At 65.5% G+C, this 87,975-nt stretch carries 84 protein-coding genes (1 of these 84 only partly in view); 39 read left to right on the top strand and 45 right to left on the bottom strand.

The genetic code is table 11. The features are described 5' to 3' along the window. Positions 1-94: 94 nt before the first annotated feature. From FHS96_RS20300 to FHS96_RS20290, 3 genes are read left to right on the top strand one after another with little or no spacing between them, the layout of a single operon-like run. Positions 95-1,363 carry an MFS transporter gene (locus FHS96_RS20300; RefSeq protein WP_429595944.1) on the top strand — a complete coding sequence of 423 codons (1,269 nt, stop codon included), beginning with the start codon at positions 95-97 and terminating at the stop codon, positions 1,361-1,363. Further along, positions 1,363-2,865: a hypothetical protein gene (locus FHS96_RS20295; protein ID WP_429595941.1), complete on the top strand. Its 1,503-nt coding sequence runs from the start codon at positions 1,363-1,365 to the stop codon at positions 2,863-2,865. The genes FHS96_RS20300 and FHS96_RS20295 overlap by 1 nt, the downstream gene beginning before the upstream one ends. A 24-nt stretch (positions 2,866-2,889) precedes the next feature. Further along, on the top strand, positions 2,890-3,666 hold the full coding sequence (locus FHS96_RS20290; RefSeq protein ID WP_429595938.1) for an OmpA family protein: 777 nt from the start codon (positions 2,890-2,892) through the stop codon (positions 3,664-3,666). A 77-nt stretch (positions 3,667-3,743) separates the two neighbouring features. On the opposite strand, the gene FHS96_RS20285 is transcribed toward FHS96_RS20290, so the two are convergent. The 3 genes from FHS96_RS20285 to FHS96_RS20275 are packed head-to-tail and all read right to left on the bottom strand — an operon-like array spanning position 3,744 to position 8,057. Continuing rightward, positions 3,744-4,592 (bottom strand): alpha/beta hydrolase, encoded by an 849-nt coding sequence (locus FHS96_RS20285; protein ID WP_429595935.1) that lies wholly within the window; start codon positions 4,590-4,592, stop codon positions 3,744-3,746. Further along, a complete protein-coding gene (locus tag FHS96_RS20280; protein WP_429595932.1) occupies positions 4,564-5,928 on the bottom strand; it encodes an NAD-dependent succinate-semialdehyde dehydrogenase in 1,365 nt (454 codons plus the stop codon). Before FHS96_RS20280 ends, FHS96_RS20285 begins: the two co-directional genes overlap by 29 nt. An 11-nt stretch (positions 5,929-5,939) precedes the next feature. Further along, complete coding sequence (locus tag FHS96_RS20275) at positions 5,940-8,057, bottom strand: TonB-dependent receptor (protein ID WP_429595929.1); 2,118 nt, start codon at positions 8,055-8,057, stop codon at positions 5,940-5,942. 238 nt (positions 8,058-8,295) lie between these two features. On the opposite strand from FHS96_RS20275, the gene FHS96_RS20270 reads away from it, so the two are divergent. Genes FHS96_RS20270 through FHS96_RS20260 form a run of 3 tightly spaced genes read left to right on the top strand, consistent with a single transcriptional unit; the run spans position 8,296 to position 11,443 of the window. Next, positions 8,296-9,513 (top strand): class I SAM-dependent methyltransferase, encoded by a 1,218-nt coding sequence (locus FHS96_RS20270; protein WP_429595926.1) that lies wholly within the window; start codon positions 8,296-8,298, stop codon positions 9,511-9,513. 5 nt (positions 9,514-9,518) lie between these two features. After that, the gene (locus FHS96_RS20265; RefSeq protein WP_429595923.1) at positions 9,519-9,872 is read left to right on the top strand and encodes a hypothetical protein; all 354 of its coding nucleotides are present in this window, start codon (positions 9,519-9,521) and stop codon (positions 9,870-9,872) included. Continuing rightward, positions 9,869-11,443, top strand: a complete 1,575-nt coding sequence (locus FHS96_RS20260; protein WP_429595920.1) for an FAD-binding oxidoreductase — start codon at positions 9,869-9,871, stop codon at positions 11,441-11,443. Before FHS96_RS20265 ends, FHS96_RS20260 begins: the two co-directional genes overlap by 4 nt. Here FHS96_RS20260 and FHS96_RS20255 read toward each other — a convergent pair. From FHS96_RS20255 to FHS96_RS20210, 10 genes are all read right to left on the bottom strand, one after another. Next, entirely contained in the window at positions 11,440-11,940 is a 501-nt protein-coding gene (locus FHS96_RS20255; RefSeq protein WP_429595917.1) for a VOC family protein, read from the bottom strand. The two genes, FHS96_RS20260 and FHS96_RS20255, sit on opposite strands and share 4 nt — an antisense overlap. Beyond that, positions 11,933-12,610, bottom strand: a complete 678-nt coding sequence (locus FHS96_RS20250; RefSeq protein ID WP_429595914.1) for a hypothetical protein — start codon at positions 12,608-12,610, stop codon at positions 11,933-11,935. The genes FHS96_RS20255 and FHS96_RS20250 overlap by 8 nt, the downstream gene beginning before the upstream one ends. 72 nt (positions 12,611-12,682) lie before the next feature. Next, positions 12,683-13,480, bottom strand: a complete 798-nt coding sequence (locus FHS96_RS20245) for an alpha/beta fold hydrolase (protein WP_429595911.1) — start codon at positions 13,478-13,480, stop codon at positions 12,683-12,685. Between the two features lie 11 nt (positions 13,481-13,491). Beyond that, complete coding sequence (locus tag FHS96_RS20240) at positions 13,492-14,607, bottom strand: alcohol dehydrogenase catalytic domain-containing protein (RefSeq protein ID WP_429595908.1); 1,116 nt, start codon at positions 14,605-14,607, stop codon at positions 13,492-13,494. Beyond that, complete coding sequence (locus tag FHS96_RS20235) at positions 14,607-15,467, bottom strand: isocitrate lyase/PEP mutase family protein (protein ID WP_429595906.1); 861 nt, start codon at positions 15,465-15,467, stop codon at positions 14,607-14,609. The genes FHS96_RS20240 and FHS96_RS20235 overlap by 1 nt, the downstream gene beginning before the upstream one ends. Then, a complete protein-coding gene (gene leuD, locus FHS96_RS20230) occupies positions 15,460-16,065 on the bottom strand; it encodes a 3-isopropylmalate dehydratase small subunit (RefSeq protein ID WP_429595903.1) in 606 nt (201 codons plus the stop codon). Before leuD ends, FHS96_RS20235 begins: the two co-directional genes overlap by 8 nt. Beyond that, the gene (gene leuC / locus FHS96_RS20225) at positions 16,062-17,468 is read right to left on the bottom strand and encodes a 3-isopropylmalate dehydratase large subunit (RefSeq protein ID WP_429595900.1); all 1,407 of its coding nucleotides are present in this window, start codon (positions 17,466-17,468) and stop codon (positions 16,062-16,064) included. Before leuC ends, leuD begins: the two co-directional genes overlap by 4 nt. A gap of 80 nt (positions 17,469-17,548) precedes the next feature. Next, the gene (locus FHS96_RS20220; protein ID WP_429595897.1) at positions 17,549-18,502 is read right to left on the bottom strand and encodes an alpha/beta fold hydrolase; all 954 of its coding nucleotides are present in this window, start codon (positions 18,500-18,502) and stop codon (positions 17,549-17,551) included. 18 nt (positions 18,503-18,520) lie between these two features. Beyond that, a complete protein-coding gene (locus FHS96_RS20215; protein WP_429595894.1) occupies positions 18,521-19,873 on the bottom strand; it encodes an MFS transporter in 1,353 nt (450 codons plus the stop codon). A 28-nt stretch (positions 19,874-19,901) separates the two neighbouring features. Next, positions 19,902-20,804: an alpha/beta hydrolase family protein gene (locus FHS96_RS20210; RefSeq protein ID WP_429595892.1), complete on the bottom strand. Its 903-nt coding sequence runs from the start codon at positions 20,802-20,804 to the stop codon at positions 19,902-19,904. Positions 20,805-20,988: 184 nt separating this feature from the next. Here FHS96_RS20210 and FHS96_RS20205 point away from each other — a divergent pair, with 184 nt between their 5' ends. The 3 genes from FHS96_RS20205 to FHS96_RS20195 all read left to right on the top strand — a co-directional run bounded on the left by FHS96_RS20205 (position 20,989) and on the right by FHS96_RS20195 (position 26,594). Continuing rightward, the gene (locus FHS96_RS20205; protein ID WP_429595889.1) at positions 20,989-22,497 is read left to right on the top strand and encodes an aldehyde dehydrogenase family protein; all 1,509 of its coding nucleotides are present in this window, start codon (positions 20,989-20,991) and stop codon (positions 22,495-22,497) included. A gap of 146 nt (positions 22,498-22,643) precedes the next feature. Beyond that, on the top strand, positions 22,644-24,698 hold the full coding sequence (locus FHS96_RS20200; RefSeq protein WP_429595886.1) for a hydantoinase/oxoprolinase family protein: 2,055 nt from the start codon (positions 22,644-22,646) through the stop codon (positions 24,696-24,698). A 12-nt stretch (positions 24,699-24,710) separates the two neighbouring features. Then, positions 24,711-26,594, top strand: a complete 1,884-nt coding sequence (locus tag FHS96_RS20195; protein WP_429595883.1) for a hydantoinase B/oxoprolinase family protein — start codon at positions 24,711-24,713, stop codon at positions 26,592-26,594. A 113-nt stretch (positions 26,595-26,707) separates the two neighbouring features. On the opposite strand, the gene FHS96_RS20190 is transcribed toward FHS96_RS20195, so the two are convergent. The 6 genes from FHS96_RS20190 to FHS96_RS20165 form a co-directional block, all read right to left on the bottom strand. Continuing rightward, positions 26,708-28,213, bottom strand: coding sequence for an aldehyde dehydrogenase family protein (locus FHS96_RS20190; RefSeq protein WP_429595880.1), 1,506 nt, complete (start codon positions 28,211-28,213; stop codon positions 26,708-26,710). Next, positions 28,210-29,355, bottom strand: a complete 1,146-nt coding sequence (locus FHS96_RS20185) for an FAD-dependent monooxygenase (protein ID WP_429595877.1) — start codon at positions 29,353-29,355, stop codon at positions 28,210-28,212. Before FHS96_RS20185 ends, FHS96_RS20190 begins: the two co-directional genes overlap by 4 nt. A gap of 90 nt (positions 29,356-29,445) precedes the next feature. Then, positions 29,446-30,345 carry a VOC family protein gene (locus tag FHS96_RS20180; RefSeq protein WP_429595875.1) on the bottom strand — a complete coding sequence of 300 codons (900 nt, stop codon included), beginning with the start codon at positions 30,343-30,345 and terminating at the stop codon, positions 29,446-29,448. Between the two features lie 37 nt (positions 30,346-30,382). Further along, positions 30,383-31,180: an SDR family NAD(P)-dependent oxidoreductase gene (locus FHS96_RS20175; RefSeq protein ID WP_429595873.1), complete on the bottom strand. Its 798-nt coding sequence runs from the start codon at positions 31,178-31,180 to the stop codon at positions 30,383-30,385. Further along, positions 31,180-31,485, bottom strand: coding sequence for an REDY-like protein HapK (locus FHS96_RS20170; protein WP_429595870.1), 306 nt, complete (start codon positions 31,483-31,485; stop codon positions 31,180-31,182). Before FHS96_RS20170 ends, FHS96_RS20175 begins: the two co-directional genes overlap by 1 nt. Further along, entirely contained in the window at positions 31,458-32,819 is a 1,362-nt protein-coding gene (locus FHS96_RS20165) for an MmgE/PrpD family protein (RefSeq protein WP_429595867.1), read from the bottom strand. The genes FHS96_RS20170 and FHS96_RS20165 overlap by 28 nt, the downstream gene beginning before the upstream one ends. Positions 32,820-33,008: 189 nt before the next feature. Between FHS96_RS20165 and FHS96_RS20160 the strand changes: the two genes are divergently transcribed. The 3 genes from FHS96_RS20160 to FHS96_RS20150 are packed head-to-tail and all read left to right on the top strand — an operon-like array spanning position 33,009 to position 35,822. Continuing rightward, positions 33,009-34,247: an MFS transporter gene (locus tag FHS96_RS20160; RefSeq protein WP_429595865.1), complete on the top strand. Its 1,239-nt coding sequence runs from the start codon at positions 33,009-33,011 to the stop codon at positions 34,245-34,247. 22 nt (positions 34,248-34,269) lie between these two features. Further along, positions 34,270-35,469 (top strand): class I SAM-dependent methyltransferase, encoded by a 1,200-nt coding sequence (locus FHS96_RS20155; protein ID WP_429595862.1) that lies wholly within the window; start codon positions 34,270-34,272, stop codon positions 35,467-35,469. After that, a complete protein-coding gene (locus tag FHS96_RS20150; RefSeq protein ID WP_429595859.1) occupies positions 35,466-35,822 on the top strand; it encodes a hypothetical protein in 357 nt (118 codons plus the stop codon). Before FHS96_RS20155 ends, FHS96_RS20150 begins: the two co-directional genes overlap by 4 nt. Before the next feature lie 7 nt (positions 35,823-35,829). On the opposite strand, the gene FHS96_RS20145 is transcribed toward FHS96_RS20150, so the two are convergent. Beyond that, positions 35,830-36,906 carry a DUF3089 domain-containing protein gene (locus FHS96_RS20145; RefSeq protein WP_429595856.1) on the bottom strand — a complete coding sequence of 359 codons (1,077 nt, stop codon included), beginning with the start codon at positions 36,904-36,906 and terminating at the stop codon, positions 35,830-35,832. Beyond that, positions 36,903-38,336 carry a flavin monoamine oxidase family protein gene (locus FHS96_RS20140; RefSeq protein WP_429595853.1) on the bottom strand — a complete coding sequence of 478 codons (1,434 nt, stop codon included), beginning with the start codon at positions 38,334-38,336 and terminating at the stop codon, positions 36,903-36,905. Before FHS96_RS20140 ends, FHS96_RS20145 begins: the two co-directional genes overlap by 4 nt. A gap of 209 nt (positions 38,337-38,545) precedes the next feature. Between FHS96_RS20140 and FHS96_RS20135 the strand changes: the two genes are divergently transcribed. Continuing rightward, on the top strand, positions 38,546-38,971 hold the full coding sequence (locus FHS96_RS20135; RefSeq protein WP_429595851.1) for a c-type cytochrome: 426 nt from the start codon (positions 38,546-38,548) through the stop codon (positions 38,969-38,971). Positions 38,972-39,036: 65 nt separating this feature from the next. Here FHS96_RS20135 and FHS96_RS20130 read toward each other — a convergent pair whose 3' ends face one another. Further along, positions 39,037-39,894 carry a DUF1838 family protein gene (locus tag FHS96_RS20130; RefSeq protein WP_429595849.1) on the bottom strand — a complete coding sequence of 286 codons (858 nt, stop codon included), beginning with the start codon at positions 39,892-39,894 and terminating at the stop codon, positions 39,037-39,039. A 57-nt stretch (positions 39,895-39,951) separates the two neighbouring features. Then, complete coding sequence (locus FHS96_RS20125) at positions 39,952-40,956, bottom strand: DUF1838 family protein (RefSeq protein WP_429595846.1); 1,005 nt, start codon at positions 40,954-40,956, stop codon at positions 39,952-39,954. Between the two features lie 246 nt (positions 40,957-41,202). On the opposite strand from FHS96_RS20125, the gene FHS96_RS20120 reads away from it, so the two are divergent. Genes FHS96_RS20120 through FHS96_RS20110 form a run of 3 tightly spaced genes read left to right on the top strand, consistent with a single transcriptional unit; the run spans position 41,203 to position 44,361 of the window. Then, complete coding sequence (locus FHS96_RS20120; protein ID WP_429595844.1) at positions 41,203-42,813, top strand: FAD-binding oxidoreductase; 1,611 nt, start codon at positions 41,203-41,205, stop codon at positions 42,811-42,813. Further along, entirely contained in the window at positions 42,810-43,811 is a 1,002-nt protein-coding gene (locus tag FHS96_RS20115) for a zinc-binding dehydrogenase (protein WP_429595842.1), read from the top strand. The genes FHS96_RS20120 and FHS96_RS20115 overlap by 4 nt, the downstream gene beginning before the upstream one ends. 22 nt (positions 43,812-43,833) lie before the next feature. Further along, positions 43,834-44,361, top strand: coding sequence for a DUF3598 domain-containing protein (locus FHS96_RS20110; protein ID WP_429595839.1), 528 nt, complete (start codon positions 43,834-43,836; stop codon positions 44,359-44,361). Between the two features lie 257 nt (positions 44,362-44,618). Here FHS96_RS20110 and FHS96_RS20105 read toward each other — a convergent pair whose 3' ends face one another. Next, positions 44,619-47,189, bottom strand: coding sequence for a TonB-dependent receptor (locus FHS96_RS20105; RefSeq protein WP_429595836.1), 2,571 nt, complete (start codon positions 47,187-47,189; stop codon positions 44,619-44,621). Positions 47,190-47,445: 256 nt separating this feature from the next. Between FHS96_RS20105 and FHS96_RS20100 the strand changes: the two genes are divergently transcribed. From FHS96_RS20100 to FHS96_RS20075, 6 genes are all read left to right on the top strand, one after another. Continuing rightward, positions 47,446-48,717 carry a serine hydrolase domain-containing protein gene (locus FHS96_RS20100; RefSeq protein WP_429595833.1) on the top strand — a complete coding sequence of 424 codons (1,272 nt, stop codon included), beginning with the start codon at positions 47,446-47,448 and terminating at the stop codon, positions 48,715-48,717. Between the two features lie 13 nt (positions 48,718-48,730). Beyond that, complete coding sequence (locus FHS96_RS20095) at positions 48,731-49,753, top strand: zinc-dependent alcohol dehydrogenase family protein (RefSeq protein WP_429595831.1); 1,023 nt, start codon at positions 48,731-48,733, stop codon at positions 49,751-49,753. A 116-nt stretch (positions 49,754-49,869) separates the two neighbouring features. Beyond that, positions 49,870-51,276, top strand: coding sequence for an FAD-dependent oxidoreductase (locus FHS96_RS20090; protein WP_429595828.1), 1,407 nt, complete (start codon positions 49,870-49,872; stop codon positions 51,274-51,276). 118 nt (positions 51,277-51,394) lie between these two features. Continuing rightward, positions 51,395-52,276 carry an IclR family transcriptional regulator domain-containing protein gene (locus FHS96_RS20085; RefSeq protein ID WP_429595825.1) on the top strand — a complete coding sequence of 294 codons (882 nt, stop codon included), beginning with the start codon at positions 51,395-51,397 and terminating at the stop codon, positions 52,274-52,276. A gap of 86 nt (positions 52,277-52,362) precedes the next feature. Further along, positions 52,363-53,283 (top strand): polysaccharide deacetylase family protein, encoded by a 921-nt coding sequence (locus FHS96_RS20080; protein WP_429595822.1) that lies wholly within the window; start codon positions 52,363-52,365, stop codon positions 53,281-53,283. A gap of 5 nt (positions 53,284-53,288) precedes the next feature. After that, the gene (locus FHS96_RS20075) at positions 53,289-53,924 is read left to right on the top strand and encodes an isochorismatase family protein (RefSeq protein WP_429595819.1); all 636 of its coding nucleotides are present in this window, start codon (positions 53,289-53,291) and stop codon (positions 53,922-53,924) included. 1 nt (position 53,925) lies between these two features. Here the strand turns inward: FHS96_RS20075 and FHS96_RS20070 are convergent, their stop codons facing one another. The 4 genes from FHS96_RS20070 to FHS96_RS20055 are packed head-to-tail and all read right to left on the bottom strand — an operon-like array spanning position 53,926 to position 58,483. Then, entirely contained in the window at positions 53,926-55,158 is a 1,233-nt protein-coding gene (locus tag FHS96_RS20070) for an MFS transporter (protein WP_429595816.1), read from the bottom strand. A 15-nt stretch (positions 55,159-55,173) separates the two neighbouring features. Next, complete coding sequence (locus FHS96_RS20065) at positions 55,174-55,920, bottom strand: maleate cis-trans isomerase family protein (RefSeq protein ID WP_429595813.1); 747 nt, start codon at positions 55,918-55,920, stop codon at positions 55,174-55,176. Positions 55,921-55,945: 25 nt separating this feature from the next. Beyond that, positions 55,946-57,469 carry an FAD-dependent oxidoreductase gene (locus FHS96_RS20060; protein ID WP_429595810.1) on the bottom strand — a complete coding sequence of 508 codons (1,524 nt, stop codon included), beginning with the start codon at positions 57,467-57,469 and terminating at the stop codon, positions 55,946-55,948. 27 nt (positions 57,470-57,496) lie between these two features. Further along, complete coding sequence (locus tag FHS96_RS20055) at positions 57,497-58,483, bottom strand: AraC family transcriptional regulator (RefSeq protein ID WP_429595807.1); 987 nt, start codon at positions 58,481-58,483, stop codon at positions 57,497-57,499. Positions 58,484-59,062: 579 nt separating this feature from the next. Between FHS96_RS20055 and FHS96_RS20050 the strand changes: the two genes are divergently transcribed. Further along, complete coding sequence (locus FHS96_RS20050) at positions 59,063-59,557, top strand: DoxX family protein (RefSeq protein WP_429595804.1); 495 nt, start codon at positions 59,063-59,065, stop codon at positions 59,555-59,557. A 120-nt stretch (positions 59,558-59,677) separates the two neighbouring features. Continuing rightward, complete coding sequence (locus tag FHS96_RS20045) at positions 59,678-60,043, top strand: hypothetical protein (RefSeq protein ID WP_429595801.1); 366 nt, start codon at positions 59,678-59,680, stop codon at positions 60,041-60,043. Positions 60,044-60,458: 415 nt separating this feature from the next. Here FHS96_RS20045 and FHS96_RS20040 read toward each other — a convergent pair whose 3' ends face one another. After that, a complete protein-coding gene (locus FHS96_RS20040; RefSeq protein WP_429595798.1) occupies positions 60,459-61,397 on the bottom strand; it encodes a LysR family transcriptional regulator in 939 nt (312 codons plus the stop codon). A gap of 124 nt (positions 61,398-61,521) precedes the next feature. Between FHS96_RS20040 and FHS96_RS20035 the strand changes: the two genes are divergently transcribed. The 5 genes from FHS96_RS20035 to FHS96_RS20015 all read left to right on the top strand — a co-directional run bounded on the left by FHS96_RS20035 (position 61,522) and on the right by FHS96_RS20015 (position 67,221). After that, positions 61,522-62,664, top strand: a complete 1,143-nt coding sequence (locus FHS96_RS20035; protein WP_429595795.1) for an epoxide hydrolase family protein — start codon at positions 61,522-61,524, stop codon at positions 62,662-62,664. Between the two features lie 57 nt (positions 62,665-62,721). Further along, on the top strand, positions 62,722-62,916 hold the full coding sequence (locus FHS96_RS20030) for an MDR/zinc-dependent alcohol dehydrogenase-like family protein (protein ID WP_429595792.1): 195 nt from the start codon (positions 62,722-62,724) through the stop codon (positions 62,914-62,916). 29 nt (positions 62,917-62,945) lie between these two features. Next, positions 62,946-63,728, top strand: coding sequence for an NAD(P)H-dependent oxidoreductase (locus FHS96_RS20025; protein WP_429595790.1), 783 nt, complete (start codon positions 62,946-62,948; stop codon positions 63,726-63,728). Between the two features lie 1,181 nt (positions 63,729-64,909). Beyond that, positions 64,910-65,497 (top strand): gluconate 2-dehydrogenase subunit 3 family protein, encoded by a 588-nt coding sequence (locus tag FHS96_RS20020; RefSeq protein ID WP_429595788.1) that lies wholly within the window; start codon positions 64,910-64,912, stop codon positions 65,495-65,497. 47 nt (positions 65,498-65,544) lie between these two features. Next, positions 65,545-67,221 carry a GMC oxidoreductase gene (locus tag FHS96_RS20015; RefSeq protein WP_429595785.1) on the top strand — a complete coding sequence of 559 codons (1,677 nt, stop codon included), beginning with the start codon at positions 65,545-65,547 and terminating at the stop codon, positions 67,219-67,221. A 74-nt stretch (positions 67,222-67,295) separates the two neighbouring features. Here FHS96_RS20015 and FHS96_RS20010 read toward each other — a convergent pair whose 3' ends face one another. Then, a complete protein-coding gene (locus tag FHS96_RS20010) occupies positions 67,296-68,162 on the bottom strand; it encodes a LysR family transcriptional regulator (RefSeq protein WP_429595783.1) in 867 nt (288 codons plus the stop codon). A gap of 131 nt (positions 68,163-68,293) precedes the next feature. Here FHS96_RS20010 and FHS96_RS20005 point away from each other — a divergent pair, with 131 nt between their 5' ends. The 5 genes from FHS96_RS20005 to FHS96_RS19985 are packed head-to-tail and all read left to right on the top strand — an operon-like array spanning position 68,294 to position 74,174. Then, positions 68,294-69,439: an isovaleryl-CoA dehydrogenase gene (locus FHS96_RS20005; RefSeq protein WP_429595780.1), complete on the top strand. Its 1,146-nt coding sequence runs from the start codon at positions 68,294-68,296 to the stop codon at positions 69,437-69,439. Then, complete coding sequence (locus tag FHS96_RS20000; protein WP_429595777.1) at positions 69,436-71,037, top strand: carboxyl transferase domain-containing protein; 1,602 nt, start codon at positions 69,436-69,438, stop codon at positions 71,035-71,037. The genes FHS96_RS20005 and FHS96_RS20000 overlap by 4 nt, the downstream gene beginning before the upstream one ends. A 4-nt stretch (positions 71,038-71,041) precedes the next feature. Beyond that, positions 71,042-72,883: an acetyl/propionyl/methylcrotonyl-CoA carboxylase subunit alpha gene (locus tag FHS96_RS19995; protein ID WP_429595774.1), complete on the top strand. Its 1,842-nt coding sequence runs from the start codon at positions 71,042-71,044 to the stop codon at positions 72,881-72,883. Further along, positions 72,883-73,335, top strand: a complete 453-nt coding sequence (locus tag FHS96_RS19990; RefSeq protein ID WP_429595772.1) for a MaoC family dehydratase — start codon at positions 72,883-72,885, stop codon at positions 73,333-73,335. The genes FHS96_RS19995 and FHS96_RS19990 overlap by 1 nt, the downstream gene beginning before the upstream one ends. After that, a complete protein-coding gene (locus FHS96_RS19985) occupies positions 73,332-74,174 on the top strand; it encodes an HpcH/HpaI aldolase/citrate lyase family protein (protein WP_429595770.1) in 843 nt (280 codons plus the stop codon). The genes FHS96_RS19990 and FHS96_RS19985 overlap by 4 nt, the downstream gene beginning before the upstream one ends. A 9-nt stretch (positions 74,175-74,183) precedes the next feature. Here FHS96_RS19985 and FHS96_RS19980 read toward each other — a convergent pair whose 3' ends face one another. From FHS96_RS19980 to FHS96_RS19940, 9 genes are all read right to left on the bottom strand, one after another. After that, positions 74,184-74,357 (bottom strand): DUF1328 domain-containing protein, encoded by a 174-nt coding sequence (locus FHS96_RS19980; RefSeq protein ID WP_429595768.1) that lies wholly within the window; start codon positions 74,355-74,357, stop codon positions 74,184-74,186. An 81-nt stretch (positions 74,358-74,438) separates the two neighbouring features. Next, positions 74,439-75,302, bottom strand: coding sequence for a DUF4253 domain-containing protein (locus FHS96_RS19975; RefSeq protein ID WP_429595765.1), 864 nt, complete (start codon positions 75,300-75,302; stop codon positions 74,439-74,441). Between the two features lie 51 nt (positions 75,303-75,353). Further along, positions 75,354-76,280: a phosphatidate cytidylyltransferase gene (locus FHS96_RS19970; RefSeq protein ID WP_429595763.1), complete on the bottom strand. Its 927-nt coding sequence runs from the start codon at positions 76,278-76,280 to the stop codon at positions 75,354-75,356. Position 76,281: 1 nt separating this feature from the next. Further along, positions 76,282-76,872 (bottom strand): lysophospholipid acyltransferase family protein, encoded by a 591-nt coding sequence (locus FHS96_RS19965; protein ID WP_429595760.1) that lies wholly within the window; start codon positions 76,870-76,872, stop codon positions 76,282-76,284. Further along, positions 76,869-77,480, bottom strand: coding sequence for a CDP-alcohol phosphatidyltransferase family protein (locus tag FHS96_RS19960; protein ID WP_429595757.1), 612 nt, complete (start codon positions 77,478-77,480; stop codon positions 76,869-76,871). The genes FHS96_RS19965 and FHS96_RS19960 overlap by 4 nt, the downstream gene beginning before the upstream one ends. A gap of 145 nt (positions 77,481-77,625) precedes the next feature. Next, entirely contained in the window at positions 77,626-78,006 is a 381-nt protein-coding gene (locus FHS96_RS19955; protein WP_429595754.1) for a hypothetical protein, read from the bottom strand. A gap of 129 nt (positions 78,007-78,135) precedes the next feature. Beyond that, the gene (locus FHS96_RS19950; RefSeq protein ID WP_429595751.1) at positions 78,136-78,507 is read right to left on the bottom strand and encodes an ammonium transporter; all 372 of its coding nucleotides are present in this window, start codon (positions 78,505-78,507) and stop codon (positions 78,136-78,138) included. Further along, positions 78,504-78,800 (bottom strand): autorepressor SdpR family transcription factor, encoded by a 297-nt coding sequence (locus FHS96_RS19945; protein WP_429595749.1) that lies wholly within the window; start codon positions 78,798-78,800, stop codon positions 78,504-78,506. The genes FHS96_RS19950 and FHS96_RS19945 overlap by 4 nt, the downstream gene beginning before the upstream one ends. Before the next feature lie 46 nt (positions 78,801-78,846). Next, positions 78,847-79,737 carry a LysR family transcriptional regulator gene (locus FHS96_RS19940; RefSeq protein ID WP_429595746.1) on the bottom strand — a complete coding sequence of 297 codons (891 nt, stop codon included), beginning with the start codon at positions 79,735-79,737 and terminating at the stop codon, positions 78,847-78,849. Between the two features lie 98 nt (positions 79,738-79,835). Here FHS96_RS19940 and FHS96_RS19935 point away from each other — a divergent pair, with 98 nt between their 5' ends. After that, a complete protein-coding gene (locus FHS96_RS19935) occupies positions 79,836-80,576 on the top strand; it encodes an SDR family oxidoreductase (protein WP_429595743.1) in 741 nt (246 codons plus the stop codon). A 20-nt stretch (positions 80,577-80,596) separates the two neighbouring features. Continuing rightward, a complete protein-coding gene (locus tag FHS96_RS19930) occupies positions 80,597-81,496 on the top strand; it encodes an SDR family NAD(P)-dependent oxidoreductase (protein ID WP_429595740.1) in 900 nt (299 codons plus the stop codon). A 72-nt stretch (positions 81,497-81,568) separates the two neighbouring features. On the opposite strand, the gene FHS96_RS19925 is transcribed toward FHS96_RS19930, so the two are convergent. After that, positions 81,569-81,994 carry a nuclear transport factor 2 family protein gene (locus FHS96_RS19925; protein WP_429595737.1) on the bottom strand — a complete coding sequence of 142 codons (426 nt, stop codon included), beginning with the start codon at positions 81,992-81,994 and terminating at the stop codon, positions 81,569-81,571. A 219-nt stretch (positions 81,995-82,213) separates the two neighbouring features. Here FHS96_RS19925 and FHS96_RS19920 point away from each other — a divergent pair, with 219 nt between their 5' ends. Both FHS96_RS19920 and FHS96_RS19915 read left to right on the top strand, forming a co-directional pair. Continuing rightward, a complete protein-coding gene (locus FHS96_RS19920; protein ID WP_429595734.1) occupies positions 82,214-83,107 on the top strand; it encodes a LysR family transcriptional regulator in 894 nt (297 codons plus the stop codon). Between the two features lie 97 nt (positions 83,108-83,204). Beyond that, positions 83,205-83,741, top strand: coding sequence for a calcium-binding protein (locus FHS96_RS19915; RefSeq protein ID WP_429595731.1), 537 nt, complete (start codon positions 83,205-83,207; stop codon positions 83,739-83,741). Here the strand turns inward: FHS96_RS19915 and FHS96_RS19910 are convergent. From FHS96_RS19910 to FHS96_RS19900, 3 genes are all read right to left on the bottom strand, one after another. Beyond that, positions 83,696-84,226, bottom strand: a complete 531-nt coding sequence (locus FHS96_RS19910; RefSeq protein ID WP_429595729.1) for a VOC family protein — start codon at positions 84,224-84,226, stop codon at positions 83,696-83,698. The genes FHS96_RS19915 and FHS96_RS19910 overlap by 46 nt on opposite strands. Positions 84,227-84,323: 97 nt before the next feature. Next, positions 84,324-85,172, bottom strand: coding sequence for an alpha/beta fold hydrolase (locus tag FHS96_RS19905; protein ID WP_429595726.1), 849 nt, complete (start codon positions 85,170-85,172; stop codon positions 84,324-84,326). Between the two features lie 49 nt (positions 85,173-85,221). Continuing rightward, a complete protein-coding gene (locus FHS96_RS19900) occupies positions 85,222-86,046 on the bottom strand; it encodes an oxidoreductase (protein WP_429595723.1) in 825 nt (274 codons plus the stop codon). 111 nt (positions 86,047-86,157) lie between these two features. Here FHS96_RS19900 and FHS96_RS19895 point away from each other — a divergent pair, with 111 nt between their 5' ends. Continuing rightward, positions 86,158-87,018, top strand: a complete 861-nt coding sequence (locus FHS96_RS19895; RefSeq protein ID WP_429595720.1) for a LysR family transcriptional regulator — start codon at positions 86,158-86,160, stop codon at positions 87,016-87,018. Positions 87,019-87,055: 37 nt separating this feature from the next. Here the strand turns inward: FHS96_RS19895 and FHS96_RS19890 are convergent, their stop codons facing one another. Continuing rightward, the gene (locus tag FHS96_RS19890; protein WP_429595717.1) at positions 87,056-87,637 is read right to left on the bottom strand and encodes a DUF308 domain-containing protein; all 582 of its coding nucleotides are present in this window, start codon (positions 87,635-87,637) and stop codon (positions 87,056-87,058) included. Between the two features lie 115 nt (positions 87,638-87,752). Continuing rightward, positions 87,753-87,975, bottom strand: partial view of an NrsF family protein gene (locus tag FHS96_RS19885; protein WP_429595714.1) — the end only. Its footprint extends 419 nt past the window's final position; only the last 223 of its 642 coding nucleotides appear in the window; the start codon falls outside the window, past its right edge; its stop codon occupies positions 87,753-87,755.

Here is an 87,975-nt window from a genome sequence, read left to right as displayed (position 1 = left end):
CCTCAACCTCTTCGCTCAGCCACCGCCGCGGCGCTGCCCCTACTGTAACGAGCGCCTCACGAACCCAGTGGTTATAAATGTGCCAAAGTAGTGCTTGGAACCCACGACGTACCGCAAGGTGATGCTGCGCGTGGTCGCGCCGCTCACATTCCTGATCATTCTAAGTTCGCTCGACCGCGTGAACGTCAGCTTCGCGGCGCTGCGCATGAATGTCGATATCGGGCTCGATCCGCGCGCCTATGGGCTGGGCGTCGGCATCTTCTTCGTCGGCTATCTGCTGTTCCAGTTGCCGAGCGCCGCCGTGCTCAAGCGCATCGGCCCGCGGCTGTGGATCGCGGGCAGCGTGATCGGCTGGGGCAGCGTCGCCACCTTGATGGCGCTGATCCAGACGCCGCTGCACTTCTACATCCTGCGCTTCCTGCTCGGCCTGTTCGAAAGCGGCTTCGCGCCCGGCGTCGTCTGGTATGTCAGCCAGTGGCTGCCGCAGCATTATCGCGCGCGGGCGATCGCGGGCACCTTGCTGGCGATCCCGATCTCGGTGATCCTCGGCGGCCCCCTGTGCGGCGCCCTGCTGTCGATGGAGACCGGCAGCGTCGCATCCTGGCGGGTGATGTTCGCGGTGGAGGGCATCGCGACGGTGATCGCCGGCCTCGCCGCGCTGATCTGGTTCGCCGACCGCCCCGCCGCCGCACGCTGGCTGGACGCGGCCGAACGCGAGACGATCGAGGCGGCACTCGCTGCCGACATCCGACCGGCCGCCGCCCCCAGCGCCACATTGTCCGCCGCGCTCAGGGATCCAATCCTGTGGCTATGCGCCGGCGTATGGTTCGTGCTGATCACCGGCGCCAACGCGATCATCTTCTGGCTGCCGATCGCGATCAAGACGCTGGGGCGCACCGATCCGCTGGAGGTGGGCGTGCTCAGCGCGCTACCCTGGCTGGCGATCGGCGCGGGCATGATCCTCAACGCCCGCCATTCGGATCGCAGCGGCGAACGCTATGGCCACCTCGCCTTCCCGATGCTGCTCGCGGCGGCGGCGCTGTTCGGCGCGGCGATGCTCACCCACAACGGTCCGCTCGCGCTCGCCGCGCTGATGCTGGGCGGACTCGGCCTGGGTGCAGCGCAATCGGTGTTCTGGACGGTGCCGACCAAATTCGTCGGCGCGCGCAACCCCGCCGCGATCGCCGCGATCAACCTGTGCGGCAACCTCAGCAGCAGCGTGGCGCCGATCGCGATCGGCTGGGTGGTGGCGACCACCGGCAGCGTCGCGGTGCCCGTTCATGTGCTGGCGGTGCTGCTGCTGGCGGGCGCGGCGCTCATCGTGCCGCTGCGCACGCTCGGCAACCGGCGGGAGGCGGCGTGATGCCGGCCTGGCGCCGCCTCATCCTCGCCAGCGCGGCAACGCTCGCCGCCGCTTCCGTCGCGATCGGCCAGGGCAGCACCCAGCCCGATCGCTGGTGGAATCCGGATGAGGGCCGCGTCTTCCCCGCCACGCTCGATTATCCCAACGGCAGCGGCACGGTGCGGCTGCTGCTCGATGGCGGGCCGATGGAGACCAGGGGCCACCCCTTCTTCACCGCGATCGGCCCCAACGGCCGCGCCTGCGTGACCTGCCACCAGCCCGCCGACGCGATGAGCCTCTCCGCGGCCTCGGCGGCGCGGCAATGGCAACGCAATGGCGCCAAGGATCCGCTGTTCGCCGCGGGAGATGGCTCCAACTGCCCCAGCCTGCCGCAGGCGGATCGATCCTCGCACTCGCTGCTGATCGATCATGGCCTGATCCGCATCCCCCGCCACTGGCCGCCGCGCGACATCAAGGGCAAGCCGATCGCCGCCGACTTCACGATCGAGGTCGTCCGTGATCCCTCCACCTGCAACCTGGATCCGCGCTACGGGCTGAAGGGCGCGGGGATGATCTCGGTGTTCCGCCGCCCCCGCCCCGTCGCCAACTTCAAATATATCGAGGCGATGGGCTTCGCCTATGATCCCAAGGCGGGAATGCCGCTGCCGATCGATCCCGACACCGGCAAGCCGGTCAGCGGCAATCTGATGGCGGACGGCCGCGTACCCAGCCTGACCGCGCAGATGCGTGACGCGGCCGGCGCCCACCTCGCCTTCGCCAAAAAGCTCGACGAGGGGGATATCGACCGCATCCTCGATTTCGAGCGGCGCATCTATGCCGCGCAGCAAGTGGATCGCGATGGCGGCGCGCTCGATGCCGATGGCGCGCTCGGCGGCCCGCGCACCTTGCAGGTCTCCGCCCCCGGCCGGCTCGGCAGCCAGGGCACGCCGGTGTGGAGCGAGTTCGAGGCGTGGGAGAAGCTGCCCGCGGCCGACAAGGCGAAGCTGCCCCCCGCGGTGCGCGCCTTCCGGGATTCGGTGGCGCGCGGCGCGCGCGTGTTCCGCGACAAGACCTTCCTGATCACCGACAGTGCCGGCATCAACTCGCCGGTCGGCTTCGGCAATCCGGTGCGCAACAGCTGCGTATTCTGCCACAACATGACCTATATGGGCATGGACGTGGCGCCCGGGCAGGTCGATCTCGGCACCACCAACCAGCCCTTCGCCGATCCCGCGCCGCATCTGCCGCTGTTCCGCATCACCTGCACCGGCACGCCGCACCCGCATTATGGCCGCACGATCCTCACCAGCGATCCCGGCTTCGCGCTGACCACCGGCAAATGCGCCGATGTCGGCCGCATCACCTTGCAGACCTTGCGCGGCCTCTCGGCCCGCGCCCCCTATTTCTCCAACGGCAGTGCGAAGGATCTGCGCGGCGTGATCGGCTATTATGACCGGCGCTACGCGATCGGCTATACCGAACAGGAGAAGACCGACCTCATCAACCTGATGCGCGCCCTGTGAGCCCGGCCCTGTGATCCACGCACGATGATCCGCGCCACCTTCCTCCTCCTCGCCGCCACCGCCGCGACCGGCGGCGCCGACACCAAACGGGCGATCCGCTTCATCGCCTGCCCGATCTATCGCGACACAGATGCCGGCCGCAAATCCGGCTGCTGGCTGGCGAGCGACCCGGCGACGGGCCTCCGCTACGATGTCACCGCCGCCCCCACCAAGCCCGACTGGAACCACGCCATCCTCGTCGAGGGCCTGATCGCCACCGCCGCCGGCGACCCGTGCGGCGGCACCGTGATCGAACCCGCCCGCGTTTCGGTGCTGGAAGCGCCCTGCACCCGCCACATGCTGAAGGCGGAGGGTTATCAGGGCCGCCGCTTCGCCCTCCCCGAACGCAATGTCCGCCCGCTCTATGAGGAGCGAAAGCAGCCCGAGCGCCCCTACAGGGAGGGCCGCTTCACCATCCCCTTCGACTTCGGCCGCAGCTTCGTCGCCTACCAGCTCGCCGACTATTATCTCGACGCGACGATCAACTATGCGCTGGACGTCCAGCCCGCCCGCATCGACATCGCCGGCCACGCCCAGACCGACCCGCAAACCGTCTCCGGCCAAACCATCGCGGAAGACGCGAAGCTGGCCCGCGTCCGCGCCGAACTGGTCCGCGACGCGCTGGTGATGCGCGGGGTGGATGCAGCGCGGATCCGGATCGTCGAGCGGTTGCCGGGGCCGTATGTGGTGGCCGCTTTCGATGGGATCGAGGGTGCGGCAGCGCGGCGGGTGGATGTACGGGTGGTGCCGGACGCGGAGTGAGGTGGGTTAACCCGTCAATCGCCAGCATTCCTCGCCCGCGCCAGGAACGACGGCGGCAAGCCCAAGCCGCACAGATGCTAATCGAGAAACGCAGCGATCCGCCGGGCAATTTGCGCGGGCCTCTCCCCCGCCTGGAACAACGTCACCGCCGCATCCGGGCGCAGCGCGGCCGCCTTGGGCAGGTCGGCATGCGTCGGGTCGCTGGCCGCGCAGACCAGCAGCAGATCGTGCCGGCTTTCGGCCAACGCCGCGGCCATGTCGTAGGCGAATGCTGCTCGATAGGCACAATGGTAAGTCGTCAGCGCCTTCAGTACATCCACGACGAAAGGATGCAGCACCTCCGGCGGGGGGACCCCGTTTCCCGTGCGATGCGCGGCGTCACGATCAAAATATGGGTAGAACAGGAACATGTCGCGACAGAATTGATAAGCCCAGCCGAATTGCCCGCCATGCGCGTCCGGCTTCATCGCCGGCGCATAGTTGTCCAGCATCCGCTGACGCTCGACGGGGTCCATCAGCACCACGCCATCGAGCACGAGCCTGCCCACGCGGGCGGGATTTCGGCGCGCGAACTCCACGCCGATCATCGCGCCGGTGTGGCTGCCATAGAAATCGATTTGCTCAAGCCCCAGCGCGTCGATCGTCCGCAGCGCGCAGTCGGCATAATAGCCGATGTCCGTGTCTGGTCGCGCGGGGGGCGATGAATCGCCATTACCAGGCATGTCGGGCGCGATGACCTGCCGGCCGCGCGCCAGTTCGGCGGCAAGCGGCGCCAGCCACAAGGATGACACCGGGCCGGCATGCGCCATGTAGAGCGGCCGCTTCGCCGGGGCGGGGTCCCCGGCGAAGCGATAATGCACCAGCCCCTCCGCCAAGCGGAGGAAGGCGCGATCGATCTCAGGCGGCGGCGAAGACGAGCCGGACATTGACGAACTCCATCATCCCCCAGCGGCCCAACTCGCGGCCGATGCCGGAGCGCTTGATCCCGCCGAACGGCAGTACCGGATCGGAAACGGTGTTGGCGTTGAAGAAGGTCATGCCGCATTCGAGATCGTCGGCAAAGCGCGCACGCTCTTCCTCGTCGTTCGTCCAGACGCTGGAGCCGAGGCCGAACGGCGTTTCGTTCGCCAAGCGGATCGCATCGTCGAGATCGGCGACCTCGAAGAGCAGTGCGACTGGTCCGAAAATCTCCTCGACGCGCGCTGCCGCCCCTTCCGGCAACCCCTCGATGATGGTCGGAGCATAATAGGCGCCTGGCCCGCCGATCACCGCGCCGCCGGCGACCAGCATACCGCCCTGCGCGATCACCCGCTCCACCTGTCCGGCCAGTTCGTCGCGCGCACCAGCGCTCGACAGCGGGCCGAGGTCGGTCATCGTGTCGAGCGGATCGCCGATCCTCAGCGCAGCGACGGCCGCCACGAACTTCTCGCGGAACGTCGCATATATGTCTCGATGAACGAGAATCCGCTTGGCACAGACACAGGACTGGCCGTTATTCTGGTAACGGCCGGTCACCGCACCGGCGACCGCCTTGTCGATATCGGCGCTCGGCATCACGATCAGGGGGTCGCTGCCGCCAAGCTCCAGCACGCACGGCTTGAGCGCGCGGCCGCTTGCCGCGCCGACGGAAATCCCCGCCCCTTCGCTGCCGGTCAACGTAACCGCCGCGACACGGGGATCGTCGATGACGCCGGCGAGTTGCGCCCGTGTCAGGAACAGGTTTTGGAACACCCCAGCGGGCAGGCCTGCCGCCGTACCTGCGTCCGCCAGCGCCGCAGCACATTGCGGCGTGCTCGACGCATGCTTGAGCAGGACGACATTGCCCGCCATCAGCGCCGGCGCGAGGAAGCGCACGACCTGCCAATAGGGGAAATTCCACGGCATCACCGCGAACACGATGCCGAGCGGTTCGTGCCGCACCTGCGCGTCGCCGGCGGGGTGTGCAACGCTCTCAGCGGTGAGCAGTGCCTCGCCATGCTCGGCGTACCAGCGGCAATTGGCGGCGCATTTCAGCACTTCGGCGCGCGCGCTTGCGACCGGCTTGCCCATTTCGAGCGTGATCAGCCGGGCATGTGCATCCGCATTCGCTTCGAGTTGTTCCGCCAATCGCACCAGTGCCGCGCGACGATCAGCGAAGCTCGTCCTGCGCCACGTGGCGAAGGCGCGATGCCCAGCCGCCAACGCCGCTTCTACCGCGGCATCATCGGCGTCATCGAAGGTTGCAAGCGTTTCGCCCGTGGCGGGATTGACGGAACGATACACGATATTCTCCCTCAGAACTTGTAGCGGAGCGTCGCCAGCACGGTACGCGGCTCGATCGAGAAGCGGGGCTGGACCACGGCGAAACCGAAGCCCGTCTGCCAGCCTTCGCGGTTGAGCAGATTCTTGCCGTTCACCTGAAGCTTCCACTGGCCCCATTCATAGCCGAGATAACCAGCCAGAAAGTCCTGCTGCGGGATGAAGCCGATCGCAGCATTCTCCGGCGTAGAGAAATAGGAGCCGCGATCATTATAATCGGCGCCGAAGATCAGCTTGCCGGGGCCGGCCGGCACGTCCCCGTCAAACCCCACGCTGAACTGGTAATCCGGCAGGCTCGGCGGATCATTGTTGGTGAGCGAGCCCCCCGCGCTACTGGCATCATATTTGCCGTCGTTGAGCGAACCATTCGCCCACAAGGTCAGCCAGGATGCGGCACGGATCGACAGTTCCGCTTCGACACCCTTGATCGTCATGTCGTAATTCTCGACCAGGAACGCGCCGTCGTTGGTATTCACCGGCTGCTGACGATCCTTGATCTTGTTGTAGAAGGCGGCAACGTTGATCCGCGCGCGGCGACCGAAGAGGTCGGACTTGAAGCCTACTTCACAGGCTTCCGTCACCTGCGGCCTGAAGGGCAGCGAAAGCTGGGCTGCGCTGCCAGCAAGACCGTTATAGCCACCGCCCTTGAAGCCTTCGCTGTAGGAGGCATAGGCGAGTATGTCCTGGGTGATCTTGTAGTTGATCCCAAGCTTCGGCGTAAACTTCTGATAGCTGTTCTTGAGGTCGACAGGCGTACCGCCGATCCGCGCGTTCAGTTGCTTGTCATCGATGGTATAGCGCCCGCCCGCGATCAGCGCCAGGCGGTCCGAGAGATTGAAGGTCAACTGGCCGAATCCGGCAAAGCTGTTGGTCTTGATGCTGAAGATGGTGTTCGACGGCACGAAGAAAATCACTGAATCGATGTCTTGCTGCCCGGCTTCATGAAAATAATAGAGGCCGCCGAGATATTGCAGAAAGTCGGACGAGGTCCCGCCAGACACCTGCAGTTCCTGACTGAACTGACGCTGCGTGCCGACGAGGGTGCGATCGAACAGCGCTAGGGGCGTCGTGCCGGGCAGGCCCAGCGCCGAAGGCGGGACGCCGCCGGAGAAATCCTGCCGCCAACTGTCGTTGAGCTCGGAATAGGCGCTGATCGAGGTGATGCGACCATTCGGCATGTCCGCCGACAGGCGCAATGTGCCGCCATATTGCTCGACCTTGGTGAATGAAGCGATCGGCGACTGGACGCGGCGATAGGAGCCGCTCACTGGCACGATCTTGCCGGCTGCATCGACCTGTGTCGCGACGGCATATTGCCCGTCGGTGTCGCCGTTCATGTAGAACCCGGTCAGACGCCCTTCCACCGCATCGCCCACATAGGCGACATCGGCCTGGACGCCGGCGAAATCCTCCTTGCCGACCTTCTTGTTCAGCGTCGCGTTGAACTGGCGCCCGCCGTCGCGGCCGCGGATCATCGCGTTGACCGAGCCCCGCCACTTGCCGTCTTCGCTCAGCGGCGTGCTGGCATAGACGCGTAACCGGCGCTCGTTCCAACTGCCGAAGCCGGCTTCGACATTGCCCTTGAACGTCGCGGCGGGCCCCTTTGTGATGAAGTTGACCGCGCCGGCCGAGGAATTGCGACCGTAAAGCACGCCCTGCGGCCCGCGCAGCACCTCGATCCGCTCGAGCTCCATGAAATCGAGCAGCGATGCGGACAGGCGGGCGCGATACACGTCGTCAACATAGATCGCGACTTCGGATTCCGCGGTGACGAACGCACCGTCGGTGATGCCGCCGCCGCGGATGAAGGGCTTCAAACCAGCGGTACCGCCGGTGACGCCATCGAACTTGACGTTGGGCGCGAGCCGGTTGAGGTCCTGCGGCCCGGTCACGGCGAGGCGCTCGATCGTTTCGGACGACACTGCGCTTACCGCGACCGGCACGTCCTGCAGCCGCTGATCGGATCGCTGCGCCGTGACGACGATATCCTCCAGCCCGTCGCCACGGGGCGGCGCATCTTGCGCATGGGCGGAGGCAGCAAAAAGGGCAGACGCGAGTATGGCGGCGGACGCGCCGCGAAGCTGATTGCGCATGGTGACTCCCCGAAAAAGTGGACGCCGTTCCCCCGGACGTCTTGCGCGGGACTTGTTGTCCCTTGCCTCGATCCTGCGCCGCGGATTTGCGGGTCGTCAGCGCAAAGCCGCGCGGCTATCCGCCAGTCGATCAAGGCCCCGCCATGCGCTGCATTGGCAGCAGGGCGGCGACTAGCTTAATCCACATCGAGCGAGAGCTGCCTGCGACTCTGGGTTGTGGGCGCGACTGGAGGCTGTGATGCTGAACACCTTTCAACAGGCACCGCACGCCGTGCTGCCCAAATCGACCCCACAGGAAAATTCTCGGCAGGAATTCGCCAAGAGCCTGAAGCAATACATCCAGCAAGGCCTGTTGCCGGGCCTCCAGCCGGTCTATCGCGGCCGCGCGGGCAAGCGGTTCGAACGCGAGGCGGGGCGCGCACCGGTCGACCGCCACGACATCCGCAAGGCGATGGTGCCGGATACCTATTTCCAGCACTATGCCGCGGTGAACCGGATCAGCCAGGAACTGCTCTGGGACAGCGTCATCGACAGCATTGACAGCGATCCGCAGGCGTTGCGCGCCGAAGCGGCGAGCGCGTCCGCGGCGAACAAGGGCAAGCTGGTCGTACCCGAGCGCTTCGACGTGCCCCGCTATGTGAGTGCGCTCGACATCCACTGCATGCCGGGCGGCTATGCCGGCGAGCCGGGCGAGCAGGACGTGACGCTCGGTGCGCTCTACGACCGCGGAGTCTTTCTCTACGCCATGGGCTACACGGGCCCGAACAACGACGACATGGGCCGATCGGTCTGCAACTATATCAGGCGGCGGCTTAGCGGATTCTCCCCGAGGCGGATCCTCGACATGGGCTGCACGGTCGGCCACTCGACCCTCCCCTACAAGGAATTATTCCCCGAGGCCGAGGTGTGGGGCGTCGACGTTGCCGCGCCTCAGATCCGCTATGCCCATGCCCGCGCCGGCGCGATGGGGCTCGACGTCAACTTCGCGCAGATGAACGCGGAACGGACCGAGTTCGAGGACGGCTATTTCGACCTGGTCGTCAGCCACATCCTGCTGCATGAAACCTCGGGCAAGGCGATGCCCAGGATCTTCGAGGAATGCCACCGGGTGCTCGCACCCGGCGGGTATATGATCCACGCCGACCTGCCGCCGTTCGACCTGATGGATCCGTTCACGCAGTTCATCCTGGACAACGAAACCTATTACAACAACGAGCCCTTCTGGGGGGCAATGCGCGAGCAGGACCAGGTCGCACTGGCGAAGGCGGCGGGTTTCCCCGCCGACACGATCCGCTTCGACACCGCACCGATGGCGGTGATGGAATTCGCGGCGGCAGAGGCGGCGGGATACAGCCAGGACGCTGCGGACAGCGTTGCGGAACGCGAATTCACCGCCGGCGAGTTCGCGCCGGGCGGCGGCTGGGAAGTGCTCATCGCGCAGAAGGCAGGGCAGTGAACGATATGACCGACAGCGCAAAGATGCGCCGCGACGCCCGCGGCAAGCGCCCCAACTTCTACGACACGCCTGGCATGGACCAGATGATGTCGATGATCATGGTCCTTGCAAGCGAGGTCTCGGTGCTCGCCGACGATGTTGATGCGATGCAGCGGATCGCCGCGGCAAACGGCCTCGACCTCAAGGCCGGCATGGCGTCGCTCCAGCTCGACCAGGCGGCGCTGGAGGAACGCGAAGCCCGGCGACAGGCGCTGCTCGACCGCTTGTTCTACCTGATGCGCAAGGAGGCGAGCGAGCTTGCCGCGCAAGAAACAAGCGAGAATTATATCAGCACCATCGACGAGATCGCAGTCGGATGATCGATGCGATCGAGCGGCCGGTTGTGCTGGCCGCGCTGGAGACGGCGGTCGGCAAGGCCAATGTGCTGACCGGCGCTGCGACGCTGGCGCTGAGCACCGACGTTTATCGTCGTGCCGAAGCGCCGCTGGCGGTCGTGCGACCGGGCAGCGTCGAACAGTTGCAGGCGGTGGTGCGTGCGACGGCGCAAACCGGGATCAAGCTGTCGCTGCGCGGCGGCGGTGCGTCCTACACCGACGGCTATATCCCGTTCCAACCCGGGATGGTGTTGATCGACCTCAGCGGCCTCAACCGGATCGTCGGGCTCGACGAGGTGAACGGTCACGTCACGGTGGAGGCCGGCGTTACCTGGGCGGCGTTGCGAGACGCACTGGCCGAACATGATCTTCGCACGCCGTTCTGGGGCCCGTTTTCGGGACTTGGCGCGACGATCGGCGGTTCGATGTCGCAGAACACGATCAGCCATGGATCGGGTGCCTATGGCATCTCCGCAGACTCCGTGCTCTCCTTCGACGTCGTGACGGCGGATGGGTCGCTGCTGTCGACCGGCGCGGCGGCGGCGGGCACCCTGCCCTTCACGCGGCATTTCGGACCTGACCTCACCGGCTTGTTCACCGGTGACTGCGGGGCGCTCGGGATCAAGGCGCGGATCACGCTTCCCGTCATCCGCCGCCGCCCGGCGCATCGGCCGATCTCGTTCGCCTTCCCCGACATGGCCGCGATGCACGAGGCAATGCGGCGCGTGGCGCTGGAGCGGATCGAGGACACGCACTTCTCGCTCGACGCCGCGCTCTCGCAAGGTCAGATCGCGCGCCAGGATCGCGCCGGCGCAACGGTCGACATGGCGCTGTCGATCCTGCGCAGTTCGCCCTCGCTGGTCGCAGGCGCCAAGCAGTTGATGCAGGCCGCGACCTCGGCGCGGCGCACGATCCGCAAGTCGGCCTTCATGGTCCATTACATCGTCGAAGGGTTCGACGACGGCGAGGTGAAGGCGCGGCTGCACCGCATCCGCCAACTGGTCACTCCGCTTGGCCATGAGATCCCGGCGACGGTGCCGGCGGTGGTGCGTGGCATGCCGTTCGCGCCGTTCTTCAACACGCTGGGGCCGGCGGGCGAGCGCTGGGTGCCGCTGCACGGCATTCTGCCGCACAGCCGCGTCGCCGGTTTCGAACGCGATTACCGTGCGCTGCTTGGCACGCGCGAAGCGGAGATGAAGCGGCTCGGCGTCTGGCTGGGCGGCATGTTCGCGACGGTCGGCTCCGGCGGCTTCCTCTACGAGATCGCGATGTACTGGCCAGACGAGATCACCGACTATCACCGCGCGGCGGTACCGGCCGACTATCTGGCAAGCCTGCCGACCTATCCGGCCAACCCGGAAGCGCGCGCCTATATCCATCAGCTCAAGTCGGACATCATCGCGCTGTTCGAAGCGCATGGTGCGACCAATTTCCAGCTCGGCAAGGCCTATCCCTATGCCGAGCGGCTGAAGGCGGACGCGCTGGCGCTGGTCAAATCGATCAAGGCTGCGCTCGACCCCGAGGCGCGGCTCTCTCCGGGCAATCTCGGGCTTTAGGCACCTTCCCGGCCGGTCAATTCCTGCTCGGCCGGGTCGGCCTCTACGAGGTTGAGCAGCACGCCGTCGCAATCGCGCAGGCACACTTCCAGCTGCGCGCGGTGATCCATGCGGAACAATTCGGGCTCGGGCGACCAGGTCGCCCCCGCCCGGCGGAGCGCAGCGAGCGTAGCGTGGATGTCGCGGACATAGAAGACCAGCGCGACCTCCCCGACCTGCGCTGGCCCTGTCCGCATCGGTGGAGAGACCGGATCAAGCGCAGGATCGATCGCGAACAGCCCGATCATGCCGAAGTTCGGACCGCCGCTCTTGACGATGCGGACAGCCAGTGGGCCGTGACCGGCAAAGCCGAGGATGGTCGATGCCGAACTGTCGGTGAGGACGCCCTCATAATAGATCCGGTCGAACCCGAGCGCGGCGTAGAAGGCCGCAGCCCGCTGGAGATCGCGCACGAAGATCGTGCCGCGGATCAGCGCGGACACGGGGCGGCTATTCATCGATGCTCTCCAGTTCATACCATTCGGCGATCAGCGGCCAGCGCATGCAAAGGAACACGCAGTCCTGCTCACGAACCCATAAGTCCGCCGGCGGCCAATCCGCGCGCCAGCGCAGCGCATAGCGTCGGGCGACGAAGGCGCCCGCTGCGACGGTGATCGTCTCCAGCCCCAGATAGGCGACGTCAATCGTCATCGGCTGCACGCCCAGCGCCTCGTCTCCGTTCGGGGAGATCGAGTTGGTCACCGCCGCGATCGGCCGAAAATCTCCGACACGGTCAGTGCCGCGCACCCGTGCGATCAGCGCATCGCCCTGCAAAGGATGCAGCCCCAGATAGGGCAGCCGGCCAGTCGTGACGATCCGCTGTTCCGGGAGGCTGCGGCCGTCCACCTGCGCCGCCACGCGCACCGCATCAGAATGCACCTCGAGCCAATAGGTCGCAGCGACACCCCCGGCTTGATGCACCCGGCAGAAGCCGTCGAGCGGCAGCCAATCCGCATCCATCGCGATCGAAACGTCACGAATGAGTGCGATCGCATCCATCTCGCAAAGCGCGCGCAGAACATGACCGCCAGCATGTGCGATCAACTCGAATCTCTCGCGGCCGATCTCGCGACCATCGGCGGCGCGGTAGGCGATCCGTCCCGATATCGTGCGAGGGCGTTCAGCCATCACCAGTCTCCGGCTTTGGCGGACAGGATAACCCTGGACAGCGCGCGGGGACGCCGGGTGCTTACCCGCTCCTCAATCAAGCAAGGCAACGAAGTCGGCGATTGCGTCGGCCCACTGCTGCGGCTCCTGATCGACGATGTCGATGCCGCCGCCCTGGATTTCGGCATAGGCGAAATCGGGGCGCAGCGCGCGCGCCGTGACTGCCGCATCGTGGATCATGTCGCCGGTATTGGTCAGGATCAATGCCGGCACCGCCAGTGCGCGGATCGCGGCGATGTGATCATAGCCGAAGGCGGCGTGGTGGCCGTACCAATAAGGCCCGCGCGCGACCATCGCCTGCGTCACATAGTCGTTGATACGCTCGACGCTGACGGTGTCGCCCGCGAAACCCGCGCGCGTATCGTAAAGCTGCGCCATATGTGCTGCGCTGGGCAGCGGCACGAAGCGCTTTTCGCGTTCGGCAAAATCGTCGCGCATCGCGAAACGCTGTTCGTCGGGCATCACCATCGTGCCGCCCATGATCACGGCCGCGACACGAGCGGGATGCTGCAGCGCGGCTTCCGTCGCGACCAGCGATCCCGTGTGGTGGCCGCCGACGACCGCGCGATCGACGCCGAGCGCGTCGAGCACGGGCATCACCGCCCTGCTGAAGTCGGCGACGGTCGGTATGCGCGGTGTCGCATCCGACATGCCGAAGCCGGGCATGTCGATCGCAATGGGGCGCAGTCCTCGTGCGGCGAGGGGCGCGAAAACGTTCGAGAACTGATCGGAGTGCATCACCGCCTGATGCAACAGCACAAGCGGACGGCCTTCCGCTGCAAACTGGTAGTGGATCTGGCCGAACGGGCCGTCTGCGTAAGCGCGTCGCATCGTCGTCATGCTCAGGGCACCATGATCTGGCGGATGGCATTGCCATCCGCGAGTTCGTCCAACAGGCTGTTGATCTCGCCGAGGGGGCGGACCGAGGTGAGCAGAACCTCGACCGGAAGCCGCCCGGCGCGCCACATGGCGATGTAGCGCGGCAGATCGCGCGTCGGAACGGACGAGCCCATATAGCTGCCGATCAGCGTCTTACCGTCAGCCACGAGCGCGACCGCCGGGATCGCGAACGTCTCCGCCGGATTGGGCAGCCCGACGGTCACGATGCGGCCGCCGCGGCGTGCCGCCGAGTAAGCCGCTTGAAGCACCACCGCCTTGCCCACCGTTTCGATCACCACGTCGGGTGCACGCTCGGGAAACAGAGCGGCGAAGTCGCTGCCCGGTTCGATCGCCAGCGCACCGCACGTCTCTGCAATGGCGCGCTTCTCAGGCGAGGGATCGATTGCGACGACGGGCGCCGCGCCACTCGCTACCGCTGCCAGAAGCGCCGAGAGGCCGACCCCGCCGAGCCCATAGATCAACACCGATTCCCCCGGCTTTACCCCCGCCGAGTTCATCACCGCCCCTGCCCCGGTCAGCACCGCGCAGCCGAACAATGCGGCGACCTCCGCCGGCATGTCGGCATCGACTTTCACCGCCGAGCGGCGATCGACGACGACATGCGTCGCGAAGGCCGAGACGCCGAGATGGTGGTGCACCTCCCCGCACGCGTCGTGCAGACGCCGCCCGCCGTTGAGCAGCCGCCCCTCCCCGTTGGCCGCCGCGCCCTGGCCGCACATGAACGTCTCGCCGGCCTGGCAGCGCGCGCACTCACCGCACGCCGGCAGGAAGGCGAGGATCACGCGGTCACCGACCTTGAAGCCGGGATCGTCCGGCGTGCCGGTCGCCTCGACGATCCCGGTCGCCTCGTGCCCGAGCGCCATTGGCATCGGCCGCGGCCGATCGCCATTCACCACCGAGAGGTCGGAATGACACAGCCCGGCGGCGTCGATGCGGATGAGCAGTTCGCCCGCGCGCGGCGGATCGAGCGTCAACGTCGCCAGTTCGAGTGGTGCGTTGTCCACATATGGCCGGGCGTGCCCGCCCGATCGCTTGAGGACCGCGGCGGTGATCTCCATCAGTCCGCCTGCCCCCATTTGCGGTCGAACGCCCACACGTCCTCGAAGCCGATCATGCTGCAGAACGTCTTGAAGTCGAACAGCGGGATGTCTGCAGGTTCGCCGTCGAGATCGTCACGCAGACGGATGAGCGCCTGCTCGACCGCTGCAGCCGCCACGAGGCTGGTGAGCGACGGATAGATCGCCAGCGCGAAGCCGATTTCGGCCAGCACATCGCCCTTGAGCGGCGGCGTCAGCCCACCATTCGCCATGTTGACCAGTACCGGCTGCTCGAACGTCTCGCAGACCTTGCGCATTTCCTCTTCGCTGGTCAGCGCCTCGGGGAAGAGGATGTCGGCGCCGGCCTTGGCATAGGCTTCCAGGCGACGCAGCGTGCCGTCCAGCCCTTCGGACTGGCGCGCGTCGGTGCGGGCGATGATCAGCATGTCATCCCGCGCATCCACGGCGACCCTGACCTTCTCGGCCATGTCCCCGACCGAGACGACGCGCTTGTAGGGCGTATGTCCGCACTTTTTGGGGAATTCCTGATCCTCGAGCTGGATCGCGGAGATGCCTGCCGCTTCGTAGCCGCGCACGGTGTGGTGAACGTTGAGCAGGCCGCCGAACCCGGTGTCGGCGTCGGCGATGAGCGCCGCGCTGCATGTGCGCCGCACGGTCTGCATGCGATCGAGCATCTGGTTGTAGCTCACCAGGCCCGCATCGGGCAGGCCATAGGCAGAGGCCGTCAGCCAGTAGCCGCTGCCATAGACGACATCGAACCCGACGCGATCGACGATCGTCGCGGTGATCATGTCCTGCACACCCGGGACGACGAAAAACTTCCCCGCTGCGAGCTTGTCCCGCAATCTCGTGTCACCCATTCACCTGCTCCTCGGTCCACAGCCAGGGCATCGCGGAGCGCTGCCCGGCTTCAAAAGTTGCGATATCTTCGGCGTGCAGCGCGCGGATGCGCGCTATCTCGTTCCAGCCATTGAGCAGCGCCTCGCGGCGCTCTTCCGGCACTTCGAACATGATCGGCGCCTCGCCGGCAGCGGTGATCGTCCGCGCCGTCAGATCGACATCGATCGTAGCGCCCGCCTCCGCCGCTGCACGCAGATCGGAAACGATCGGCGCGCTCAGCACGATCGGCAGCATGCCGTTCTTGAAGCAGTTGGAGTAGAAGATCTCGCCGAAGCTCTCCGCCACAATGACGCGAATGCCGAGACCCGCCAGCGCCCAGGGCGCATGTTCGCGGCTCGAGCCGCAGCCGAAATTCGGGCCGGCGATCAGGATCGGTTCCGCGCAATCCGCTTCCGGGGCGAGGTGAAAGCCGGCCTCGCGGCGATCATGGAACGCGTAGCGTCCAAGGCCCTTCTTCTCAGTGATGAGGAGGAAGCGTGCCGGGAAGATGATATCCGTGTCGATATCGGCATCGGCCAACGACCATGCCGCGCCGGAAACGGTGATCAGCGGAGTCATGCCAGCGTCCTCACGTCGACGATCCGGCCGGCGACAGCCGCGGCGGCAACCATCGCCGGGCTCATGAGGTGGGTGCGCGCCCCCGCCCCCTGTCGCCCCTCGAAATTGCGGTTGGAGGTAGACGCGCAGCGCGCACCCGCGGGCAAGCGATCGTCGTTCATCGCCACGCACAGCGAACAACCCGGCTCACGCCATTCGAACCCTGCGGCCATGAAAATGCGATCCAGGCCTTCTGCTTCGGCCTGGCGCTTCACCGCCATCGATCCAGGCACGACGAGCGCGCGGACATGCTGCGCGACGTGGCGTTCGGCGACGATCGCGGCGGCGGCGCGCAAATCCTCGATCCGCCCATTGGTGCAACTGCCGATGAAGGCATGATCGATAGGGAGGCCGACAATCGCGCTTCCCGCCTCCACGTCCATGTAGCGCAGCGCCTTCGCGGCGGTTTCCCCCTTCGTCGCCGGGATCACGGCGTCGATCGGCATCACTTGACCAGGGCTGGTGCCATAGGTGACCTGCGGCGCAATGGCACCGGCGTCGATGCGGATCTCGGCATCGAACACGGCGTCCGCATCGCTGGCGAGCATCCGCCAACAAGCGAGCGCCGCATCCCAATCCGCACCTTGCGGTGCGCGCGGACGGCCCCGCACATAAGCGAACGTCGTCTCGTCGGGTGCGACGAGACCGGTGCGCGAGCCTGCTTCTATCACCATGTTGCAGAGCGTCATGCGCCCTTCCATCGATAACGCGCGCACGGCCTCGCCAGCGAACTCAACGGCATAGCCGGTCGCGCCCGAGGCGCCGACCTGGCCGATGAAGGCCAACGCCATGTCCTTGGCGCTGATGCCCTTCGGCAGTCGACCGTCGAAGGTCACGCGCATCCGCCTGGCCTTCTCCTGCCACAGCGCCTGGGTCGCCATCACGATGCCGCACTCGCTGGCCCCTACGCCGAATGCGAGCGCCCCCAATGCGCCATGCGTCGAGGTATGGCTGTCGCCGCAGACCAGCGTGATACCGGGCAGGGTGAAGCCCTGTTCCGGGCTGACGACGTGGACGATGCCTTGCCCCGGCCCCGTCAGCGCAAGATATTCGATGCCGAACTCGGCGCAGTTCCGCTCGAGAAGCGCGACCTGCGCACGCGCCAGAGGATCGGCGATCATCTGGTTGCGATCGTGGGTCGGAACGCTGTGGTCGGCAACCGCCAATTGGGTCGTGGTGCGGTGCACGGGCAGGCCATCATCGCGCAGCATCTCGAACGATTGCGGCGTGCTGACTTCGTGCAGCAGGTGTCGGTCGATATAGAGCAGCGTCTGACCGTCGCCGCCTTCGACGACGACATGCGCTTCCCACAGCTTGTCATAGAGCGTGCGGCCTGAGCCGGTGGAAGGGGATGAGCTTGTCATGATGTGACCTGCGGGTGCGCCTGTCCGCGCCAGCGGACAAGCGCGCGGCCGCCGCTCTCCACTCTACGGACAGTCGATGCTCAGCGCGCGGCCTTCAACCAGGCCAATGCCAGTTCGGCGTAGCGATCCGGCACCTCGACGGGGGGATAATGGCCGACATCCTCAAGCGCGATGAACGATCGGCCCTTGGCATTCTTGAGGTAACCGAACAGCTTGTCCCCCAGATAGGGCGGCAGCACCGGATCCCGCATGCCCCAGATGACCAGCACCGGCGCCTTGACCGCATCGAGGCGGGCCATGGTCGGCGCCTTGTTCGAGGTCAACGCCTGCAGCGCCGTGTAATTGGGATCGATGCCGCGGAGGTTGTAGTTGTAATAGGCGTCGACCTGCGCCTCGGTGATGCGAGAGCGATCCCCCCACAGCCATTCGAAATAGGTGCGCCAGAAAGGCCGATCCTCGAGCCCGTTGGTCTTGGCGCGCGCGTTCGCCGCTTCCATTTCCGGGGTGAGCACCGGCTTCAATTCGCTGACCGGGTCGGATGGCGTGTTGGAAAGGATCAGGCCGTCGACCCGATCGGGATACGTGGCTGCGAAATAATAGGCCAGCGTGCCGCCACTCGACGTGCCAAGGATGGTCACCTTGTCGATCTTCAGCTGGTCGAGGAACTGAAGGACCATGTTCTCGGGCGAACCGACGGCCGCCACCGCTTCGTTCGACAGAGGGCCGGAAAGGCCCGTCGGCGGCTGGTCGAAACGGACGATGCGATAATGCTTGACGAGCCGGGCGACGACCGGATCCCAGCTCGCGAGCGAACTGCGCGAACCGTGCAGGAGCAGCAGCACCGGCCCCTTGCCCTCGTCTCGATAGCGCAGTTCGACTCCGCCCGCGATCTTGAGATAGCGATCTGCGGGCTTACCGAGCTTGGTGCGCAACTGCGCGAGCGGAACCTTCTGCGAAAGCGGCGTCGCCTGCGCGACGGCCAAGGCCGGCGTCAGCGCCAACAGACCCGCGAACAGAGCGATGAAACGGCGCATGGCGCGATCCTTTCCTGATCAGCGCTTGGGCGCGAAGCGCATCAGCAGCGCGCCCAGCATATTGAGAATTCCCGGCACGATCCCGAACACCACCATGGTGCCGAGCAATGCCTGGTCGGACTGCGGCAGGCCGGCCACGGCGCGCGCGCTGTCGAAGCCGAACGCGCCGAAGATCAGCCCCGTGAGCAACGTGCCGCCGAGCGCGAAGGCGATCTTGTCCGTGGCGATCCATGCGGCCGAATACAGCCCGGCGCGCCGCTCATCCTCGGCCGCGATGTCGGCCACCATCGAGAAGCCGAGCATCGCCCAGCCGGAGTTGCCGACCGCCGCGAGGAACGAGAGGGCGAGGGCCGCTTCCGCCCCCCAGGACGCGCCGAAACTCCAGGTGAAATAGAACAGGCCATGGATCAGCGCGCCCGCGATGTAGCAATTGCGCTTGCCGAACTTCGCCGCGAGCGCGACCCATATCGGCTGGGCGACGAGGATGCCGGCGCACGCGGTGAGAACCAGGCCGCCGACCAGCGTCAACGCGTCCGTACGGCCCATATTGTAGCTGAGGAAATAGAGCAAAGCGGCGTAGGACATCCCCTGCCCGATCAGCTGCAGCAGATTGGCGCTCAGCATGATCGAGAATTGGGGGGCAAGCAGCGCGCGCACCGCTTCGCCCGCGGGCATGCGGACGCGCTGCGCGTCCGGCTTCGCTTCGATCCGCCCGCGCGTCGCGGCCCGTGTGCCCGCCCATGCGATCAACAGCGCGACGGGGCAGATCACCGCCAGCACGACGGCCATCGCCTCATAACCATCGGCTCCGCCGCCGAAGCGCTGGACGAGGCCAGGGGCAAGCCCCCCCGAAACCATGACGCCCACTGCGGTGAAGGCGAGGCGCCATGCCATCAGGACATTGCGTTGCCGCGGGCTCGCGGTCAGTTCGCCCGCCAGCGCCAGATAGGGCACGGAGAAGCTGGCGAAGACGATCATGTAGAGGCTGAAGATCGCCGCCACATAGGCGACCTGAACACCGGTCGAGGCTTGCGGCACATGGAACAGCAGCAGCATTGCCGCCGGCGCACCGAGCGCGCCGACCAGCAGCCAGCTGCGGCGCGGGAAGCGCCGCTTCCAGCGATCGGAGAGGATGCCGACAAGCAGGTCGCTGCCCACGCCCCAGACGAGCTTGGGCACGAAGATTGCCGCCCCGGCGATGGCCGGTGCGATACCGAGCACGGACGTCATGAAGAAGAGCAGCAGCAGCGAGGGAAGATCGCGGAAGACCTGCCCGGCAATCTGACCGAAGCTGTAGATGATGATCGGCACCATGGCGGTGCGCGGCGCGGGTATTTCCGCCGCCGGATCGGTCATCGTCGCGGTGGTCATGGCTTGGATCCTGCTTGCGAGGGAATGGTCATTTACGGGTCAATCGTACGGGCCCTGCAGCGGCCAGATGCCCATCGAACACGCGGCGCGACTTCGCGTCCTTCGCCAGGAAAGCATTCATGAACAGCGTGGAAAGCTCGACCGCGGTGGCGAGCTGCGCGGTCTGGCGCTCGGCCTCGATCTCACGGCAGATCAGTCCACCGAAATAGTGATCGACACCGTCGAGCACGAGCGCATAGCGATCACCGCCCGGAGGCGCGGCTTCATAAGCCGCAAGATGCCCGCGCCATCCGGCGGGATCGGTGGAGCCCATCGGGATGTCGCGATCGCCGGTCTGGATCAGCGCCGGCACGGCGAGCTTCGCATAGCCAGCGGCGTCGATCAGCGGCGGCGTGATGCCGGGCGGTGAAAAGGCGAGGACCGCCGACACCCGCGGCAGGCGCTGCGAGCCGGTCAGCCCCTGCGGCATCATCGCCTGCGCCCCGCCCATCGTCAGCGCGGTGAGGCCGCCATAGCTGTGGCCGGCGGCAACGAAGCGCTCGGCGCGAACGGCTTGCGCCACCGCGCGCATGTCCTCGATCCGCGCTTTCCAGCTCGCCAAACCCGCAAACGCCTTGGTCTGCGGATGATCGGTCGAATCGACATGCAGCGGCGCCAGTATTTCGTAGCCGGCCGCCACCCAGGGGCTCAGCAGCTTCTCATATTTCCACGGGGCGGAGAGGGCGCCGTGCGAGAAGGCGATCACACCCCGGCGTCGGCCGGTCGGAACCCAACGCCATACCTCGACCGCACGGCCTCCCTCGGCCGACAGCGTGAGTTTGGTCGCCGGCTGCGCGGTGGCAGCACCGGCGCGCGCGGCGGCCAGCAGCGTGAAACCGGCGACGCCCTGCAGGACCAGCCGGCGCGAGACGATGTCGAACTCAGAACGCATGTCCCTCCCAGTCGCTTGCGTCAGCGATTGCCGGATTGTCCCGACGAGTATCCGCACGCAAGCGCGCATGTCGCGAGCGCATGCGGCAAATCTATCCGCCTGCCGGAGACGCCCCGTGCCCTCCCCTTCTCGCCTTCCCGGTTTCGTGGTGGCTTGGCATCACAAATCTGAGGATTCCCTGATCATGCTCGACATTCGCCAGCCCCAGCTCCGTCCCGAAGTACAGACCTTTCTCGATCGCCGCGGCAAGGGCGAAGGACTGCTGGTCGGCGGTGCATGGCGTACGGCTTCCGATGGCGCGACGCTCGCGACGCTCGACCCGGCCACGGGGCGCGAAACCGCGCGGATCGCGGCCGCGACCGCAGGCGACGTCGATGCTGCCGTCTCCGCCGCGCGCGTCGCGTTCGACGGCTGGCGCAAGACGACACCGGTCAAGCGCGCGCGTATCCTCTGGGCGATCGCCGACCTTATCGAAGCCAATATCGACGAACTGGCCGAACTCGAGACGCTGGACCAGGGCAAGCCGCTCTATGTCGGCCGCTGGGCCGAAATCCCGGGCGCGGTCAACCAGTTCCGCTTCTATGCCGGCCAAGCCATGGCGATCGAGGGTCAGACGCTCAACAGCTCGATCGACTATCAGCCGGCAGGCAAGCAGGTTTCAGCCTGGACGGTCCGCGAGCCGGTCGGCGTGGTCGCGGCGATCGTGCCGTGGAATTCACCGCTGGTGCTGACCGCGATGAAGCTTGCCCCCGCACTGGCCGCCGGCTGCACGATCGTGCTCAAGCCTGCCGAGGATACGTCGCTCACCGCGCTGCGCCTTGCGGAATTGATGATCGAGGCCGGGCTGCCCGAGGGCGTCCTGAACGTCGTCACCGGCCTCGGTTCGGCGACTGGTGCCGCGCTGGCCAACCATCGCGGCGTCGACAAGGTGGCGTTCACCGGATCGACCGAGACCGGCCGCGCCATCCTCGATGCCGCCAAGAGCAATTTCAAGCGCGTCACGCTGGAGCTGGGTGGCAAATCCCCCGCGATTGTGCTGCCCGACGCCGATCTCGACCTTGCGATCCCCGGCGTCGCCAACGCGATCTTCTTCAACGCTGGCCAGGTCTGCATCGCGGGCTCTCGGCTCTATGCGCATCGCTCGATCTTCGACAAGGTCATCGAGGGCGTCACCGCCTACGCACAGGGTTTGTCGATCGGCCATGGTCTCGACGCTGCCACGCAGATGGGACCGCTGGTGTCGGCCAAGCACGCGACACGCGTTGCGAGCTTCGTCGAGGGCGCGCGGAACGACGGCGCGACATTGTTGACCGGCGGCGAGCGGCTGGGCGAGGCCGGGGCCTTCGTGTCGCCGACCGTCATCGTCGACGTGAAGCCGGAAATGGCGATCGTGCGCGAGGAAGTGTTCGGGCCGGTGCTCGTGGCGCAAGCCTATGACGATCTCGACGAGGTGGTGAATGCGGCGAACGACAGCGACTATGGCCTCGCCGCCAGCGTGTGGACGCAATCCCTGTCCGATGCGCACCGGATGAGCGCCGCGATCCGCGCCGGCACGGTGTGGATCAATTGCCACGCCATGTACGACGCCTCACTGCCGATCGGCGGCATCAAGCATTCGGGCTGGGGTCGCGACAGCGGGCGCCAGGCGATGGACAGCTATCTCGAGTGGAAGACCGTCTGCGCGGTGATCTGAACCGATGCGCGCAATGGGCGCCTACGTGCTCGCATAGTGGAGAAACGGATGCGCGCCTCTGTCACGGCGCGCGTCAGCAGACACAATCACGGCCATAGCGGGCCGACCTGCATGGCTCTCCAAGATATTTAGAGGAAGGGGTTTCAATGGCGTATCGCCTTGGTGTCGATGTCGGAGGGACGTTCACCGACCTGCTCTTGCTCGAAGAGGAAAGCGGCGAATTCTGGCGACACAAGACGCCGTCGACGCCAGCGGACAGTTCTGTCGGCATCCTCAACGGGGTCGAGGCGATCTGCGCCAAGGCTGGCGTCACCCCGGCCGAAGTCGAGGTGTTCCTGCACGGCACCACCGTTGCGACCAACGCAATCCTGGAGGGCAAGGGGTCGCGCGTCGGCCTGATCGTGACCGAGGGTCACCGCCAGATCATGCAGATCGCGCGCAGCTTCGTGCCCGGTGGCCTCGCCGGCTGGATCGTCTGGCCGAAGCCTGAGCCGCTCGCCGCGCTGGAGGACACGTTCGAGATCAAAGGTCGCATGGATGCGTTCGGCAAGGAGTTGCGCACGATCGATGACGACAACATCCGCGCCGTTCTGGAAAAGGTGAAGGCGCGCGGTGTCGAGGCGCTGACCGTCAGCCTGATGAACAGCTACATCAACGGCGCGCACGAGAAGCGCGTTGCCGAACTGGCAGCCGAGATCCTTCCCGACGTGCCGATATCGCTCAGCCACATCGTGCTTCCCGAGATGCAGGAATATGAGCGCACGTTGACCACGGTCGCCAATGCCGCGGTGCGCCCGGTCGTCGGCCGCTATGTCCGCAACCTGCGCAGCAAGCTGCGCGAATCCGGCATGGCAGGCAGGATCTCGCTGCTGCGTTCTGATGGCGGCCTGATGTCGTCCGAAGCGTCGGAGGAGCAACCGGTCGCGCTGCTGATGTCGGGTCCGGCGGGCGGCGTCACCGGCGCGTTGTGGGTCGGCAAGAATGCCGGCATCCGGAACATCCTGACCCTCGACGTGGGCGGCACCTCCACCGACGTCGCGCTGATCGAAAATCTCGAAGCACGCCGCGTGCGCACCACCGAAGTCGGCAGCCTGGCGGTGCGTGCCTCGGCGCTCGATGTGAAGACGGTGGGCGCCGGCGGCGGCTCGATCGCCTATGTGCCCGAACTGACCAAGGCGCTGCGCGTCGGCCCGCAATCGGCGGGCGCCGTGCCGGGGCCGGTCGCCTACGGCAAGGGCGGTACGCTGCCGACCGTGACGGACGCCAATGTCGTGCTCGGCTATCTGCCGGAGGCACTGCTGGGCGGCACGTTCAAGCTCGACAAGGCTGGTGCGGAAAAGGCGGTGCAGACCATCGCCGACGCGCTCGGGATCGGCCTCTATGAAGCGGCGCGCGGCATCATCGACATCGTGAACGAGAACATGTTCGGCGCGCTGCGCATGATCTCGGTCCAGCAGGGATACGACCCGCGGGACTTCGCGGTGATGGGCTTCGGCGGCGCAGGTCCGCTGCATGTCAACGCGGTCGCGCGACTGATGGGCAGCTGGCCCGCGGTCTCTCCGGTGTCGCCGGGCGTGCTGTGCGCGCTGGGCGATGCGACCACCCGGATGCGATCGGAAACCGCCCGTTCCTTCTCCCGCCGCTTCAGCGAGACCGACGAGGCGGAAGTCCGCACCATCCTGGATGAGATGGCGACGCAAACCCGCGACGCGCTGAAGGCCGATGGCGTTCCGGAGGCCGAGATCACCAGCCTGTTCGAGATCGACGTGCGCTATGAAGGCCAGGCCTTCGAAGTGCCGCTGTCGATCGATGCCGAGACGCTGGCAAGGGATGGCCTCGCCGGCATCACCGCCCGCTTCGACGACGAACACAAGCGCCTGTTCACCTTCAACATGGAATCGGCGCACGAGCTGGTCAATCTGCGCGCCGTCGCGCTGGGCAAACCGCTCGAGCTGGAGGCAGCCGAACTGCCCAAGGGCAATGGCGACCCGATCGAAGCCAAGGTCCGCGACCACCAACTGTGGATCGACGGCGCCTTGCGGCCGGCGGTAATTTACGATCGCGCCAGGCTTCGCCAGGGCGACCGCATCCCCGGCCCCGCCATCGTGATCGAGATGGATTCGACCACGCTGATCGAAGCCGACTGCACCGCCACGGTCGACCGTGTCGGCAACATCCTCATCAACCCGACCAACGCGTAAGGAACTCACACGATGGCCACGATCGTCCAGAGCAACGACGCGCCGTTCAACCCCAAGCCGATCGATCCCGTCACGCTGGAGGTGATCGAGAACGCGCTGCGCAACGCCCGCACCGAGATGGACGCGACGCTGGTGCGCACCGCCATGTCACCCGGCATTCGCGAACAGGGCGACGCCTTCCCACTGATCGCGGACCATCAGGGCCGCATGATCGTCGGCCAGTTCGGCTCCTACATCGGCCCCTTCCTCGACGGCTATGATGGCACGATCGAGGATGGGGACATGATCATGTTGTCCGATCCCTATTCGGTCGGCGGTGCGATCAGCCATTCCAACGACTGGCTGGTGCTGCTTCCGGTGTTCAAGGACGGGCGGCTGATCGCCTATACCTCGATGTTCGGGCATCAGAGCGACATCGGCGGCATGGTGCCGGGATCGATGCCCATCCACGCCACATCGATCTTCCAGGAAGGCGTGCGCATCCCGCCGGTGAAGATCTGGAAGAAGGGCGAGTACAACGCCGACCTCATCGACCTGATCATGACCCAGGTTCGCACGCCCGACTGGTGCAAGGCGGATCTGAACGCGCTCATCGCCTCATGCCGTGTCGCGGCACGCCGCGTCGTCGAGATGGCCGAGCGCTTCGGCGACGACGTGTTCGTTGCGGCAACCGAGGAACTGCTGCAGCGCAATTATCGCGCGATGAAGCAGCTGATCGCGAGCTCTGTCGGGGTCGATCCGGTCAGCTTCGAAGACTATATCTGCGACGACGGCATGGGTTACGGCCCGTACAAGATCAAATGCACGATGTGGCGCGAGGGCGAGAAGGTCATCCTCGATTTCTCGGGAACCGATCCGCAAAGCCCGGCCTCGATCAATTTCTTCCTCAACGAAAACATGCTGAAGATGTTCTTCGGCATCTACATGATCATGGTCTTCGATCCGCAGATCCTGTTCAATGACGGCTTCTATGACCTGATCGACGTCCGCATTCCCAAGGGGTCGCTGCTCAAGCCCGAATTCCCCGCCGCACTGTCCGGCCGCACCCATGCGCTGGGGCGCATCTTCGACGTGCTGGGCGCGTTGCTGGGACAGAAGACGCCCGAATTCCTCAACGCCGCGGGCTTCTCGTCCTCGCCGCACCTGTTCTATTCGGGGACGGACAGGAAGGGCAAATATTTCCAGCTCTTCCAGATCGGTTTCGGCGGCGTGCCGGGTCGGCCGCTGGGCGACGGACCCGATGGCCACTCGCTCTTCCCGGCCTTCACCAACGTGCCGAACGAGTTTCTCGAGCGCTACTTCCCGATGGTCATCGAGCGTTACGAGACCGCGCCGGACTCCGGCGGTGCCGGGCTGCATCGCGGCGGAAACGGCATCCACATGACCTATCGTTTCCTGGAGCCCGGCAACATCGCCATCCATGACGACCGCTGGTTCGTGCCGCCGTGGGGCGTGAATGGCGGCAAGCCGGCGCAGCGCGCACGCAAGATCCTGGAAAAGGCCGATGGCACGCAGCTGATGGTCGGCAACAAGCAGGAGGATATCCCGGTCGAGGCCGGCGACCAGTTGCATTTCATCACCTGGGGCGGCGGCGGGTGGGGTGACCCGCTCGAGCGCGATCCTGCGCTTCTCGAAAAGGAGATCCGCCAAGGCCTGGTCACGGCCGAAGGTGCGCGCGCCTATGGCGTGGTGATCGCTGACGGCGTGGCCGATGCGGCGGCGACGGAAGCGCTGCGCGCAAAGCTGCGCAATGAGCGCGGCGCGCTTCCCACCTTCGACTTCGGCCCGGACATCGAGACGTTGCGGGCGAACTGCGAGGCCGAGACCGGCCTGCCCGCTCCGCGCCAGCGGCTGTGGTCGGACGTCGAGTTGCCGGAAGCGCTGGCGGCAGAGTGAACAAGGTCGGCTCCACGGCGCATTCGCCGGGGGCCTCTGCCGCCCCCGCCCAAAAATAAGGCGGCAGACCGGTTGTCGTCCGCAGCCGGGAACCGGCGGTGACGGTGCAGTTCCTAGAGCTGCGCCGTCACCGCTTTGGTTTCGAGATAGGCATCCAGGCCGTCCTGGCCGAACTCACGGCCCCAGCCCGATTGGCCGAACCCGCCGAACGGCACGTTGGTGCCGACCGCGCCATGGCAGTTGATCGAAACATGACCGGCGCGGATCCGCGACACCAGGCGATGCGCCGTGGAGAGGTCACGCGTCCACACGCTGCCGGAAAGGCCGTAGGGCGTATCGTTCGCCATTGCGGCGATCGCATCGAGGTCGTCGGTGGCGAAGCGTTGGACGGCCATGACCGGTCCGAATATCTCTTCTCGCACCACCGCCATATCCGGGGTCGTCGCGGTGAAGATCGCCGGCGAGATGAAGTTGCCGGCGCGGTCGAGCCTTTCCCCGCCCGTCACCAGCGTGGCGCCGGCCGCCTTCGCGCCCGCGATATGCCCCATCACCTTGGCCGTGTGCGCGTCCGAGATCATCGGGCCAAGCATCGTGCCGGGGGTGAGGCCATGGCCCAGGGTCATGCCCTCGGCGAAACGGGCGAGCCGCTCGATGAAGTCGTCATGGATCGCATCGTGCAGGAAGATGCGCGTACCGGCCATGCAGTTCTGGCCCTGCAGGAAGAAGGTCGCCATCGCCACGCCGGGCACCGCGCGTTCCAGATCGGCGTCAGGCATCACCACCACCGGCGATTTGCCGCCCAACTCCAACGACACCTTCTTCAGATTGCCCATCGCCGCATGAACGATACGCCGACCGGTCGCGGTCGATCCCGTGAAGCTGATCTTGTCGACACCGGGATGCTCTGCGAGCGCAGCCCCCGCTTCAGCCCCCAGGCCGTTGACGATGTTGACGACGCCATCCGGAAAGCCCGCATCGAGGATCATCTGGCCGAGCGCCAGCGCCGACAGCGGCGTCTCTTCCGAGGGCTTCATGACCACGGTGCAGCCCGCCGCCAGCGCCGGCGCCAGCTTCAGGATCGCGGTGGACAGCGGCACGTTCCACGGCACGATCTGCGCGGCCACACCGATCGGCTCACGCAGCGTGTAGGTCAGCGCCTCTCCGCCGGCCGCGATGTGGCGCGGCGGCGCCATGGTGGCACCTTCGATGCGCAGGATTGCCCCGGCATAATAGTCGATCATCTCGACATTGTTCGCCACCGTCAGTTCAGCGATGAACATCGGCATGCCGTTGTCGATCACGTCGAGCTCGGCGAGCAGACGGGCATTGTCCTGCATGATCCGGGCAAGCCGCGACATCAGCGCGGTGCGCTCGCCGGCCGACATCCGCCGCCACGGTCCCTCGAACGCGCGCCGCGCGGCGGCGACCGCACGATCGATCTCGTGTGCGCCGCCCAGTTGCACGTCGGCGAGGCGCAAGCCTGTGGCCGGGTCGCGCGTCTCGTGCGCGGCGACCCCGTCGACCCAGTCACCGCCGATCAGCAGGCGATGCGTCTGGGCGAGAAATGCGCGGGTCTGGGGCGCGATGTCATGGCCGTCGAAGGGAAGCGCCGCGCTCATATGGCGACCGTCCTGCAATCATATTCGAACAAACCGAGCGACTCCTCGTCCTTCATCTGGCCCAGGCCGAACAGATTGCTGTCCGCGCCCTGCATGCGGTCGGCATTGGCGTTGCTTTCTGCCTGGATCCAGGTCGCGCGCTCATGGCGCGCGGCGACATAGCGCCGCAGCCCTTCCGGCACATCCTCCCCGGCGGCCAAGGCACGCGCCAGCACCACCGCATCCTCCAGCGCGCACGCAGCGCCATGGCCCAGGAACGGGGTCATCGCGTGCGCCGCATCCCCCATCAGCGCGACCCGCTCGTCCACGATCCAATCCTTGAGGGGGCTGCGTGCATTGATCGCCCATTTGAACAGTGGCTGTCGCGAAGCCGCCGCGATGAGCCGCTGCACGTCGTCGCTCCACCCTTCATAGGTCGCGGCGAGATCGGCGGGATCGGCCGGGATCGTCCAGCCCTCGTCGGTCCAGCCTTCCTGCCGTGCGAAGAACACCATGTTGAGCCACTGGTTGCCGCGCACGCCATAGCGCGTGATCATGCGGCCGGGCCCGATATGGATGCCGGGATATTCCGTAAGGTCTCGGATCGCGTCGTCGACGGGTGCCAATGCCCGCCATGCCACATGGCCGGTGAACACCGCCGGACCGCTTTCGAAGCGCTTGCGGATCACGGACTTCACCCCGTCCGCACCGATCAGCGCATCGCCCTCGACCCGTTCGCCATCTGCGAGGATCGCGGACGTGCCGGCGCTGTCGACCACCGCAGCGCCGTTGCGCAGTTCGACGCCGGCCGCGGTTGCCGCTTCCAGCAGCAGCGTGTGCAGGTCGGCACGATGTACGGTGACATAGGGCGCGCCATATTTCGCGCGCTGGCTGGCCCGTTCCATCGGCACGAGCGTACGGCCATCCTGCCAATGCTGGATGCGCTGACGGCTCGGCTCGATCCCGGCCGCAGCGACCGCCTCGCAGATGCCGATATGGTCGAGACCTTTCATCGCATTTGGCGACAGCGTCACCCCCGCGCCGATCTCGCCGAACACCGGTGCTGCCTCAAGCAGCACCGCCTGCATCCCGGCCTGGGCGATGGCGGTCGCGGCGGTCAACCCACCGATGCCGCCGCCGACGATGACGATCTTCTTGCTCACTCGCTCCCTCCCGCGCTGCTACCGTCTTCTAGGCCGCAGCCTTGTTGCCACGCATAAACCGCTCGCCGATTGCTCGCCATGCGGAGAGGATCAGCCGGTCTCGACCAGTTCGAGCAGTTCGCCTGCCGGACCGTGCACCGTCAGCGCACGGCGCCCGTCGTAGAGCGGCCCCTCGCGCACCACCGGCGGCGCGATGCCGGCGATATCCAGCGTGTCGAGATCATCCACCGCCAGGGTCACCAGCGCGTTGCCGGGCGGCAAGGCGCCAGGGTGGAGCGGCCGTTGCACCGCGGCATCGGGAAAGTCGTCGATCTCGAGGATCGGCCGGCGCCCTTTCTGGACCACCGTGAGCGTGGTCAGATGATCGTCGGGCAGACCGAACGCCTTGTTGATCATCGTATAGGGAATGATGTGGGTATCGACGATGTCGAGGTGGAGGCTTCGGCCGTACCATTCGGCGCTCGCCATGCGGTCGGGCGTCGCCAGGATCGCGATGAAGATATGGTCCGTTTGCGAGCGCGCCCTGGGCAGGTCGCAATTGGGCATGTCGGCCGCGACTTCGTTGAGATAGAGCATTTCACGGCCCGGACCAAACACCTGCATCGGTACGAAGAACGGCATCGACGCGATCTGGCGCGGCGGGCCGATCACCTCGAAACCGCTGCCCGCCAGCCGCTCCGGCCAGCCGAACACGTCCTGCACCGTCAGTTCATAGGCGGCCCAGCCATAGCTGCGCATCGGCCGGAAGTCCTCCGGCAGATCGCCTTCGACCAGACGGAAGAAGCAGGGCGTTCCGCTTCGGGGCTGCAGCGTCGCCATTCGCGCGCCGGCGCTGGCGGGGCAGCCCCAGCTTGCGGCAAGATCGCCGTCGAGCACGTCGATCGCGACCAGATCGAGACCGAGCCGGCCGCGATAATCCGCAACCGCCGCATCCAGGTTCGGTACCGTCACCACGCCGCCCAGGATCGCACCATGCGTGATCGCGCTCATGCGGCTGCGGCCGCCGCTTCGATGCGCGCATACGGTATCAATGCATTTCCTCGCCGCCCGAAACGTTGAGCGCTTCGCCCGTCACATAGACCGCGTCGTCCGAAGCCAGCCAGGCACAGGCGCCGGCGGTATCGCTCGGCAGGCCGGGCCGACCGAGCGGGTTCTTGCGCTTCATATTCTCGACGTAGGCCTCGGCACTGGCGAAACCGAGCAGCTTCGAGAAATAGGCGTTCTGCTCTGCGCCCAACGCCGTCGTCACATGGTTCGGGCAAACGGCGTTGACCGTGATGCCATGCGCGCCAAGTTCGATCGCACTCGCCCGGGTCAGGCCGACCATGCCATGTTTGGAGCTGACATAAGCGGCAAGATGCGGGAAGCCCGACTTCGCGGCCTGGCTGGCGATGTTGATGATGCGGCCGCCGTTGCCCCGCGCGATCATCGCGCGCGCCGCCGCCTGCGTGCAGTAGAATGCGCCCGACAGGTTGACGCCGATCACCTGATCCCAGTCGGACGTCTCGACATCAAGCAGCGGCTTCATCATGAAACCGATGCCTGCATTGTTGACGAATATGTCCACGCCGCCGAACGCCGCCACCGCGGCATTGACCAGCGCGCTGCAATCCGAAGCCTTGCCGACGTCGCACGCGATCGTTGCGACCTTTGCACCGCGACCGCGAAGCTCCTCCGCCACGCCCTCCGCTTCGGCGGTGATCGCGCGATCGGAAACGACGCAGTTCGCCCCTTCATCGGCAAAGCGCTGCAGGATCGCCTGCCCCAGCCCCTTCTCCCGGCCTGAGCCGGTGACGACGATGGTCTTGCCCGCGAAGCGTGCCATCACAGGTCCTGCGTCAGAAGGAATTGAGGATTGTCGGCGAAGTCGCCGAACGCGGCAGCGACTTGCTGGAACGCCTCCGTCGAGACCTCGGCTACGAAGGGGTCCATCGCCTGGATGTCGATGATTTCGACATATTGATAGGGTGCCGGTGCATCGCTGCCGAACAGTCCGGTGGTACGATGAACGGTAAAGCGATCGACCGACGACAGCGCGTTGACACCCGGGATGTCGGTGCCCTTGGCCCAGGCCTCATAAGCGGCGGGATCGACGCCCGGCTTCAGATTGAACAGAACGACGATGCGCATCCGTGCGTCTCCTTCGCGTTGATGGGGTTGTCGCCGGACGCCACCCCACAAAAATAGTCGAGCGGCGCCGCGAAAATCCGGGGATCCGCGTCAGGCGCGAGTTCCGCCGCCAGCGCGCGCTTCGCGGCGGTCTGCGCATCGCTCATCGGCGCGTCCGGATGGCCGAGCGTTTTCGGGATTTCGCGCTCGATCCGAGTGCCATGCGCCATGGTCAAGACCAGACGCTGGGGCCCCAGGGCGTTGAGATCGGGGTTGCCATCTAGTGTGATCGTCAGCTTGGCGGCCAATGCCGCGATCGCCGGCTCAGCGAAATTTTCGGACGTGAAGCGGCGGGGATCGATCCGGCCGTCGCTGAGCATCAATGCCGTCAGCAGCGGCAGGCACAGCCGCGCATAAGCCGGCGACATATCCGGCTTGAACGGTCGACCGACCAGCCGCTGGATCAGCGGCGGCGCGAAAAGTTCCAGCGCGACGATGTTCTCCGGGGCTACATCATGATCCCGCAGGAGCCCGTCGAGCGCAGCAAGCAGGCCGTGGCTGGCCCGGCCGGACGGCCACGGCTTGATCGAGCATTCCGCGATCCGCCAGACACTGCCGAGTTGGCCGGCATAATCGCCGAGCTCGCCCTCGTCGAACAGCTTCAGATAACCAAATGATCCTTCCAGCGCGTCGTGCGGCCCGCTCAGGCCCGCCACGACGAGGTCGACCACCGCAACGGCGGCGCGCGCGGCGTTGGCGACCTGCAGCGGCAGCGCGATCGAACCCTCGACATGAGCCTGCATCGTGCCGGCGATCTGCGCCACGGCAAGCCCGAGCACATCGTCGAAGCGCTCTACGCCCGCGATGCGGGCAACCGCCAGCGCCGCGCCGACGGTGCCCGCGGTCGCCGGGCGGAAAAAGCGCACCGGCGTCTTCGCGATCATCCCCAGCCCGCTCGCAACGTCGACGCCGACCGCAATCGCCGCCAGCGCCTCATCGGGATCGCAACCGCCGCGCCGGTCGATCGCCGCGCCGACCGCCGCGGTGACGGTGGAAAGCGCGTGCACCACCGCCGGCTCGTGCAACGCGTCCCATTCCAGGCAATGGATCTGGAATGCGTTGACGAACGCCGCACCCGCAGCCGGCAGTCGCCCCCTAGAACCGAGAAGGCGGCTGTCCTGCCCTGCGCCCCAGCGCGCAGCGGCCTCACGCACGCCCGCCGCACCCGGCGCGGTCGCGCCCGCGGCCCCCACCGTGAGCGTGTCGATCAGCATCGCCTCTGCCGCGGCGCGCACCACGGGCGGCAGGCGATGATCCGCGCGAGCGAAGTCGATCAGACGGGCGGTTGCGGTCATGATCAATGCTCCAGGTTGCGATGACGGCATCGGCACGATCGCGGCAAAACAGATGCTCTTTTCTGATCCCGCCGCCCCCGCCTCTCCACCGCCAGCACGACATATCGCCGCCTGCCGGACAAAATTCGATTGCCCGCTGGTGCGGCCGGACGCGCGGCATAGCCTTCCGGTTCGATGGAAGGGGATGGCATGCACGGACCGGCGCCACGTTCGGAATTCCGCCTGGGCACGAAGCCGCTGATCGCGGCGCTGCTCGGCGTCACTTGCGGCGCGTCTCCGCTGCCGTTCAACGTCCTGCCGCTGATGATCGGCCCGATCCATGCGGAGCTGAACTGGGACTTCGCGCTGATCAGCGCCGGCGTCACCGTCTTCGGCGTGATCGGCGCGTTGCTCGCACCCGTCTATGGCGGCGCGGCCGACCGGTTCGGCGTGCGGCCGGTCGCCCTTGCGTCGCTCGCCGGGTTCGCCATCGGCTTCGCCGCGCTCTATTTCATTCCGGCCCATCCGATTGGCTACATCGCGTGCTGGGCGGCACTGGGCCTGATCGGCATCGGCTCGACACCAGTGACGTGGAGCCGCGCAATCAGCCTGTGGTTCGACAAGCATCGCGGCCTCGCGCTTGCCATCATGCTGATGGGTACCAGCCTTGCCGCGCTGATCGTGCCGCAGATTGCCCAGCGGGCCATCGAGGCGGGCGGCTGGCGCACGGCCTTTCCGGCGGTCGCGCTGCTGCCACTGGTGGTGGCCCTGCCGGTCGCGCTGCTGTGGTTTCGCGAACCGCATGCTCATGAACGTCCCGCCAGCGTGGAAACCGCCTCTGGCGAGGTTTGGGGCCTGACGCTGCGGCAGGCGACGCGCGACTACCGCTTCTGGGTGCTGCTGGTCTCGATCCTGTTGATCGCCTTCGCCTATGGCGGCGCGCATATTCACATGGCGCAGATGGTGCAGCTTCACGGCTTCTCGCCACAGGTGGCGGCGAGCGTGATGGGCGTGGTCGCGCTCGGCATCCTTTCCGGCCGCCTGATCGTCGGCTTCCTGTTCGATCGGTTCTGGGCGCCGGGCGTCGCCTTTCCCGCGCTGATGCTGCCGGCGATCGCGTGCTTCATGCTGATGGGCACCGACACATCGTTGTCGTTGGTCATCACCGCGGGCTTCCTGCTCGGCGTCGCGGCGGGGACCGAAGCCGATGTGATCGCGTTCCTGACCGCCAAATATTTCGGCATGGCGCACTTCGGCCGCATCTACGGCATGCTCTACATGCCGTTCGGCGTCGGCGCGGCCATCTCCCCGATCATCTATGGAACGGTGCGTGACCGCACGGGCAATTACGACCCGATGCTGATGGCGGCGATGGTTCTATTCTCCGCAGGTGGCGCGCTGCTGCTGACGCTTGGCCGCTACCCGCGCCCCACCACCGCCACCGCATGATCCTTGGTGACAGAGTAAAGCGATGAAACAGGACGTCCCGCCCCCCTATACCGCGGTTACGCGCCATGCGGTGTTCCCGGTGCCGAGCCATGACGAGGCCGCGCGCTACAATTTCCTGGCGAACTTCAACAAGCACATGTCCGGCGCGCTCGGCGCCGGCAACAAGCTCGCCTACGACACGCGCGTTCTGCCGGCGTTCCGCGCCGAACACGGTCGCGATCCCGCCGACCGGTTCGAGATCCGGCATGCGATGAACGAGGATCCCTGGCACCGCCTCTGGTCGGCCTGCCGCCGCAATTCGATGGAGATGCGCCAGCAGAACGGCCGCTCCATCGTGCTGCGCCAGCTCGACGAGCTGGATGCCAAGGTCCGGCAGTTCAACGAAGGCCGCGACACGCTGGAACTCGATCCCGACGTGAAGGTGCCGCGCTATCAGGGGGCGGTGGACATCCATTGCATGCCCGGCAGCTATCATGGCGAGGAGCGGCCCGGCGACGTTTCCGCCGGCGCCAATTACGACAGCGGCCTGTTCGCGACGACCGGCGGCCAGCTCGGGGCGTTGAACGACGGTGGTGGCCAGGCGCTGGTCGAGTGGATCAGGCGCGAGAAACCCGGTTGGGCCCCGCGCCGCATCCTCGATCTCGGCGCGACGGTCGGCCACAATATCGTGCCGCTGGCGCAAGCCTTCCCGGAGGCCGAGGTGATAGCGATCGACACCGCCGCGCCGGTGCTCCGCTATGGCCACGCCCGCGCGCAGGCGCTGGGCGTGCGCAACATCCGCTTCGTGCAGATGGACGCCGAGCATATGGGACGCTTCCCGGACGGGCATTTCGACTGGGTGCAGACGACGATGTACCTGCACGAACTTTCGGGCAAGTCGCTGCCGGCGATCATCCGCGAAAGCGTGCGCGTGCTGGCGCCAGGCGGCCTCATGTTCCACCTCGAACAGCCGCAATACAGTGCCGAGATGCCGCTTTTCGAGCAGTTCCTGCGCGACTGGGACGCGTTCAACAACAACGAGCCCTTCTGGTCGGCAATGCATGCGCTCGACCTCAAGCAGATCATGGAGGACGCAGGCTTGCCCCGCAGCTGCCAGTTCGTCGCCGGCGTACGCGCCGTCGCAGACCGCAACATCTTCCCAGATGCGCCCGCACCGGACGAAGAGGATTATGGCCGCACCGCCAAGTGGAACGCCTATGGCGCGTGGAAACCCCAGGCATGAGCGAAATCGATTGGATCGCCCGCGCCGGTGCCCGCGCCAAGGGCAAGCGCCCGGACTTCCTCGGCGACCCCGTTGCCGAAAGGATGCTCTCGATCCTGCTAGCCGTCGCGGGTGAGGTTTCGGTGCTCAGGGAGAGGGTCGACACGATCGAGCGCCTGCTCGACGCCAAGGGATCGATCGATCGGGCCGACATCGAACGCTATACGCCCGATGCCGAGGCGTCATATGAGCGCAGCGTCATGACCAAGGACTATGTCGCGCGCATCATGCGCGGCATGCAGCAGGACATGGAGGCGATGCAGACGACCGAGCGTCCGCTCGCCGATATCAGCGGGGAATTGCGCGACAGCTGAGCGGGGCTCAGCGCCGCGCCTTCAGAAACGCCGCGACCCGGCGCGCGGCGTTGGCGCGAATATCCGCATAAAACAGACCCATGTCGTGGAAATGCATGCTGCCGCCGGGCAGCGGCTTCAGCATGAGTTCGGGCGCGACATCGACCACCAGATAGCCGTCGCTCTCGCATCGCGCGGCAACTGCGCCCTTGCGCAGCGGCAGCACCGGCCCGTCATCCGGATCGCCCGGGATTGCGCCGAGGCTCACGGAACGGCTGGCAACCGGCTTCGCGCGGTCGAATGTCAATGGATTGATGCACAGCGCGCGCTTGCCCGGATCGTCGCCATATTTGGCGATATAGGCTTTTTGCTGCGTCGGCGCGGCCTTCCCCCGGTCCAACTCGGGAAGGACGGTGTTCCAGCCGATGACGCATCCGGTCTGCGCCGGCTTGTCGCAAGGCTTCAACGCCTTGTAGCGCTTGCCGAACTCGCCTTCGTACAGGTTGATGCCGATCACGTATGCGGCGACCATGCGCTTCGCCAGTGGCGTTCCATCGATCCGCCGTTCCAACAATTGCGCGATGTGCCACGCACCCTGGCTGTGACCGACAAGGATGAACGGACGGCCGCCATTGTCTTGCTTCAGATAGGCGTCGAACGCTCGCTCGACATCCGAATAGGCGAGATCGAACGCCTTGCGGCCCTCGCCGTCGAGCATGAACACCGCACGGCCGGCAGCCTGACGATAGCGCGGCGCGAAGATGCGACAGCAGCCGTTGAAGATCGCCGCCTGGCGCGCGACGACGCTGCCGTCATTCCATCCATTGGTTGCCGCGTCATCGACCGCTGCATTCCAGTCGGTCTGACTGCGGAAGGTCGTCGGATTGACGTAGAAGACGTCGACCTTGGCATCCTTGGCAGCCGGCGTCGCCCCTGCCGCGGCCGTGGCCGCCGCCGCTTCGCGGCCCGGCCGTGCCGCCCAGCTCTCCGCCTCGCCATAGTCCGGCGCGGGCGGCGATTTCGCCGCGTCGAACGCCTGCGCCATCGCGCTTCCGCCGGCCATCAGCAGGATGCAAGCGGCAAGGATACGCGGCAGGCGCGTCATGCCGTCAGCACTTCGAGCGCGACGCGCTCGGACGATTCGAGCGCACCTTCCAGCCCACGCGCGCCCTCTGCCGTGTGCTCGCCGCAGAAATGGATGCGGCCGAGCGGCGCAGCCATCGCCTTGGCGAAGCGGGTGACCTGGCCCGGCTTGAAATAGGCGATCTGGCCCAGCGTGAAGCGCTCCTGCGCCCAGCTGAACATCGCCGCACCCTTCACCTTGCCCTTCGCCGCCGGACGCAGCGTTTCCAGACGCGACACGACATGCGCCAGCGCCCCTTCCTTGCCCATCGAGTCCCAAGTCTGCGCCAGATTGCCGCGTGCCTGCACCATCAGGCCGGTGATCTGGCTGGGGTCGGCGCCGAACCGCTGCGGCATGACGACCCCGAGTTGATCGTCCGTGAACATCGACGGCGAGAGGCCGTCATTCTGCCAGAACGGCTCGCTCGCGGTCAGGAAGGCGATCGTCAGCGCGTTATAGCCCAGCGTCTGCACCGCTTCGGCTTGCGCACCGGTGAAGCCCGGCGTCACTGCCACGTTGCGCAGCGTCGAGAACGGCAGGGAACAGACCACCCGTCCGGCGCGATAGATCGAGCCATCAAGGCAGCGAACCTCCACGCCATTCTGCTGGCTATCGATCGCAACGACTTCCTTGCCGAGCAGAACGTCTCCCTTGATCAGCTTGCGCATACCGAGGGCCAGATTGAAATTGCCGCCCTTCACCGCCAGCGACTTCTTGCCGGCCGCGATCTGCGTCTTGATGAAGCCGTCGTTGAACTCCATCTGCAGCTGCGCCATCTCGAAGGAGTTCTGCCCATAGTAAGGCGACAGGTCGTTCGCGAGGCGGATCGCCTGATCGTTCAGCCCCTGCGCCTTCAGAAAGGCGTTAAGGGAGATGTCGAGCGCCGTGTTCTCCGGATCGTTCCAGTTGCTGAAGTCCGCCAGTCGATTGTGTTGCGCGATGATCTTGCCGACCACCTCGCCCGGCAGATTGCCCTTGAGCGCATCGGGGAACGGATTGAGCGGCGAGCGTGCCCATTCTTCGCGCGTCAGCCGCTTGCCGTTCAGCCACAGTTCCTGCGGCGGGCCGCCATAGAAGCGCGGCGCGATATCGACCATCTCGACGCCGGCGCGCTTGGCAGCGTCGAGGCCGCGGCCATAGCCCTCCCCCATCGAGTTGAAGCCCATCTCGGGATAGCCGGGCTGATCCATCAGCGTGTAGACGCGGCCACCGACCCGCTGGCGCGCCTCGAGGACGAGGACCTTGAGCCCTTCCTTCTCGAGCATCGTCGCCGTGTTCATACCCGAGACGCCGGCGCCGAGCACGATTACGTCAAAGGGCTTTTCCCTTCCCTGGGCGCGGGCCGAACCCATCGCCAGCGCCGCGCCGCTTGCGGCCAAACCCAGGTTGAATGCACGACGCGTCAACTGCACTTCAGGTCTCCCGACTCTCTGTTGATCGCAACGTGCCACGACCCCAGCGAAACCGTCGAGACGGCGCCGGCCCCTCCCCGCTTGTCGGATATTCCGGGCACAGCAATAGGATGGCCGGATGCACGAGCCTATCGCCGGAATTGCCCATGGGTTCAGCTCGGAGCAATGCCCGCCGCGCGACCATGGGCCGGTAACGTGGGACGAAACGAATGAACTCGAAAATCCGGCTGCTTGCCCTGACACTTTCCACCGGAGCCTTCGCCGCGGGGATCGCCGCGCCGCGTTCGGACGCTGCGCCAGCCTCGGCGGCCGCAACTCCTGCCGGCAACGCCGCAAACGGCGCGAAGCTGTTCCTCCAATGCCGGGCCTGCCACACCGTCGCCGTTCGCGGCGCGAATGGCGTTGGCCCGAACTTGGCCGGCGTAATGGGTGCCAAGGCCGCGGCGAAGCCGGGCTACAGCTATTCGCCTGCGCTCAAGAAGGCCAACCTCACCTGGGATAAGGCCACCATGGACGCCTGGTTGACCCGCCCTGCCAAGGTCGCGCCCGGCAACAAGATGGTGTTCGCCGGAATGTCCAACCCACAGGCCCGCGCGGACATCATCGCGTATCTCGGCACGCTGAAGGCGAAGTGAGACACGCATAAAAAACAGGCAGGATCGCCATCCGCGATCCTGCCTGTTTTCGTTTTCGCGGCAGGTCAGGCCGGCTGATAGACCGGATCCAGCAGCGCCGCCGGATTGTCCAGCACGTGCGGCCATTTCTCGCGCGTTGCCTTCGTCCAGCGCTCGGGCAGTGCGTCCATCGCCACGCCGAGCCGACCTGCACCGACAGCGGTCAGATGCCCGGGATGGCCATCCATCTGCATCCATGGCCGCCAATCGACGAAATTGGTGAAGTTCGATTCGGCCGGCACGCGCTTCACGCCGGGTTTGAAGTCGCTCAACCGGGCGTGCATCGTCACGGATTCGCCATAGCGGAACGGCTTGGCCGCGCCCGGCACCGAACCGGCCGTGCGCGTGATGTCGTTGAACCAGATATCGTCGCCGCGCACCTCCGGCGGACGCGTGGTGTGATCGACCGTCATGCCCGCCATCAGGCCGGCAAAGTCGAATTTCAGATCCGGCCGGATCGTGTACCTGCTCGGCGGGAAATTGACGCGCGGATCCTTCACGACCTTCTTGGTATAAGGATTGTAGAATTCGCCAGGGGCCTCGCCCGTCTTCGGATCGAGGAAATGGGCGACCTCACCGCTGAACACGTCGTAGCCGCCATCGGGCCGGCGGCGATATCGCGTGAAGGTCACGCCGACGACATCCCATAACGGCGTGATCTCGGCGTCGACGACGCCGAAATAATAGCCGTCGACATAACTGATCACGAGCTGCTCATCGAGCGCGCCGCGCATCATGATATAGGTGCGCAGCTTCCCCGCCGGGTTCCCCAGCTCGAGCTTGTTCGCGGATCCGGCGGGTGCTGCCATCGCCGGTGCCGTTGCAGCGGCGAGCGCCCCGGCACCCACCACACCCAGTGCCTCACGGCGGCCCATTATCACCATCCGGCTTCCCTTGCATGATGGGGGCGGCGCATGTCGGCCGCCCCGATGATCGTCAGTTCAGCCCTTGGGCGGCTGCGGGGCTGCCGGCGGCTGCGGCGGCGTCCAGCCCGTCGGGACGGGTGCGGGCTTTTCGAACCGCGCGTAATTTTCGAGGCTGGAAAAGGACGGGCCGTAGTCCTCGGTCGGCGCATGCAGCCATTTCTCGTCCATCGCCCGCGCAGCGGCGACGATGTCCGGCGAGAGGCCCTTCTCGCCCCGCGGCTCCGAACCATAGTTGCAGACATAACTGATGTTGCCCGGTGCCTGCCCCATCAGCATCCAGGGCAACCATGGCGTGATCCGCGCCCACGACCCGACATGCGGTATGTGGGTCAAGCGCGGATTGAGAACGTCCGCCTTCTTCATGTAATATGTGAAATATTCCGAAACCCGGTTCATATATCCCGAAGACTCGCGGACCCATTTCTCGGGATTGAGCGCATTCGGATAATAAAGGTCGATCGCAGTGTTGAGCAGGACATTGCCTTCGCCGTCCTCGCTCCAGTTGAGCAACAGCGGACGACGCGGCGGCTTGTCCTTGTTGAGACCGCCATAGGAGGGCGGTTCCGGTGCCCATTCGCTGATCGTGAAGTTGAACGGGTCATTGGCGATCGGCACCACCCGAACATCTTCGTTCGTGTAGGGGTTGCGCCACGTCTTCATGATCTCGCCGGTTTCATAATTCCGGTAGAATACGATCTCGCGCAGCAGCTTGCGATAACTGCCGTCGTCCAGCTTCTTGTAACGGACGAAGCTGAAGCCTTCGACCTTGAACAGCGGACGATTGCGCTCGTTGTCACGAACGCCATAAGCGGTGCCCTTGATCCAGCCGCACTTTTCCTTGCTGAGATCCAGGTCACCTTCGAGCCGGGCGAAGGTATCGCGGTTCCACTTCGGATTCTTGAAGTCGAGGTCGGTCAGGAACGACGCCTTCGGCGTCGCCGCCAGTCCGGGGGCCGCCGCCAGGCCGATCACGGCGCCGGTCAGGCCCAGCCCCTCGCGACGAGTGATCCCGTTCTTCATCACGCTTCTCCCTTAGATACCTTGCTCGCCCGGCAAGCTGCGCCGGCCCGCCGTCTGCGTCACGCCCTCACCCGACGCTATCCGAACAACGGATAGCGCGTGCCTCGCGGGAGGAAAATGCCCGCTCAAAGGGCGAAACCAGCCGTCAATCCACTCTGCGGACACGCGCCGAACGCGATCGCGCCAGCCGGTCAGGCGAAACGCTATCGCAAGCGCCAATCCCCAGAAGTTCCAGCGAGGAAACACATGCAGACGGATGCCCGGGCAAGGATCTCCAACTCCCCAATCCCCGATCTCAAGACAGTGCTCGCCGGCATCGTCGGCACGACGCATGTGCGCGACGATGCCGCCTCGCTCGAACTGTTCAGCGAAGACATCTGGGCGAAAGGCGAACATGTCGCCGCGCTGATCGCCGCGCCGGCCTCTCTCGAGGAGCTTGCACGGGTGATTGCGGCCGCCAGCGACGCCGGTGTCGCCATCGCTCCGCGGGGTGCGGGGATGAGTTATACCGGCGGCTACCTGCCCGCCGACGACCTGACCCTGTCACTTGATATGACGCGCATGAACCGCATCCTGCGCGTCAGCCCGGAAGACATGCTGGTAACGGTCGAGGCCGGGTGCACCTGGATGCAGCTGGACGAGGCGCTTGCGCCGCACGGACTGCGCGCACCTTTCTGGGGCCCGATGTCCGGCCGCTATTCCACGATCGGCGGCGGCCTTTCGCAGCTCAACGCGATGTTCGGCGCCGCACGCTACGGCACCAGCAGCGAAAGCTTGGTCGCGCTGACGATCGTCACCGGCACCGGCAAGATCCTTCGCACAGGCGCACGCGGGCCGGATGGCGACACCCCCTTCTACCGCCACTTCGGGCCGGACTATGCCGGCCTGTTCTGCGGTGACAATGGCGCGCTCGGCGTCAAGGCAGAGATCACGCTGCGGCTGGTCCCGCGTCCGCCATATGAGGATCACGCATCCTTCTCGTTCAAGACGGGCCAGCAATTGCTGCGTGCGATGGCAGCGATCTCGCGCGCCGAGGTGGCGGCGGAAACCTGCGCGTTCGACCCCGGCCTCACCAAGGTCCGCCTCCAGCGCATGTCGCTGATGAGCGACGTGAAGACATTGGGCGCCGTGATCGGCAAGGAGAAGAGTCTCGGCAAGGGCCTGCTTGCAGCGGCCAAGATCGCCCTGGGCGGGCGCAAGTTCATCGAGGAAGAAGAATATCCGCTGCATGTGACCGCCGAGGGGCGCTCGAAGGAAGGCGTCGGCGCCGACATGGCGGCGATCCGGGCGATCGCCACGGCCGAAGAGGGCGTCGAGATCGAGAACACGATCGCCAAGGTGATCCGCGCGCAGCCTTTCCCCGAACCCAATTCGATGCTTGGGCCTAAGGGCGAGTCCTGGGCGCCCGTTCACGGCCATTGTTCGCTGTCGAACGCCCCTGCGATGTTCGAGGCGATCGAAGCCCTGTTTGCCAGCATGAAGGGCGAGTTCGAGGCCCATGCCGTGCATTGCGGCTATCTGTTCACCACGCTGTCGACCAACGCGATCACGATCGAGCCCGTCTTCTTCTGGCCCGAGGGCTATCGCCCGGTCCATGCCTCGATGGTCGAGCCGGCACATCTCGCACGGCTGCCGAAGCTGCCGCCGAACCCCGCGGCGACCGCGGTTGTGGCGCGCGCGCGCCAAGGCGTGAAAGATATCGCCGCCAGCTTCGGCTGCGCGCACTTCCAAGTCGGGCGCACCTATCCTTATCGCGAAAGCCGCGACGACGCTTCGCGCGCGCTGCTCGATGCAGTCAAGGCCGCGCTCGACCCGCGCAACATCCTCAATCCCGGCAGCCTGGGCTTCCGCGAATGAGCGGCTACCGCGCCATCCAGCTCCAGCGTTTCGCACAAAGCTTTCGCGAAGGCTGCGAGACGATCGAGATGCCCGCCACGGACCCGGGCGCTGGCGAGATCCGCGTGCGCAACCGCTATTGCGGCGTCAACGGCATCTTCGACACGCAGATCGCGCGCAATGCGGTCGACTATGTCACCATCCCGCTGCCGAGCTTCACCGGCGTCGAGGCGCTGGGCATCGTCGAAGCGGTCGGCGAAGGCGTCACCGGCCTTGCCGTCGGCGATCCGGTCGTCACCACGCGCTTCGGTCGCGGTTATCGCGAAGTGGCGCTCGGCCCGGTGAGCGACTTCGTGGCCGTGCCCGAAGCGAGCGCGGCGATGCTCGCCCTCGCCTCGACCGGGGTGTCCGCGCTGCTTGCGCTCGAACATATCGGCCAGGTCAGCGATGGCGAAACCGTCGCCATCTCCGCTGCGGCCGGCGGCCTCGGCCATCTCCTCGTCCAGCTCGCCAAGCTGCGCGGCTGCAAGGTCGTTGCCGTTGCGGGGGGAGCGACCAAAGGCGATTTCCTGCGCGGCCTGGGCGCCGATCGCGTCATCGACTATCGAAACGAGGATGTCGGCGCCGTGTTGGCCGATGAATTTCCGCACGGCCTCGATGTCGCGATCGATACGGTCAGCGGCACGATCTTCGACGCCTTCCTCGCCAGCATGGCCCCTCATGGCCGCCTCGTCGTCGCCGGCGCCGCCGCCGATCTCGACGGCAAGCCGGAAATCGTGACGCGGCCGCGGATCGCGCACTCGATCTACTACAAGGGCGTGTCGGTGCGGGGCTTCATGAACGGCTTGCTGACGGAGCACTGGCCCGCGGCGCGCGAGAAGCTGTTCGCCCTGCATGAAGCGGGCCGCATCGCGGTGACACGCGACGCGCGCACGTTCGACGGCATCGCCTCGATTCCCGACGCGGTCGAGTGGCTGCTGTCGGGCCGCTCGATGGGCAAAGTGATGGTCAACCTCTGAAGCTGTATTTGGGAGAGCCGATATGATCGACGAAAAGAATAAACCGGGCGTCCGCGAAGCGATGCCGATCCTCGCAAGCAACGAGGGCGTATGGGAAGGCTGGTATCGTTATTACGACGCCGCGACCGGCAAGATGACCGACGAGCACCGCTCACGCCTGATCTGCCGTCTGTTCACCGACGAGAACGGCGTCGACCGCTATCATCAGACCAACTATTATTTCTGGGAAGATGGTCGCACCGACGTGCGTGATTTCCCGGCATGGTACGAAGATGGCCGCATCTGGTGGGACAACGACCTGATCAAGGGCTGGGCGGCGCACATGCAGCCCGACGACAATAATCGCTCGACCTGCCTCAACTGGATCCGCAAGAATGAGCCAGGCATCTACCTATATGAAATGATCCAGAACAACGATGCACGGACGCATCGTTCGCGAACCTGGCAGTGGTTCCGCGACGGCATCTGCTACCAGCGTACCTTGATCGATGAGAAGTTCATCACACGCGACTGGCAGAACTTCATCGATCACAGCGCGCCGAAGATCTAATTATTCTCACCGCTCAAAAAGGGACGTCAACCGAGAGGTAGGCGTCCCTTTTTGTTTGCCGGCAGCACGACCACGACAGGTGGTTCATCAAGGCCGGTATGCGCTCGTGTCCCCTGGCAGCCGGTGTCGCCAGTGTCCCGCGCGCGACTTCACGGAAGCCCACTCGGTACTTCCGGAATGCCGGACCAGTCTGATCCTGCACCCTTCAGACAAAAAAAAGGGGGCCGTTTCCGGCCCCCTCACACTGTGCTCGGCGATCAGAACTTGGCGCCGACGGTCAGGCCGACACGACGGCCTTCGCCAAGGTAGATTTCCGGCACGCTGAACGCGAAAGGCACGCCCATGCGCGGCTGCGCGATCGCGTTCGCGACATAGGTCACGCCGAAGATATTGTTGGCCCACACCGCCACGCTGAACCGGTCGTTCTCGACAGCGATTCTTGCGCTGGTGAGGGTACGCTCACCGAACAATGCAGTGTTCGGCAAGTTCATTGGTGCGTCGCCGGTGTGGCTGACATCGACGCGCGAGAACAGGCGCCAGTCCCCGGTCAGCGGCACTTCCATGCTGGCGTTGATGTTCCACGAGAGCTTGACCGCGCGCTGCGGGCGCTTGCCCTCGAGCGAGGTCACGGCGCGCGGACCGCTCGGCGTGTCGATCAGGATCACCGGCGGGCAGCCCGGAGCTGCGGTCGCCGCCGCACCGGTACCGATGACGCACTGCGTGATGATCGACGCGTCATAGGCGCCGGCCTGGAACTTCGGATCGGAATAGACCAGGCTGCCCCCGACCCGGAACATGTCCGCAAAGCGGAACTCGCTCTGCACTTCGAAGCCGTCCGTCTTGATGTTGCCGGCGTTGCGAACGATGCGGACCGGATTGACCGTGGTGGGATTGAGCGTGAACGCCGAGACCTGCGCGTTCGTCCAGTCGACATGGAAGAATGACGCGTTGAGCAACAGCGCGCGGTCGAACAGTTCGCTCTTGATGCCCGCCTCGTAGGTCCAGTTGGTTTCCTCCTCATAGGAGACCTCGTCCGCGAGAATGCCGGTCGGGCCAACGGGATTTGCCGTGTTGAAGCCGCCCGAACGCACGCCCTTCGCCGCGGTCGCATAGAAGAAGATGTCAGGCGTGGCCTGGTAGTCGATGGTGAAGCGCGGCGCGAAGCTTTCGAAGGTCCGGGCGAAGAGCGGCCCCGCGACGGGGAAGGTGCCCGGCTCTGGCACGTTTGTGCCGATGATCGGCTGCGTGATGCCCGGCTGGCTCAACGGGTTCGAGACCGAGAAGACCTGGGCGCGCTTGCGATCGATATTGTAGCGGCCCTCGGCGCTGACCCGAAGGTCGCCGAAGCGATACTCGAGCGAGCCGAAGATCGACATGGTCTTGGTGCTGGCATCGGTGTAGGAATTCCACACCGGATCGCCGAGCCCCGCCGTCAGGAAGGGATTGGCCGTAAAATCGTAAGCCCCGACGCCCATCGAGGGGGGCGTCGTGATCTGGTTGACCTGCACCAGGCGTTCGTTCGGTGCAAGGCCGGAACCGTCGACGCTGATGCCGATGCCCGCGAGCGGGATCCGCGAATTGAAATAGCTGCCGCCGAAGATCCACTGGAACGGGCCACTGTTATCCGACTGCAGTCGGACTTCCTGGCTGAAGGTGCGGACGCGTTCGCGGCCGGAGCTGAAAGTATTCACGCGCACCAGTCGCGAATAGGGCCCAGCCGGCAGGCAGGCTGCGCCCCGCGTGCAAACGCCCATGAGCGTGCCAGCACCGGTCATGTCATAGTCGTTGTAACTCTCGTTCTCCGCCTCGGTGAAACCCGTGATGCTGGTGACGGAGACGCCGCTGCGCCGCCAGTTGAGGTTGAGCGCGACCTGACGCGCCTGCGCCACCGTATCAGGCTGATCCGCCGTGATCGAGCTTACCTTGCTGGCTGGCAATTCGCCGCAATACAGCGTGCGCAGACCCGTGGCGGCATTCACCGAGCCGCAATTGAACGCGCCGAGCGGCAACCCGCTATATGCCGACATCTCCGTCTTGGAGTGCGACAGGAAGGCGGAAAGGCGCGCCGTCAATTCCTCAGTGGGACGGTATTCGAGCGATGCAGTGACGGCGTACTTCTCAGTGCCGCCCAGCTTGTCGCCCGGATCGGCGGCGTTTTCTCCGAAGCCGCCATAATGCAGGTAACCGGCACCGATGCGCGCCGAGAGGGTGTCACTGATCGGGACAGAAATCGAACCGCGAAGGCGATAATCGTCCTGGATGCCAACCGTGGCCTGAACATTGCCCTCGAGCCGCGTCGAAGGGCGGCGGGTCGAAATGGACATCGCACCGGCAAAGGTCGAGCGACCGAACAAGGCGCTCTGCGGGCCCTTGGCGATCTGGATCTGGCCGACATCGAGCACCGAGATGATGTCGATCGTATTGCGGCTGGTCTGGTAGATATCGTCGATGAAGACGCCGACATTGGCCTCGACGTTAAGATCGCCCGCGGTGTTGGCCGGGGCCTGGCCGCGAATATAGATGTTGGTCAGCGTGCCGCCCGAGATCGTGGTGATCGCCACGCCCGGCGTAGAGTTGGTCAGGTCGTTCAGGCTGTTGATATTGCGCTTCGTGAGATCATCGGCGCTCAGTGCCGTGATCGCGATCGGCACGGTCTGAACATTTTCTTCGCGCAGTCGTGCCGTCACGACGATGTCGTCGCTTGTCGCTCCGCCGCTATTGCTGTCCGGTGCTGCGTCCTGCGCGAACGCGACCTGGGGTGCGCCGGCCGCGCAGATCAGTGCCAGTGCCGAGGCCTTGGCCAGTGCCATTCCCTGAAACCGCTTCATTATCAACCCTCCCTTATCATGCCGCGCGCACGCAGGCGCAATTTGCAATGTTCGGCCCGCCGAGAGTGGCGAGGTCTGGTTGGCATGACGCGGCGTCCCTGATCGCCGCGTTCATCCCGGCCCCTCTCTCCGGTGAAATCCGGTTGTCGCATTCCTGACATATGTTGGTTCGATACGGCTTCATTCGGGCAAGTCGCGCACTGACCGCTGTACGAACAAACGCCGCCGCTGGATTGCGTTCGAGCGGCGGATCCGGATGTTCATCACCATGGAGAAACGGCCGATTCCGAGGCGCGGCAAGCGGGCCGCACACACCACGCTTCTTGCTGTGGCCACGATGCTGCTGACCGGGGCGGCCGGCGATCAGAATGACGAAGCGCTCTATCAGGAGCGTTTCGCCACGCTGATGAAGAATGGTGGCATCATCCTGAAATATGATCCCATGGAGCCGATTCCGGGCGCGACAACCGTCCGACCGATCCCGGCGGCGGCACCGGGTAAAAGAACGATCTCGGCCAGGGCGCTGGATGCCGCCGTCGACTATGCCGCGCGTATGAACTCCACTGCGCTGATCGTCTGGCGCAACGGACGCATCGAACGCGAAGCCTATTTCAAGGGCCGCGACGCCAAGAGCCAGCTTGTTTCCAAATCCTTGTCCAAGCCGCTGACCGCCATCGCGGTGGGCCACGCGATCCAGCTCGGCAAGATCAAGTCGCTGGACCAGCCGGTCGCCGACTTCATCACTGAATGGCGCGGCACGCCGAAGGCGGCGATCCTGGTGAGGCACCTCCTCGATATGCGCGCCGGGCTAATGGAACAGATGGTCAGCAGCGATCCTGACCATCCCGTCAACCGGGCCTATATCTCGCCAAACCTGGCGGAAGCGCTGATCGCGTACCCGTTGACCAGTGAGCCCGGCCTAAAATATGGCTATGGCAATGCAACCGCCGAACTCGTCGCGCTGCTGATCGAGCGTGCGACGGGTGAACGCTACGCCGATTTTGTCGGCAAGCGCATCCTGGCTGCGATCGGCGCGCCGGGTGGCGAGATCTGGGTGAGCAAGCCCGGCGGTCTCGCCCACTCGGGGTGTTGCATGACGCTGCCCGCGGAAAGCTTCCTGCGGCTCGGTATCCTGCTTGCCGACGATGGCGTGGCAAATGGCAAACGCCTGCTGCCGCGCGGCTATGTCGCCCAGATGGCGACCGGCACGGCTGCGAACCCGCATTATGGCCTCGGCGTGTGGATCGCAGGTCCCTATGTGCAACGGCGCGGCTTCGCCGCACCCGACAAGCCGGGCCCGAAGGTGCTGCATTCACAGCCCTATCTCGACCGCAGCCTCATCCTGTTCGACGGGAATTCGAACCAGACCGTCTTCATCTCACGCGACACCAAAACGGTGGTGCTGCGGATGGGCGACAATCCGCCGCAGCAACCCGAATGGGATAATAGCGTGCTGCCCAATCTCATCCTGAACGGCATCGACTGGAAGCGGGGAGGGAAACGCCCCCTGCCCCAGCCGGCCGCCTGACATCGGAGCTCCCATGAAAGCCTATCAGATCGGCCCGCAGACGGGCCTGGAATCCTTGACGCCGGTCACCCGACGCGATCTCGTGCCGGGGCCCGGCGAAGCGATCGTTCAGGTCCGCCTGGTTGCGCTCAACCATCGCGACATGCTGGTGCTGAAGGGCAGCTATGGTGCGCGCCGCCCGGAAGATCGCGTGCCGGTATCCGAAGGCGTCGGCGAGGTCCTTCAGGTGGGCGAAGGCGTCACCGGAGTCACGGTCGGCCAGCGCGTGGTTGCGCCCCATTTCGTCACCTGGATCGACGGCGACTTCAACCGCCGCGCCTTCGCACATGACGTCGGCATCACCCATGACGGCTGGCTGGCCGAGCAGGTGCGCGTTCCAGCCGCCGCTCTGGTGCCCGTGCCGGACAGCCTGACCGACATTCAGGTCGCGCCGCTTGCCTCTTCGGCGCTCACGGCTTGGAATGCCGTTGTCGAAGTCGGCAAGGTGAAGGCGGGCGACGCCGTGCTGGCGCTTGGCACCGGCGGCGTATCGATCTGGGCGCTCCAGATCGCCAAGGCGGCAGGCGCGCGCGTCGCGATCACCTCGTCCAGCGATGAAAAGCTCGACCTCGCGCGCCGGCTTGGTGCCGACATCACGATCAATTACCGCACGACGCCCGATTGGGAAAAGGCGGTGCTCGAGGCGACTGGCGGCGCGGGAGCGGACGTCATCGTCGAGACCGGCGGCCAGGCGACACTGCGCCGGTCGATCGACGCCGCGGCGAACAACGCGCGCATCATCATCATCGGCGGGCTTGCGGGCGCCGCCAACGAGGGCCTGCCGAACTTCGGCACCATCATCGGCAAGAATCTGGTGTTGACCGGCATTGCCGAAGGCAGCCGCGCGATGCTTGCCCGCCTCCTTCGCGCGATCGAAACGCACAACATCCAACCCGTGGTCGATCGCGAATTTGCGTTCGATGACGCGCTTGAAGCTTACCGTCATCTCGCCACGGCCAGCCATGTCGGCAAGGTGCTGGTACGGGTCTCGGCTTGACCGATGGCCCGGCGCGGCATCGCTGACCGTCGGCGCCACGGGCCTTGACATCCGCGACATCCGATAGGCGGCTTACTCGCCGCCTATCGGGACGCCCCGATCGACAGAGATCTGACATGACCGATTTCGAGCTTACCGTTCCGCTCATCGTCGTGGGGGGCGGGGCATGCGGCACAGTGGCGGCGCTCGCCGCACATGCCGAAGGCGTGTCGCCGCTGCTGATCGAGCAGGATGCACATCCGCACGGATCGACCGCGATGTCGCAAGGCCTGATCGCCGCCGCCGGAACGCGCGCGCAGGCGGCCCACGGCGTCGAGGATGATGGCGAGACCTTTTTCCGGGATATTATGGAAAAGACGCGCGGTCGGACGGACCCCGTCATCGCCCGCACCCTCGCCTTCGAATCCGGCCCGACGCTGGACTGGCTCGTCGAGACCATCGGGCTCCCCTGGGAACTGGATACGCGCTTTCGCGCCTCCTACGGCAACAGCTGCCTGCGCGTGCATGGCTGGCCCGGCCATGGCGGCAGCGACATGGTCGATCTGCTTCACGCCCGGCTGGGCATGGCCGGCATCGACGTCGTGACCGAGGCAAGGCTCACTGACATCATCGCCGACGTCGATGGCCGCGTGTTGGGTATCGAACTGACCCGGGCAGACGGTGCGATCGAACGCATCGGCTGCGAGGCGCTGATCCTCGCGACCGGCGGCTTCGCCGCGAACGAAGCGATGGTCGCCGAATATCTGCCAGAAGCCGCCGCCGCGCGGCTCAATGCGCATGAAGGCAGCCGGGGCGATGGCATCAGGCTGGGGCAGGCTATCGGTGCGGCAGTCGGCGACATGGGCAGCTATCAGGGCTATGCCATGCTCACGGATCCCCACGGTATCAGCGTGCCGCCGGGTGTGATCCTTGAAGGGGGCGTGCTCGTGAACGTGCGCGGCCAGCGCTTCGTCGACGAGTGCGCCGACATAGCCGGTATGGTTCATCCGGTCCTCGCGCAGCCCGGCGACCATTGCTGGGTCGTCTACGACGCCAGGATCGAAGCGGCCACGGCGCACATTCCCGAAGCGCGCGCGCTCAACGACTTAAAGGCCCCGAAGACCGCCGATACGCTGGACGACCTCGCCGCGCGGATCGGCGTCGATCGTGACGCACTCGATGCGACGCTGAACGAGGCCCGGGCAGCGCAGGCTGAGGGGCGGCCCGATGCCTTCGGTCGCCACTGGGGCGATGATCAGCCACCGTCCGCTTCCTATCGCGCGTTGCGCGTGGTCGGCGCACTGTATCATACCCAGGGCGGCCTGCAGATCGACGGCGAGGCACGCGTTTTGCGCGGCGATGGCTCGTCGCTGCCGAACCTGTTCGCGGGCGGCGGCGCAGCGCGCAGCGTGTCCGGCCCTTCTTCCTGGGGCTATATCCCCGCGATGGGCCTGTGCACTGCTGTCACGCTTGGTCGCGTTGCAGGTCGAGCGGCCGCGCGCTTGGTCGACGCATCCTCTTCGTCACACGCTACTGACCGGTGAAGCAGCCGAGTCGCAGGGATCGATTCGCTGCCGCGGCGGATTGAGTGTGAACTGCCTAGGAAATAGGCAGGGACTGCACTGATATGCATCAAAATTTCGCACATGCGAATGGCTGACGTTGAACCTATCCAAAATAGCGCTGGATGGTGGAACAAAACCTCATTTTATGCGTGCGCGACGGCCGCAAAAGAGTCATCCTGCGGTCATGGAAAAAGGTGTTCCGATCCGCTCCCTCGCCCGCGGGATTTCCGTTCTCCAGGCAGTCAATCGCGGCGGCTCGCTCTCCATGATGGAGATCGCGCGCGCATCAAATGTTCCCTATCCGACAGCCTGCCGCATTGTGCAGACCTTGCTGTTCGAAGGCCTGATCGAGCAGGAGCCGGTGCGTAAGCGTTATCGCCCCACGGGGCTCGTGCAGACGCTGGCGCACGGCTTTCAGGGTCATGCCGCGGTCGTCCAGACAGCGCGGCCGCACATCGTCGAGCTCACCCGCCGCGTTATGTGGCCGATCTCGCTGTCGACGCACGTCGGATCGAACATGGTTATCCGCGATTCGACGCATTCGCTGACGACGTTGACGTTCAACGACTATTATCCCGGCTATTCCATCCCGATCCTCGAATGTGCCTCCGGCCTCGTCTATCTGGCGCACATGCCCGAGGAAGAGCGCGAAGGCGTCCTTGCGTCTCTCAAGCGCCTGCCCGATCGCGTGCCGGTGCATACGCTGCGCCTGATCGAGGAAGAAACGCTGCTCGAAGACGTTCGCCGTCAGGGTTATGCGACGCGCGGCAACAACCATTTTACGCGCAACCCGGGCAAGACGTCGTCAATCGCGGTGCCGATTTTCGAGCACGGGCGCGTCGCAGCCACTTTGACGCTCGCCTTCTTCTCCTCAGCCGTCCGCATGGACGATGCGATCAAGCAGTTCGTGGAGCCATTGCGCGAAACCGGCTTGGCGATCACCGCCGAACTCGCGCCGCAGATCGCCGCCGCCGAATAGCCACCTGTTGAACAGTCGGCCGGCGCGGGCGTGACCCTGGGCGGTGTCGCGGCGATGCTGGCCGCGTTCGTCCGCTCCGGGAGATGATGTTCGTGGAATATAAATACAGCGCCCTGCCCGATCGCCAGCCGCTGAAGTGGCCAAACGGCGCGCGCGTCGCGTTGATCCTCACCTTCAATCTCGAAACCTGGGATCTCACCAAGGATACGACCAAGCCTTATTATGCGGGCGGGCCAGCAATCCTGCCCGATATCCTGCCCGGCGACACCGCAGATTTTCCGAATTTCACGTGGCGCGAATATGGCCAGCGCGTCGGCATCTGGCGGCTGATCGAGCTTTTCGACAAACTCGGCGTGAAGGCGAGCTGCACGACCAACGCGGTCACGTTCGAACGTCGCAAGGCAATGACGGACGCCGTGCTGGCGCGCGGTTGGGAACTGCTCGCGCACAATTGGGAGCAGGGCGAACTGCTCACCGACTTTGCCAAGGATCCTGCGAAGGAGCGCGAGGTCGTACTGCGCACCCTCGATCAATATGAGAAATTCGTGGGCCGCCGCGCCAAGGGCTGGCTGAGCTCCTCGCTGCGCGGCACGCTGCAAACCGCGGACATCCTCGCAGAGTATGGCTGCACCTTCTACTGCGATATCATGAATGATGATCAGCCCTACCTGCTGAAGACGCCGTACGGGCCGATCGTCTCGACGCCCTACTCGAACGAGATCAACGATTTCACCTTCATCACCCGGAAGAACTTCACCACCGATCAATTCGCCCAGGCGCTGATCGAGGAACTCGACGTGCTGTATGAGGAAGGCGTCACTTCGGGCCGCATCATGAACGTGGGTCTGCACCCGCATGTGTCGGGGCGGGCGCATCGGATCCGTGCGATCCGCGAGTTCATCGAACATGCCAAATCGTTGCCGGGCGTGTGGTGGGCGACGCGCGAGGAGATTGCCGACTGGTATCTCCAGAACCACCAGAGCCATATTCCCGGCCAGCTGGATTGATCGCGATGGCGGAGCATATCGATCTCGACGGCGATTATGCCTCGGCCGGGTTCGGCGGCAACCTGGCGCCGGGCGAGCGCCCTGCCCTGCTGATCATCGACGTCGTGATGGCGTATCTCGACCCGCAATCGCCGCTCTATGCAGGGGTCGAAGCCGAACTTGCCGCGAACGAGCGGCTGGCGGCGGCGGCGCGGGCGGCGGACATCCCGGTCATCTTCACCAATATCGAGTATCGGCCGGACGGGTTCGATGGCGGCATGTTCTATCGCAAGGTGCCGGCGCTGCGCGCGTTTGCACCGCATTCACCGCTCGGGGCCTTCCCGCCGAGCCTTCAGCCACGCGAAGGCGAGCTGGTGCTGGGAAAGAAGTTTCCCTCCGCCTTCTTCGGCACCCCGCTCGCGGCGATCCTGACGGCGGCACGCATCGATACGCTGTTCATCACCGGCTATTCGACGTCGGGCTGCGTGCGCGCGACGGCGCTCGATGCGCTGTGCCATGGCTTCCTGCCCTTCGTGGTGCGGGAAGCATGCGGTGATCGCGATCCGCGCGTGCAGGATGCCAACCTGTTCGACATCCAGGCCAAGGTGGCGGAGGTGATCGGCGAGGCGGAGGCGCTGGCGGCGATCGCCGGGGCCGGCTGATTCAAGCGTCCATTATCGATCGGAGCTGTTCGGGCCTAGGATAAGGCCCGAGCACGCCGATCAGTGCAGCACCGATCAGCACGAGCGCCGCCCCGCTCCACAATGCCATGTCGTAGCTGCCATTATGGTCGAACGACCAGCCCGCAAGTGCCGGGCCGATGCCCGCCCCCAGCGAGAAGAAGCTGAGTTTCGCGCCATAGATCGCGCCATAATGCCGCATGCCGAAATAGCGGCTGGTGAGATAGGCGAGCAGATCCACCTCCGCCCCCGCTGCCAGACCGATCAGCAGGATGGCGAGCAGCGTGGTCGTAGTCGATCCGCTCACCGCCAGCAGCGCCAGCGCCAGTGCCGGCATCGGCAGGAAGCATGAAGCGACATAAGGCGCATGAAAACGATCGACCAGGCTGCCGACGATCAATCGGCCGAAGATCACCGCAACGCCCATCAACCCAGCGGCCGCGGTCGCATCGCCGGGTGAGAACCCGCGATCGGTCAGCAAGGGCACCAGATGCACCATCGCTGCAGCCTGCACCAGCATGACAGCAAAGATGCCGCCCGCGATCATCCAGAACTGCCGCCGCCCTGCCGCTTCGCGCAACGTCAGGCCGGAACGGGGGCGTTCGGCCGTCCGCACCTTGTGCGCCATCCCCCGCGTACCGAACCACACCACCGGCAGCGCAATCGCGACCACGAAGCCCGCCAGCCCGAAATAGCCGCCGCGCCAGCCGAACGCGGCGATCAGCGCCGCGCAGGCGCGCGGTGCCAGCACGCTGGCAATCCCTGTACCGCACAGCACCAGCCCCAACGCGATACCGCGCGCCTTGTCGAACCGCAGATTGACCATCTGCGTCCAGCTCAAAGGTGTGGTTCCGCAACCGAGCAGCGCCAGCCCGATCCATGCGAAGTAGAAACTGATGAGCGACGGCCCCGAAAAGCCGACAGCGACCAGCCCTGTCGCCAGCCCGAGCAGCGAACCCAGCGCGACCGGCCGTGCGCCATGTCGATCGATGAAGCGACCGAGAAACGGACTGGTCAGGACGATGCCGAGTTGGAGGAAGAACCCCGCCAGCGACACTTCTGAACGCGTCCAACCGAAATCGGCCGCCAGCGGCTTCAGGAACGTGCCGAACGTGTAATAGGGCAGTCCGGTGAGGCCGACCCCGACCCCAAAGCCACACGCCAGCAAGATCGGCCAGCCCGCTTTGAGTTCCGCTTTCGCCCCCGCCCCGTCCATGCGCCCCTTCGCCGACTAGAATTCCGCCATCAGTCGGCCGAACCCTTCCTTGCGATCCGTGATGCCATTCTGGCGCAACGCATTCCAGTAGGTTGCGGTGTTGATCGCGATCACCGGCTTTTGCAGGAACGTCTCGGCCGCCGCCGCCAGCCGCACCATCGAAAGATTGGTGCCGACCTGCACGATCGCGTCGACATCGTCGCCGTCGAGGTCGAGGATCGTGTCGCGCAACTGGGCCGGCGTTACCTTGGCGATGTGCAGCCAGCTCTGGCACCGCAGCGGCGTGTCGCGCACCACTTCGATGCCATGATCGCTCATGAAGTTGCGGACCTGCTCGTTAGCGACCGGGAAGTAGGGCGAAAGCACCGCGATGCGCCTGATCCCGCCATAGGCCTTGAAGGCTTCGATCAGCGAGGCCGATCCGGTGCAAAGGCGCGTGCCTGCGACGTCTTCGACCGCCCTGGTCCATTTGGCCGATCCTTCGGCGCCGCCGTAAAAGGTCACCGCCGACATGCCGAGCACCAGATAGTCGGGCTCGCACGTCATCACGGCATGGACCGCGTCGTGCGTTGCCGCGTCGATCGCGTCGGTGCCGCGGATGAAGTCCGCATCCGACAGCGCGGTCGGGTTCTGCACAATGATCCGGCTGTAATGGTTGGTCACGCCCGGCATGCGCAGATCGTCGAAGTCCGGTTGCACGACGGTGTTGGTCGAGGGGCCCAGCACCCCGAAGACCTTTCGCCACGCCAGCACGTCTGTCATCGTTCCTCTCCGATTGCTGCTTGCCTCAGGCGATGGCCGCCGCGTCGCGCATGCTGCTGATCATCGATTGCCGCAGCAGGTAGCTGCGTCGCGCATCGTCGTCCTCGTTCAGTGCCCGCATTTGATCGCGGGTCATGCGATAGGCCTCGCTATGCCCCGCCTTCATCAGTTCCATGTTCTGGATGGTCTGTTGCTGCGTGAAGTTGTGCGTCACGGTGCGCCGTTGCCGATCATATTGCGCCAACGCGTCGGCAGTGCCCGTTCCTCTGAGGATCGGGACCAGCTTCTCGACTAGATTGAAAGCGTCGTGGATGCCGCTGTTCATGCCGAACCCGCCGAGAGGATTGTTGAGGTGCGCAGCGTCGCCGGCCAGAACCACGCGCCCGTGCCGAAAGCTCTTCGCCACCCGCTGATGGACGCGATAGATGGTGCGGTGGAACGTCCGCACGTCCGCGCCGTGCCCGATCAACCGTTCGAAGATCGCGTTCTTGTTCGCGTCGGACGTCAGCACGCCATTGTCGCTCTGGTCGAAGGTGGGGACGAGCACGCGCCACAGCTTGGGCACCTTCAACAGCACCAGCCACTCGTCGGGGTCCGCTACATAATTGACGTAGGCAAGGTCGGGGATCGCAGCCTCTAGCGGCTCGTCCGTGCTGAGCGTCAGAAACTTCTCGGGATAGGTGAACCCGTCGAACTCCGCCTTCAGCCATTTGCGCACGATCGACGAGGCGCCGTCAGCCGCGATCATGTAGTCCGCGCGAACCTCGCGGATTTCCATCGGCGTTTCCAGCGAGATGCTGACGCCGCGGTCGTCCTGCTGGAAATAAACGACACGGTGATTGAAGAGCACCTCGGCATTCGCCGTCGCCTCCAACCGTTCGGCCAGCATCCGGGAGAGATGATACTGCTCGCACTGGATGCGATAGGGGTGGCGCGTCTCGTCCGAAATTTCGGTCAGATCGAAGGCCAGGACCTCGCCAGACCGCCGGTCCCGCCAGTGATAGACCGGCGCCTTCAAACCGCGTTCGATCAGGCGCGGCGTGATCTCCAGCGCCTCAAGCAGCTCGAGCGTCGGCGGGTGAAAGGTCGACGCCCGCATGTCTGCCGCGCAGTCCGAGCCTTGCTCGGTCAACAGCACGTCGATTCCGTGTTGCGCCAGCAACATCGCAGCAACGCAACCGACCGGACCTGCGCCGACCACAACAACTTGTACGCGATTGCGCTCGCCCATCGACGAAAGCCCCCAATCAGACAATAACTTGGGAAAGGGATAAGGCAGCGACCGGAGCCGCCGCGACCGCGACAGCCGAACTATCCGCGCAACGGACACTTGATGTGGCGCGGCACCCCTTCGAAGCGGCACAAGCGGACGCATCTCCGCGCCGCAAAGCGCGATGCAAAGCCGCGAACCAGGCCGGTTAAGGGGCGCAACTCCGCCTCGCCGATCGCTTGTCGACAACAAGTCGGTTACGGGACAGTCGCTTGGCAGCGCCCGCTTCAGTTGTCGGCAGTCCCGCCCCTGCGATCGCACGCCATCGATGTCACGCACGCGACAACGTCATGCGACTCCCTGAATCTACGCGCGGACGACTCTGACGTTCATCGCGTCACGCTTCGGCGCGAGGCCGAAGACGCGGGAATATTCGCGGCTGAACTGCGACGCGCTCTCATAGCCGACCCGATAGGCAGCCTCGGCGACATTCATGTCATCGACCATCATCAGTCGGCGCGCCTCGAGCAAGCGAAGCTGCTTCTGAAACTGGAGCGGCGTCATCGACGTCAGCGCCTTGAAGTGCTGATGGAAGGAAGACAGACTCATACGTGCGGACGCGGCCAGTTCCTCCATCCGGAGTGTCTGGGCGAAGTTGCTGCGCAGGAGGCGGATCGCTTCGGCGATACGTTCCAGATACGTATCCGGGATGATCTGCCTGCACAGATCGCCTGCGTTCGGCCCCGTCAGCAGCCAGTAATAGAATTCGCGCATCAATGCCGGATAGAGAATGGGCATCGCCTTGGGCTTGTCCGTCAACTCGATCATGCGGAGCACGCAGTCGGCAAGCGGCCCTTCGACCTCGGACACGAACATGCTTCGTCCGGCGCCTTGTGTCGGGGCAGGACGCGCGTCGAGCTGTTCGAGAACATCGCGCATCACCGCGATATCGAACTCTATCTTGATACCGACAAATGGCTTGCGCTCACTGGCGGCGACGATCCGGCCGCGCGCCGGAAGGTCCAGCCCCACGATCAGGCAGTGCATCGGACCATAGCTGAGCATCTGGCCGCCGACGAGGATCTGCTTCAAACCCTGGAGAGTGATGCAGAGGGACGGCCGATACACTTGATGATGGTCGACCGGCTCGTAGGTTCGCATCACATGGACGCCGACATCCGGCACGGCAAAGATGCCTTCGCCGCCGCCCCGCGAGTCGGCATAGCGCTCCGCCGCCGCAAGAAGCGCCGACCGCACGCTGTTGCCTTCGTGAGAAAGGCGCTCGGACGGCGTCCGGATCGAGGATGCTGTAGGAAAAGGCAAGATTTCTCCGGTTTCCGGCATTCTGGCCATGGCTCAACCTCTCTAGCTTGCGGGCGTCTACCCAAGCCAAGGCGGGATCATCATGGCACAAAATACCGCCTCGTCAATCATAGTCGAAGCGCCGGAGAGATGATCTTACGGAAAAAGGATAGCAGACAAGCCCAACTTTGACAGATCGACACGGTTTATCATCCCGCGCCGTTAACATTCCATCGACGTAACAATCATCGCTTTCGTTATTCAAGCTCCATTTTTAAAGACAACATAACGCAACTGATCAGAAATATGCGGCATATTTGGGCGATAACAGGATTACAGCCGCACGTGGTCGATCTGCCGAGAGTGTTGCGTCCGTCACCGCGTCCGCCGAGACACGGCGACTTAGCCTGTCCGGTCCGCACGGAAGCGTCACGTGCGCCGCTCCGCCGGTGGAGCGGACCGCCCCTCCTCTGCCAGAGGGGCTTACGCTCGTGAAGGACAAGACGCTCGGAAACACCGGCCTGCTCGTCTCCGAACTCTGCGTGGGCACCACGACCTTCGGCCTTCCGGCGATTGCGACCGGAAGACCATGGACAGGCCACGGCACGCGCTCTTTGAATGGAGGTTTTATTGGTCGATCGTCAACGCGATAGTCGGCTGCGCTCGGCACCGGCACTGATTTTCCCCGCACTGGCGCCTCTCTACGCGACCGGGCGGACAATGTCCTATGCGCTTCTGCGCATCGCCTTCGGCCTGACGATCGTGACGCATGGCGTGCCGAAGCTGAGCGGAACCCCGCACGGCTCGATGGCCGATCCGATGCAGGGATCGATCAATCTCATCGGCAACGTCCTTCATCTTCCTTTTGCTTCGACGCTCGCCTTGTTCGTTGCGATACTGGAGACCGCAGGCGGGCTGTGCGTTGCGCTCGGGCTCGCAACCCGGTTGTTCGCGCCGATGCTGGCGATCCAGATGGCTTTCATCTGTTTCGCGCTTGGCCCGACCTATCCCTGGATCGATCGCGGCATCGAATATCCGATCATTCTCGGCTTGATCGCTTTCTTGATTGCGATGCACGGCGGTGGCGTTTGGTCGATCGACGCGAAACTCGGGCGTGAACTCTGACGCTCACCGTCGCATGAGAGCATTGGCCGTCTGCAGGATGACGACGCCTTTATGGCGTCTATCGAAGCGGCGATCGAACGAGAACCAAGGCCCGGCAGGCGCGGGCAAAAAGCAAAACAAGTGCAGCGTCGCTGTAATTCCTGCACCCGCCACATGCTGAAGGCAGAGGGCTATCAGCTCCGCCGCTTCGCCCTCCCCGAGCGCAACGTCCGCCCGCTCTATGAGGAGCGCAAACGGCCCGAGCAGCCCTACAAGACGGGCCGCTTCACCATCCCCTTCGACTTCGGCCACAGCTTCGTCGCCTACCAACTCGCCGACTATTATATCGACGCGGCGATCAACTACGCGCTGGGCGTCCAACCCGCCCGCATCGACCCCGCCGGCCACGCCCAGACGGAACCGCAAACCGTCTCCGGCCAGCCCCTCGCCGAAAGCACGCAGGGCAGGCCCTCATCCCCGCAGAACTGGTCCGCGACGCGCTGCTGATGCGCGGGGTGGATGCAGGACGGATCCGGATCGTCGAGCGGCTACCGGGACCATATATGGCGGCAGTGTTCGGCGGGATTGAGAGCGCGGCTGCGCGGCGAGGGGACGCGCGTGGTGCCGGAGCCAAAGTGAGGCGGGCGCGACTGCGGTGGGTTGGCGGCGCAGCCTCGGTCGATCGTTGGGCGATCCATCAATGAATGCTTGCGACGAAAGCCGGTCTTTCACCGGAGACACCGAAAACATCGGGATCTGACGGAAGCTGCCATTTGGGTGGTAAGGCGCACCCCGGACATGTGCGAAAGGCGCCTTTACGGGATCGTTGGCACGGACACCTGCCACTCGCCGCGCGACTGGCTGTCCCGAAAACGATGGCGTTTCGGGAAACGCTGTGCGCAGCCTTCGGTCCAATCGGTAACTAGCTCTCGGCGGCCAACGTCGTCAGGCGTTCACGCAGCCAGCGTTGTGCGGGATGGTTGGTGGTCCGGTCGTGCCAGACACTCGCGATTGAAAAGCCGGCGATGGTGAGTGGCGGTTCCACCACCTGCACCCGATCCGACCAGCCATCGGCGATCCGCCGTGGGATCAAAGCGATCATGTCGGACCGCGACACGACCTCCGGCACGATCAGAAAGCCCGACGTGGATAGGGCTACGGTGCGACGGCGGCCGACGGCCTCTAGAGCTGCATCGGCAGGCCCTGAGAACCCGCCGCCCTGGGGCGACACGACGACGTGCTCCAAAGCGCAGAATATGTCCAGGCTGAGACGGCCCTGCACGGCCGGGTGTCCCTGGCGGGCGATCACCACGTAACTCTCACGAAAGAGCTGGCGCTGGCGCATGGCTGCAGGTGCATGCTCCGGCGATGCCAAGGCCAGGTCAACCTCGCCGCGCTCCAACTGAGAGGAGAGTGCCAGCACGTCCAGGGCACGCCAGGCAACACGGACCTTAGGTGCCTCGGTCCTGAGCTCGACCGAGAAGCGGCTGAGCAGCGCATACTGCACGTAGTCGCTTGCGGCGATGACCAGGGTAGCCTCCATGGTCGCCGGGTCGGACGGCATTCCCTCTGCCATAACCCGGCGAACACCCTCCAGCGCGTCATGCAACGGTTGCCGAAGCTCGACGGCGCGCTGGGTCAGGATCATGCCACGCTGTGCCGGAATGAGGAGGGGATCGCCGAGTGCATCGCGGAGCCGCGCCAGCCGGGCCGACAAGGCGGGTTGGCTCAGGTTCAAGCGCCGGGCGGCACGCGTGACGTTTCCTTCCGCCAGTAGGGCTTCGAGCGTGACGAGCAAGCCGAGATCGAGGTTTCTGGTATCCATTCGTTGGATAACAACAGGCAGAAGGTTCGATTTCAACCTAGGCGACGTACCGAGCAGTATGCCGACGTCCCATCGGCCCTCGAAGCATTCATCGACAATATGGATAGCAGATTGGTGGACGCCGTCTCCATCGAACCGCATCCCAGCTTAAGCGAAAAACATGATGATTTCACCCTACACGATAGACGTCCCTGACGAACGGCTTGCCACGATCAGAGCCAAGGTCGAGGCTTATGACTGGAGCCAGCTGCCGGATGCGGGAGGCTGGTCGGCGGGGGTTGGAGTTGATGACCTCAAGCGACTCGCTCGTTATTGGCGGGACAGCTACGACTGGCGTGCGGTCGAACGACGCCTCAACGCACTCCCCAACTTCACGGCCGACGTGGAAGGCGAGCACCTCCACTTCATCCATGCGAAAGGCGACGGCTCCAAGCCGCCCGTCCTGCTTCTGCACGGTTGGCCGGGCTCGTATCTCGAGTTTGAGCGGCTGTTGGAGCCGCTTGCAGCGGACGGGCACGATGTTGTCGTTCCCTCGCTTCCTGGCTTCGCGTTCTCCAACCCGATCACGGGCCCGATCGGCCCGCGGCGGGCTGCTGCGCTCGTGCATGGGCTGATGATCCAACTGTTCGGCGACGCGCGGTATTTCATACAGGGGGGCGATTGGGGCCACGCCCTCGCGGTCTGGGCAGCGCATGATCGACCGGACGCTCTGCTCGGCATCCATATCAACATGATGACCGTGCGTGCGGAGGATGCCGCTCCGACGACCGACGAGGAGAAATCCTTCGCCGCCAAGCGGGCCGCGATTGCCGATCAGGAGAGCGCCTATTTCCACGAGCAGGAAACCCGTCCGCAGACGCTCGGCGTCGCTATGGCCGACAGCCCGGTCGGAGCGGCGGGCTGGATACTCGAAAAGTTCGGCAAGTGGGCCGATCTTCCGAAAACCGCCGATGGCGACCCCGACATCTGGAGCAAGTTTTCCGAGGAGGAGCTCCTCACCAACATCATGCTCTACATCGCGCCAGCATCGTTCGTGACTGCAACCTGGATCTACTACGGCAGCCGGCTTGAGAAGTCGCGGATGCTTCCAGCCGGCACCCGCATCCAGTTGCCGACCGGCATTGCGGCCTTTCCTGATCCGGTGTTCTTACCACCGCCCCGCTCGTTCGCGGAGAAGACCTACAACGTCGTGCATTGGACCGACATGCCGCGGGGCGGGCATTTCGCCGCGCTGGAAGAGCCGGAACTGATGCTGGCCGACCTGCGCGCCTTTATCGCGACGGTGTTGAGAGCGCGCTCCTGAAGGTGGAGATCTCCGTTTCCGAAGCGCGGCGCGTGGCGCTGGCGGCGTAGGGCTTCAATGCCCCGCGTCGTCACGTCCGCCTCGGCGCCGGCCAGCTGCGAAGGGCGATCGGCCGGCTTGGCCTGCTCCAAATCGACAGCCGTCGACGGACACTCGCTGATCGTTCGCTCCTTTCCGCTGGCCGAGATCGTGGACGCCTTCCGGCTGCAGGAGTCCGGCAGGCATTTCAGCAAGATCGTCGTCGAATACTGACAGATCCCAACCAACAGGAATAAGCAATCATGAATGTTCTTATCGTTTACGCGCACCCTGAACCCACTTCGCTGACACGGCAGATGGTCGACGTGACCGCTGAGACGTTGTCGGCAGCGGGACACACCGTGGTCCATTCGGACCTCTACGGCATGAAGTGGAAGGCGGTGTACGACGCCGATGACTTTCCGATGCGTGACAACCCCAAACGGCTGTCTTTCATCGCGGAGTCGGGCCATGCTTACGCAAGGGGGCATCAGACGCCCGACGTGACCGTCGAGCAGCAGAAGCTGCTCGCGGCCGATGCTGTGGTCCTGCAATTCCCGCTGTGGTGGTACGGCGTGCCCGCGATCCTAAAAGGCTGGATAGAGCGGGTCTACGCCTTCGGTTTTGCCTACGGCTATCAGAATGGCTCTAACCAGTTCCGCTTTGGGGAGGGCATACTCAAGGGCAAGCGAGCACTGGTCAACGTGCAGGCAGGCGGCCCAGCGGCCGACTATGGCCCGCGGGGTATCAACGGGCCGCTTGATCAACTGCTGTTCCCGCTAACCCATGGCGCGCTGTTCTACCCCGGTATGGACGTGCTCCCGACACACGCGGTCTATGGCGCCGGTCACGTTTCCACGGCAGAAGAAGTGGAGGCGATCAAGGCAGCATGGCGTGCGCGTCTCGCCGGGCTTTTCACCGACACGCCGATTCCCTTCCGGTCGCAAAACGGCGGCGACTTCCCCGATCGCCACACCATGGCCGACCACGTTGCGCTGGGCCAAACCGGCCTCGGCGCGCACTTTGCCGATCCGGCCGATGCATAAGAGCAACACCGATGTCGGTCGATCAAGGCCGCGCGCGTCGGCCACCATACAGGATGCAGAACGGCGCGACCATCAGGTTCCCAGCCTTGGAGTTGCGCCCTGAACTCGGCAATCGGCCTTCATGCGGATCGAACGCGGGTGAGTTGATGCGGCTTCAGCTTGCCATCGTAATTGCAAGGCCGATCGATGGAACGTCAGCGATGTTCATTCATCCTCCCGAAAACGAAGGTCAAACGAGACAGCGCGGGCAACATCTGCCTTCCTAACGCAACTGCCCCGGCACCTCGCGCACATGGACAGCCTGATCGATGCGCACAGCCGCATCGCCGCTCCAATTCCCGAGCCGAACACCCATGTCCGAACCCCATGATCGACACTCACAAAAGATGCGCCGGTGTGGTCGCGCGCCGCCCGCATCCAGATGGCCTTCCCGACTGAGATCGAACAGCAGAAGGCGCAACTCACCGAAAAACGCGAGTTCCGGGGTGTTGAGGGGGCGTTAGGGGTGCGTAAAGGGGGTGTTAGCCGCTTGTTAGATCAAGCGCAGGCGGTCGTTGCGCTGAACGGGTTCGCACAGCGCGTCCCCGCGGTACGGAAAATGTGGCCCCGTCCCGGCGTCCTGCTCGCACCGGCTGTCGACGGAGGCAACCTTGCGGCGAACCGACGATTCACGATCGGTGGGAGATCGGCCATGCGACTGCACCGGGCACCCTCGGCAAGATCACGCCGCGCGCGGCCTGTCGGCAACGGGGAGATTGCCGTGACGACGAACGAGACCAATCTGGTTGCCGGGAACGACAAACGAAAGAGACCGCCGTGCGTCGTCAGCATCCTTTTAAGATGGCACAGCCGGCGATTGGCTGCTGTCCCGTCCCCACGCTGGCGCGGCGCGCTGCAACGCCAAGCACCAGGGTGGGCATGGTAGCGCTCTCCCATGCGACCACCCGCCTCGCTCACCCCTTCCCGAGCGGGATCAGGGAATTCTCTCCATACCCTTATCCCCTTCGCCCGTCCGCACGCCCCCATAGTCCGGCGCCTCCGGCACCCCCGCGCGCGATGCAAATCATCAACCCAATCGACAGCCCCCTGTTGATCCTTTACGATCATCTGAAATGGCCAAAAATGGCCCTTTAGGAGAGCATTATGAGGCTTGGGTGGACGCACCGCTGCAGGGCAAAAGCATGACGACGTTCGCGCCGTCCAACCTGCTTTCGATGGACCGCCGCACCGCGCTTGCGGGCTTCGCCGCGGTCTTCGGGTCCAGTCTGTTCGCACCGCTGGCGCGCGCGGCGGGCTATGAGCCGATCCCCAGGATCAACACCGGCAAGCCGGCCGTCGTGTTTACGCTCCCACAGCGCGCACTCGTCACTGCGCTCAGCGAACGGGTGATGCCGACGACCGACACGCCGGGCGCGATCGCCGCGGGCGTGCCGGAGTATATCGAGCATATGCTTGGCGACTGGGCGATCAATGACGACCGCGATCTCATCCTCGGCGGCCTCGCCGCGCTCGATGCACGCAGCATGGCAGACTATCGCAAGCCGGCGCTCAAGGCGTCGGCAGCGGAGCAGGACGCGCTGCTGACGCTCGCGATGAATGATCAGGTCCCCGGCGGCGCCGAATTTTTCGAGGCGTTCCGCCAATTGGTGGTCACGGGCTATTTCACGTCGGAGGTCGGGATCATGCAGGAACGGACCTATTTGCCCGTTCCCGGCGACTATGACGGCGCCTATCCCGCATCGAAGATCGACCGGATTTTCTCGGCCTGAGCGCGTCGGCGCGCTCGCCCTCATCACGAAATCGACAGGCAGACATCATGGCAGCAACGGATCGCTTCGACGCAATTGTCATCGGCTCGGGTGTGAGCGGCGGCTGGGCCGCCAAGGAACTTACGGAAAAGGGGCTCCGCGTCCTGATGGTCGATCGCGGCCGGATGGTCGAGCATGGCGAAGACTATCCTTATGACGGCAAGCCCGCCTTCGAAATCCCTGCGCGCAACCGGATGCCGGCGGCGTTCGTCAAAAGCGACTTCCAGGGCCTGAACTTCTGGGTGCAGCCCGCCAACCAGCCCTTCTTCACCAACGATCGTCTCAATCCCTATGATTTCGATGCGCCCAATCCCTTCCGCTGGGTGCGGCCGGGAGTCGTCGGCGGCAAGTCGCTGACCTGGGGGCGTTGGAGCTTTCGGTGGGCGCCGTCCGATTTCGAAGCGAACAAGCGCGAGGGGATCGGGACCGACTGGCCGATCCGCTATGACGATGTCGCGCCGTGGTACAGCTATGTCGAGAAATATATCGGCGTGTCCGGCGGGCGTGAGAATCTCGACTATCTGCCCGACAGCGAGTTCATGCCGCCCTTCCCGATGAACGTCGCCGAGAAATGGCTGAAGGAGCGGCTGGAGACCGAGTTTCCGGGCCGGAAGCTCATCAACGCCCGGCTCAGCAACATCACCGAGGACAAGCCCGAGCAGAACCGCTCGCGCTGCCAGAAGCGGGCGCAGTGCGATCGCGGGTGCAGCTTCGGCGCCTATTTCTCGACGCAGGCGGTGACGCTGCCAGCCGCGCGTGCGACCGGCCGGCTAACGCTGCGCTCCGACACTTGGGCGACGAACCTCGAATATGATCCAGCAAGCAAGCGCGTCACCGGCGTCCGGCTCGTCGATGCCAATACCGGCCGCGCCGAGGTGGTCGAGGCACGGCTGGTTTTCCTCTGCGCATCGGCGATGAGCTCGGTGCATGTCCTTCTAAATTCGCGGCCGGAGGGCAGCGAACGGAGCTATTTCCATTCGAACGGCGCGCTGGGCAGCGCGGTGATGGACCATATCTTCAAGGTCAACATCAGCGGCGACATCCCCGGCATGACCGAGTTCGTCGAATATGGCCGGCGCCCCGGCGGCGTCTACGTCCCCCGCTTCCGCAACCTCGTGGCGGAGGACCTGCCGTTCAAGCGCGGCTATGGCTATCAGGGCGGTGCCGGCCGGCGCCAGCCTGTGCCCGAGGGTTTCGGCGCGTCGATGAAGCATGGGATGCGCCGCTACGGACCGTGGCGCTTCAACATGGGTGCGTTCGGCGAGTGCCTGCCCTATGAAGACAATCGCGTGATGTTGAACTTCGGCAAGACCGATAGCCGTGGCATGCCGTTGCTGCGCTTCGACGTGACCTTCCGCGACAATGAGATCAAGATGATGGACGATGCCCAGGCGCAGGGCGAACTGATGCTGCGCAAGGCGGGGCTAACCAACGTCACCAGCTCGCGCGGCGCGCACATCCCGGGCGAGGCTATCCATGAGATGGGCGGCGCGCGCATGGGCCGCGATCCGAAAACCTCGGTGCTCAACGGCTGGAACCAGGCGCATGACGCGGCCAACCTATTCATCACGGACGGCGCACAGATGGCCTCGGTGTCGTGCGTCAACCCGTCGCTGACCTTCATGGCGGTGACCGCGCGCGCGGCGGACTATGCCGTCAAGCAGATGAAGGCCGGGACGATCTGATCGCGAAGGATTGGGCAGATTTCACTGTAACCTTTGTCACCTTCGCCCGCCCCCCGGATGCCTCGATCGCCCCGCTAAGCCCGTAACCCACGCTCGATGCACGTCATCAGCCCGATCGGCGTGGCGAGCAGATGCTCCATCGCGTCGCCCGCCACCCAGCCCAATGTCCGGCTCGCCGCGAAGCCGGCGAGGCGGGGGCGGCGGATGCCGGGGTGGCGGTAGCAGGCGGGCATCACCGTCAGCCCCAGCCCCGCCGCGACGAACTGCAACACGCGGTCGTCATTGGTCGATCGCAGCGCGAAGTGCGGGCGCACGCCGCGTTCGGTGAAGAAGCGGCTGGTTGCGGAGAGCGCCTCGCAATGGCGGCGGACGATCATCGTCTCCTTCGCCAGCGCCTCCGCGGCGATTTCGGGCCTGTCCGCCAGCGGATGGTCTGCGGCGAGCGCAAGCGCATAGCCCTCGGTCATCACCGGTTGCTCGGCGAAGCGGCCGGCGCCGCGACCGACCAATGTCAGCGCCAGGTCGATCCGGCCCTTGGCCAGATGCCCTGCCAGTTCGCGCTCGGTGCCGAACAGCAGTTCGAAGCGATAGGCGTCCGCCGGCCGCGTCTCGGCGATCGCCGCGGCGATCGTCTCCCCAGGAATGCTGGCGAGCACGCCCAGCCGCAACGTCGGCAGGTCTGCCGACGCGCCCATCGACTGCATCACCACGTTGAACTCGCGCTCGATGCGCCGCGCATGGACGAGGAAGCGGGTGCCCGCCTCGGTCAGCTCGACGCGCTGGTTGGATCGCACGAACAGCGCCTGCCCCAGCGTCCGTTCCAGCTTGGCGATGCCCACCGACAAGGTCGGCTGGGAGACGTTGCAGGCCGCCGCGGCGCGCGAGAAATTCCCCTGGTCGACGACGCCGAGGAAATAGCGGAGTAGATATCGGTCGAGCATCGTTGTCAGGGCTTTCGGGGCGGCACGCGGGTGCTGCCCCTATAGATGGTATCAATGCAGTGCTTGCGGCAAGTTCAATTTCCCAAGCCTTGCGGGGCCGGGTAGAAGGGCGGCCACAGGAGAGAATGCCAATGACCGACTTCGATTTCGCGCTCGGCGAGACGGCGGACATGATCCGCGACAGCACCGCGCGCTTCGCGACCGACAGGATCGCCCCGCTCGCCGCCGAGATCGACGAGAAGGACTGGTTCCCCCGCGATCTGTGGCCGGCGATGGGCGAACTCGGCCTCCACGGCATCACCGTGGAAGAGGAATATGGCGGCCTCGGCCTCGGCTATCTGGAGCATGTCGTGGCGCAGGAGGAGGTCGCCCGCGCCTCCGCCTCGATCGGGCTCAGCTATGGCGCGCACTCCAATCTATGCGTCAACCAGATCCGCCGCTGGGCGACGCCGGAGCAGAAGGCCCGTTATCTGCCGAAGCTGATCTCCGGCGAGCATGTCGGCAGCCTCGCCATGTCGGAAGCGGGCGCGGGATCCGACGTCGTCTCGATGAAGCTGCGCGCCGAGAAGAAGGGTGATCGCTACATCCTCAACGGCACCAAATTCTGGATCACCAACGCCGAATATGCCGATACGCTGGTGGTCTATGCCAAGACCGGCGAGGGGTCGAAGGGCATCACCACCTTCATCATCGAAAAGGGGATGAAGGGCTTCTCGATCGGCCAGAAGATCACGAAGATGGGCATGCGCGGCTCCCCCACCTCCGAGCTGGTGTTCGACGATTGCGCGGTGCCGGAAGAGAATGTGATGGGGCCGCCCAATGGCGGCGTCGGCGTGCTGATGTCCGGCCTCGATTATGAGCGCACCGTGCTCTCCGGCATCCAGCTCGGCATCATGCAGGCCTGCCTCGATGTGGTGCTGCCCTATGTTCGCGAACGCCAGCAGTTCGGCAAGCCGATCGGCGCGTTCCAGCTCATGCAGGCCAAGATCGCCGACATGTATGTCGCGCTCAATTCGGCACGCGCCTATGTCTATGCGGTGGCGCGGGCGTGCGATGCGGGCAAGACGACGCGGTTCGACGCTGCCGGCGCGATCCTGCTCGCCAGCGAGAATGCGATGAAGACCTCGCTTGAGGCGGTGCAGGCGCTGGGCGGCGCCGGCTACACCAAGGACTGGCCGGTGGAACGCTACATGCGCGACGCCAAGCTGCTCGATATCGGCGCCGGCACCAACGAGATCCGCCGCATGCTGATCGGCCGCGAGCTGATCGGCGCATGAGCGCGCCGGTGCTCGACACCCGGCTGGCGGCGGGCGGCGAGGGTTTCGCGGCCAACGCCGCACACAACCGCGCGCTGGCCGACGAGTTGCGCGCGCGGGTCGCGGCCGCGACCCTGGGCGGTTCGCCCTCAGCGCGCGACAGGCATGTCGCCCGCGGCAAGCTGTTGCCGCGCGACCGGGTGGAGCGGCTGCTCGATCCCGGCTCCCCCTTCCTCGAAATCGGCCAGCTTGCCGCGAACGGCCTATATGGAGACGAGGTGCCGGGCGCCGGCCTGATCGCCGGGATCGGCCGCGTCTCGGGCCGGCAGGTCATGATCGCCTGCAACGACGCGACCGTGAAGGGCGGCACATACTATCCCATCACGGTGAAGAAGCATCTGCGCGCGCAGGAAATCGCGCTCGAGAACCGCCTGCCCTGCGTCTATCTGGTCGACAGCGGCGGCGCCAACCTGCCCAACCAGGCGGAGGTGTTCCCCGATCGCGAGCATTTCGGCCGCATTTTCTTCAACCAGGCCAATCTCTCCGCGCGCGGTATCCCCCAGATCGCCTGCGTGATGGGGAGCTGCACCGCCGGCGGCGCCTATGTGCCGGCGATGTCGGACGAGACGGTGATCGTCCGCAACCAGGGCACGATCTTCCTCGCCGGCCCGCCGCTGGTGCAGGCGGCGACGGGCGAGGTGATCAGCGCCGAGGATCTCGGCGGCGGAGACCTCCACGGCCGCAAGTCCGGCGTGGTCGATCATGTCGCCGAGAATGACGAGCATGCGCTCAGCATCGTCCGCGACATCGTCTCCACCTTGCAGACCGACCTGAAGCCGGACGTCAATCTGCGCGCGCCGGTGCCGCCGAAATTCGACCCCGCCGACCTCTACGGCATAGTGCCGCAGGACGTGCGTGCGCCCTATGACGTACGCGAGGTGATCGCGCGGATCGTCGACGGGTCCGAGTTCCACGAGTTCAAGGCGCTCTACGGCACGACCCTGGTCTGCGGCTTCGCGCATATCTGGGGGATGCCGGTCGCGATCCTCGCCAATAATGGCGTGCTGTTCAGCGAGAGCGCGGTGAAGGGCGCGCATTTCATCGAACTCGCCTGCCAGCGCCGCGTGCCGCTGCTGTTCCTCCAGAACATCTCAGGCTTCATGGTCGGCGGCAAATATGAGGCGGAAGGCATCGCCAAGCATGGCGCCAAGCTGGTGACCGCGGTCGCGACCGCGCAGGTGCCCAAGATCACCGTGCTGATCGGCGGCAGCTTCGGCGCCGGCAATTACGGCATGTGCGGCCGCGCCTATGGCCCGCGCTTCCTGTTCACCTGGCCCAATGCGCGGATCAGCGTGATGGGCGGCGAACAGGCCGCCAGCGTCCTCGCCACCGTCCACCGCGACGCCGCGAAATGGACGCCGGACGAGGCCGAGGCATTCAAGGCGCCGATCCGCCAGAAATATGAGGATGAGGGCAACCCCTATTACGCCACCGCCCGCCTCTGGGACGACGGCATCATCGATCCGGTCCAGACCCGCGACGTGCTGGGCCTCGCCTTCGCCGCGACCTTGAACGCTCCCATTCCCGAAGCGCCACGCTTCGGCGTGTTCCGGATGTGATGCAATGATCTCCTCACTGCTCATCGCCAATCGCGGCGAGATCGCCTGCCGAATCATCCGGACCGCCCGGAAACTCGGCGTGCGCACCGTCGCGGTTTATTCGGATGCCGATGCCGGCGCGCTGCATGTGCGCATGGCGGACGAGGCGGTGCATATCGGCCCCTCCCCTGTCCGCGATTCCTATCTCAAGGGCGATCGCATCATCGCCGCCGCGAGGGCGACGGGTGCGGCGGCGATCCATCCCGGTTACGGCTTCCTCAGCGAGAATGCCGACTTCGCCCAGGCCGTGATCGATGCCGGGCTGGTCTGGGTCGGCCCCAACCCCGCCTCGATCACCGCGATGGGGCTGAAGGATGCCGCCAAGGCGCTGATGCAGCAGGCCGCCGTCCCGACCACGCCCGGCTATCTCGGCGAAGATCAGAGCCCCGGGCGGCTGGCGGCGGAGGCCGATGCGATCGGCTATCCGGTGCTGATCAAGGCGGTGGCCGGCGGTGGCGGCAAGGGCATGCGCAAGGTCGATGCCCCCGCCGATTTCGCCGATGCGCTCGCATCCTGCCAGCGCGAGGCCGCGGCCTCGTTCGGCAATGATCATGTGCTGCTCGAAAAATGGATCGACAATCCGCGCCACATCGAGGTGCAGGTGTTCGGCGACACCCAGGGCAATGTCGTCCACCTGTTCGAGCGGGACTGTTCGCTGCAGCGCCGCCACCAGAAGGTGATCGAGGAGGCCCCCGCCCCCGGCATGGACGCAGCCACCCGCGCGGCGATCTGCGACGCGGCGGTGCGCGCGGCGAAGGCGGTCGACTATGTCGGCGCGGGGACGATCGAGTTCATCGCCGATGGCTCGGCGGGGCTCAGCGCCGATCGCATCTGGTTCATGGAGATGAACACCCGCCTGCAGGTCGAGCATCCCGTGACCGAGGAGATCAGCGGGCAGGATCTGGTGGAATGGCAGCTCCGCGTCGCGTCCGGCGAGCCGCTGCCGAAGCGGCAGGACGAGCTCTCGATCACCGGCTGGGCGATGGAGGCGCGGCTCTATGCCGAGGATCCGGCGAAGGGCTTCCTGCCCTCGATCGGCACGCTCGACCGGTTCGAGATCGGCCCTTCCTACCGCACCGATACCGGCGTCGAGCAGGGTGCGGAGATCTCCCCCTTCTACGATCCGATGATCGCCAAGCTGATCGCGTGGGGGCCGGATCGGGACGCCGCGCGGCTGCGCCTCGCCGCGACGTTGGACCAGACCCTGATCTGGCCGCTCAAGACCAATGCCGGCTTTCTCGCCAAGGCGCTGCACCACCCGGCGTTCGCCGAGGCACGGCTCGATACCGGTCTGATCGCGCGCGAGGGCGATGCGCTGCTGCCCGCCGCTGTGCCCAGCGACGCCGCGCTCGCCCGCGCCGCCGCGACCCTCGCGGCGCCGGGGCCGCTCGCGGGTGTGCGGCTCAATGCGCCGCGCCGGCTGGAAGGCCGTTTCCTGCTCGACGGCGCGCCGGTGACCGTCGCGCTGCAGCCTGCCGCCGTCACCGACCCCGCTCCGCGCGCGCTGATCGCCGAGGGCGGGCAGGTCTGGCAGTTGTTGCCGTGGCGCGCGGCCGGTGCAGGCGGCGCCGATGCGTCGGACGGCGCGATCCTCTCCCCCATGCCCGGCCGCATCATCGCGGTGGCGGTCGCGGCGGGCGACACCGTCTCTAAGGGGCAGAAACTGCTGACGCTGGAGGCGATGAAGATGGAGCACAGCCTGACCGCGCCGTTCGACGGGACAGTCGCCGAGTTCAATGCCGCCGAGGGTGGCCAGGTAAGCGAAGGCATGGTGCTGGCGAGGATCGAGAAGGCGGAGGCGGCCTGATGGCGGGCAGATATTTCGACCAATGGGCGGTGGGCGACCGGATCGTCCACGAGATCCGCCGCACCGTCACCGAGACCGATAATCTGCTGTTCTCGACGATGACGCACAATCCGCAGCCGCTGCACATCGATGCCGAGGCGGCCAGGGAGAGCGAGTTCGGTCAGATCCTCGTCAACGGCACCTTCACCTTCGCGCTGATGGTCGGCCTGTCCGTGGGCGACACGACATTGGGCACTCTTGTCGCCAATCTCGGTTACGACAAGCTGGTGATGCCCAAGCCGGTTTTCCTCGGCGATACGCTGCGCGCCGAGACCGAAGTGACCGAACTCAAGGAAAGCCGTTCGCGGCCCGAGGCCGGCATCGTCACATTCACCCACGTTATGCTCAACCAGCGCAACGAGATCGTCTGCCAATGCCTGCGCATGGCGCTGCTGAAGAAGTCACTGCAATGAGGCTGCGCTCGCTGCTGTTCGTGCCGGCCGACCGGCCCGATCGCTTCGCCAAGGCGGCGGCGAGCGGCGCCGACGCCCTGATCCTCGACCTGGAGGATTCGGTCGCGCCGGAGAAGAAGGCCGATGGCCGCACGGCGGTCGCCGACTGGCTGGCCGGCCCGCGCGGCATCACGGCCTTCGTGCGCATCAATCCGCTCGACAGCGACCATATCCGCGACGACATCGCCGCTGTGCAGCCCGGCCGGCCCGACGGGCTGGTGCTGCCCAAGGCCGAAGGCGCATCGAGCGTGCTCACCTTGCTGTCGATGCTCGACAGAAGCCCGCCGCCGATCCTGCCGATCGCCACCGAAACACCGATCGCGATCTTCCAACTCGGTAGCTACGCCGCAGTCGGCGATCGGCTCGCGGGCTTGACCTGGGGCGCCGAAGATCTGCCCGCGGCGATCGGCGCCACCAGTTCGCGCGAGGCCGACGGCAGCTATACCGCGCCCTATGAGATGATCCGCGCGCTCACCTTGTTCGGCGCGCACGCGGCCAATGCCGCCGCGATCGAAACGGTGTTTCCGCGCATCGACGATACCGACGCGCTCACCGCCTATGTCGCTCGCGCCCGGCGGGACGGCTTTACCGGCATGATGGCGATCCACCCCGCGCAGGTGGCGATCATCAACCAGGGCTTCACGCCCGACGCGGAGGAAATCGCCCGCGCGCAGGCGATCGTCGACGCCTTCGCCGCCAACCCCGGCACCGGCGCGCTCAAGGTCGCGGGCCGGATGGTCGATCGCCCGCATCTGGTGCAGGCACGACGCATATTGGGGCTGGCGGCGGATCGCCGATGATAGCGCCGGTCAGGTGACCTTCTTGTAGATCGTCAGCCCCAGCACCGCGAGCGCGCCAGCGATGATGACGGCCAGCCAGAACAGCAGCTTCGCCAGATCCCACACCACGCCCGCGATACCGCCAAAGCCGATAACCGCGAGAACAAGTGCGATGACTGCGAAGATGGCGGCCCATCTGAGCATGCTCGATCCTTTCGATGGTGAGACGATATCAGGTGGACGGTTAACGCCGGCAGGCTCGGAAGGGTCCGTCGTGCAACCCGTTCAATCCCACCTGAAATACCACCAACCGTCCGCCATCATCGCAGCTGCCAGCGGCGCGATGTCGCCCGTCCCCTGTTCCACGATGTCCGGGCAATAGGCATAAACCTCGCGCGCGAGTGCCATTGCCTCGGCACGTTGCGTCGGCGGCCGTGCGGCGCGGAGATTCATCACATCCCCGTTGATGCCGACCAGTTCAGCGCCATAGCGATCATGCCAGCGGCGCAGCGCTGCGACATGATATTCCGGCGGCGGACAGGCGTTCCAGCCGCCCCAGCGGAGATAGGCCGGCACTTCCCAGCAGAACTTTGCGGGGGTGAGCACGATATGGACCCGATCGTACAGACGCTGCGACACCATATCCATGGTGACGCTCAACCCGACCGAACCGGCAGCAGCATCGACAGTCCAGTCACCATCCTCCGCCAGCAGGTCCTGCGGCTGATAGGCTCCCGGCCATTTTGGAAGATCCTCAGGAAATGCGATGCCGGCCGCAGTGGCAAGAATCTCGGCGGGCGCGCGCAACCCCGGCCCGGCGCCGATCTCGGAATCCTCGATCACGAATTGCTCGACGATGCGGTCGAGATCTTCATCGCTACCGATGACCACGGGCCAACCGCGCCCCGAGGATTTGAGTTCTTCCCACTTGGCGAGCGCCTCTGATCCCGGAACCGACACACGTTCATAGGTGAACGCCGCCCTGGCCTTTGCCCGCAGCGCCTCATAAGAAGCGCGCTGCTCCGGCGTCAGCCAATCGAGCGCCGAGCCGGAGGGTTGCGCCCTGCCCTCGTCAGCCAGGTACCCCAGCACCGTTGCGCCGAGCCCACCCAGCAGGAGACGGCGATTGAGGAAGGTGGCGTCACTCATACGCCACTCGTCGCATGGTTCAGGAGCGGCGGCAAACCGTTCACCCGCACCTCACATTGCGAAGAAGTAATTTACGAGGTGGAAGAAAACCGGCGCGGCGAAGCTCACCGAATCCATGCGGTCGAGCGCGCCGCCATGGCCTTCGATCATCGTGCCCCAATCCTTGGCCCCCAGCGAGCGCTTGACCGCAGAGAGGACGAGGCCGCCGCAGAAACCCGCGAGCACGATCGCCAGCGCGAGCAGCGCCGCCTGCCACGGCGCGAAGGGCGTGATCCACCACAGCCCGGCGCCCACCGCCGTCGCGGAAAGGCCGCCACCGATCAGCCCTTCCCAAGTCTTGGCGGGGCTGACGCGCGGAGCCACCTTGTGGCGGCCGAACAGCTTGCCGAACACATATTGCAGCACGTCCGAAAGCTGGACGACGGTGATCAGGAAGAACAGCAGCAGGAAGCCCTGCCCCTCGAAACCCGGGATCTTCAGGATCAGCAGCGCCGGCGCGTGGCTGATGCAATAGACGGTCAGCATCAGCGCCCACTGGATGCGCGCGGTGCGCGCCATGAAATCGTCGGTCTCGCCCTTCAGCACGGCCAGCACGGGCAGCATCAGGAAGGCCCAGACCGGGATCAGGATGCCGAACAGGCTCTGCCAGCCGCTCCAGATCAGCGCATATTGCAGCGGGATGAAGAGGTAGAAGGCGACCGCGACCGCGCGATGATCCTCGGGCCGGGTCGGCGTGATCGAGAGGAATTCGCGCAGGCAATAGAAAGAGGTCAGCGCGAACAGCGCGATCGTCAATTCCTTGCCGACGAAGAAGGCGACCGCGAAGATCGCAATCATCACCCACCACGCCTTGATGCGCGCGTTGAGGTTGGCCACGGTTTCGGTGGCGGCGCGGCGGGAAAGCGCGAAGCCCACCACCGAGGCGACGGCAAGCAGCGCGAAGACGCCGCCGAACAGCAGGATCATCCGATCGTTCACATCACGCTCCCAACGCACAGACCGCGGCACGCGCGCGGGTAAGGAAATGCGGCTTGGCCTCGCCCGCGATCGCCGGCAGCGGCGCGCCGAAGGTGGCGGTGCACATGATCGGCGCGGGCAGGATCGCGCCCTTGGGATAGGCGCGGGCGAGGTTGGTGAGATAGACCGGCACCAGTTCGACCGCCGGATAAGCCTCCGCCAGATGCTGCAGCCCGCCCTTGAACGGCCCCGGCTGCGGATCGCTATGACGCGTGCCTTCGGGGAACAGGATCAGCGAATGGCCGCGATCGAGCACGTCGCGCAGCGCCGCCAGCGGATCGCGGCGCGCGGTGCGGTCGATCAGCACCGCGTTGAGCACGCGCGTCGCGATGTAGCGGCGCACCGGCCCCCTGCCCCAATAATCCAGCGCGGCGACGGGGTGGGTCACCGCGCGCAACTCGGGCGGCAGTGCGGCCCACAGGATCACGGTGTCGAGATGGCTCGAGTGATTGGCGAAATAGATGCGTTGCCGCGGATCGGGCGCACAGCCCTGCCACCGGGCATGGCCGCCGACGAGGAAGCGCGTCGCGGCGCGGATGACCCAACCGATCATCGCGCGGCCGCCCGCAGCGCATCGGCATAGCGCATCATCCGGCGCACGCAGGTGATGGCTGCACCCGCGCAGATCACCGCCAGCACCCACGGCATCGCCGCCACGAAAAGGCTCGCGACCGCGCCCACTGTGAGCAGCGCCATGCGATGCTGCTTCGCCATCGGTCCGCAGAATTGCTGCGTCAGCCCCACCGCTCCGCCCAGCGCGCGCACGTAGGCCGTGCCCATCGCCAGCACCGCCGCCGCCCAGCCGATCACCGGCACACCCGCGCCATAGCCTGCGGCGACGAGCAGCAGCGTATCCTCGATCCGGTCGGGAAACTCGTTATAGAGCGGGCCGCTGGCCGACTTGCGCCCGCCTTCCACAGCCAGCAGCCCATCCATCAGATTGGCGAGCAGGCGCAGTTGCACGCACAACGCGCCGCCCAGCCACAGCGCCGGCCACCGCGGCGCGAACAGGAAACAGGCGGCACCAACGGCGGCAAAGCCGATCCCGCAGACCGACACCGCGTTGGGCGTCAGCCGCGTCTTCAGCAGCAACCGGGCAAGCCCCGCCGCCCAGCGCGTGTTGCGCGCCTTCAGCGGCCGGCGATTGGCAATCTCAGACATCGCTACATCCTCTGCAAGCGGCGCCGGAGTCGCCGCTCGCGAGAAGTTCGCACAATATTATACATTGTTCAATTAAAAATTGAACGCCGTTCAATTCAGGGACCGAGATATATGGTTGCCGATCGTTAGCCCGCAGGGTGGCGGCTCAGGCAGCTCCGTTGCAGGCCACCCGCAGCATCTTTCGCGTAGCAATATGATATTCGATGTTCACCTGCATGCACCGGCCATCGTGGATGAAGGGGAGTGGTTTGCCAGTATCGTACCAGCGCCGCTCACCCGCCGGTGTTTGTGCCGCACGTTGTCTTGCCTGGCTTTCGCGCAGGTCCTTCACCTCTTGCTCAATGCACGGGCGGGCACGAAGCGCTTCGCTGATCTTGTAGCAGGATCCGCTCATGTCGGCCGACGGGAATGGCAGCAGGTAGATCGCGATGACCGTGCCTGATCCGGAATATTGATAATTTCGCCCATAGGCTTCGAGCGGCCGCGCGTCCTTCGGCAGCACGACGCTGCGTTCGATCTCGTCCATCACCCGTTCCCGCTCGGTGGCGTCGTTATCGGGGGGACCGACTGTAGCAGTCAGTAGCGCTAGCAGTGGCAGGATCAGCGGTTGCATGGCGCCGAGATTATCATGGCGGCAAGCGGGTTCGCTACGGCTTCAAGCCACCTTCGTTCTCGCCCGCAGCCACAAGCAACATCCCAATGTCACCGCCATTCCGATGGCCACGGCGCCGACGCCGAACGTCACCGCCACCGCGATCGGCGCGAAGGCGAAGAGTGCGGCGTAGACGAGGCCGCTGAGCACCATCGACCAGCCTCCGACGCGCAACACGTGCTGTGCGCAGGCGCTAGGTGCGATCGCCTTCGGCATGCGGTTGCCATAGAAGGCGATCATCAGGCCATTCATCGCGACCACGCGCAGGACCGTTTCTTGATCGATATAGCCCTGCGCGCGCGCGAACGACGCGGCGAGCGCAACCGCGATCATCGCGCCAGCCCAACAGAGAGTGATGAGCAGTTCGTTCTTCATCCCCGTGCCTCCGTCTTCACGTCCGGCGCATCCACGCCTAGGCCGAACGAATGAGCGAAGCCCAGCAAGGACTCTTCAAGTACCGAGAGCTTCAGATGATAGATCACCGATTTTCCATTCTTCTCGGCGTGGACCAGATCGGCTTCCTTCAGCACTGAGAAATGCGCCGACATCGTCGGTTTGGAGACGTCGAACTGATCGCTGAGTGCACCCGCGCTCATCGGTCCCCTGCGCAGGAGCAGCAGCACGCGGCGGCGCGTCGGATCGGAAAGCGCTTTGAACACTTGGCTCATGATTCGATCATTAGCTAATCATCGAATCGAGTCAAGCGGATGCGCGCTACAGCGCCGCTGCGAAGATTGCGCTCGCCCAATCGAGGAACACGCGCACTCGCGGCGAAAGATGGCGATTCTGGGCGTAAAGCGCCGACAAGGGCGTCGGCGTCGGCGGATGCGCCGGCAGTACTTCCACCAGCGCGCCTTCGGCGAGGTCGCGCGCGAAGCGATAGCGCGGCGCCTGGACGATGCCATGCCCCCGCCGCGCGAGATCAGCCATCGTATCCGAATTGTCGACGGTGATCCGGCAGCGGATACGCAGGTGCCGGACGGCGCCCGCCACCTGGAATTCGAGCGGGATGACTTCACCGGAGCGCGACGAAACGAAGCCGATCATCTCGTGCGCCGCCAGATCGTCGATCGAAGCGGGTATGCCGTAACGCTCGAGATAGGCCGGGCTCGCGACCGTCGCTTCCGCCATCATTCCCAGCCGCCGCAGGATAAGACCGCTATCGGCGGGCTCGCCCGCGCGGATCGCGATGTCGACACCCTCGCGCACCAGATCGACCAACCTGTCACTCTGGCCGAGGTGGAGATCGATCAGTGGGTAGCGATCGAGGAAATCGGCGATGTGGGGCAGCAGGAAGGTGCGGGTGATAAGGCCATGCGCGTCGACGCGCAGCAACCCGCGTGGGCGCGCATCCTTCAACGCGCCCTCCGCCTCATCGAGATCGGCCAGGATCGCGACGCAGCGGTGATAATAATCCTGGCCGTCATGCGTGGCCGCGACGTGCCGCGTCGTCCGGTCGAGCAGTCGAGCGCCGAGCGCAGCTTCTAGCCCGCGGATACCCTCGGTCGCGGTCGATCGCGGAATGCCGAGATCGGTCGCCGCCGCGGTGAAGCTGCCTCGCTCCACCACCCGCACGAACAGCCGCATCCGATCGAGACGATCCAACATCTGTTCGTCATAACCGAACAGTGATGCCAGGTCGCGCCTGATTATCCGGGCGGGCGGGTAGCCTATCTTCCGGTCATTGCAACGGGAGACTGATGATGACGAATTCCCAGGGTCGCAGTGCCATCGTTACGGGTGGCTCCAAGGGCATCGGCGCCGCGATCGCGCGTCGGTTGGCCCGTGATGGTTTCTCGGTCCTGGTCAATTACGGCCATGATCGTGACGCGGCGGACGAAATTGTCGCTGCGATCGTCGCGGAGGGCGGCCAGGCGGTGGCAGCGCCGGCCGACCTCACCGATCCGGCAAGTGCGACAGCCTTGTTCGATGCGGCCGAACAGGCGTTCGGCGGCGTCGATGTCCTCGTCAACAATGCCGGGATGATGGGTCTCGGCCCGATCGCCGAGATCGACGATGCCGCGTTTGAGCGGCAGGTGTCACTCAACCTCGGCGGCGTGTTCCGCGGCATGCGTGAGGCCGCGCGGCGCCTGCGCGACGGCGGCCGGATCATCAGCTTCTCGTCGAGCGTGGTTGGTCTCTACCAGCCGGGTTATGGCGTCTATGCTGCCACCAAGGCCGGCGTGGAGGCGATAACGCACGTGCTTGCCAAGGAACTGGGCAGCCGTGGCATCACGGTGAACGCGGTGGCCCCGGGTCCCGTCGCGACCGCGCTGTTCCTCGACGGCAAGACCGACGAGCAGGTCGCGGCCATCGCGCGGATGAACCCGTTCGGCCGCCTCGGCCAGCCCGATGACATCGCCGCGGCAGTTGCCTTCCTCGCCGGCCCGGATGGCGCCTGGATCAACGGACAGACAATCCGCGCCAACGGCGGCGCGATCTGAACCCATCAAGGAGAAGCAAGATGGCACTTATCGCTCTCGTCACCGGTGCATCGAGCGGCTTCGGCCAGATGATCGCCCGTGACCTCGCCGCCGCCGGCCACACCGCTTACGCCTCGATGCGCGACACCGCCGGCCGCAACGCCGCGCAGGTCGCCGACAATGCGGATCACGCCGCCCGGCAGGGCATCGACCTCGCCTCGATCGAACTCGACGTTCAGGATGAGGCGTCGATCCGCGCCGCAGTAAACACCATCATCGCCCGGCACGGCCGGATCGATCTGCTCGTTCAGAATGCCGGCCATATGGTTTACGGCCCGAGCGAGGCGTTCACGCCCGAGCAGCTTGCGGCGCTCTACGACGTCAATGTGCTCGGTGCGCAGCGGGTCGCGCGTGCGGTACTGCCGCACATGCGCGCCGCAGGCAGCGGCCTCCTCGTCTGGATTTCGAGCAGCAGCGTCGCCGGCGGCGTGCCGCCCTTGCTGGGACCCTATTTCGCGGCCAAGGCGGCGATGGATGCGCTGGCGGTAAGTTACGCCCGTGAACTGGCCCCGCTGGGCATCGAGACCGCGATCGTGGTTCCCGGCGCCTTCACCAGCGGCACCAACCATTTCGCCCACGCCGGCACGCCCGCCGACACCGCGGTCGCCGCCGCGTATGAGGCGGCCTATCCGCCGCGCTTCGCTGACGAACTGCTCGATGCGCTGGCGGCGACGGTACCCGCCGATGCGGACCCGGCGGCGGTCGGTCGCGCGGTGCAAGCCATCGTCGCCGCCCCCGCCGGCAAACGCCCGTTCCGCGTGGTGGTCGATCCGGCGAGCGATGGTGCCGAGGTAAGCTTCGCGGTGATCGACCGGGTGCGGAGCGAATTCCTCCACCGCATCGGCCATGCCGACCTACTCCATCCACCGTGCGCCGACTGACCCCCTGCCCCCGCCGGTTCAGGAAAAGCGGCTGGGCGGATACCCCCTTACGTGGTGTTCGTCCGGCCGCCGCTATCGTGCGTCCGCCACCGGCCCCGGCTGCTCATTGGCGTGGCGGGCGAGGAACCACCAGCGGCCCTCATCCCACAACCAGATATTGGTGAAGCGCCGCGCCACGGGCCGACCACCATCGTGCCGGCGCTGCCCCGCGATGCTGTCGGCCGATGGCGCCACCACCTCCCGCCCCTCGACGATGCCGACATCGCGGACCAGCGTGATACTTTCGGCGACGCGATCGAAACGGTCATGGCCGATGCCGCGGTTCCGCCACAGCGCCAGCACCTTTTCGCGCGGCCAGACTTCGCCTTCGGGCGAATTGACGGTGAAGGCCGGATGCATCATCGCGGCCAGCGCGTCGGCATTCCGCGTGCGTGCCGCGGCCGCCTGCGCGGCATCGGCGGCGCGCAAACCAGCCTCGTCGGGCCGCGACTGCGCCATGGCAACGCCGGGCAGTAACGCCGCAAGCGACAGGATAGCGCCCAGGCGACGCGTTGCGCCCCTTCCCGCATTCGTCGAACGATCAGTCATCGGAGCAGTTCGCTGGCGTCGCATATCGCCTCCTCGCCCATACCGGCATCGGCTTTTCGGAACCCGACCGATCATAGAGGCCCCCGCGATGCACCGGCAGCCGAACTCTTGCGGTGCGGGGTCGCAGAATTGCATAAGCTCAGCATGTTCGACTGGAACGACCTCAAGCATCTGTTGGCGGTCGGCAGGCACGGCAGCACCATCGCCGCGGGCAAGGCGCTCGGCGTCAGCCAATCGACGGTCCAGCGCCGATTGGTGGCACTCGAACGCACGCTTGGTCACGCGCTGGTCCGCCGCCAGGCCACGGGCTACGTGCTGACCCCGCTCGGCGAGGAATTGATGCCACTGGCCGAACAGGTGGCATCGGCGGTCGAGAGCTTCGAGCGCAAGGTGCGGCGGACCAGCGCCGACGGCCGTGAGATCATCCGGCTGACCTGCCCGGAGCCCGTCGTCGGCCGGCTGCGCCCCCTGATCGAACGGTTTCACGCGCTGCACCCGCCTTACCGCGTCGAGTTCGTCACCAGCGACCGCTATCTCGACCTGCTCAAGGGCGATGCCGATGTCGCCTTTCGTTCAGGCGATACCGAGGATGCGCTGGTCGGCCGGAAGGTGGCGGACTCGGTTTGGGGCCTCTATGCGAGCATGGATTATGTTGGCAGCCGCGGCGACCTGAGCGAGGTCGCCGAACTCACAAAACACCCGGTCGTCGCACTCGATGAGAGCATGGCGCAGCACCGGCTGATGATCTGGCTGCGACAGGTCGCGCCCGCCGCGGATGTGGTGAGCCGGAGCAGCAGCATCCTCGGGCTGGTGCAGGCCGCGAAGTCGGGCATCGGCGTCGCGCCGCTGCCGATGGCGATCGCCGAGGATGCCGGGCTGGCGAAGCTGCTCGGGCCCATCCCTGAACTCGCCCGAACATGGAAGCTCCTCACCCATCCCGCGCTGCGCGAAACGCCGCGCGTGGCGGCATTTTTCGACTTCATCGCGCAAGAGAGCGCGGCGGTGAAAACGATCTTCGGCTGAGGAGCCGGCGCCTCAACCGCATTTGCCGTGGCCGACCTCGCCGAAGCTCAGCGGCAGGCCCACATTCACTCTCGCCGTCGGCCGCAACACGCTCAACTTGGCCGGCCTTGCAACCGCCTTCACCGTCAATGGCGGCGTCGACAACGACGTCGTGACCGGCGGCAGCCTGTTCGGCGGCGCGGGCAATGATGTGCTCAACGGCGACGGTGGCAATGATCTGCTCGTCGGCGTCGTCGCGAACCTCGCCACAGGCGTCGGCACCGACACGCTTATCGGCATCGAGACTCTGATCGGATCCGTCTATGCCGATACGCTGACCGGCGACGGCGGCAACAATCTGATTGATGGCGGCGCGGGTACCGCGGCAGACACGCTCGCCGGCCGCGGCGGGATCGATACGCTGACCTACGCAAATGCCGCCGCCAAGGTGAGCGTTAACCTCTCGAACATCGCCGCGCAGGCGACCGGCGGCGCCGGCATCGTGATTGACGCTTCGCTGGCGGTGCCCGGGTCACCATTACCGCCTTCGTCCTCATCGCCACAACGCTCGTTCCCGCGACCGGTCTGTGGGCCGCGAGCCGCCCTTGCTCAGTCGTCGTCCTGCCACCTGCGCAGATCCGTCTGGTCACGATAGGCCATGCGATCCGGCGTGGTGATGAATTCCATCGTCGTTCCCCAGGGCATGCGGCAGTAGCAGACCCTGTTTCCAGGACCTTTCTCAGTCGCATAGGGTATGGCGCGCGGCGCGGTGAGAGGTGTGCCTCCTGCCTTCTCGAAGCGGTCGACCGATGCGTCGATGTCGTCCGTGTAAAGAGCGAAGTGCGTGATGCCGAAGTCGCTTGCCCGGATCGGCTGGGCTTGCTTCGGACCGTGCATTTCAAAGAGTTCGATATCGGGCCCCGTTCCGATCCTGACCATTGCCTGTGCGCGCACGACCGTTCCGGGAAAGGCGCCGACGGCCCGCTCGAATTCGGGTCCTTGCCGCGGCGGATCCTGCGGCCCGAAGGACTGGTAGATCAGTTGGCCGCCGAATGCGTCAGCCAAGAACGCTTTTGCGGCTTCGATGTCGGGCACCGTAATTCCGATATGGTTGACGCCGCGAATGACGGGTGCGGTCATGACAGTCTCCTTTGCTATTATCCGATTCATCGCGACCGCGGCGCGGTTCACCCGCGGTCTCGCATCCGCCCGGGCCGCGAAGGCCCGGCGCCCATTTTCAATTGGCGTCGAGGAAGCCGATCAGCGCGGCTGCGACTTCATCCGGCCGCTCATCCGCGACATAGTGGCCGCACCGTGCAAGCGAGCCGCCCGTGACATTGCCGGCGAATTCCTTGAGCATCGGCACCATCTGCGCGCCGAAGCGCTGATCTCCACCGAGACCTAGCACCGGTATCTCAAGCGGTTGCTTCTTGTATTCGAGGGCAGCCGCATGATCGGTGGTAAGGGTCCGATACCATTCCATGCCACCGCGAGTGCGGCCAGGAAGCGCCATCATCCTGGCATAGATTTCGATGTCCGCCGGATTGAAGGTGCCGTGATCGTAGAACCGCTCGGACATGAAGGCCGAGATATAGTCGTATTCACGGCCATGGATCAGGCGCTCGGGCAGGTCCCGGTTCATATGGAAGCCGAAGTGCCAGAGCCTTGCGGTCGTTGCCTCCCATCCGGTCCAGCCGGGAAGCGGAACGTCGAGGATAGCCAAGTGGGTAACAGCCTGCCGATAGGCGGCTGCCTGCGGCAAGGCGACCATTCCCCCGATGTCATGGCCGCACACGGCGTAGCGTTCATGCCCAAGGGCGACCATCACTTCGTGCGCGTCGCACGCCATCGTCGCCTTGTCATAGCCGCCCTGCGGGCAGTCGGAAAAGCCCGCGCCGCGAAGATCGATGGCCACCACGCTGAAGTTTTCCGCCAGCAACGGCATCACCTTATGCCATTCCCACCATGTTTCCGGCCACCCGTGAATCAGCAGGATCGGCGGGCCTGAGCCTCCGGTAACGGCGTTGATCTTGATGCCATTCACCGGCACCAATTGCTGGGTAAACCCTTCGACAGTTGCGGTCATCGTCGATTTTCCGTTGGATGTTGGCTTCAAACAGAATTGCCGGCGGCGCTCAGCTCTGGTCGAAATCGGTGGCGATCGTGATGTCACGCCAGGCGTCGATATCGTTGCGGAAGGCAGCGAGCTTCCGCTCGGCAATCGCGTGCGCATTCGGGCCGAGGGGCAGATGAAGCGGGGCGTCATCGGCATCGACCGCCTGCAGGATGACCGCGACCGCCTTGTCGGGATCACCCGCCTGATTGCCATTGTTGGCCTCGCGATAAGTCTTGCGCGAGCTCGCGGCGTATTCCGGCATTTCCCTGCCTGTCATTGCGATCGAACGGCCGAGGAAGTCGGTACGAAACGGCCCGGGTTCGACGATCAGCACGCGGATGCCAAACGACCCGAGCTCACCGGCAAGCGCTTCGGAAATCCCTTCCACGGCGAACTTGGCGGCGTGGTAGTAACCGCCGCCGCCGCGCCCCTCGATGCCCGCACCGGACGACATGTTGACGATCGTGCCGCCAGAACGCCGCAGAACCGGCAGCGCGGCCCTGGTGGTTTCGATCAGACCGAAGACGTTGACTTCGAACATCGCTCGATATTCCTCGGGCGTACCTTCCTCGATCGCGCCGAACAGGGCGTAGCCGGCATTATTCACGAGCACGTCGAACCCGCCGAATGTCTCCACCGCGGTTGCGACCGCTGCCCTGGCTGCCCCCGCATCGGTCACGTCGAGTGGCAAGGTGATCATGCGGTCGCCGAATGGCGCGGCCATGGTCTCGATCGTCCTGATATCGCGAGCCGTCGCGATGACCCGATCGCCGCGCTCGGCTGCAGCAAGCGCGAGCGTGCGACCGAAGCCGCTTGAACAGCCCGTTATGAGCCACGTCTTCACTACTTCTTCTCCAAACCGTTTCCAGAAGATGACAGAAATCTAGGTTCTCAGATTTGTTCTTGAACTAACATTACAGTATTCCCGGCGTTCAGATTTGTGCGGGTGATTCAGATGGAATGGAGTGACGTCAGGATCTTTCTCGCTGTCGCGCGCGCCGGCACGCTCGGCGGTGCCGCGCGCGCCCTTCAGACAAGCCATCCGACCGTCGGCAGGCGCCTTCGCGCGCTTGAGCAGGCGATCGGTCACACGCTCTTCCAGCGCACTGCGGACGGTCTCGTTCTGACCGACGAGGGCCACGGGATCATCGCGCTCGCCGAGCAGATGGAGGAAGGCGCCCTGGCCATGGAGCGCCGGCTCGCTGGGCAGGAGCAGGATCTCAAGGGCAGCCTCCGAATTTCGTCAGCGGACTGGTTCGGGGCCTATGTCCTTCCTCCCATCCTGGCGGAATTCGCAAAGACCTACCCTAACGTCGACGTAGAGATCCTGACGGGCACGAGACTGTTCAACCTTGCTCAACGCGAAGCCGACATCGCCTTTCGCATCGTTCCGTTCGACACTGCCGACGTCGTCCAGCGGCGACTCTTCAGGCTCGAATATGGCGTCTACATCGCCGAGGAGGCCGCCGATCCCCGATTGGGCGACGGCACCGGTCTTCGGCTGATCACCCATGACACATCCACCGGCCAATTCCCTGACATCGCGTGGCTCACCGAGAACTTCCCCAACGCAAGGCCGGTCCTGCAATCGAACAACCGCAACGTCCAGGGCCACATGTGCCGGCAAGGTGTCGGCCTCGCCGTCCTGCCCCGCGTGGTCGGCAATCAGATCCCGGGCATCCGCCGACTGGAACTGCCGCTGCAGCCTCCAGCGCGAGACGTCTGGATGGGATATCACCGGGATCTGCGGCGACTCCGGCGACTTCGCGCGTTCATCTCAATGGTATCGAACCATCTCGTAAACGCGACCGCATGATGTGCGGGCTTCTGCGCCGGAGAGGCCGGGATGTGCGTCAGGCCGCAACCGCCTTTGAGCGCCGGCGCGTAGCGCTGATGGTCAGCGATACCGCGGAGATGAGGAAGTAGAAGGCGCCGAAGGCGGCGTAGGGGGCAATGTCGGCGATGCTAACGGGCGCTGTGCCAGCGGCCTTGCTCAGCATGTGCGCCCCAGCAAGCCCCGACTGGGCGCCGCTCAGGATCATTGCCCATTGCGCACCATAGAACTTCCAGCGCCGTACCCCGGTGAGGAGCTGGAACAGGCCGGAAAGAACCGCCCACACGCCGAAGATCTGGAGGACCGCGTGCATCCCCTGCGGCAGGGTCGAGGCGACGGCGACGGTGGCCACAACGCTGATGACGAAGTTGAGCATCTGGCTCTTGTTCCTGATCAGGCCGCCGCTCCGGCGGGCGTCAAGATAGTTCGCCAGCGCGTCCCAGGCCGGATAGGCGACGAGCATCGCCGCAGCCACGGGCGGCATGGCCTTCGCAACCGTGAAAGCGAGCGCGACCCAGACCGCGGAGATCGCGAAGCGAAGATAATAGTAGGTCTTGAGCCAGTCCCGGTTCGGAGACTTCGCGTCGGTGGTGGTCGTCATGGCATGGTTCCTTTCAGTGAAGCAGGCGCACGTTTCCCGTTCCGGGAAATCCGGATGGGTCGGCGATGGCCGGGTCAGGCGGTGCGCGGCGCGTGATTTGCCGCGTCGGATCTGGTTAGAGACAGAAGCGTCTCGGCAGGCGCCATCGTGCTGCAGTCGCCACGGCGGCGCACCCCACGGAGTACCAGACGACCACGTAAAGCGGGTCGTTGAAGGGACAGCAAAAGGCGAAGAAAAACGCTCCGCAGGCACCGGCGGCGATGCCGGAGGCAAGCGCGCTCAGCCTCGGCTGGGTCGGTGCGGCCCTCCGCATCACGACGCCGAGCAGCGCCAAAATC

It is taken from the genome of Sphingomonas zeicaulis, assembly GCF_050433225.1.
In the GTDB taxonomy this organism is placed as follows: Bacteria; Pseudomonadota; Alphaproteobacteria; order Sphingomonadales; family Sphingomonadaceae; genus Sphingomonas_D; species Sphingomonas_D zeicaulis.
Note: the sequence above shows the minus strand (reverse complement) of the source record. Positions and strands in the feature narration are given on the sequence as shown.

Coding starts and splice junctions, on each gene's coding strand:
- FHS96_RS20190 (WP_429595880.1), bottom strand. CDS start 28,213: ATGAGCGCGGCGCTTCCCTTCGACGGCCATGACATCGCGCCCCAGACC.
- FHS96_RS19995 (WP_429595774.1), top strand. CDS start 71,042: ATGATCTCCTCACTGCTCATCGCCAATCGCGGCGAGATCGCCTGCCGA.
- FHS96_RS20095 (WP_429595831.1), top strand. CDS start 48,731: ATGAAAGCCTATCAGATCGGCCCGCAGACGGGCCTGGAATCCTTGACG.
- FHS96_RS19980 (WP_429595768.1), bottom strand. CDS start 74,357: ATGCTCAGATGGGCCGCCATCTTCGCAGTCATCGCACTTGTTCTCGCG.
- FHS96_RS20290 (WP_429595938.1), top strand. CDS start 2,890: ATGATCCGCGCCACCTTCCTCCTCCTCGCCGCCACCGCCGCGACCGGC.
- leuC (WP_429595900.1), bottom strand. CDS start 17,468: ATGACAAGCTCATCCCCTTCCACCGGCTCAGGCCGCACGCTCTATGAC.
- FHS96_RS20020 (WP_429595788.1), top strand. CDS start 64,910: ATGACGACGTTCGCGCCGTCCAACCTGCTTTCGATGGACCGCCGCACC.
- FHS96_RS20275 (WP_429595929.1), bottom strand. CDS start 8,057: ATGCGCAATCAGCTTCGCGGCGCGTCCGCCGCCATACTCGCGTCTGCC.
- FHS96_RS20285 (WP_429595935.1), bottom strand. CDS start 4,592: ATGTCCGGCTCGTCTTCGCCGCCGCCTGAGATCGATCGCGCCTTCCTC.
- FHS96_RS19990 (WP_429595772.1), top strand. CDS start 72,883: ATGGCGGGCAGATATTTCGACCAATGGGCGGTGGGCGACCGGATCGTC.
- FHS96_RS20115 (WP_429595842.1), top strand. CDS start 42,810: ATGAGCGGCTACCGCGCCATCCAGCTCCAGCGTTTCGCACAAAGCTTT.
- FHS96_RS20135 (WP_429595851.1), top strand. CDS start 38,546: ATGAACTCGAAAATCCGGCTGCTTGCCCTGACACTTTCCACCGGAGCC.
- FHS96_RS20200 (WP_429595886.1), top strand. CDS start 22,644: ATGGCGTATCGCCTTGGTGTCGATGTCGGAGGGACGTTCACCGACCTG.
- FHS96_RS19895 (WP_429595720.1), top strand. CDS start 86,158: ATGGAATGGAGTGACGTCAGGATCTTTCTCGCTGTCGCGCGCGCCGGC.
- FHS96_RS20235 (WP_429595906.1), bottom strand. CDS start 15,467: ATGGGTGACACGAGATTGCGGGACAAGCTCGCAGCGGGGAAGTTTTTC.
- FHS96_RS19935 (WP_429595743.1), top strand. CDS start 79,836: ATGACGAATTCCCAGGGTCGCAGTGCCATCGTTACGGGTGGCTCCAAG.
- FHS96_RS20025 (WP_429595790.1), top strand. CDS start 62,946: ATGAATGTTCTTATCGTTTACGCGCACCCTGAACCCACTTCGCTGACA.
- FHS96_RS20160 (WP_429595865.1), top strand. CDS start 33,009: ATGCACGGACCGGCGCCACGTTCGGAATTCCGCCTGGGCACGAAGCCG.
- FHS96_RS20240 (WP_429595908.1), bottom strand. CDS start 14,607: ATGGAGATCACCGCCGCGGTCCTCAAGCGATCGGGCGGGCACGCCCGG.
- FHS96_RS20180 (WP_429595875.1), bottom strand. CDS start 30,345: ATGAGCGCGATCACGCATGGTGCGATCCTGGGCGGCGTGGTGACGGTA.
- FHS96_RS20100 (WP_429595833.1), top strand. CDS start 47,446: ATGTTCATCACCATGGAGAAACGGCCGATTCCGAGGCGCGGCAAGCGG.
- FHS96_RS20055 (WP_429595807.1), bottom strand. CDS start 58,483: ATGGCCAGAATGCCGGAAACCGGAGAAATCTTGCCTTTTCCTACAGCA.
- FHS96_RS20150 (WP_429595859.1), top strand. CDS start 35,466: ATGAGCGAAATCGATTGGATCGCCCGCGCCGGTGCCCGCGCCAAGGGC.
- FHS96_RS20120 (WP_429595844.1), top strand. CDS start 41,203: ATGCAGACGGATGCCCGGGCAAGGATCTCCAACTCCCCAATCCCCGAT.
- FHS96_RS20000 (WP_429595777.1), top strand. CDS start 69,436: ATGAGCGCGCCGGTGCTCGACACCCGGCTGGCGGCGGGCGGCGAGGGT.
- FHS96_RS20250 (WP_429595914.1), bottom strand. CDS start 12,610: ATGGCTGAACGCCCTCGCACGATATCGGGACGGATCGCCTACCGCGCC.
- FHS96_RS19975 (WP_429595765.1), bottom strand. CDS start 75,302: ATGAGTGACGCCACCTTCCTCAATCGCCGTCTCCTGCTGGGTGGGCTC.
- FHS96_RS20210 (WP_429595892.1), bottom strand. CDS start 20,804: ATGCGTTCTGAGTTCGACATCGTCTCGCGCCGGCTGGTCCTGCAGGGC.
- FHS96_RS19960 (WP_429595757.1), bottom strand. CDS start 77,480: ATGTCTGAGATTGCCAATCGCCGGCCGCTGAAGGCGCGCAACACGCGC.
- FHS96_RS20255 (WP_429595917.1), bottom strand. CDS start 11,940: ATGAATAGCCGCCCCGTGTCCGCGCTGATCCGCGGCACGATCTTCGTG.
- FHS96_RS20175 (WP_429595873.1), bottom strand. CDS start 31,180: ATGGCACGCTTCGCGGGCAAGACCATCGTCGTCACCGGCTCAGGCCGG.
- FHS96_RS20030 (WP_429595792.1), top strand. CDS start 62,722: ATGCCCCGCGTCGTCACGTCCGCCTCGGCGCCGGCCAGCTGCGAAGGG.
- FHS96_RS19910 (WP_429595729.1), bottom strand. CDS start 84,226: ATGACCGCACCCGTCATTCGCGGCGTCAACCATATCGGAATTACGGTG.
- FHS96_RS20265 (WP_429595923.1), top strand. CDS start 9,519: ATGACCGACAGCGCAAAGATGCGCCGCGACGCCCGCGGCAAGCGCCCC.
- FHS96_RS20015 (WP_429595785.1), top strand. CDS start 65,545: ATGGCAGCAACGGATCGCTTCGACGCAATTGTCATCGGCTCGGGTGTG.
- FHS96_RS20130 (WP_429595849.1), bottom strand. CDS start 39,894: ATGGTGATAATGGGCCGCCGTGAGGCACTGGGTGTGGTGGGTGCCGGG.
- FHS96_RS19925 (WP_429595737.1), bottom strand. CDS start 81,994: ATGGCGCAGTCGCGGCCCGACGAGGCTGGTTTGCGCGCCGCCGATGCC.
- FHS96_RS20155 (WP_429595862.1), top strand. CDS start 34,270: ATGAAACAGGACGTCCCGCCCCCCTATACCGCGGTTACGCGCCATGCG.
- FHS96_RS20125 (WP_429595846.1), bottom strand. CDS start 40,956: ATGAAGAACGGGATCACTCGTCGCGAGGGGCTGGGCCTGACCGGCGCC.
- FHS96_RS19905 (WP_429595726.1), bottom strand. CDS start 85,172: ATGACCGCAACTGTCGAAGGGTTTACCCAGCAATTGGTGCCGGTGAAT.
- FHS96_RS20260 (WP_429595920.1), top strand. CDS start 9,869: ATGATCGATGCGATCGAGCGGCCGGTTGTGCTGGCCGCGCTGGAGACG.
- FHS96_RS20010 (WP_429595783.1), bottom strand. CDS start 68,162: ATGCTCGACCGATATCTACTCCGCTATTTCCTCGGCGTCGTCGACCAG.
- FHS96_RS20245 (WP_429595911.1), bottom strand. CDS start 13,480: ATGCGACGCGCTTACGCAGACGGCCCGTTCGGCCAGATCCACTACCAG.
- FHS96_RS20165 (WP_429595867.1), bottom strand. CDS start 32,819: ATGACCGCAACCGCCCGTCTGATCGACTTCGCTCGCGCGGATCATCGC.
- FHS96_RS20110 (WP_429595839.1), top strand. CDS start 43,834: ATGATCGACGAAAAGAATAAACCGGGCGTCCGCGAAGCGATGCCGATC.
- FHS96_RS19950 (WP_429595751.1), bottom strand. CDS start 78,507: ATGAAGAACGAACTGCTCATCACTCTCTGTTGGGCTGGCGCGATGATC.
- FHS96_RS20080 (WP_429595822.1), top strand. CDS start 52,363: ATGTTCGTGGAATATAAATACAGCGCCCTGCCCGATCGCCAGCCGCTG.
- FHS96_RS19890 (WP_429595717.1), bottom strand. CDS start 87,637: ATGACGACCACCACCGACGCGAAGTCTCCGAACCGGGACTGGCTCAAG.
- FHS96_RS20005 (WP_429595780.1), top strand. CDS start 68,294: ATGACCGACTTCGATTTCGCGCTCGGCGAGACGGCGGACATGATCCGC.
- FHS96_RS20205 (WP_429595889.1), top strand. CDS start 20,989: ATGCTCGACATTCGCCAGCCCCAGCTCCGTCCCGAAGTACAGACCTTT.
- FHS96_RS19955 (WP_429595754.1), bottom strand. CDS start 78,006: ATGGACGAGATCGAACGCAGCGTCGTGCTGCCGAAGGACGCGCGGCCG.
- FHS96_RS19985 (WP_429595770.1), top strand. CDS start 73,332: ATGAGGCTGCGCTCGCTGCTGTTCGTGCCGGCCGACCGGCCCGATCGC.
- FHS96_RS20220 (WP_429595897.1), bottom strand. CDS start 18,502: ATGCGCCGTTTCATCGCTCTGTTCGCGGGTCTGTTGGCGCTGACGCCG.
- FHS96_RS20075 (WP_429595819.1), top strand. CDS start 53,289: ATGGCGGAGCATATCGATCTCGACGGCGATTATGCCTCGGCCGGGTTC.
- FHS96_RS20295 (WP_429595941.1), top strand. CDS start 1,363: ATGCCGGCCTGGCGCCGCCTCATCCTCGCCAGCGCGGCAACGCTCGCC.
- FHS96_RS19945 (WP_429595749.1), bottom strand. CDS start 78,800: ATGAGCCAAGTGTTCAAAGCGCTTTCCGATCCGACGCGCCGCCGCGTG.
- FHS96_RS19965 (WP_429595760.1), bottom strand. CDS start 76,872: ATGATCGGTTGGGTCATCCGCGCCGCGACGCGCTTCCTCGTCGGCGGC.
- FHS96_RS20070 (WP_429595816.1), bottom strand. CDS start 55,158: ATGGACGGGGCGGGGGCGAAAGCGGAACTCAAAGCGGGCTGGCCGATC.
- FHS96_RS20035 (WP_429595795.1), top strand. CDS start 61,522: ATGATGATTTCACCCTACACGATAGACGTCCCTGACGAACGGCTTGCC.
- FHS96_RS20105 (WP_429595836.1), bottom strand. CDS start 47,189: ATGAAGCGGTTTCAGGGAATGGCACTGGCCAAGGCCTCGGCACTGGCA.
- FHS96_RS20170 (WP_429595870.1), bottom strand. CDS start 31,485: ATGCGCATCGTCGTTCTGTTCAATCTGAAGCCGGGCGTCGATCCCGCC.
- FHS96_RS19930 (WP_429595740.1), top strand. CDS start 80,597: ATGGCACTTATCGCTCTCGTCACCGGTGCATCGAGCGGCTTCGGCCAG.
- FHS96_RS20145 (WP_429595856.1), bottom strand. CDS start 36,906: ATGACGCGCCTGCCGCGTATCCTTGCCGCTTGCATCCTGCTGATGGCC.
- FHS96_RS20195 (WP_429595883.1), top strand. CDS start 24,711: ATGGCCACGATCGTCCAGAGCAACGACGCGCCGTTCAACCCCAAGCCG.
- FHS96_RS20090 (WP_429595828.1), top strand. CDS start 49,870: ATGACCGATTTCGAGCTTACCGTTCCGCTCATCGTCGTGGGGGGCGGG.
- FHS96_RS20270 (WP_429595926.1), top strand. CDS start 8,296: ATGCTGAACACCTTTCAACAGGCACCGCACGCCGTGCTGCCCAAATCG.
- FHS96_RS20215 (WP_429595894.1), bottom strand. CDS start 19,873: ATGACCACCGCGACGATGACCGATCCGGCGGCGGAAATACCCGCGCCG.
- leuD (WP_429595903.1), bottom strand. CDS start 16,065: ATGACTCCGCTGATCACCGTTTCCGGCGCGGCATGGTCGTTGGCCGAT.
- FHS96_RS20065 (WP_429595813.1), bottom strand. CDS start 55,920: ATGACAGACGTGCTGGCGTGGCGAAAGGTCTTCGGGGTGCTGGGCCCC.